The 115,343-nt window shown below is 44.6% G+C and carries 108 protein-coding genes (1 of these 108 running past the window's edge); 47 read left to right on the forward strand and 61 right to left on the reverse strand.

Annotation, left to right across the window (positions count from 1 at the left end; genetic code table 11):
- Positions 1 to 101: 101 nt before the first annotated feature.
- Complete coding sequence (locus tag AB4371_RS01750; protein ID WP_372148781.1) at positions 102 to 3,464, reverse strand: helix-turn-helix domain-containing protein; 3,363 nt, start codon at positions 3,462 to 3,464, stop codon at positions 102 to 104.
- Between the two features lie 269 nt (positions 3,465 to 3,733).
- The gene (gene znuA / locus AB4371_RS01755) at positions 3,734 to 4,624 is read right to left on the reverse strand and encodes a zinc ABC transporter substrate-binding protein ZnuA (protein WP_017067380.1); all 891 of its coding nucleotides are present in this window, start codon (positions 4,622 to 4,624) and stop codon (positions 3,734 to 3,736) included.
- 83 nt (positions 4,625 to 4,707) lie between these two features.
- On the opposite strand from znuA, the gene znuC reads away from it, so the two are divergent.
- Both znuC and znuB read left to right on the forward strand, forming a co-directional pair.
- Positions 4,708 to 5,487, forward strand: a complete 780-nt coding sequence (znuC, locus tag AB4371_RS01760) for a zinc ABC transporter ATP-binding protein ZnuC (RefSeq protein WP_372148734.1) — start codon at positions 4,708 to 4,710, stop codon at positions 5,485 to 5,487.
- Positions 5,487 to 6,272, forward strand: a complete 786-nt coding sequence (znuB, locus tag AB4371_RS01765) for a zinc ABC transporter permease subunit ZnuB (protein ID WP_372148737.1) — start codon at positions 5,487 to 5,489, stop codon at positions 6,270 to 6,272. Before znuC ends, znuB begins: the two co-directional genes overlap by 1 nt.
- A 135-nt stretch (positions 6,273 to 6,407) precedes the next feature.
- Here znuB and sucD read toward each other — a convergent pair whose 3' ends face one another.
- The 8 genes from sucD to sdhC form a co-directional block, all read right to left on the reverse strand.
- Entirely contained in the window at positions 6,408 to 7,280 is an 873-nt protein-coding gene (sucD, locus tag AB4371_RS01770) for a succinate--CoA ligase subunit alpha (protein WP_017061945.1), read from the reverse strand.
- Complete coding sequence (gene sucC / locus AB4371_RS01775; protein ID WP_010436793.1) at positions 7,280 to 8,446, reverse strand: ADP-forming succinate--CoA ligase subunit beta; 1,167 nt, start codon at positions 8,444 to 8,446, stop codon at positions 7,280 to 7,282. Before sucC ends, sucD begins: the two co-directional genes overlap by 1 nt.
- 206 nt (positions 8,447 to 8,652) lie before the next feature.
- Positions 8,653 to 9,861 carry a 2-oxoglutarate dehydrogenase complex dihydrolipoyllysine-residue succinyltransferase gene (gene odhB / locus AB4371_RS01780; RefSeq protein ID WP_017056410.1) on the reverse strand — a complete coding sequence of 403 codons (1,209 nt, stop codon included), beginning with the start codon at positions 9,859 to 9,861 and terminating at the stop codon, positions 8,653 to 8,655.
- 21 nt (positions 9,862 to 9,882) lie between these two features.
- Positions 9,883 to 12,699, reverse strand: a complete 2,817-nt coding sequence (gene sucA / locus AB4371_RS01785; protein ID WP_017061946.1) for a 2-oxoglutarate dehydrogenase E1 component — start codon at positions 12,697 to 12,699, stop codon at positions 9,883 to 9,885.
- 97 nt (positions 12,700 to 12,796) lie between these two features.
- A complete protein-coding gene (locus AB4371_RS01790) occupies positions 12,797 to 13,510 on the reverse strand; it encodes a succinate dehydrogenase iron-sulfur subunit (protein WP_010436773.1) in 714 nt (237 codons plus the stop codon).
- A gap of 12 nt (positions 13,511 to 13,522) precedes the next feature.
- On the reverse strand, positions 13,523 to 15,289 hold the full coding sequence (sdhA, locus tag AB4371_RS01795; protein WP_050647360.1) for a succinate dehydrogenase flavoprotein subunit: 1,767 nt from the start codon (positions 15,287 to 15,289) through the stop codon (positions 13,523 to 13,525).
- Positions 15,290 to 15,637, reverse strand: a complete 348-nt coding sequence (gene sdhD, locus AB4371_RS01800; RefSeq protein WP_010436768.1) for a succinate dehydrogenase, hydrophobic membrane anchor protein — start codon at positions 15,635 to 15,637, stop codon at positions 15,290 to 15,292. It abuts the gene before it with no gap.
- Positions 15,631 to 16,023 carry a succinate dehydrogenase cytochrome b556 subunit gene (gene sdhC, locus AB4371_RS01805; RefSeq protein WP_017061948.1) on the reverse strand — a complete coding sequence of 131 codons (393 nt, stop codon included), beginning with the start codon at positions 16,021 to 16,023 and terminating at the stop codon, positions 15,631 to 15,633. Before sdhC ends, sdhD begins: the two co-directional genes overlap by 7 nt.
- A 417-nt stretch (positions 16,024 to 16,440) precedes the next feature.
- On the opposite strand from sdhC, the gene AB4371_RS01810 reads away from it, so the two are divergent.
- Positions 16,441 to 17,730, forward strand: coding sequence for a citrate synthase (locus AB4371_RS01810; RefSeq protein ID WP_017061949.1), 1,290 nt, complete (start codon positions 16,441 to 16,443; stop codon positions 17,728 to 17,730).
- A 248-nt stretch (positions 17,731 to 17,978) separates the two neighbouring features.
- On the opposite strand, the gene AB4371_RS01815 is transcribed toward AB4371_RS01810, so the two are convergent.
- A complete protein-coding gene (locus tag AB4371_RS01815) occupies positions 17,979 to 18,737 on the reverse strand; it encodes a Nif3-like dinuclear metal center hexameric protein (protein ID WP_102393257.1) in 759 nt (252 codons plus the stop codon).
- 90 nt (positions 18,738 to 18,827) lie between these two features.
- Here AB4371_RS01815 and AB4371_RS01820 point away from each other — a divergent pair, with 90 nt between their 5' ends.
- Complete coding sequence (locus AB4371_RS01820) at positions 18,828 to 19,586, forward strand: DUF1853 family protein (RefSeq protein ID WP_372105237.1); 759 nt, start codon at positions 18,828 to 18,830, stop codon at positions 19,584 to 19,586.
- A gap of 118 nt (positions 19,587 to 19,704) precedes the next feature.
- Here the strand turns inward: AB4371_RS01820 and pgm are convergent, their stop codons facing one another.
- Positions 19,705 to 21,351 carry a phosphoglucomutase (alpha-D-glucose-1,6-bisphosphate-dependent) gene (gene pgm / locus AB4371_RS01825; protein ID WP_061034159.1) on the reverse strand — a complete coding sequence of 549 codons (1,647 nt, stop codon included), beginning with the start codon at positions 21,349 to 21,351 and terminating at the stop codon, positions 19,705 to 19,707.
- 92 nt (positions 21,352 to 21,443) lie between these two features.
- A complete protein-coding gene (seqA, locus tag AB4371_RS01830; protein ID WP_017061953.1) occupies positions 21,444 to 21,983 on the reverse strand; it encodes a replication initiation negative regulator SeqA in 540 nt (179 codons plus the stop codon).
- 93 nt (positions 21,984 to 22,076) lie between these two features.
- On the opposite strand from seqA, the gene AB4371_RS01835 reads away from it, so the two are divergent.
- From AB4371_RS01835 to fldA, 3 genes are all read left to right on the forward strand, one after another.
- Positions 22,077 to 22,838 carry an alpha/beta fold hydrolase gene (locus AB4371_RS01835; RefSeq protein WP_017061954.1) on the forward strand — a complete coding sequence of 254 codons (762 nt, stop codon included), beginning with the start codon at positions 22,077 to 22,079 and terminating at the stop codon, positions 22,836 to 22,838.
- Between the two features lie 108 nt (positions 22,839 to 22,946).
- Positions 22,947 to 23,165, forward strand: coding sequence for a DUF2788 domain-containing protein (locus tag AB4371_RS01840; protein WP_004737900.1), 219 nt, complete (start codon positions 22,947 to 22,949; stop codon positions 23,163 to 23,165).
- Positions 23,166 to 23,223: 58 nt separating this feature from the next.
- Positions 23,224 to 23,757 carry a flavodoxin FldA gene (fldA, locus tag AB4371_RS01845; protein ID WP_010436745.1) on the forward strand — a complete coding sequence of 178 codons (534 nt, stop codon included), beginning with the start codon at positions 23,224 to 23,226 and terminating at the stop codon, positions 23,755 to 23,757.
- 96 nt (positions 23,758 to 23,853) lie between these two features.
- Here fldA and AB4371_RS01850 read toward each other — a convergent pair whose 3' ends face one another.
- Positions 23,854 to 24,360 (reverse strand): DUF4442 domain-containing protein, encoded by a 507-nt coding sequence (locus AB4371_RS01850; RefSeq protein WP_017061955.1) that lies wholly within the window; start codon positions 24,358 to 24,360, stop codon positions 23,854 to 23,856.
- Positions 24,361 to 24,567: 207 nt separating this feature from the next.
- On the opposite strand from AB4371_RS01850, the gene fcrX reads away from it, so the two are divergent.
- Both fcrX and AB4371_RS01860 read left to right on the forward strand, forming a co-directional pair.
- Complete coding sequence (gene fcrX, locus AB4371_RS01855; protein ID WP_017061956.1) at positions 24,568 to 25,014, forward strand: ferric iron uptake transcriptional regulator FcrX; 447 nt, start codon at positions 24,568 to 24,570, stop codon at positions 25,012 to 25,014.
- 57 nt (positions 25,015 to 25,071) lie between these two features.
- Positions 25,072 to 25,689 carry a prepilin-type N-terminal cleavage/methylation domain-containing protein gene (locus tag AB4371_RS01860; RefSeq protein WP_032547229.1) on the forward strand — a complete coding sequence of 206 codons (618 nt, stop codon included), beginning with the start codon at positions 25,072 to 25,074 and terminating at the stop codon, positions 25,687 to 25,689.
- Positions 25,690 to 25,821: 132 nt separating this feature from the next.
- Here AB4371_RS01860 and glnS read toward each other — a convergent pair whose 3' ends face one another.
- Entirely contained in the window at positions 25,822 to 27,489 is a 1,668-nt protein-coding gene (gene glnS / locus AB4371_RS01865) for a glutamine--tRNA ligase (protein WP_017063407.1), read from the reverse strand.
- 299 nt (positions 27,490 to 27,788) lie between these two features.
- On the reverse strand, positions 27,789 to 29,339 hold the full coding sequence (gene nagE / locus AB4371_RS01870) for an N-acetylglucosamine-specific PTS transporter subunit IIBC (RefSeq protein WP_032546287.1): 1,551 nt from the start codon (positions 29,337 to 29,339) through the stop codon (positions 27,789 to 27,791).
- Between the two features lie 475 nt (positions 29,340 to 29,814).
- On the opposite strand from nagE, the gene nagA reads away from it, so the two are divergent.
- From nagA to asnB, 4 genes are all read left to right on the forward strand, one after another.
- A complete protein-coding gene (nagA, locus tag AB4371_RS01875) occupies positions 29,815 to 30,951 on the forward strand; it encodes an N-acetylglucosamine-6-phosphate deacetylase (protein ID WP_017062193.1) in 1,137 nt (378 codons plus the stop codon).
- 2 nt (positions 30,952 to 30,953) lie between these two features.
- Entirely contained in the window at positions 30,954 to 32,168 is a 1,215-nt protein-coding gene (locus AB4371_RS01880) for an ROK family protein (RefSeq protein ID WP_017062194.1), read from the forward strand.
- 83 nt (positions 32,169 to 32,251) lie between these two features.
- Entirely contained in the window at positions 32,252 to 33,838 is a 1,587-nt protein-coding gene (locus AB4371_RS01885; protein ID WP_102320163.1) for a cation:proton antiporter family protein, read from the forward strand.
- A gap of 235 nt (positions 33,839 to 34,073) precedes the next feature.
- Positions 34,074 to 35,744, forward strand: a complete 1,671-nt coding sequence (gene asnB / locus AB4371_RS01890) for an asparagine synthase B (RefSeq protein WP_102320162.1) — start codon at positions 34,074 to 34,076, stop codon at positions 35,742 to 35,744.
- Between the two features lie 78 nt (positions 35,745 to 35,822).
- Here asnB and rfaH read toward each other — a convergent pair whose 3' ends face one another.
- Positions 35,823 to 36,329, reverse strand: coding sequence for a transcription/translation regulatory transformer protein RfaH (gene rfaH / locus AB4371_RS01895; RefSeq protein WP_017068990.1), 507 nt, complete (start codon positions 36,327 to 36,329; stop codon positions 35,823 to 35,825).
- Positions 36,330 to 36,830: 501 nt separating this feature from the next.
- Between rfaH and AB4371_RS01900 the strand changes: the two genes are divergently transcribed.
- A complete protein-coding gene (locus AB4371_RS01900; protein ID WP_102393253.1) occupies positions 36,831 to 38,216 on the forward strand; it encodes a peptide MFS transporter in 1,386 nt (461 codons plus the stop codon).
- A 90-nt stretch (positions 38,217 to 38,306) separates the two neighbouring features.
- Here the strand turns inward: AB4371_RS01900 and hemH are convergent, their stop codons facing one another.
- The 3 genes from hemH to htpG all read right to left on the reverse strand — a co-directional run bounded on the left by hemH (position 38,307) and on the right by htpG (position 42,485).
- Complete coding sequence (gene hemH / locus AB4371_RS01905) at positions 38,307 to 39,269, reverse strand: ferrochelatase (protein WP_137001204.1); 963 nt, start codon at positions 39,267 to 39,269, stop codon at positions 38,307 to 38,309.
- Positions 39,270 to 39,546: 277 nt separating this feature from the next.
- Positions 39,547 to 40,191: an adenylate kinase gene (gene adk, locus AB4371_RS01910; protein WP_048660860.1), complete on the reverse strand. Its 645-nt coding sequence runs from the start codon at positions 40,189 to 40,191 to the stop codon at positions 39,547 to 39,549.
- Positions 40,192 to 40,580: 389 nt separating this feature from the next.
- Entirely contained in the window at positions 40,581 to 42,485 is a 1,905-nt protein-coding gene (gene htpG / locus AB4371_RS01915) for a molecular chaperone HtpG (protein ID WP_017062201.1), read from the reverse strand.
- Positions 42,486 to 42,756: 271 nt separating this feature from the next.
- On the opposite strand from htpG, the gene AB4371_RS01920 reads away from it, so the two are divergent.
- The 3 genes from AB4371_RS01920 (at position 42,757) to AB4371_RS01930 (ending at position 44,641) form a co-directional block, all read left to right on the forward strand.
- Positions 42,757 to 43,668 carry a transcriptional regulator gene (locus tag AB4371_RS01920; RefSeq protein ID WP_017063403.1) on the forward strand — a complete coding sequence of 304 codons (912 nt, stop codon included), beginning with the start codon at positions 42,757 to 42,759 and terminating at the stop codon, positions 43,666 to 43,668.
- A gap of 1 nt (position 43,669) precedes the next feature.
- Positions 43,670 to 44,185, forward strand: a complete 516-nt coding sequence (locus AB4371_RS01925; RefSeq protein ID WP_102393250.1) for a regulatory protein ToxS — start codon at positions 43,670 to 43,672, stop codon at positions 44,183 to 44,185.
- A gap of 135 nt (positions 44,186 to 44,320) precedes the next feature.
- Positions 44,321 to 44,641 (forward strand): SelT/SelW/SelH family protein, encoded by a 321-nt coding sequence (locus AB4371_RS01930; RefSeq protein WP_017062204.1) that lies wholly within the window; start codon positions 44,321 to 44,323, stop codon positions 44,639 to 44,641.
- 25 nt (positions 44,642 to 44,666) lie between these two features.
- Here the strand turns inward: AB4371_RS01930 and yfcE are convergent, their stop codons facing one another.
- From yfcE to AB4371_RS01955, 5 genes are read right to left on the reverse strand one after another with little or no spacing between them, the layout of a single operon-like run.
- Positions 44,667 to 45,212, reverse strand: a complete 546-nt coding sequence (gene yfcE, locus AB4371_RS01935) for a phosphodiesterase (RefSeq protein WP_017068995.1) — start codon at positions 45,210 to 45,212, stop codon at positions 44,667 to 44,669.
- A gap of 47 nt (positions 45,213 to 45,259) precedes the next feature.
- Positions 45,260 to 45,667: a CBS domain-containing protein gene (locus AB4371_RS01940; protein WP_017062206.1), complete on the reverse strand. Its 408-nt coding sequence runs from the start codon at positions 45,665 to 45,667 to the stop codon at positions 45,260 to 45,262.
- On the reverse strand, positions 45,664 to 46,014 hold the full coding sequence (locus AB4371_RS01945; protein WP_017062207.1) for a P-II family nitrogen regulator: 351 nt from the start codon (positions 46,012 to 46,014) through the stop codon (positions 45,664 to 45,666). The genes AB4371_RS01940 and AB4371_RS01945 overlap by 4 nt, the downstream gene beginning before the upstream one ends.
- Positions 46,004 to 46,798, reverse strand: coding sequence for a DUF1538 domain-containing protein (locus AB4371_RS01950; protein WP_017066002.1), 795 nt, complete (start codon positions 46,796 to 46,798; stop codon positions 46,004 to 46,006). Before AB4371_RS01950 ends, AB4371_RS01945 begins: the two co-directional genes overlap by 11 nt.
- Positions 46,795 to 47,529, reverse strand: a complete 735-nt coding sequence (locus AB4371_RS01955) for a DUF1538 domain-containing protein (protein WP_017072437.1) — start codon at positions 47,527 to 47,529, stop codon at positions 46,795 to 46,797. Before AB4371_RS01955 ends, AB4371_RS01950 begins: the two co-directional genes overlap by 4 nt.
- A gap of 289 nt (positions 47,530 to 47,818) precedes the next feature.
- On the opposite strand from AB4371_RS01955, the gene AB4371_RS01960 reads away from it, so the two are divergent.
- From AB4371_RS01960 to AB4371_RS01980, 5 genes are all read left to right on the forward strand, one after another.
- On the forward strand, positions 47,819 to 48,733 hold the full coding sequence (locus tag AB4371_RS01960) for a TIGR01777 family oxidoreductase (protein WP_229647135.1): 915 nt from the start codon (positions 47,819 to 47,821) through the stop codon (positions 48,731 to 48,733).
- A gap of 43 nt (positions 48,734 to 48,776) precedes the next feature.
- Positions 48,777 to 49,604 carry an SDR family oxidoreductase gene (locus AB4371_RS01965; protein ID WP_372148740.1) on the forward strand — a complete coding sequence of 276 codons (828 nt, stop codon included), beginning with the start codon at positions 48,777 to 48,779 and terminating at the stop codon, positions 49,602 to 49,604.
- 396 nt (positions 49,605 to 50,000) lie between these two features.
- Positions 50,001 to 50,855 (forward strand): co-chaperone YbbN, encoded by an 855-nt coding sequence (locus tag AB4371_RS01970; protein ID WP_017061924.1) that lies wholly within the window; start codon positions 50,001 to 50,003, stop codon positions 50,853 to 50,855.
- A gap of 197 nt (positions 50,856 to 51,052) precedes the next feature.
- Complete coding sequence (locus AB4371_RS01975; protein ID WP_017063395.1) at positions 51,053 to 51,982, forward strand: SPFH domain-containing protein; 930 nt, start codon at positions 51,053 to 51,055, stop codon at positions 51,980 to 51,982.
- A 3-nt stretch (positions 51,983 to 51,985) separates the two neighbouring features.
- Positions 51,986 to 52,435 (forward strand): NfeD family protein, encoded by a 450-nt coding sequence (locus tag AB4371_RS01980; RefSeq protein ID WP_048660872.1) that lies wholly within the window; start codon positions 51,986 to 51,988, stop codon positions 52,433 to 52,435.
- A gap of 563 nt (positions 52,436 to 52,998) precedes the next feature.
- Here AB4371_RS01980 and cueR read toward each other — a convergent pair.
- From cueR to zipA, 5 genes are all read right to left on the reverse strand, one after another.
- Positions 52,999 to 53,391, reverse strand: coding sequence for a Cu(I)-responsive transcriptional regulator (gene cueR / locus AB4371_RS01985; protein WP_136982045.1), 393 nt, complete (start codon positions 53,389 to 53,391; stop codon positions 52,999 to 53,001).
- A gap of 93 nt (positions 53,392 to 53,484) precedes the next feature.
- Positions 53,485 to 54,288, reverse strand: coding sequence for a DUF2057 domain-containing protein (locus tag AB4371_RS01990; protein WP_372148743.1), 804 nt, complete (start codon positions 54,286 to 54,288; stop codon positions 53,485 to 53,487).
- A gap of 98 nt (positions 54,289 to 54,386) precedes the next feature.
- On the reverse strand, positions 54,387 to 55,490 hold the full coding sequence (locus AB4371_RS01995; RefSeq protein WP_102393246.1) for a porin: 1,104 nt from the start codon (positions 55,488 to 55,490) through the stop codon (positions 54,387 to 54,389).
- A gap of 525 nt (positions 55,491 to 56,015) precedes the next feature.
- On the reverse strand, positions 56,016 to 58,028 hold the full coding sequence (ligA, locus tag AB4371_RS02000) for an NAD-dependent DNA ligase LigA (protein WP_102320156.1): 2,013 nt from the start codon (positions 58,026 to 58,028) through the stop codon (positions 56,016 to 56,018).
- Between the two features lie 92 nt (positions 58,029 to 58,120).
- Complete coding sequence (gene zipA, locus AB4371_RS02005) at positions 58,121 to 59,164, reverse strand: cell division protein ZipA (protein WP_017061932.1); 1,044 nt, start codon at positions 59,162 to 59,164, stop codon at positions 58,121 to 58,123.
- Positions 59,165 to 59,393: 229 nt separating this feature from the next.
- On the opposite strand from zipA, the gene cysZ reads away from it, so the two are divergent.
- From cysZ to crr, 5 genes are all read left to right on the forward strand, one after another.
- Positions 59,394 to 60,152, forward strand: a complete 759-nt coding sequence (gene cysZ, locus AB4371_RS02010; RefSeq protein ID WP_029235129.1) for a sulfate transporter CysZ — start codon at positions 59,394 to 59,396, stop codon at positions 60,150 to 60,152.
- A 237-nt stretch (positions 60,153 to 60,389) separates the two neighbouring features.
- Complete coding sequence (gene cysK, locus AB4371_RS02015; RefSeq protein ID WP_017061934.1) at positions 60,390 to 61,358, forward strand: cysteine synthase A; 969 nt, start codon at positions 60,390 to 60,392, stop codon at positions 61,356 to 61,358.
- 302 nt (positions 61,359 to 61,660) lie between these two features.
- Positions 61,661 to 61,918 carry an HPr family phosphocarrier protein gene (locus AB4371_RS02020; RefSeq protein WP_004734263.1) on the forward strand — a complete coding sequence of 86 codons (258 nt, stop codon included), beginning with the start codon at positions 61,661 to 61,663 and terminating at the stop codon, positions 61,916 to 61,918.
- A 136-nt stretch (positions 61,919 to 62,054) separates the two neighbouring features.
- Entirely contained in the window at positions 62,055 to 63,779 is a 1,725-nt protein-coding gene (gene ptsI, locus AB4371_RS02025; protein WP_048660880.1) for a phosphoenolpyruvate-protein phosphotransferase PtsI, read from the forward strand.
- Between the two features lie 106 nt (positions 63,780 to 63,885).
- Entirely contained in the window at positions 63,886 to 64,365 is a 480-nt protein-coding gene (gene crr / locus AB4371_RS02030; protein WP_372148745.1) for a PTS glucose transporter subunit IIA, read from the forward strand.
- A gap of 485 nt (positions 64,366 to 64,850) precedes the next feature.
- Here the strand turns inward: crr and AB4371_RS02035 are convergent, their stop codons facing one another.
- The 4 genes from AB4371_RS02035 to AB4371_RS02050 all read right to left on the reverse strand — a co-directional run bounded on the left by AB4371_RS02035 (position 64,851) and on the right by AB4371_RS02050 (position 68,986).
- The gene (locus AB4371_RS02035) at positions 64,851 to 65,984 is read right to left on the reverse strand and encodes a flagellin (RefSeq protein WP_102300543.1); all 1,134 of its coding nucleotides are present in this window, start codon (positions 65,982 to 65,984) and stop codon (positions 64,851 to 64,853) included.
- Between the two features lie 296 nt (positions 65,985 to 66,280).
- Positions 66,281 to 67,414, reverse strand: coding sequence for a flagellin (locus AB4371_RS02040; protein ID WP_372148748.1), 1,134 nt, complete (start codon positions 67,412 to 67,414; stop codon positions 66,281 to 66,283).
- Between the two features lie 121 nt (positions 67,415 to 67,535).
- Positions 67,536 to 68,459 carry a Dyp-type peroxidase gene (locus AB4371_RS02045; protein WP_017060695.1) on the reverse strand — a complete coding sequence of 308 codons (924 nt, stop codon included), beginning with the start codon at positions 68,457 to 68,459 and terminating at the stop codon, positions 67,536 to 67,538.
- A gap of 65 nt (positions 68,460 to 68,524) precedes the next feature.
- Positions 68,525 to 68,986, reverse strand: coding sequence for a DUF2919 domain-containing protein (locus AB4371_RS02050; RefSeq protein ID WP_017060696.1), 462 nt, complete (start codon positions 68,984 to 68,986; stop codon positions 68,525 to 68,527).
- Positions 68,987 to 69,095: 109 nt separating this feature from the next.
- Here AB4371_RS02050 and AB4371_RS02055 point away from each other — a divergent pair, with 109 nt between their 5' ends.
- Positions 69,096 to 69,440 (forward strand): DUF2956 domain-containing protein, encoded by a 345-nt coding sequence (locus AB4371_RS02055; RefSeq protein ID WP_017060697.1) that lies wholly within the window; start codon positions 69,096 to 69,098, stop codon positions 69,438 to 69,440.
- Between the two features lie 12 nt (positions 69,441 to 69,452).
- Entirely contained in the window at positions 69,453 to 69,785 is a 333-nt protein-coding gene (locus tag AB4371_RS02060; protein ID WP_017071060.1) for a DUF4156 domain-containing protein, read from the forward strand.
- A gap of 68 nt (positions 69,786 to 69,853) precedes the next feature.
- Here the strand turns inward: AB4371_RS02060 and AB4371_RS02065 are convergent, their stop codons facing one another.
- Positions 69,854 to 70,141 (reverse strand): helix-turn-helix domain-containing protein, encoded by a 288-nt coding sequence (locus AB4371_RS02065; RefSeq protein ID WP_004734273.1) that lies wholly within the window; start codon positions 70,139 to 70,141, stop codon positions 69,854 to 69,856.
- Positions 70,142 to 70,346: 205 nt separating this feature from the next.
- Here AB4371_RS02065 and AB4371_RS02070 point away from each other — a divergent pair, with 205 nt between their 5' ends.
- The 4 genes from AB4371_RS02070 to AB4371_RS02085 all read left to right on the forward strand — a co-directional run bounded on the left by AB4371_RS02070 (position 70,347) and on the right by AB4371_RS02085 (position 72,867).
- On the forward strand, positions 70,347 to 70,694 hold the full coding sequence (locus AB4371_RS02070; protein WP_017060699.1) for an ArsC family reductase: 348 nt from the start codon (positions 70,347 to 70,349) through the stop codon (positions 70,692 to 70,694).
- Positions 70,695 to 70,792: 98 nt separating this feature from the next.
- Entirely contained in the window at positions 70,793 to 71,929 is a 1,137-nt protein-coding gene (gene dapE, locus AB4371_RS02075; RefSeq protein ID WP_017060700.1) for a succinyl-diaminopimelate desuccinylase, read from the forward strand.
- Between the two features lie 45 nt (positions 71,930 to 71,974).
- A complete protein-coding gene (locus AB4371_RS02080; protein ID WP_372148751.1) occupies positions 71,975 to 72,649 on the forward strand; it encodes a M15 family metallopeptidase in 675 nt (224 codons plus the stop codon).
- Between the two features lie 8 nt (positions 72,650 to 72,657).
- Positions 72,658 to 72,867: a DUF2897 family protein gene (locus AB4371_RS02085; protein ID WP_017060702.1), complete on the forward strand. Its 210-nt coding sequence runs from the start codon at positions 72,658 to 72,660 to the stop codon at positions 72,865 to 72,867.
- 161 nt (positions 72,868 to 73,028) lie between these two features.
- Here AB4371_RS02085 and bamC read toward each other — a convergent pair whose 3' ends face one another.
- Both bamC and dapA read right to left on the reverse strand, forming a co-directional pair.
- Complete coding sequence (bamC, locus tag AB4371_RS02090; protein WP_372148755.1) at positions 73,029 to 74,075, reverse strand: outer membrane protein assembly factor BamC; 1,047 nt, start codon at positions 74,073 to 74,075, stop codon at positions 73,029 to 73,031.
- 48 nt (positions 74,076 to 74,123) lie between these two features.
- Positions 74,124 to 75,002 (reverse strand): 4-hydroxy-tetrahydrodipicolinate synthase, encoded by an 879-nt coding sequence (dapA, locus tag AB4371_RS02095; RefSeq protein ID WP_017060704.1) that lies wholly within the window; start codon positions 75,000 to 75,002, stop codon positions 74,124 to 74,126.
- A gap of 374 nt (positions 75,003 to 75,376) precedes the next feature.
- Between dapA and AB4371_RS02100 the strand changes: the two genes are divergently transcribed.
- Both AB4371_RS02100 and bcp read left to right on the forward strand, forming a co-directional pair.
- On the forward strand, positions 75,377 to 75,919 hold the full coding sequence (locus AB4371_RS02100) for a glycine cleavage system protein R (RefSeq protein WP_017060705.1): 543 nt from the start codon (positions 75,377 to 75,379) through the stop codon (positions 75,917 to 75,919).
- 12 nt (positions 75,920 to 75,931) lie between these two features.
- Positions 75,932 to 76,402: a thioredoxin-dependent thiol peroxidase gene (gene bcp, locus AB4371_RS02105; RefSeq protein ID WP_017060706.1), complete on the forward strand. Its 471-nt coding sequence runs from the start codon at positions 75,932 to 75,934 to the stop codon at positions 76,400 to 76,402.
- Positions 76,403 to 76,550: 148 nt separating this feature from the next.
- Here bcp and AB4371_RS02110 read toward each other — a convergent pair whose 3' ends face one another.
- Positions 76,551 to 77,627 (reverse strand): AI-2E family transporter, encoded by a 1,077-nt coding sequence (locus tag AB4371_RS02110; protein WP_017063383.1) that lies wholly within the window; start codon positions 77,625 to 77,627, stop codon positions 76,551 to 76,553.
- Positions 77,620 to 77,859, reverse strand: coding sequence for a sulfurtransferase TusA family protein (locus AB4371_RS02115; RefSeq protein WP_017060709.1), 240 nt, complete (start codon positions 77,857 to 77,859; stop codon positions 77,620 to 77,622). The genes AB4371_RS02110 and AB4371_RS02115 overlap by 8 nt, the downstream gene beginning before the upstream one ends.
- Positions 77,860 to 78,037: 178 nt before the next feature.
- On the opposite strand from AB4371_RS02115, the gene AB4371_RS02120 reads away from it, so the two are divergent.
- From AB4371_RS02120 to AB4371_RS02135, 4 genes are all read left to right on the forward strand, one after another.
- Positions 78,038 to 79,492: a M48 family metallopeptidase gene (locus tag AB4371_RS02120; protein WP_017060710.1), complete on the forward strand. Its 1,455-nt coding sequence runs from the start codon at positions 78,038 to 78,040 to the stop codon at positions 79,490 to 79,492.
- 123 nt (positions 79,493 to 79,615) lie between these two features.
- A complete protein-coding gene (arsC, locus tag AB4371_RS02125; protein ID WP_017060711.1) occupies positions 79,616 to 79,966 on the forward strand; it encodes an arsenate reductase (glutaredoxin) in 351 nt (116 codons plus the stop codon).
- Positions 79,967 to 79,972: 6 nt separating this feature from the next.
- A complete protein-coding gene (gene wrbA, locus AB4371_RS02130; protein ID WP_017066556.1) occupies positions 79,973 to 80,566 on the forward strand; it encodes an NAD(P)H:quinone oxidoreductase in 594 nt (197 codons plus the stop codon).
- Positions 80,563 to 81,000, forward strand: a complete 438-nt coding sequence (locus AB4371_RS02135) for a DUF2069 domain-containing protein (RefSeq protein WP_017060713.1) — start codon at positions 80,563 to 80,565, stop codon at positions 80,998 to 81,000. Before wrbA ends, AB4371_RS02135 begins: the two co-directional genes overlap by 4 nt.
- 110 nt (positions 81,001 to 81,110) lie before the next feature.
- Here AB4371_RS02135 and AB4371_RS02140 read toward each other — a convergent pair whose 3' ends face one another.
- The gene (locus AB4371_RS02140) at positions 81,111 to 82,370 is read right to left on the reverse strand and encodes a DUF2066 domain-containing protein (protein ID WP_372148758.1); all 1,260 of its coding nucleotides are present in this window, start codon (positions 82,368 to 82,370) and stop codon (positions 81,111 to 81,113) included.
- 278 nt (positions 82,371 to 82,648) lie between these two features.
- Here AB4371_RS02140 and AB4371_RS02145 point away from each other — a divergent pair, with 278 nt between their 5' ends.
- Positions 82,649 to 83,887 (forward strand): uracil-xanthine permease family protein, encoded by a 1,239-nt coding sequence (locus AB4371_RS02145; protein WP_017066555.1) that lies wholly within the window; start codon positions 82,649 to 82,651, stop codon positions 83,885 to 83,887.
- Between the two features lie 141 nt (positions 83,888 to 84,028).
- On the opposite strand, the gene upp is transcribed toward AB4371_RS02145, so the two are convergent.
- On the reverse strand, positions 84,029 to 84,655 hold the full coding sequence (gene upp / locus AB4371_RS02150) for a uracil phosphoribosyltransferase (protein WP_004738627.1): 627 nt from the start codon (positions 84,653 to 84,655) through the stop codon (positions 84,029 to 84,031).
- A 169-nt stretch (positions 84,656 to 84,824) separates the two neighbouring features.
- Here upp and purM point away from each other — a divergent pair, with 169 nt between their 5' ends.
- Together purM and purN are read left to right on the forward strand one after the other, a co-directional pair.
- Positions 84,825 to 85,865 carry a phosphoribosylformylglycinamidine cyclo-ligase gene (gene purM / locus AB4371_RS02155; protein ID WP_017071054.1) on the forward strand — a complete coding sequence of 347 codons (1,041 nt, stop codon included), beginning with the start codon at positions 84,825 to 84,827 and terminating at the stop codon, positions 85,863 to 85,865.
- Between the two features lie 132 nt (positions 85,866 to 85,997).
- A complete protein-coding gene (gene purN / locus AB4371_RS02160) occupies positions 85,998 to 86,672 on the forward strand; it encodes a phosphoribosylglycinamide formyltransferase (RefSeq protein ID WP_017060717.1) in 675 nt (224 codons plus the stop codon).
- Positions 86,673 to 86,788: 116 nt separating this feature from the next.
- Here purN and AB4371_RS02165 read toward each other — a convergent pair whose 3' ends face one another.
- Both AB4371_RS02165 and lpcA read right to left on the reverse strand, forming a co-directional pair.
- Positions 86,789 to 87,634, reverse strand: coding sequence for a class II glutamine amidotransferase (locus AB4371_RS02165; protein ID WP_017063380.1), 846 nt, complete (start codon positions 87,632 to 87,634; stop codon positions 86,789 to 86,791).
- A gap of 67 nt (positions 87,635 to 87,701) precedes the next feature.
- Positions 87,702 to 88,277, reverse strand: coding sequence for a D-sedoheptulose 7-phosphate isomerase (gene lpcA, locus AB4371_RS02170; RefSeq protein WP_017063379.1), 576 nt, complete (start codon positions 88,275 to 88,277; stop codon positions 87,702 to 87,704).
- Positions 88,278 to 88,605: 328 nt separating this feature from the next.
- Between lpcA and fadE the strand changes: the two genes are divergently transcribed.
- Positions 88,606 to 91,071 (forward strand): acyl-CoA dehydrogenase FadE, encoded by a 2,466-nt coding sequence (fadE, locus tag AB4371_RS02175; protein WP_372148761.1) that lies wholly within the window; start codon positions 88,606 to 88,608, stop codon positions 91,069 to 91,071.
- A 128-nt stretch (positions 91,072 to 91,199) separates the two neighbouring features.
- Here the strand turns inward: fadE and AB4371_RS02180 are convergent, their stop codons facing one another.
- A complete protein-coding gene (locus AB4371_RS02180) occupies positions 91,200 to 92,447 on the reverse strand; it encodes a TIGR03503 family protein (RefSeq protein WP_065583988.1) in 1,248 nt (415 codons plus the stop codon).
- 9 nt (positions 92,448 to 92,456) lie between these two features.
- A complete protein-coding gene (gene dnaQ, locus AB4371_RS02185; RefSeq protein ID WP_017060722.1) occupies positions 92,457 to 93,224 on the reverse strand; it encodes a DNA polymerase III subunit epsilon in 768 nt (255 codons plus the stop codon).
- A 56-nt stretch (positions 93,225 to 93,280) separates the two neighbouring features.
- Between dnaQ and rnhA the strand changes: the two genes are divergently transcribed.
- Positions 93,281 to 93,745 carry a ribonuclease HI gene (rnhA, locus tag AB4371_RS02190; protein WP_372106396.1) on the forward strand — a complete coding sequence of 155 codons (465 nt, stop codon included), beginning with the start codon at positions 93,281 to 93,283 and terminating at the stop codon, positions 93,743 to 93,745.
- Positions 93,746 to 93,883: 138 nt separating this feature from the next.
- Here rnhA and AB4371_RS02195 read toward each other — a convergent pair whose 3' ends face one another.
- A complete protein-coding gene (locus AB4371_RS02195) occupies positions 93,884 to 94,666 on the reverse strand; it encodes a class I SAM-dependent methyltransferase (protein ID WP_372131167.1) in 783 nt (260 codons plus the stop codon).
- A gap of 53 nt (positions 94,667 to 94,719) precedes the next feature.
- Here AB4371_RS02195 and gloB point away from each other — a divergent pair, with 53 nt between their 5' ends.
- The 3 genes from gloB to AB4371_RS02210 all read left to right on the forward strand — a co-directional run bounded on the left by gloB (position 94,720) and on the right by AB4371_RS02210 (position 97,806).
- On the forward strand, positions 94,720 to 95,478 hold the full coding sequence (gene gloB, locus AB4371_RS02200; protein ID WP_017060725.1) for a hydroxyacylglutathione hydrolase: 759 nt from the start codon (positions 94,720 to 94,722) through the stop codon (positions 95,476 to 95,478).
- A gap of 70 nt (positions 95,479 to 95,548) precedes the next feature.
- Positions 95,549 to 97,123 carry a LysM peptidoglycan-binding domain-containing protein gene (locus AB4371_RS02205; RefSeq protein ID WP_372083577.1) on the forward strand — a complete coding sequence of 525 codons (1,575 nt, stop codon included), beginning with the start codon at positions 95,549 to 95,551 and terminating at the stop codon, positions 97,121 to 97,123.
- Positions 97,120 to 97,806 (forward strand): YIP1 family protein, encoded by a 687-nt coding sequence (locus AB4371_RS02210; RefSeq protein WP_017060727.1) that lies wholly within the window; start codon positions 97,120 to 97,122, stop codon positions 97,804 to 97,806. Before AB4371_RS02205 ends, AB4371_RS02210 begins: the two co-directional genes overlap by 4 nt.
- 106 nt (positions 97,807 to 97,912) lie before the next feature.
- On the opposite strand, the gene AB4371_RS02215 is transcribed toward AB4371_RS02210, so the two are convergent.
- The 15 genes from AB4371_RS02215 to ispC form a co-directional block, all read right to left on the reverse strand.
- Positions 97,913 to 98,755, reverse strand: a complete 843-nt coding sequence (locus AB4371_RS02215) for an endonuclease/exonuclease/phosphatase family protein (RefSeq protein ID WP_372148764.1) — start codon at positions 98,753 to 98,755, stop codon at positions 97,913 to 97,915.
- A gap of 61 nt (positions 98,756 to 98,816) precedes the next feature.
- The gene (gene glnB, locus AB4371_RS02220) at positions 98,817 to 99,155 is read right to left on the reverse strand and encodes a nitrogen regulatory protein P-II (protein ID WP_017063373.1); all 339 of its coding nucleotides are present in this window, start codon (positions 99,153 to 99,155) and stop codon (positions 98,817 to 98,819) included.
- Positions 99,156 to 99,285: 130 nt separating this feature from the next.
- On the reverse strand, positions 99,286 to 99,609 hold the full coding sequence (locus AB4371_RS02225; protein WP_170791809.1) for a cytochrome c: 324 nt from the start codon (positions 99,607 to 99,609) through the stop codon (positions 99,286 to 99,288).
- A 46-nt stretch (positions 99,610 to 99,655) separates the two neighbouring features.
- Positions 99,656 to 100,996, reverse strand: a complete 1,341-nt coding sequence (gene tilS, locus AB4371_RS02230) for a tRNA lysidine(34) synthetase TilS (RefSeq protein ID WP_372148767.1) — start codon at positions 100,994 to 100,996, stop codon at positions 99,656 to 99,658.
- Positions 100,997 to 101,120: 124 nt separating this feature from the next.
- On the reverse strand, positions 101,121 to 102,080 hold the full coding sequence (gene accA, locus AB4371_RS02235) for an acetyl-CoA carboxylase carboxyl transferase subunit alpha (RefSeq protein WP_017060731.1): 960 nt from the start codon (positions 102,078 to 102,080) through the stop codon (positions 101,121 to 101,123).
- A gap of 45 nt (positions 102,081 to 102,125) precedes the next feature.
- Positions 102,126 to 105,605 (reverse strand): DNA polymerase III subunit alpha, encoded by a 3,480-nt coding sequence (gene dnaE, locus AB4371_RS02240; RefSeq protein ID WP_102394428.1) that lies wholly within the window; start codon positions 105,603 to 105,605, stop codon positions 102,126 to 102,128.
- Between the two features lie 112 nt (positions 105,606 to 105,717).
- A complete protein-coding gene (rnhB, locus tag AB4371_RS02245; protein WP_017069379.1) occupies positions 105,718 to 106,338 on the reverse strand; it encodes a ribonuclease HII in 621 nt (206 codons plus the stop codon).
- A gap of 33 nt (positions 106,339 to 106,371) precedes the next feature.
- Positions 106,372 to 107,568, reverse strand: coding sequence for a lipid-A-disaccharide synthase (lpxB, locus tag AB4371_RS02250; protein WP_102320145.1), 1,197 nt, complete (start codon positions 107,566 to 107,568; stop codon positions 106,372 to 106,374).
- A 129-nt stretch (positions 107,569 to 107,697) separates the two neighbouring features.
- Entirely contained in the window at positions 107,698 to 108,486 is a 789-nt protein-coding gene (gene lpxA, locus AB4371_RS02255; protein WP_017069381.1) for an acyl-ACP--UDP-N-acetylglucosamine O-acyltransferase, read from the reverse strand.
- A 1-nt stretch (position 108,487) separates the two neighbouring features.
- The gene (fabZ, locus tag AB4371_RS02260) at positions 108,488 to 108,940 is read right to left on the reverse strand and encodes a 3-hydroxyacyl-ACP dehydratase FabZ (protein ID WP_009847408.1); all 453 of its coding nucleotides are present in this window, start codon (positions 108,938 to 108,940) and stop codon (positions 108,488 to 108,490) included.
- Between the two features lie 93 nt (positions 108,941 to 109,033).
- On the reverse strand, positions 109,034 to 110,065 hold the full coding sequence (gene lpxD, locus AB4371_RS02265) for a UDP-3-O-(3-hydroxymyristoyl)glucosamine N-acyltransferase (protein ID WP_102394426.1): 1,032 nt from the start codon (positions 110,063 to 110,065) through the stop codon (positions 109,034 to 109,036).
- A gap of 5 nt (positions 110,066 to 110,070) precedes the next feature.
- Positions 110,071 to 110,571 carry an OmpH family outer membrane protein gene (locus tag AB4371_RS02270; RefSeq protein ID WP_102394425.1) on the reverse strand — a complete coding sequence of 167 codons (501 nt, stop codon included), beginning with the start codon at positions 110,569 to 110,571 and terminating at the stop codon, positions 110,071 to 110,073.
- A 27-nt stretch (positions 110,572 to 110,598) separates the two neighbouring features.
- On the reverse strand, positions 110,599 to 113,004 hold the full coding sequence (bamA, locus tag AB4371_RS02275; RefSeq protein WP_102394424.1) for an outer membrane protein assembly factor BamA: 2,406 nt from the start codon (positions 113,002 to 113,004) through the stop codon (positions 110,599 to 110,601).
- Positions 113,005 to 113,052: 48 nt separating this feature from the next.
- Positions 113,053 to 114,411 (reverse strand): sigma E protease regulator RseP, encoded by a 1,359-nt coding sequence (rseP, locus tag AB4371_RS02280; RefSeq protein WP_017060736.1) that lies wholly within the window; start codon positions 114,409 to 114,411, stop codon positions 113,053 to 113,055.
- Positions 114,408 to 115,343 carry the 3' portion of a 1-deoxy-D-xylulose-5-phosphate reductoisomerase gene (gene ispC, locus AB4371_RS02285; protein ID WP_102394423.1) on the reverse strand. Its footprint extends 273 nt past the window's final position, so only the last 936 of its 1,209 coding nucleotides appear in the window; its start codon lies off the right edge, out of view — the gene reads right to left on this strand; the stop codon is at positions 114,408 to 114,410. The genes rseP and ispC overlap by 4 nt, the downstream gene beginning before the upstream one ends.

Below are 115,343 nucleotides of genomic sequence, written 5' to 3' on the forward strand. Positions count from 1 at the left end.
TATCTCGTATCTCGTATCTCGTAGAAGCATAAAAAAGCCCCAACACGAATGTCGAGGCTAAAGTATCTTTATTTATGTTCTAGCTGAGTATCCGCTGCGTGCTACTCTTCGTTGTTTTCAGCAAACTTAGATGGTGACATGCCAAAGTGGTGCTTAAACCTTTGACTGAAATAGGAAGGGTCATTGAACCCCGAATCAAACGCCACATCAGAGATCTTCTCTCCAGCGAGTAAGCGCTCACACGCATGCTCTAGACGTACTTCATTCAAGTGCTCTTTGAAGGTCTTGTTGTAAGCCGATTTAAAGCGTCTCTGTAAGCTTCTCTCAGACATAAACAAATACTTAGCGGCAGTTGCAGTACTGAACTCGGCATCAGCGTAGTTTTCACTCACAAGCTGCGACACTCTGTTCTTCCACTCTTGTTCCGCTGTCAGTTTTTGTTGCTCTGGTGTTGAGGCGGCAAGCTTAATGGTTTCAATCTGTTCAATTGTGCTGGCTTCAAGATTGTCGAGTACTTGATACTCAATTGGCCACGAAAGCTGAACCTTATTTTGAGACTCCGAAACAAAGGCATTAAGCTCACCACCGCTCTGATTCATCAATAGCGGCAGCTTTTCGATGTTAAGGTCGGTCGACTTTCCGGTATTGTCACCCATGCTTGATGCCAGTTTAGGGAAAGGCATCCCATGATCTCGAATGGTCACAACAAGATGCTCCTTAACCTCTTCAACCAGAACCACCATACTCTGCGACTTAAAGTTTCTCTTGATGATGCTCGCAACCAAGCTATTGAAGATAATATCGAGATTAAAATACAGCAACGAGACATATCGTTGTTTTGTTTCGACTTTAATATCCAGTTCAATACCGGCTTTGGTTAAGTCATCCTGCCAAGCTTTGAGTACCACCTCTAAGATTAAAATTATATCGTAACAAACTTGCCCTTCTCCTTGAGGCGTATTACTCAATTGAGCTAAGCCATTTTTCAAGGTTAGAATCGGCGACTTCCCGAGCTCGTCATTCCAATTCGGGAGCATCGCAGCAATATGATTCACTTCAGAAGAGAGTTCATTGGCAGTGTGAGACACAAGCGCATTCTTCACGGATAGCTGCTTTTTAAGCTGTTGATTAGTGGCGAGTAATATCCGGCTTTGGTGCCTCAATTGGTCTGTCTTCAGTGCAACTTGCGCTTTTAAGTGCCGGTTGGCAAAAGTGACATAACGCGAACGCCAAAAGACTAAGATAGTCACAACGCCAATCAGTAATATCAGAGAGCTTGCTGCAGCCCAATTGGTCAGATACCAAGGCTCCGCAATCGAGAAGCTTTGATTGGTTGACACAAAGCGATAATGGGAGCCTTTAACCGGCTTCACTTCAAGTGTGTAATCCCCTGGAAGAAGATGATCGAGCGTTAACAAGCCCCCTTCAAACTCACTCCAAGGTTCATCGTCGCTCAGTCGGTATTCCATCGCAGGTGCGAACGTTGCTGGTAAGATACCTAGCTTAAACCCCATCGATGAACCATAAGGAATCTCATCCAGCTCTGCCGTTTTCCCGCCAAGTGATACCGTTTGTTGGTCGACACTTATCTTACTCAACAAGGCACGGCTATGAGGTGTAGTTGATACCAGTAACTCGTTAGATAACGCGCTGACTACACCATACTTTGAGCCGAAAACAAGCCTCGAAGGTTGGCTATCTTGACTGTAAAAAAGAGCACACGCTCCTGCCGCCAGTTCATTGGTGATCAAACCAAATGGCGAACCTATGTGTTTATGCAGTTGCCCATCCAATCCGTAATAACTGATGCCTTTCGAAGAGCCTAACCAAACACCATTGTCATCGCTTATCAGGCAGTTGGGGCTAATATTGTCTTCAACAAGAGTGATTTCTTGAATAATAGAGCTGTCATCCGGGATTCGATACACGCCATAACTGCTCGCAAACCACTGCGCTCCATCCTTCGCTTTTTCAATATCGACGACTTTGCCAAACCGTTCGCTGGAACGACTAAAGCTAATTCGTTTATCAATGAACGAGTAGAAGCCATGATCCGTTCCTATATAGATGCGACCTAGCAAGCCTACATTGAGAGCGGTGATCTTCGCAGGCAAGAACTTGTCGACTAACCAGTCAGTGCCATAACTCGTCAGTTTCATGGTTTCGATAGATAACGAATAGAGGTTTTGCCCAGAGGTCATCCAAAGAACGTTATCGGCTTGAAGCGCAAGGTTTTCAACACGCACTCCCTCAATTGGCCTCGGTAAATCAAGGGCTTCGGGTTGTAGTGTTTCCGTATTTAGACTGATGATACCTTGTTCGGTCGCCAACCAAATGGAAGAGCCAAAGATCTCAAAATCATTAACAGGGTTAGAGTAAACACGAATTGGGTTCTCTTCACTTTCAGAATCAACCAAGTAGAGCCCCATTGAAGACGCGACCCAAGATAACTGGTCACTGACAGGCAGTACTTTATTGATCACCACACTACTCGAATGCATGCCCATTACAGTTAGGGGTGTTCTCGAGAAGGTTTTGCTGAACAGTGAGAAGTATCGGATACCGTTGTTTGTCGCAACCCACATACCACCAGCATGATCGTTTATCAACGAATATATTTTCTCACCCGGTAACGAGAAGTCTTGACTAGCGGCTTGTTCGAATCGAGTAATTTGTCCCGTAATAAAGTTGTAGCTAATAAGGCCGTGCTCTGTACCAATCCAATACTGGTCCGAAGTTTCGGCCAACGAGAGAACATGCGACCCTTTAACGATGGTCTCTTTGTCTGGGTTCGCGAGATCAACAATCACAGCACCATTTAAAGTACCGATCACTAACTCACGTCGAGCATTCGAAAAATAAACCGTCTCAATATGGTTTTTGTCTGATGCGGTGACATGGGTAAACTCTTGATTCTCTGAAAGGTAAACGCCAGAACTGGTCGCTAGCACCCACTTTGATAGTACCCACTCAGCGTCGTTAATCGCAATGTCACTGCTGTTATTGTATCGGTACAGTTTAAGTAGAGAGTAGGTGTTGAATTCTAAAGATTGAGTGTTGTAGGTATAGAAATTACTGCCGTCAGTAACCCAAATATAATCGCCTGATGCACCGATATTCGCTATTTCAGCGCCGGGACTTAGGCTAAACGCCAATTCGTTGCCAATTCCAGGGTTATGTCGATAGACCTCATTGTCGAAAAATGTCCAAAACTCATCGTTCAGAAAGGCGACTCTTTCCGAAGAAAATTGCAGTAAGCTTCCCTTGCGAGGGAATAGAGTTCGACCATCGTAAAAGAGTACTTTTCCATGCACATCATGAACCCAGAGCCCACCTCCGGCACCTAAATACAAGTTTTTAGCCGCAAGGAAATTCCCTTGCGCTTGAACGGGCAAAGGATAGAAAACGGAGGGCGAGGTATTTACCGCTAGAACGCTAAATGAAATGCTCATTAACATGAACATTTTGAAGATAATTCGATACAACTCTTAATCCTGAACAGCAACAACACATGAAATTTTGGGTACCACAACGTCTTATCGTTGCTAAACCAAAAACTGAGTTTTTTTGTGCTTATTATTATCTTTCCATTTTAGCGGAAATTAGAAAAGGAGAAAGGAGGTTTGTTATTTGTTAGGAGGTTTTATCTTAGCGGTCACGAAAATGCCGCAAAAAGCGGCATGATTCATAAATTAACGAGAGCAAAGTAGAGTAAAGAATACTCGTTTATGACTTACTTCTCGTCTAAGCAACTTGTATAGCTATCTGTAAGTTGCTGAAGAAAATCGAAATAGCTTCCACTCTTCACTTCAACTGTTGAACCGATAGGGTCAAGCTGACCTTGTTTTGCGTTACTTCCGCGCGTCACTGATTCAATCACAGCAGGAGTGAATTGAGGCTCAGAAAACACACATTGAACGTTTTCACGTACTATCGTTTTCTTAATAGCGATCAGGCTTTTTGCACCCGGCTTACGCTCTGGGCTCACCGTAAAGTGACCTAAGTTATTTAGCTCAAACTCTTGCTCAAAGTAACCATACGCGTCATGAAAAACGTAGTAACCTTTGTCTTTCACGGGTGCAAGTTGCTCTCGAATAGACTGTTGCTTCTCTTTCAATGCAATCAGAAATGAATCGAGATTCTCTTGGTACGCCATTGCGTTGTCTGGATCAGATTCAATCAACTTAGCTGAGATGTATTTTGCAGCTACTTCAACTTGCTCGATACCTAACCAAAAATGCGGGTCATGGCTACCGTGGTGGTGCCCTTCATGTGCATCGTGGTCATGCTCTTCGTGTCCGAACTCTCGCAAGTTGATTCCGGGAATATCACTGATCTTGATAACATTTTCTTTTGAACCAATCACCTTAGTCAGAAAGGCTTCTAGGTCAGGGCCGAACCAGATGACCATATCGGCACTATGAACTTTTTTGACATCCGATGGCTTAAGCGCATAATCATGCGGCGAAGCATTGCTGTTCATCAACACATCCGGCTCACTAACGCCTTGCGTTAATTCTGTCACAATCATTTGAATTGGTTTAAAGCTTGTTAGAATAGTATTGGCACTTGCGACACTTGGCGCTAAAAGCAAAGTAGCAAGTATAAAAGATGAACGTGACATAATCCCTCGATAATAGAAAAGTAGCTTAGGCTTGAGGTAAATGTTACATTATAACATTAGCGAATTGCAAATGAGTTCTATTCATGGATAACTTAATCCAACTAGATTCTGTGAGCGTCGAATTTGACGGTCGAAAAGTTCTAGACAACATCTCTCTAAATTTAGAGCGCGGCAGAATCACCACCCTGATTGGGCCAAACGGTGCAGGAAAGTCGACATTAGTAAAAGTGGTACTGGGTTTACAGACCAAATTTTCAGGCACAATAACAAAAGCTAAAAAACTGAAAATTGGCTATGTACCACAAAAATTAAAGCTCAATGATTCCCTACCGCTCAACGTAGAGCGTTTTCTAAAACTCACTGGCAATTTCAGTCAGCAAGAGAGCCTTGAAGCATTGAAGCTTGTTGGTGCTGAACATCTGCAGAAGAGTAACATGCACCAGCTATCTGGCGGAGAAAACCAACGTGTGCTCATTGCTCGTTCATTGCTAAGAAGACCAGATCTACTGGTTCTCGATGAACCGGCTCAAGGCGTCGACGTTCAAGGGCAAATAGACCTGTATGACTTGATTGACACCATTCGCCACCGCTTTGGTTGTGCCGTATTTATGGTTTCACACGATCTGCATTTAGTGATGGCAAAAACAGACGATGTTATCTGTTTACACCACCACATCTGTTGCTCAGGCGCACCTGCAGACATCAAACACCATCCTTCGTATATTGCGCTCTTTGGCACCGCGACCCAAGAGACGCTAGCGTTTTATCATCACCAACACGAACATCACCATCATGATCTCGCAGGCCAGCCTGTCGAAGGCGACGTGCATGAATGTTCAAACCATAAACACGGACACCACTAATGCTTGAGTTTCTTCTTCCCTCTATTTTGGCGGGTTTGGGTATTGCACTAATTGCAGGCCCACTAGGTTCATTCGTGGTGTGGCGTAAGATGGCTTACTTTGGTGACACGCTTGCTCACGCTTCTTTGATGGGCTTAGCACTTGGCTTTCTGTTCAACATTAACTTGTATTTCGCGCTGCTGATTTGTTGTTTGATGCTGGCCGTGTTGCTAGTGACTTTACAAAAACAAAAGCTGGTCGCGACCGATACCCTACTCGGTATTTTGGCGCACAGTGCGCTATCACTTGGTTTGGTTGCTGTCAGTTTCTTAGATAACGTTCGTGTTGACCTGATGAGTTATTTATTTGGTGACTTGCTTGCGGTATCGCCGACTGACTTGGTGTTTATCTATGGGGGCGCTGCTGTGATTGGATTGGTGCTTGCTATCTTTTGGCGACCGCTACTATCAACGACGGTTAACGAAGATCTCGCGGCGGTTGATGGCATCAACATTGATTTAATGCGTCTGATTCTGATGCTATTGGTCGGTATCGTGATTGCTGTCGGTATGAAGTTTGTTGGTGCGTTAATCATGACATCGCTACTGATTATTCCTGCAGCAACGGCAAGGAAGTTCTCGAGCACACCTGAGCAGATGGCCTTCCTTGCATCAATTATTGGCTCTATCGCTGTATTCGGTGGATTAAGCTTGTCTTGGTTCTATGATACGCCTGCTGGCCCGTCTGTGGTTATCAGTGCGGCAGCAATGTTTATGCTATCTCAAATGGTTAGAAGTCGAGCTTAGCACTTAGCACTTAGCACTTAGCACTTAGCAGTACGATCTCGTATCTCGAAAACATAAAAAAAGGCTTGGTCAGTGACCAAGCCTTTTTAATATCGTTTCAATTAACTTCTATCTCAATCGATAAAAGCCAGCTGATTACCAACCCGTGATTTCACGTAGGCCTTTACCGATGTCAGCAAGAGACTTAACAGTCTTAACGCCTGCTGCTTCTAGTGCTGCGAATTTATCTTCAGCAGTACCTTTACCGCCAGAGATGATTGCGCCTGCGTGGCCCATACGTTTGCCCGGAGGAGCAGTAACACCAGCGATGTAAGATACAACTGGCTTAGTTACGTTTGCTTTGATGAAATCAGCCGCTTCTTCTTCCGCAGTACCACCGATTTCACCAATCATTACGATTGCTTCAGTTTCTGGGTCTTCTTGGAAAAGTTTCAAGATATCAATGAAGTTTGAACCTGGGATAGGGTCACCACCGATACCAACACATGTAGACTGACCAAAGCCTTCATCTGTTGTTTGCTTAACTGCTTCGTATGTCAGAGTACCGCTGCGAGATACGATACCTACTTTACCCTTCTTGTGGATGTGACCAGGCATGATACCAATCTTACACTCGTCTGGAGTGATAAGACCTGGACAGTTAGGACCGATCATGCGAACGCCAGTTTCTTCTAGCTTCACTTTAACGTCGATCATATCTGTTGTAGGGATACCTTCAGTGATCGTTACGATCAGTTCGATACCTGCATCAATCGCTTCTAGGATTGCATCTTTACAGAAAGGAGCTGGTACGTAGATAACTGTTGCTGTTGCGCCAGTTACTTCTACCGCTTCACGTACTGTGTTGAATACTGGAAGGCCTAGGTGAGTTTGACCACCTTTACCAGGTGAAACACCACCAACCATTTGCGTACCGTATGCGATAGCTTGGTCTGAGTGGAATGTACCTTGACCGCCAGTGAAACCCTGACAGATTACTTTAGTGTCTTTGTTAATTAATACAGACATTATTTAGCCTCCGCAGCAGCAACAACTTTCTGAGCAGCATCTGTTAGAGATTCAGCTGCAATGATATCAACATCAGAATTAGCAAGTACTTCGCGACCTAGGTCTGCGTTTGTACCTTCTAGACGAACAACTACAGGAACTGTTACGCCGACTTCTTTAACTGCACCGATAATACCTTCAGCGATCATGTCACAACGAACGATGCCACCGAAAATGTTTACGAGTACTGCTTTAACATTGTCATCAGAAAGGATGATCTTGAATGCTTCAGCTACACGTTCTTTTGTCGCGCCGCCGCCTACATCAAGGAAGTTTGCTGGCTTGCCGCCGTGTAGGTTTACGATATCCATCGTACCCATCGCAAGGCCTGCACCGTTAACCATACAGCCAACGTTACCATCTAGTGCTACGTAGTTCAGTTCCCACTGTGCTGCGTGTGCTTCGCGCTCATCTTCTTGAGATGGATCGTGCATTTCACGTAGTTTAGGCTGACGGTACATCGCGTTTGAGTCGATGTTGATCTTGCCGTCTAGACAAAGCAGGTTGCCTTCGCCAGTAATTACAAGCGGGTTGATTTCTAGTAGAGCTAGGTCGTACTGAGAGAACATTTGACCAAGACCCATGAAGATCTTAACGAACTGTTTGATTTGATCGCCAACTAGACCAAGTTTGAACGCCAGTTCACGGCCTTGGTAAGCTTGAGGGCCTACTAGAGGATCGATCGCTGATTGGTGAATCAACTCTGGAGTTTCTTCAGCGATTTTCTCAATGTCCACACCGCCTTCAGTTGACGCCATGAATACAATTTTACGCGTTGCGCGGTCAACAACAGCACCTAGGTAAAGTTCGTTAGCAATGTTTGATGCTTCTTCAACTAGGATCTTAGTTACAGGCTGACCATTAGCGTCTGTTTGGTAAGTCACTAGGTTTTTACCTAGCCACTTTTGTGCAAACTCTTTAACGCCTTCTTTGGTGTCATGTAGCTCTACGCCGCCCGCTTTACCGCGGCCACCAGCGTGTACTTGACACTTAACGACTTTCTTGGCTGTACTGATACGACCTGCAGCTTCGAAAGCTTCTTGTGCAGTATCACATGCGAAACCTTCTGGTACAGGCAAACCGAATTCTGCAAACAGCTGTTTGGCTTGGTATTCATGCAAATTCATTTTGATATTCCGTTTATTTTCCCTTAAGGGATTATTATTTCCATAACGACACAGTTTCCTGTGTTACGTCTGTAGGGTCTTCTCAAAACAACTGCTGTCCATTTTCTAATGGCTTTACAGTTCAATTGAAGGCCAGACGTTGAGCAGCCTAGCCTTTGAAACTTTTTACGTCTAGCTAACGGGGTTAACTAGACGTTTTAGCGATACTAAACGTCTAATAGCAGACGTGCAGGATCTTCTAGAAGCTCTTTGATGGTCACTAGGAAGCCAACTGATTCACGGCCATCGATTAGACGGTGGTCGTAAGAAAGCGCTAGGTACATCATTGGTAGAATCTCTACCTTGCCATCAACAGCCATTGGACGGTCTTGGATTTTGTGCATACCCAAAATTGCCGCTTGAGGCGGGTTGATGATTGGCGTAGACATTAGAGAACCAAATACACCACCGTTTGTGATAGTGAAGTTGCCGCCCATCAGTTCATCAACCGTTAGCTTGCCGTCACGACCTTTGATTGCTAGCTCTTTGATGCCTTTTTCGATATCAGCGAAACCTAGTGTGTCACAGTCTTTGAGTACTGGAGTCACTAGACCACGTGGCGTAGATACCGCCATGCTGATGTCGAAGTAGTTGTGGTAAACGATATCTGTACCATCAATAGAAGCGTTCACTTCTGGGAAACGCTTCAGTGCTTCTGTTACTGCTTTCACGTAGAAAGACATGAAGCCAAGACGCGTATCGTGACGTTTCTCGAATTGGTCTTTGTACTGCTTACGAAGGTCCATGATTGGCTTCATGTTCACTTCGTTGAAAGTAGTCAGCATTGCTGTGCTGTTTTTCGCTTCTAGAAGACGGTTTGCAACTGTCTTACGCAGGCGAGTCATAGGCACGCGTTTTTGGCTGCGAGCCGCTGCTGGCGCTTCAACTGCTGGTGCAGATGCTGCTGCCGGAGCCGCTTTCGCTGCTGCTAGGTGTGCGTCGATGTCTTCACGAGTAATACGACCACCAACACCAGTGCCTTTAACGTCAGCTGGTTGTAGGTTGTGCTCAGCAAGCAGGCGACGAACAGCTGGGCTTAGTGCGTCGTTGTTCTCTTCTGTTAGCGCAGCTTTATGGCGCTTATCAGGAGATGCTTCTGTATCTTCAGTGGTGTCTTTCGTTGGTTCACCAGCGACAGCACCCGGCTTGATTTTAGCCAAAAGCTGCTTAGAAAGTACCGTAGCACCCTCTTCTTCGATGATAGCTTCCAGAACACCCGCTTCAGGAGCCGGTACTTCTAGAACTACTTTATCTGTTTCGATATCTACAATGACTTCATCACGTGCAACCGCTTCGCCCGGTTTTTTGTGCCAAGTAGCAACTGTTGCATCAGCCACAGATTCAGGTAAATCTGGAACCAGAATTTCAATTGTCATGTGCGTATTTTCCTTTTACTTCTAGTTCTTAAGTAGGGTCAAAGCGTCGTCAACTAACGCTTTTTGTTGTTTCAAGTGTACTGACATATAGCCAACAGCTGGTGATGCTGATGCAGGACGACCTGCGTATTGAATATCAGCACCTACTGGGATAGCAGCTCGGAAATTATGTTGGCTACTGTACCAAGCACCTTGGTTTTGTGGCTCTTCTTGACACCAAACGTAATCGACTACATTTGTGTACTGTGCGATGGCAGCTCTCACGTCCTCATAAGGGAACGGGTAAAGTTGCTCAATACGTACAATAGCGACATCGTCTTGCTCGTTCTTACGTCTTTGGTCAAGCAGGTCAAAGTAAACCTTACCTGAACAGAACACGACGCGTTTTACGTTCTCAGGCGCCAGATCATCAATTTCTGCGATAGCTGGTTGGAACGTGCCTTCTGCCAAATCTTCAAGAGAAGAAGTACACAGAGGGTGACGAAGCAATGACTTAGGTGACATTACAATCAGTGGACGACGCATTGGTCGAACAACCTGACGGCGAATCATGTGGTAAACCTGAGCTGGTGTTGAAGGAACAACAACCTGCATGTTTTGTTCAGCACATAACTGAAGGTAACGCTCAAGACGTGCAGAAGAGTGCTCCGGGCCTTGGCCTTCATAACCGTGAGGAAGCAGCATAGTTAGACCACATAGACGTGCCCACTTTTGCTCACCTGATGAAATGAATTGGTCGATAACAACTTGTGCACCGTTTGCGAAGTCACCAAATTGAGCTTCCCAAAGGGTTAGACCGCTTGGCTCTGCTGTCGCGTAACCATACTCAAATGCGAGTACCGCTTCTTCAGATAACACAGAGTCAAACACTTGGAATGGCCCTTGTTTATCATGAATGTTCGCAAGAGGAACATACGTGCTTGCATCTGATTGATTGTGCAGTACTGAGTGACGGTGGAAGAACGTACCACGACCTGAATCTTGGCCTGAGATACGAATACGCTTACCGTCGTCAACAAGTGTTGCGTATGCCAGAGTTTCAGCCATACCCCAATCGACTTGTTTCTCACCATTCACCATGGCAGTACGATCGTTGTACAGTTTATTTACTCGGCTTTGCAGCTTGTGGCTGTCCGGGTATTGACAAAGTTTGGTACCAAGCTCTTTCAGACGCTCGATATCAATTTTGTTGTCCCATTCAATGTTCCAGTCGTGACCAAGGTATGGAGACCAGTCAACAGAATGAAGTGCCATTGGGCGCCACTCTTTAACCACAACTTCACCGTGATCAAGTGCATCACGATACTCGTTAACGAGTTGGGTTGCCGTATCAATACCAAACTCACCGCGCTCCATCAGTACGTCAGCATACAGCTTACGTGGTGTTGGGTGCTTCTTGATTTTTTGGTACATCAAAGGCTGTGTTGCATTCGGCTCATCGGCTTCATTGTGACCGTGGCGACGGTAACAAACCAAATCAATAACAACATCACGCTTAAACGTATTACGGTAATCCAATGCAAGACGCGCAACAAACGCAACCGCTTCTGGATCATCAGAGTTAACGTGGAAAATCGGAGCCTGAACCATCTTCGCGATATCGGTACAGTACATCGTAGAGCGTGTATCGCGAGGGTTAGACGTTGTAAAACCAACTTGGTTGTTTACAACGATACGAACCGTACCACCTACACAGAAACCACGAGCTTGAGACATGTTAAACGTCTCTTGTACTACACCCTGACCAGCGATAGCTGAGTCACCGTGGATAGTAATTGGAAGTACACGGCTACCATCATTATCACCAAGGCGATCTTGACGTGCACGTACTGAACCGATAACTACCGGGTTTACGATTTCTAAGTGAGATGGGTTAAATGCTAGTGCTAAGTGAACGTTGCCGCCTGGCGTTGCGAAGTCCGCAGAGAAGCCTTGGTGGTATTTCACATCACCAGTACCCCACGTGTCATCGTGCTTGCCCGCAAACTCGTCAAACAGGTCTTGTGGCTTTTTACCAAGCACGTTGACCAACATGTTTAGACGACCACGGTGAGCCATACCAACAACAACTTCACGCATGCCTTGTCCGCCAGCATGACGAATAATTTCTTTCGTCATTGGGATAAGAGCATCACCACCTTCCAACGAGAAGCGTTTTGCGCCTGGGAATTTCGCACCAAGATAGCGCTCAAGACCTTCAGCAGCAGTTAGCTCTTCTAGGAAAGCTTGCTTTTCTTCTTTGTTGAAAGAGGGCTGACCAGATACAGACTCTAAACGTTGTTGGATCCAACGCTTTTGCTCTGTATTTGTCATGTGCATGTATTCAGCACCAATAGAGCCACAATACGTTTGCTTTAGAGATTTGTAGAGATCTTTAAGCACCATCGTCTCTTGGCCAATGGCGTAAGAGCCGACGTTGAACGTCTCATTGAGGTCATCTTCGGTAAGAGTGTGGAAAGAAGGGTCCAGTTCATCAACTGTCGCTCTTTTCCATAAACCTAGGGGGTCTAGATTTGCTGCTTGATGCCCTCGGAATCGATAGGCATTAATAAGTTGCAGAACCTTTACTTGTTTCGCATCGACATCTGGATCACTAACTTGGACACTGTAATGCTTTGTTTCTTGAGCGAGTCGACGGAAGTATTCACGAACACGAGAGTGTGGTTGTTCCACTGTCTCTGAAGCTTGCACAGGCAGTTCTTCAAAAACACTTCTCCATTCGTCACTTACCGAATCTGGGTCACTTAGATACAGTTCATAGAGTTCTTCTACGTACGTTGCATTGGCGCCAGCCAAGTGTGAAGACTCGAGCCATGCCTTCATCACGCCGTTGTGCATATTTTCCCTTAACCAGTAGTTTTCACGTTTGCTGCGGTCTATGCCGAGCTATTAAAAGGCCGCCCCAAAACTTCTAGGGCGGCAATTTTTATATAACTTAAACCGAACGATTCACTAGCATGGTCTTGATGTGACCAATAGCTTTCGTCGGATTTAATCCCTTAGGACAAACACTTACACAATTCATGATGCCATGGCAACGAAAAACGCTAAATGCATCATCAAGATCGGACAAACGTTCGTCTGTCGCTGTATCTCGGCTATCAATTAGCCAACGGTACGCTGCAAGCAGGCCTGCTGGTCCGATGAATTTGTCAGGGTTCCACCAGAATGATGGGCATGACGTTGTACAACATGCACACATGATACATTCGTACAATCCATCTAAATGAGCACGCTCATCAGGGCTTTGTAAGTTTTCACGAGCCGGTGGCACATTGCCATCAGACACTAAGAATGGCTTCACTTTTTCGTAGTTATCGTAGAACTGAGTCATGTCTACAATCAGGTCACGAACAACGGGTAAGCCAGGCAGTGGGCGAATCACAATCTTGTCTTGGCCCGAAAGCGCAGACAATGGCGTGATACACGCTAGGCCATTTTTACCGTTCATGTTCAAACCATCCGAGCCACATACACCTTCACGGCATGAGCGACGGAATGAGATTGTTGGATCTTGCTCTTTCAACAGAATAAGCGCATCCAAAAGCATCATGTCTGAACCTTCATCCACTTCTAGAGTGTATTCCTTCATATAAGGTTTCTGGTCGACATCTGGATTGTAACGATATAAAGAGAAATTCAGTTTCATGGTCATATCTCCTTAGTACGTACGTGCTTTTGGTGGGAACGCTTCACGATGGATAGGTTCCATGTTTACACCACGCTTAGTCATGCTCTCTGACTCTGGGTTGTAAAGTGAGTGGCATAGCCATTGCTCATCATCACGGTCAGGGAAATCGAATCGAGCGTGTGCGCCACGGCTCTCTGTACGGAAATTTGCAGCAACAGCCGTTGCGAATGCCGTTTCCATCAAGTTTTCAAGCTCTAGACACTCGATACGTTGAGTGTTGAACTCTGTAGACTTATCAGATAGGTGTGCATTTTTCAGACGCTCGCGAATCGCTTTTAGCTCTTCTAGGCCTTCAGCCATTGCTTTGCCTTCACGGAATACTGAGAAGTTGTTCTGCATACATTGCTGAAGATCTTTACGGATTTGCGCTGGATCTTCGCCGTCTGTGCTGTTTTCCCAACGGTTGTAACGCTCTAGTGAACGCTCAATGTCAGCTTCAGTTGCAGGTTTCGCTTCGCCTTGCTTCTTCAGTGTCTCACCTAGGTGTAGACCTGTCGCACGACCAAATACCACCAAATCAAGCAGTGAGTTACCACCTAGACGGTTGGCACCATGTACTGATACTGATGCGATTTCACCACAAGCAAAGAGACCTTGGATTTCAACATCGCTGCCGTCTTCGGTTTGCTTAATAGCTTGACCAGAAACTTGTGTTGGAACACCACCCATCATGTAGTGACATGTCGGGATTACTGGGATTGGCTCTTTCACTGGATCAACGTGAGCAAAGGTACGAGAAAGTTCACATACACCAGGAAGACGAGATTCAAGCGTCTCTTTACCTAAGTGATCAAGCTTAAGCTTAATATGTGGACCCCAAGGGCCATCGCAACCACGACCTTCACGAATTTCAACCATCATTGAACGAGCAACAACATCACGACCCGCTAAGTCTTTAGCGTTTGGTGCGTAACGTTCCATGAAGCGTTCGCCGTCTTTATTGAGAAGGTAACCACCTTCACCACGACAACCTTCCGTTACCAATACACCTGCACCAGCGATACCCGTTGGGTGGAACTGCCACATTTCGATGTCTTGCATAGGAACGCCAGCACGAATCGCCATACCAACACCGTCACCAGTATTAATATGTGCATTGGTTGTTGATGCGTAGATACGACCAGCACCTCCGGTAGCAAGGATTGTTGCCTTCGCTTTGAAGTAGCAAACCTCGCCCGTTTCCATACAAAGCGCGGTAGTACCTAAGATTGCACCATCTTCGTTCTTAACAAGATCCAGTGCATACCACTCAGAGAAAACAGTCGTTTTGTGTTTAATGTTTTGTTGGTAAAGCGTGTGAAGCAGAGCGTGACCAGTACGGTCGGCTGCAGCTGCGGTACGAGCCGCTTGCTCACCACCAAAGTTTTTAGATTGACCACCGAAAGGACGCTGGTAAATAGTACCGTTCTCAAAACGAGAGAAAGGTAGGCCCATTTTTTCGAGTTCGATTACCGACTCAGGACCGTTTTTACACATGTATTCGATAGCGTCTTGGTCACCGATGTAATCAGAACCTTTTACTGTGTCATACATATGTTGTTCCCAATGGTCTTCATGCGCGTTACCAAGAGCAACAGTGATGCCGCCTTGCGCTGAAACCGTATGAGAACGAGTAGGGAAAACTTTAGAAAGCAATGCACAAGAAAGGCCTTGCTCAGAAATTTGCAGTGCGGCACGCATACCTGCACCACCAGCGCCGATCACTACGGCATCAAACTCACGAACAGGAATAGTCACTTACGCACCCCACAAAATAAACAGACCAGAGAAGAAATATCCAAGAAGAACTGCAACAACACCGACTTGAAGACCAACACGCAGTTTTGCGCATTTGATGTAGTCAGTTAGTACTTGCCATAGGCCGATCCACGCGTGAACCAAAACAGAAGTAAGCGCTAACATGGTGAAGACTTTAGTGAAGGTTCCACCAAAGAATTGCGTCCAAGATGCGTAAGAGATATCACCAGAGAAAGCACAAAAGCTAACTAGGTAGATAGTGTAAAGCGTCATAATGATGGCAGTAGCACGAATCAATAGATAATCGTGGACACCATTACGACCAAAAGTAGAAACGTTGTTTACCATACTAAGATCCCCGCTAGTAGAGACAATACCGCTGTTGCTGCGAATGCAACCTTAGCGCTCTTCGCGCCAGATTCCAGCTCTTCAAAGTGACCAAGGTCCATAAGAAGGTGACGAATACCACCAGCAATGTGGTAAGCCAAAGCGGTTAAAATGCCCCACAGAATAAACTTCACGAAGAAACCATCGACAATGTCGCTAGCTTCGGCAAAGCCTACTGGGGATGAGAGGGAAATGGATAGTAACCAAAGCAAAATTCCAATCGCGACAAAAGTTATCACCCCAGACACACGGTGTAGGATGGAAGCTATTGCTGTGATTGGAAAGTGGATGGTCTGTAAATCTAAATTAACAGGTCTTGTCTTTCTTTCTTTCACGGGCTTGCTCACTCAGCTCCATTGAGCATTATGGTCATTAAATAACCTTATGATATTGTTATGGACAAAATTTGATTGTAAACCTTCAAAATTTAACATTAACTTAACAAATAACTGAAGTTGAGCCTTAGATAATTGTAAAATAATTGTTAACTGCTCGATTAAGAAAGACACCTCACATTTCTTCTTAGCCTTGCATTTATAAGGTTTTAACCAAACTTTTCAGCGTCACTATACGACTGGCAACATTCTAATACAATTGATGTAACAAATAATGCTACACAGACCAGATTTTTAACGAATTTAATGTAAAAAACACTAACAAGTGCACACAAAGCTTCAGAAAAATTGACTTTCCCACGTAAGACCAGTAAAAAAATGGCACATAAACATCCTGGACGGATTAAATAATAAACAAAGGAGATTGTTATGGCGGATAAGAAAGCTACCCTTCACATTGAAGGTCAAGCGCCAATCGAGCTGCCGATTACAGAAGGTGTACTTGGTACTCCAGTGATCGATGTTCGTACACTAGGTTCTAATGGTTTTTTCACTTTTGACCCTGGTTTTCTTGCCACTGCATCCTGTGAGTCTCAAATCACTTTTATTGACGGTGGAAAAGGCATTCTTTTACATCGTGGTTATCCAATCGACCAACTTGCCAATAACGCTGATTACTTAGAAGTATGTTACATACTTCTTTACGGTGAAGCCCCATCTCGAGCTGAGTACGAAAAGTTCAAGACTACCGTGACACGTCACACTATGGTGCACGAGCAAATCGCTAGTTTCTTCCACGGCTTCCGTCGTGACGCTCACCCTATGGCTGTAATGTGTGGTGTTGTAGGCGCTCTAGCGGCGTTCTACCACGACTCACTTGATGTCAACAACGATACACACCGTGAAATTGCGGCATACCGCCTGATTTCAAAAATGCCAACACTGGCTGCAATGTGTTACAAATATTCAATCGGTCAGCCGTTTATCTACCCACGTAACGACCTAGGCTACGCAGAAAACTTCTTACACATGATGTTTGCAAACCCATGTGAAGAGTATGAAGTGAACCCTATCGTTGCTCGTGCAATGGATAAGATTTTCACTCTACATGCTGACCACGAACAGAACGCTTCTACGTCTACAGTGCGTCTTGCTGGTTCATCTGGTGCTAACCCGTTTGCGTGTATCGCAGCAGGTATCGCATCACTTTGGGGCCCAGCTCACGGCGGTGCAAACGAAGCTTGTCTGCGCATGCTTGAAGAGATCGGTAGCGTAGATAACATTGAAGAATACGTTGCGAAAGCAAAAGACAAAGATGACCCATTCCGTTTGATGGGCTTCGGTCACCGTGTTTACAAGAACTACGACCCACGTGCAACAGTAATGCGCGAAGCGTGTCACGAAGTGCTTAAAGAGCTAAACATCCAAGATCCATTACTAGACGTGGCGATGGAACTTGAGCGTATCGCTCTTTCTGATGAGTACTTTGTTTCTAAGAAGCTATACCCGAACGTAGATTTCTACTCAGGTATCATTCTGAAAGCAATCGGTATTCCAGTATCTATGTTTACAGTAATCTTCGCGATGTCTCGTACCATCGGTTGGATTGCTCACTGGAACGAAATGCACAGCGATCCGACGAACCGTATCGGTCGTCCTCGTCAGCTATATACTGGTGAAGAACAACGTGACTTTAAAGCACTTCACGAACGTGAATAGTTGCTATAAATCATAATGTTAAAAGGGGTTGATGTGAGAACATCAACCCCTTTTCTTTTGTACGCTCTCAACCCCGTCATCCTCAAGAATGCGAAGTGAACGAATAAAATAATATCGTCATCCCCAAGAACGAGGGACGAATGAGTTGGGGATCTCCTTAAGCGAGCAGATAAACTATACAGGTTACCTGCTCAATTCTAGAGAACGACGCATACACTCGACTCGTACCCCTTATCTCGTATCTGCTCTTAAACTGGGTTATCGATATCAATAAACTCAACATCCAAGCCATGTTCTTCCGCTAACCATTCACCTAACGCTTTTACACCGTATCGCTCAGTCGCGTGGTGGCCAGCAGCAAAATAATGAATGTCTTGCTCGCGTGCTGAGTAAGTAGTGCGCTCAGAAATTTCACCAGAAATAAAAGCATCAATGCCTTGAGAAGCCGCTAGCTCAATGTAGTCTTGACCACCACCAGTACACCAACCGACGGTCGTTATCATTTTGTCTTGATTTTCTGGAGCGATATGCAGTGGTTTGCGATTTAGCACTTGATCGATTTTTGCTGCAAATTCAGCACCGGTCATCGGTGTCTTTAATCTACCAAACATAGCAACCGATTGTGGGTGCCCTTCCAAGCCACCTTCTACTTCAATATCAAGCAGTTCAGCGAGTTTGGCGTTGTTACCAAGTTCAGGATGGATATCGAGAGGTAAGTGATAACCCAAAAGGTTAATGTCATTCTTTATCAGAGTGCGAATGCGTTTGCCCTTCATGCCACGAATTGCCTCTGACTCACCTTTCCAAAAGAAACCGTGATGAACCAACAAAGCGTCTGCGTTCAGTTCTACCGCTTTATCAATCAAGGCTTGAGAAGCTGTTACACCAGTAACGATTCGCTTCACTTCTGTCGCGCCTTCAACTTGAAGACCATTAGGACAGTAATCTTTAATCTGCTGTGGCTGCAGTTTTTCGTTAAGTAGCTTTTCTAATTGTAAGTTAATCATTTTTCTTTCCAGCTTACCTTTATAATAACGTCGTTATATCAATTTACGGGTAGAATGTCGAAAGCCCCACGATGAGTTTATGAGGAAGAGATGACAGCACTGCAACGTTTTTACCAATGGGTCATCGACTCACCGCCATTACTAGAAATCAAGCCACCGGTTTCGGATCTCAGTGCATTCTCTAGCAACCATGCCATCGACTCATCACATACTTATGAGGGTAATCCTAGATTAGGTTTCCTCTACCAATATCTATGCGAGCAAGTGATCGCTGCCTCACCGAATTACTCGATAAAGCACGACGAGATTCAGATCAATGTGGAAGGCAGAACTCTCGGTGCAATCGACTTTATTCTTAAAGAGGAGAGCAGCCAAAAGCTGGAACATTGGGAAGTGGCGATTAAGTTTTATCTGCTCCACGAACAAACATGGTTTGGACCCAACTCTCACGACCAATTGGATAAGAAACTCGACAGGATGCTCAGCCACCAACTCGAAATGTCCTCTTCTGCCGCCTTTGTTGAGCAATATCCAGAAATCGATGTCGACTCAAAACACTTACTGATGCAAGGTCGTCTATATACCAACCCTTTCTTAGAGCAAAACATACCGACAAAATGCTTGGGCTATGACATTAATTCAAGCCAAGTAAACGGCTTTTGGTGCTATCAAGATCAGGCTCATTTAATCAGTGAACCACTGTATCCACTCACCAAAGAGCAATGGGCAGCAGGGACGGATGATTTCAGCGGTGAACCCATCGCCGAATTTGGTGATCGCTTCGTTCATGGGCAAACCAAGTCTGGTCAATTCTGGTTTGTGATGCCGCAAAGCTGGCCACACGGCTAATCCATTCGTCATGAACTGACTTAGTCTAGCCACTTACTCACAGACAAATAAAAAAGGGCTGATGCTTTCACATCAACCCTTCCATTATTTGCTTTATAACTCTATGAATCGTACTCGATTATAGACCTGCAGCGGCAAATACTTGGTTAACAATCTCTTGAGCTTCTGCTTCGATTGCTTTTAGGTGCTCTTCACCTTTAAAGCTTTCACAGTAGATCTTGTAGATGTCTTCAGTGCCTGATGGACGAGCAGCGAACCAACCGTTCTCAGTTGTCACTTTAAGGCCACCAATCGCAGCGCCATTACCAGGAGCATGCGTTAAACGAGCAGTAATCGCATCGCCAGCAAGCGTTTCAGCAGAAACCATCTCTGGAGAGAGCTTTTTCAGCACGTCTTTTTGTGCGCCATTTGCTACCGCTTGAATACGGTTGTACTTAGATTCACCGTGTTTAGCAGCCAGCTCTTCGTAGTACTCTTGTGGGTTCTTACCTGTAACGGCTGTGATCTCAGCCGCAAGTAGGCAAAGAATTAGACCATCTTTATCTGTTGACCAAGGCGTACCGTCTTTACGTAAGAAAGATGCACCTGCACTCTCTTCACCACCAAAACCAAACTGACCGTTGTAAAGGCCATCAACGAACCATTTGAAACCAACTGGCACTTCACAAAGTTCACGACCTAAGTCTGCTACTACACGGTCGATCAATGCGCTTGATACCAAAGTTTTACCAACAGCAACCTCTTTACCCCAACCTTCACGGTTACGGTATAGGTAATCGATACAAACCGCTAGGAAGTGGTTTGGGTTCATTAGGCCTTTAGGCGTAACAATGCCGTGGCGATCGTAATCAGGGTCGTTACCAAACGCTAGTGCGTATTCATCTTTAAGTGCAAGCAAACCTGCCATTGCGTATGGAGAAGAACAGTCCATACGAACTACGCCATCTTTATCTAGAGACATGAATTGGAATGAAGGGTCAACCGCTTCACTTACCAGAGTAAGATCTAGATTGTACGCTTTACCAATTTGACGCCAGTAATCAATACCGCTGCCACCCAGTGGATCAACACCAATCTTGATGTTTGCTTTCTGGATCGCTTCCATATCCACGACGTTAACCAAATCAGCGACGTATGGCGCGACTAGGTCAACTTCTTTTACTAGCTCAGACTGTTTAGCCTGTGCGATAGGCGTACGCTTAACACCTTGCATTTGCTCAGCAATGATCACGTTCGCACGGTCTTCAATCGCTTGAGTCAGTTCAGCTTCAGCTGGGCCACCGTGTGTCGGGTTGTATTTAATACCGCCGTCTTGAGGTGGGTTATGTGAAGGCGTGATAACAATGCCGTCGGCTTTTTTGTCATTCACTAGGTTGTGCGTAAGAATCGCGTGCGAGATACCAGGTGTTGGAGTAAAGCCGTTGTTTTCTTGAATAATAACTTCAACACCGTTCGCTACAAGCACTTCGATAACCGTAGAGAACGCAGGCTCAGATAGAGCGTGAGTATCTTTACCTAAGAAAAGAGGGCCAGTTGTACCTTGCTCGGCACGAACTTCAGCAACCGCTTGTGCAATTGCTAGAATGTGGTTTTCGTTAAATGTTGATTTGTCTGCTGTACCGCGGTGACCTGAAGTACCGAAAAGTACTTTATGATCTGGGTTCGTAGCATCCGGTTGCTGTAAGAAATAGTTAGCAACTAAAGCCGGGATATTATGAAGATCTTCCTGCTGAGCTTTCTGCCCAGCACGAGGGTGCATAGCCATTTTTCGACATCCTTATATATAAAATTTTAAAACAAAAAAACCTCATAATATCTTCTTATCCATGGATATTATGAGGTTTAAATCAGATTTCGTTAAATTGAACCTGTTACTTTTTCTATCAATTCTGCTTGGAAATTCATGCGGCTCATAAGCTGCTCAACCATCTGTCTTTTTCGGCTTGTATTGTTATTAGTAATAACCCAAAAAGGACTTTGTGGAATAGCTTTAGGCTTAGTCGTGTTGCCGTTTGCTAGCAACGTCGCTTCGTTATCTGCAAAGTAAACGCGCTTACGGCCTTTTACTTGAGTTGCTTCTGAAAAGCTTAAAGGGTCGATTTTATGCAGTGTTGATAACACAAGCATGAAACGATCAATGGCTTTCTTTAGTGATGCAAACTCATCTGATATTAGTAGTGAGCGCATTTCTTTAACGCCATCGAACTTCTCTGGAGTAAAGCCTACCTCTTTGCTAACAACGATACCTTTTGGCTCAACGATCTCTTCGATCGGAGCCATGCCTTGGCTATCAACCTGTAACAAGCGGCGCAGAATATCTGAAGCGCTTTCGCCAATACGTTCTGTCTGACCCGCAATAAAACGGTATAGGTCCTCATCAACCTCAATTGTTTTCATTCGCTTTTCACAATCTCAATGTTTAAACTCTGGGGGATTATAGCGAGATCCGCGCGGATACTCTACGTCAAACCCACCATGAATAAGATAAAAATGTCAGTACAGCTCAACTATAAAATTGAAGGTGAGGGTCACACCATTGTTTTGATCCATGGATTATTCGGTAATCTGGACAACCTTGGCTTGCTCGCTAGGGATCTAAAAGCCGATCATCAGGTACTTAGTATCGATCTCCGCAACCACGGTCAATCCTTCCATAGTGACACTCATAACTATCAAGCGATGGCACAAGACGTGGCTCAACTGCTGCATGATCTTAAGTCAGAAGACGTCACTGTGATTGGTCACTCGATGGGTGGCAAAGTAGCGATGGCACTGACACAACATCTTGCGCTGCATAAATTGATTGTCTTGGATATGGCTCCGGTCGCGTACACTCAGAGTCGCCACGACAACGTATTCGCAGGCCTGCAAGCCGTGATAGAAGAAGAGCCGACTTCACGCTCAGATGCACTCAAGGTTCTCGCAAAACATATCGAGATCGATGGCGTTCGCCAGTTTTTAACCAAATCTTTGTTCAAAACAGAGCAAGGCATCATGGAATGGCGCTTCAATGTTGCTTCGTTATTGAGCAACTACCCACATATTATTGGTTGGGAACCGATCGAGAAAACCTCGGTCAAAACCTTGCTCATTAAAGGTGGGGATTCAGATTACCTCACCGCAGAACATCAAGCAGCCGTTCAGCAGCAATTTTCTAACGCAAAAGCGCATGTCATTGCCAACACAGGTCACTGGCTGCATGCTGAAAAACCAGCAGAAGTACTTAGAGCAATTAGAAAATTCATCGCTTAACTGCGCTTTTTCGTGCAGATAAATGAGAGCTGTGTAATTACTGCAGATTAACTTTATCTCACAACAGTGATATAGTGCGCCCAAGCAAAATTGGTATATAAGGTTCCCATGCTTTACGACTACATGAACATCATCGAATCTGTTGGTTTAGATCTCCTGTTTGCCGCGATTTTCTTTTTAATCGGTATGGCAATTAAGGACGTTCTCAAGCAGGGAAATGTTCCTCCATTTGGTCGTCGCATCGTATGGTTAGTACTTTTCCTTGGCTGTGCGGGTTTTATCGCCAAAGGGATAATCCAACTAAGCTGGGAAGGAACTGGGATCTAACGATTCTCTTCCGAACTTTATTACACCGACAACAGACAAAATGAAAGGTAATGATTCTATGGCAAGTGTAGGTCTCTTCTTTGGTAGCGATACAGGTAACACTGAAGCTGTTGCTAAGATGATTCAAAAGCAATTGAGCAAACAGCTCGTTCACGTTCAAGACATTGCAAAAAGCAGCAAAGAAGATATCGATAACTTCGATCTACTGCTGCTTGGTATCCCTACGTGGTACTACGGCGAAGCACAATGTGATTGGGATGACTTTTTCCCAGAGCTAGAAGCTATTGATTTCTCAACTAAGCTTGTTGCTATCTTTGGTTGTGGCGACCAAGAAGATTACGCAGAATACTTCTGTGATGCTATGGGTACTATCCGTGACATCGTTGAAGCGAAAGGCGGTACTATCCTAGGTCACACATCAACTGAAGGCTACGAATTCGAAGCATCGAAAGGTTTAGTTGAAGGCGATGACAGCCAATTCGTTGGTCTATGTATCGATGAAGACCGTCAACCTGAGCTAACTGATGAGCGCGTATCTAACTGGGTTAAACAAATCCACGAAGAGATGTGCCTAGCAGAGCTAGAAGACTAATTCTCTAGTGGTTGTTAATTGTTACAGTTAATAACCATTATGTAGATATGAAAAAACCTCCTTATAGGAGGTTTTTTGCTATTTAAAATCTATTAATTAGCACTCAGCCTCTAATGCTTCATCATCATCTCTAAATTGCGGCTTCTTTCTTACATAGAGGGTGCGTTGAATTTCTGAAACCACATTACCCTGCTTATCTTTCACGTGAATAATAAATTCGGGGAAGCACTTTTCACCGAGTTGCGTCTGACGATAGATATCGTCAAGCTGCCCTTGCCTTATCTCAAAATCTGCATACAAGTCCGATTGCCCCGGCTTGATGAAGTTAATGCTCGCTTCTTTATCCCAAACATAATATCGTTCACCTAAAATTCCCATTAACATCAATGAGTAAACGGGATCGGTAAGAGAAAAGATACTGCCGCCATATTGAGTACGATTGGCGTTCTTATTCCACCAGCGTAGCTTAAGTACTGTCTTAACAACCCTAAAGTCAGTGCTAATGTGGGCTATTCGAATACCCGCTCCCCAAAAGGGAGGCCAAATATTAAGAGCAAATTTTACAATGTTGGGTTTATATATTTTTGCGAGTTGCTTATTCATAACAACATTCCATGTTCATATCAGAAACACCGTCACCTTGACTGGTCGTACCTCCACTATAAGTGAGATACTTCCAATTTACAAAACAGATTGTGATGTCAGTAAGTAACCCTTTGAAGTTCGTGGTTTATTGTTATGCCTGACTAAACTATAATGGTATTAATATTGAATTCTGTTAATTGCTGCAGATCATCAACAGGAAAGTATATGTCAGACAATAATCAAGCGCTAAAAGATGCAGGTCTTAAAGTGACCCTTCCACGGCTCAAAATTTTAGAAGTATTACAACAGCCAGACTGCCAACATATTAGTGCTGAAGATTTATATAAGAAGCTGATCGACCTAGGTGAAGAAATCGGTCTTGCAACCGTTTATCGAGTACTTAACCAATTCGATGACGCTGGCATTGTAACTCGTCACCACTTCGAAGGCGGCAAGTCTGTATTTGAACTTTCTACACAGCACCACCACGACCACCTTGTATGTTTAGATTGTGGCGAAGTGATCGAATTCTCTGATGACATCATCGAAGAAAGACAGAAAGAGATTGCTCAGCGTTACAACGTGCAACTAACAAACCACAGTTTGTACTTGTACGGCAAAAGCATTAACGGAGATTGCAAAGGCAATCCAGACGCGCATAAAGCGAAGTAGTAATACAGAACGCTGGCTTAGGCCGGCGTTTTTTATATAGGGCATCATAAAGTATCCATGAAAAGAATCCCGCTAGTTAAGGCTTTTACTTTAATTGAGATGTTGGTTGTTGTAGTGATTATTGCAGTGCTTGCTATTGTTGCCCTTCCCCGTTTTCTTAACATTCAAACCGATGGCCGTATCGCTCTGTTTGACGCTGCTCAATCTCAATTTCAAACTGCGATCACGTTTGCTCACAGTAAATGGCTGGTCAGCGGCGGCGGCAACGCTGAAATGAATGACATGCCAGGTTTTGGGGAAGACGGAGACGGCAATGCTCAATTGGACATAAATGACGTCGGCTATCCACTCGGCGTCGATAAAGGCAACCCTATGGGGCAGCCTTACAACATAGGTCAAGGTGACCAAGGGTGTGTGTCAATATGGAATGCCATTATGACAACCGACCTGACCGCTACTACAGACCCGAACCAGTCCAACAATTTTGATTTTATTACCCGCCGTCAAAACCATAGTTTTGTTGCCAAAGACGGTACTCCTCAAAACAAACTCGCGCTTTGCTACTTCATCTACACTGGAGTCGATTTCGACAGCGATCCTGGTAATGCAGGTTATGTTTTCTGGTACAACTCACGCACGGGTGAAGTAACCCAACAAGACCCTAATAATCCCTAAAACTCTGGCTCTAGTGCTTAAAACGCTAGTTGGTCACTAGAAACACCTTGGTAATCAAATTTAAGACACAAAAAAACCGGCTCTAAGCCGGTTTTTTATTGGGTCGTTTTTAACAAACTAAATACTCAAGCATTAAGCTTCAGTTTTACCCCATGTGTCACGTAGACCAACCGTGCGGTTGAAGACTAGTGCATCTGCTTTAGAGTCTTTCGAATCCACACAGAAGTAACCTGTACGTTCAAACTGGTACGCTTGCTCTGCCACACCTTCTGCTAAGCTAGGTTCAACAAAACCATTTAGCGTAACAAGAGATTCAGGGTTTAGCGTTGCAGCGAAGTCATCAGCAGCGGCTGGGTTTGGCACTGTGAATAGACGATCGTACAAACGAATCTCAGCAGGCAGTGCTTTATCAGCAGATACCCAGTGGATAACGCCTTTCACTTTGCGGCCATCTGCAGGGTTCTTACCCAATGTTTCATTGTCGTAAGAACAGAAGATAGTCGTAATGTTGCCTTCTGCATCTTTTTCGATACGTTCAGCTTTGATCACGTAAGCACCACGCAGGCGAACTTCTTTACCTAGAACCAAACGCTTGTACTTTTTGTTTGCTTCTTCACGGAAGTCGTCACGTTCGATCCAAACTTCGCGTGTAAATGGTACTTCACGAGTGCCCATTTCTGGCTTGTTTGGGTGATTTGCAACCGTTAACGTTTCTACTGTATCTGCTTCGTAGTTTTCGATAACGATCTTAACTGGATCCAGAACAGCCATTGCACGAGGTGCATTTTCGTTCAGATCATCACGGATGCAAGATTCAAGTGAACCGAACTCAATCATGTTCTCTTGCTTAGTTACACCAATACGCTTACAGAATTCACGAATCGAGCTTGAAGTAAAACCACGACGACGTAGGCCAGAAATAGTAGGCATGCGTGGGTCATCCCAACCTTGAACTAGGTTTTCAACCACAAGTTGGTTCAGCTTACGCTTAGACATCACTGTATATTCAAGATTCAGGCGGCTAAACTCGTACTGACGAGGTTGGCAGTCAATCGTGATGTTATCTAGAACCCAATCGTACAAACGACGGTTATCTTGGAATTCAAGCGTACAGATAGAGTGCGTAATACCTTCCAACGCATCAGAGATACAGTGAGTAAAGTCGTACATTGGGTAAATGCACCACTTGTCAGCCGTTTGATGGTGGTGAGCAAAACGAACACGGTAGATAACAGGATCGCGCATAACCATGAACGAAGAGCTCATGTCGATCTTAGCACGTAGACACGCTTTACCTTCTTCGAAGCCACCGTCACGCATTTTTTCAAACAACGCTAGGTTCTCTTCTGGGCTGCGGTCACGGTATGGGCTCGCTTTACCTGGCTCTTTTAGCGTGCCACGGTACTCACGGATTTGATCAGGACTTAGCTCGTCAACATACGCTAAGCCTTTATTAATTAATTCCACAGCATAAGCGTAAAGCGTATCGAAGTAGTTTGATGAGTAGCAAATATCACCAGACCATTCGAAGCCTAACCAGCTTACATCATTCTTAATTGACTCAACGTATTCAACGTCTTCTTTTTCAGGGTTTGTATCATCGAAACGAAGATTACATTGTCCCTGGTAGTCCTGAGCAATACCAAAGTTCAAGCAAATAGATTTAGCGTGACCAATGTGCAGGTAGCCATTTGGCTCCGGCGGGAAACGAGTATGCACGCTACTGTGTGTACCATCCGCTAAATCTTTATCAATAATTTGGCGAATGAAATTCGATGGACGAGCCTCAGCTTCACTCATCTATAGCACCTCTATGTATTTAGTATTGTCAGAGAAAGTTATCTTTCGTCCCCAAGAAAACGGTCGCTTATGGCGCCAGTCAAAGATAGAAAGATCATTGTTGCTAATCATCCACAATTCTTAGCCTTTGCACAATAAGAACCGTCCGTTAATTGCGATTATTTCTGCTATTCGATGAAGAATAGAACGAACCGTGTTCGCTGGTCTTAAACTGCAGGCACAAAAAAGCCTCCCGTGTGGGAGGCTTTCAATTTGACACTTACTTAAGAGTAACTTTACGTCTTAACTAAGTACTTCCCTTACTGTGGAAGTTTTACATCAGATAGGTCTTCGCCTGCACCAATAGCTTTCATTTCGCCAGCTACGATTTCAGCTAGTGGGCCTAGGATAACCTGTAGGTTGTTTTCACCTAGTTTAACCACACCTTTAGCACCAAGTTTCTTAAGAACAACTTCATCTGCAACAGAGCGGTCTTTAAGAGTTAGACGTAGACGAGTGATACAAGCGTCGATTGAAGTTAGGTTGTCGTGACCACCTAGAGCTTTCAGGTATTGACGTGCAAGGTCGCCCTTTGGTGCGTCGCCAGCAGGAGCTGCAACAGCTTCGTCATCATCTTCACGACCTGGCGATTTCAAGTTGAAAGCGCGGATTGCGAAAGAGAAAGTGAAGAAGTATAGAGCACCGAAGCCAAGACCGATTAGTAGTAGTACGAATGGTTTAGTTGCTAGACCCCAGTTCAATACGAAGTCGATAAGACCAGCAGAGAAACCGAAACCGTGCAGAGTACCAAACATGTTAGCAACTACTAGAGACAAACCTGTAAATACAGCGTGCATTGCGTATAGAGCAGGAGCTAGGAATACGAACATGAATTCTAGCGGCTCTGTGATACCTGTTAGGAATGAACAGAATGCAACTGAGAATAGTGCGCCACCAACTTGGCTACGTTTTTCAGCAGGAGCAGCTAGGTACATTGCAAGTGCAGCACCTGGTAGACCGAACATCATTACTGGGAAGAAACCGTTCATGAATACGCCAGCGCCTTTATCGCCGCCGAAGAAACGGTGTAGGTCGCCAGATTTAACTGTTTCAGTTACTTCTTTAACAGTTGCAACAATTTCTGGGTTAACTGAGTTAGCAAATTCAAATGTGTACTCTTGACCAACAACTAAAGTTTTAGCTAGTGCAGGGTCAACACAAAGTTGAGAGAAGCCTTCTGCAGCAACTACGATCTCTTGACAAGAGCCCATACCGAACCAGAAGTACGAGTTCAGTACATGGTGTAGACCTACTGGGATAAGTGCACGGTTAAGAGTACCGTAAACAAATTGACCGATAGCGCCAGACGTTGAAACTGCGTGAGCAAGTGCATCTAGACCAGATTGAACAGCAGGCCATACAACACCAAAGATTGCGCCAGCAACTAGAGCAAATAGACCAGCCATAATAGGAACTAGACGTTTGCCAGAGAAGAATGCTAGCCACTCTGGAAGACGAGTCGCGTGGAATGCATTGTAAGAGTGACCTGCGATGATACCTGCAAAGATACCGCCGAAGAATGACATATTTACACTAGCATCGATGTTTGTTGCGGTTGCTGTCAGAACAAAGTAAGCAACTGCACCAGCAAGACCTGCTGCGCCGTTACCGTCTTTAGAAAGACCAATAGCTATACCCAAACCAAACAATAATGGTAGTTGACTGAAGATTGCGTTACCAGCAGATGCCATGAATGCGATATCGAGTAAGTCTGGTTGACCCAGACGTAGCAGCAATGCCGCAATCGGAAGCGTTGCGATTGGTAGCATTAACGCCTTACCAAGCTTCTGCGCATATCCTAGAATATTCACCAGTTGTTTCCCCCTATAGGATTTTTTAGAATTCGTTTGAGAAACTTATTTTAGTCGCTCAATTTAGTCCTATTCAGTGTATTCAATTAATTTTGCTCCGCAAATTAAAACCTTACCATTTGTGATCCTAATCACCAGTTTTTACCAAATCCAGAGGTTTTTGCTAGCGAGATCATAAAACTTATTTTATCATTAAAAAAAACGAACATTTATGGATAAAATCCAAATCTAATCATTAGGCAAAAAGATGGTAACTCCGGGCTTATAGAGCACCGTGAATAATCATTATTGATGGACCTAAATGTATAATAAAAATCAATTATTCATATTTTTTTCAACAACTTAAATCGCTTCTCATTTTGAAGCCGTTTGCCCATAAAAGATAAATCGTTACGTAAATGATGCTCGCAAACTAAGTCCGCATTTAGGTAACGAACGAATTTAAAAGATCTCACGAAATAAGGATTAGCTGACTATGTACGCGCTAAGTAACTGTAAAATTTACACTGGTAGTGATGTTCTAACCGATCATGCTGTTGTAATCGAAAACGAACTGATCAAAAAAGTCTGTCCTATCTCTGAATTGCCAGAAGGAATCGAGCTTCGCGACCTAGACGGAGCAAACCTAAGCCCAGGTTTCATTGACCTACAACTGAATGGTTGTGGCGGTGTAATGCTTAACGATGAGATCACTGCAGAAACCATGCAGATCATGCACAAAGCAAACCTGAAATCTGGCTGTACTAGCTTCCTACCAACGCTTATCACCTCTTCAGACGAAGATATGCGTGCGGTTATTACGGCAGCTCGTGAATACCATAACCAGTACCAAAACCAATCTTTAGGTCTGCACCTTGAAGGCCCTTACCTAAACGTTGCGAAAAAAGGCATCCATAGCGTCGATCACATTCGTAAATCTGACAACGAAATGATTGAGCTTATCTGTGAGAACCGTGACCTTGTTGCAAAAGTAACATTGGCTCCAGAGCTTAACGACCCTGAACACATCGAACGCCTGCACAAAGCTGGCGTTGTCGTTTCTATCGGCCACACCAACGCAACTTACGCAGAAGCGCGTCAAGGTTTCGAATCTGGTATCACGTTCGCCACTCACCTGTTCAATGCAATGACGCCGATGGTTGGTCGTGAGCCTGGCGTTGTTGGCGCGATTTACGATACTCCTGAGGTTTACGCTGGCATTATTGCCGACGGCTTCCACGTTGATTACGCAAACATCAGAATTGCGCATAAAATCAAGGGAGAAAAGTTGGTATTAGTGACGGATGCCACAGCTCCTGCAGGTGCTGACATGGAATACTTTATTTTTGTCGGTAAGAAAGTATATTACCGTGATGGTAAGTGTGTTGATGAAAACGGCACACTGGGCGGCTCAGCTCTGACTATGATTGAAGCAGTTCAGAATACAGTTGAGCACGCTGGTATCGCTTTAGACGAAGCTCTTCGCATGGCTACGCTATACCCAGCTACGGCTATCGGTGTAGAAAGCAAGCTAGGTCGAATCAAAAAAGGCATGGTTGCAAACCTAGCTGTATTTGACCGAGACTTTAACGTTAAAGCGACTGTTGTTAACGGACAATACGAGCACAATTAAGTATGAATGGCGGACAAATAGGTAACGTAGACTTAGTTAAACAACTAAACAGTGCGGCGGTATACCGACTTATAGACCAACAGGGGCCTATCAGTCGTATACAAGTGGCTGATGTAAGCCAACTCGCACCGGCAAGTGTTACAAAAATTACCCGCCAACTTTTAGAGCGCGGCCTAATTAAAGAGGTTGCGCAGCAAGCGTCTACTGGCGGTAGACGCGCTATCTCCCTAACCACAGAAGTAGAGCCTTTTCATTCTGTTGCTGTGCGTTTGGGTCGAGACTACATTCAAATAAGCCTGCATGACCTTGGTGGTCGTGAATTGGCTTTCCAACAGCAAGACCTGAATTATTCAGACCAATCAGACCTTACCCAAGGCTTGGTCAATAACCTCAAAGCTTTCATTGCTGAGCATCAACCAAAGATCGATCAACTGATTGCTATTGGTGTCACGCTTCCAGGCTTGGTTAACCCAACGACCGGTGTTGTTGAGTACATGCCGAATACCGACATCGATAACCTCGCATTAAGCGACATTATTCGCGATACATTCCATGTTGCTTGTTTTGTTGGTAACGATGTTCGTGGAATGGCGCTTGCTGAGCACTACTTCGGTGCAAGTAAAGATAGCCAAGATTCTATTTTGGTCAGTGTTCACCGTGGTACAGGTGCAGGTATTATCGTTAATGGTCAGGTTTTCCTAGGTCATAACCGTAATGTGGGTGAAATTGGTCATATCCAAATTGATCCGCTAGGCGAGCAATGCCAATGTGGTAACTTCGGCTGTCTTGAAACAGTAGCGGCAAACCCAGCTATCGTTGAACGCGTGCAGAAGCTGATTAAACAAGGCTATGAGTCTTCTTTAACAGAGCTTGAGCATATTACGATTCAAGACGTTTGTGACCACGCGATTAATGGTGATGAGCTAGCCAAGCAAAGCTTAGTTCGAGTAGGAAACCAGTTAGGTAAGGCTATCGCGATGACGATTAACTTATTTAACCCTCAAAAAGTTATCATTGCTGGTGATATTACCAAGGCACAAGAGATTGTTTTTCCTGCAATTAAGCGCAATGTAGAGAATCAGTCGTTAACGACTTTCCATAGCGGCCTGCCTATTGTAGCATCACAGATCGATAAACATCCTACGATGGGAGCTTTTGCTATGATTAAGCGCGCCATGCTTAACGGCGTGTTACTGCAGAAGCTTCTCGAAGACTAGAGAAAACAATTCTGATTTTCCGCGGGCCGTGTTTGTATAAACACGGCCCGTTTTTTTAAGCTAGGGAACTACAACAACAAGTTATGGAACTTATATTAATATCCACTGCGTTTATCGCAGGATTTATTGCTTTAAAGTGTCACCTTCCCCCATTAGTTGGTTTTTTGGTTGCAGGCTTTGGGCTTTTTGCCTTTGGCTTTGAAACCAATGACACCATCATTACTTTAGCTGACCTTGGTGTCACGCTGCTTCTATTTACTATCGGCTTAAAGCTCGATATCAAAACCCTATTCTCTAAAGAGATCTGGGCTGGCGCGACAATCCACAACCTTTTGTCCACTCTGTTTTTCGCCGTCGCCCTGTTTGGCTTTAAGTTCTTAGGTATTTCATCGCTAGCTGCCATGTCGGTAGAACAGATCGTTCTGCTCGGTTTTGCTCTTTCATTCTCTAGTACTGTATTTGCGGTTAAGACTCTGCAAGAGAAAGGCGAAATGAATGCGACCTACGGAACGTTAGCGATTGGTATCTTGGTCATGCAGGATATCTTCGCCGTAGTATTCTTAACGGCTTCTACGGGCAAAATACCTGAGTGGTATGCAATTGCTCTGTTTGCCCTACCCTTATTACGCCCACTGTTCTACAAAGTGCTCGATTGGGTTGGTCACGGTGAGATGCTGGTTCTTTCCGGCATCTTCTTCGCATTAGTCGTCGGTGCTGGTTTATTCCATTTGGTTGGTGTGAAACCAGATTTGGGGGCTCTTGTTCTAGGTATGTTACTTGCTGGTCACCCAAAAGCCTCAGAATTATCAAAGTCGCTGTTTAACCTTAAAGAACTTTTCCTTGTCTGTTTCTTCTTGAATATTGGTCTGTCAGAGCAACCAACCATTCAAGGCTTTATGCTCGCAATCTTGTTCTTGCTGATGCTGCCAGTGAAAGGTGTTCTCTACTTCTTGGTACTCAACCGCTTCAAGTTCCGTGTTCGAACGTCTCTACTTGCCTCGCTATCACTGTTTAACTATAGCGAGTTTGGCCTCATCGTTGGTGGTCTCGCCTTCAAGATGGGTTGGATGTCGGGTGATATCTTAGTTGCCGTTGCCATTGCAGTTTCACTGTCTTTTCTAATCGCTGCTCCTTTAAACCGAGCTGGTCATAAGCTTTATCAGCAGTCAGGTAAATGGCTAAAAGAGCATGCGTCAGAAAAGCTTCACCGACGTGATAAGCGAATTGACCCTGGTCGTGCCCAAGTGCTTATTCTAGGTATGGGCCGAATTGGTACCGGTGCTTATGACGAATTACGTACTCGCTATGGCAAGGTCAGCCTAGGTGTAGAAGTGCGTGAAGAAGCCGCGCACAACCACAGAAGCCAAGGCAGAAACGTGATTTCTGGCGACGCGACTGACCCAGATTTCTGGGAGCGAATTCTAGATACAGCAAACGTAAAGCTGGTGATTTTGGCAATGCCTCACCACCAAGGTAATCAAACCGCTTTAGAACAATTAAAGTCACGTAACTTTAAAGGCCAAATTGCGGCTATTGCTGAATATCCCGATCAACTCGAAACACTGAAAGAGAATGGCGTTGATGCGGCATTTAACATTTACAGCGAGGCTGGTAGTGGTTTTGCTCGCCACGTTTGCGAACAGTTAAATCCAAATATCAATAAAATCTAGTATTAGACAGTGTTCAACTAAACCTCTCAAAACTGCCAATTTTTCGCACTTTTGAGAGGTTTTTGTTTAAAAAACCAACCGCAATTAAACATCACACACCAAAAGCACATAAAAATTAGATAATTTCTAACAGAACACCCTTTATATTATTTTTTTGCTCACATCCGGTTGCTTTTTTTAGCCAGAATGGCAAATTGAATGCAGTTGATTTGGAAATTATTTAAGAGGAAGTTCTATGTGTTCAGTATTTGGCATTCTCGACATTAAAAGTGATGCCGCAACACTTCGCCCTATTGCTTTAGAAATGTCTAAGAAGCTTCGTCACCGTGGTCCAGACTGGTCTGGTATCTATGCTGGTGAAAAAGCAATCCTTGCTCATGAACGTCTTGCTATTGTTGGCTTGAACAGTGGTGCTCAACCACTATACAGTCAAGACAAAAAGCACATTCTTGCAGTAAACGGTGAAATTTATAACCACAAAGAACTTCGTGCACGCTATGAAGATAAGTACCAGTTCCAGACTGATTCTGACTGTGAAGTTATCCTAGCGCTATACCAAGAGATGGGTGCAGACCTTCTAGAAGAGCTTAACGGTATTTTCGCATTCGTTTTATACGACGAAGAGAAAGACGAGTACCTAGTGGGCCGCGACCATATTGGTATCATCCCGCTTTACCAAGGTTACGATGAGCACGGCAACTACTACGTGGCTTCAGAGATGAAAGCATTGGTTGAAGTATGTAAGACGATCAGTGAATTCCCTCCAGGTAGCTTCTACTCTTCGAAAGATGCTGAACCTCAACGCTACTACATCCGCGATTGGAACGAGTACGCTGCGGTACAAGGCAACAGCACAAGCAAAGAAGAACTGACTGAAGCGCTAGAAGCAGCCGTTAAACGTCAACTAATGACTGACGTTCCTTACGGTGTACTTCTATCTGGTGGCCTGGATTCATCAATTACTTCAGCAGTTGCAAAACGCTTTGCGGCAATGCGTATCGAAGATGATGAGCAATCTGAAGCTTGGTGGCCACAACTGCACTCGTTCGCTGTTGGTCTTGAAGGCGCACCAGACCTTATCGCTGCTCGTGAAGTTGCGGACAAGATCGGAACTGTGCACCATGAGATGACTTACACTATTCAGGAAGGCCTAGACGCAATCCGTGACGTTATCTACCATATCGAAACTTACGATGTAACGACGATTCGTGCATCAACGCCAATGTACTTGCTGGCTCGTAAGATCAAAGCGATGGGCATCAAGATGGTACTTTCAGGTGAAGGTGCTGATGAAATCTTTGGTGGTTACCTGTACTTCCATAAAGCGCCAAACGCGAAAGAGTTCCACGAAGAGACAGTACGTAAACTGCTTGCTCTAAGCATGTTCGACTGTGCTCGTGCAAACAAATCGCTAGCGGCATGGGGTGTTGAAGGCCGTGTACCATTCTTGGATAAAGAGTTCATCGATGTCGCAATGCGTCTGAACCCTGAAGATAAGATGTGCGGTAACGGTAAGATGGAGAAACACATCCTGCGTGAGTGTTTTGAAGACTACCTACCAGATTCAATCGCATGGCGTCAAAAAGAGCAGTTCTCTGATGGTGTTGGCTACGATTGGATTGATACATTGAAAGCAACGGCTGAAGCAAAAGTAACGGATCAACAAATGGAAGCTGCTAAGTTCCGTTTCCCTTACAACACGCCAACAACCAAAGAAGGTTATGCTTACCGTGAAATCTTTGAGGAGCTATTCCCTCTAGAATCTGCGGCAGAGTGTGTACCTGGTGGTCCTTCAGTTGCTTGTTCATCAGCGAAAGCGATTGAGTGGGATGAGTCATTCAAAAACTGTGTCGACCCATCAGGCCGTGCAGTACAAGCCGTTCACAACGATGCTTACAACGCTTAGAGCGTTTTGAACAAACCCTAAAGACTAAAAAAGGCGCATTATGCGCCTTTTGTTTTAAGCCTATTTTTATTACTGCAGTTATGCGCGAGCTTGTAGTGCTTCGTTCTCAATACTGATTGGAACGACTTGGCTGATCATTTTCACCAGCATAATCGATCGAGCCTCACCGTCTTTCTGATCGAAAATAGCTTCAACCCCAGCAAATTGGCCACTCTGAATCTTAACTACCTGTCCAGATTCAAACTCAACACAACAATCTTCCACTTCGTTACTGCAGCACTTCTCAAACTCTTTAAGTTCAAACACCAAGTCTCCTTGGACCTCGTGCGGCAGTGAACCGAACTTAATAAAGTCCACAACGCCACGTGTTGAACGAACGGTCGTGAAGCTAGGACCTTGCTCATAGTCGAAGCGAACAAAGATGTAAGACGGAAACAGCGGTTCTTTGACCTGCTTTTCTTTCCCTCTCACCACCTTTTCGACTTCTATTTGAGGGTAAAAGCACTCTACCCCCTGATTCTCTAAGTGCTGCTGAGCGCGTTTTTGATCACCACGCTTACAGTAAAGCAAATACCAACGTTTCATTTGACTAGCCATTTTATATTTTTAGATATTTTACCACATGCCTAAAACGGTTAAATCACCATTAATAAAATGAATCGTTGCTAACGAAAAATAATGCGTAGCAGACCAATTTATCAACAAAAAGTTATAGGTGTCGGAGTGGTTAAGCATTGTACAGAGATCATTTAGAGATCAAAAGACTCATTGTTGTAAGCATATGTATGCCCCACCTAATGCGCATGCCACTCCCTTAAAACTCAAAATGATACACCAGAGCAATATATCTAAAGATTTTAATTCAACACAACTTTAATGAAGGTTATTAACCAACCAACTCAAATCTGGAAAATTAGTTTGCAGCACATCTAAAATGGGCAACATTAAAAATAAAGATATTTAATATCAACATCTTAGTTAAACCAAGTTGTCGTGACCATAAAATAAGTCTATTGCAGACTTTTATCCCACTGTGTATACATGAATGACTATAAAATCTTTTAATACCTAAAATTAGTAAAACTTATGCCAAGCAACCACAACATCTTTGGCCACCCTAGAGGCCTATTTCTACTTTTTAGCACAGAGCTATGGGAACGTTTCTCTTACTATGCGATGCGTGCCATCCTTGTCTTATTTTTGACTGACACTACCCTCAACGGTGGACTGGGTTGGTCAACGAAAGACGCACTCGATCTCTACGGTATTTACACCGGCTTAGTCTACATCACACCATTAATTGGTGGCTGGATTGCCGATAACTACCTAGGTCAGCGTAAATCAATTATGATTGGCGGTGTATTGATGGCACTTGGCCAATTTACAATGGCTCTACCTAACGGCTTCATCGGTTTAGACCAAGTGAACGCGCTGTACCTTGGTTTAGCTCTGCTAATCAGTGGTAACGGTATGTTTAAGCCGAACATCTCAACCATGGTTGGCGATCTGTACCAAGAAGGCGATAACCGCCGTGACGGTGCTTTCACCATTTTCTACATGGGCATCAACTTAGGTGCGCTGCTTGGTGGCTTAATTTCAGGTGCTGCTGTCGATTCATTCGGTTGGAAAGCAGGTTTCCTAGCCGCTGGTATTGGTATGGTTATTAGCTTGATCATGCAAGTGACAATGGCTCAGTCTTGGTTGGGCAACATCGGTTCTGTACCTGCTGCTGCAAGAGCGAAAGCACTAAACAAATCTAAAGAAAAAGCGCCACTGACCAAAGAAGAGTTCGACAGACTAAAAGTGATTCTTATCATGGGTCTGTTCGTGATTGTTTTCTGGGCGGGCTTTGAACAAGCTGGCGGCCTAATGAACATCTACACTCAACAATATACTGACCGTATGATTGGTGGCTTTGAAGTTCCTGCTGCGTGGTTCCAATCTTTGAACCCATTCTTCATCATTACACTTGCTCCAATCATTGCTGCGTTCTGGGTGAAACTGGGTAAGCGTGAACCCAACTCTCCTGTTAAGTTTGCAATGGCATTGTTCTTCTTAGCACTGGGCTTTGTGTGCATGATGGGCGCGGTAATGGAGCAAGGCGGTGACCTAACCGTGAAAACATCAATGCTATGGCTAGTCGGTGCTTTCTTCTTCCATACCCTTGGTGAGCTTTGTCTATCGCCTATTGGCCTGTCGTTGGTCACTAAGTTAGCTCCGCTTCGCCTAGCATCATTGATGATGGGTGCATGGTTTGGCTTCAATGCGGTGGCAAACTACGTGGCAGGCCTGGTCGGTTCTCACGTTGGTGAGCTTGGTGCTATGTCAATCTTCAGTGGTATTGCTATCACAGCAACGGTGAGTGCCATATTACTGCTGCTTTGTGCTGGTAAGCTTGTATCATGGATGCACGGTGTAGAAACCAACATGACGCTTGAAGCAGAACCAAAAGCAGAAACTTCGGTCGCTTAATAGCTAGATCGATTTCAAGAAGAAACATCAAGATCAAAAAGGGCTGCTCAATGAGCAGCCCTTTTGTTATCTATTCAATCGCCATATCAGTTAGCGATGAAGCGCCACTAGTTCAGCCATCATGTCGATGTGTGAGTCTCTGTCGTTCAGACACATAATGTAGCTAAAGTCTGAGCCACCAGCTTCGATGAAAGTCTCTTTACACTGGTCTGAAATCTCTTCCAATGTTTCCAAGCAATCCACCGAGAATGCAGGCGCCATGATATCGATCTTCTTGATGCCTTTGTTTGGCAGTGATTCAAGCGTCTCATCAGTGTATGGCTTCAACCACTCCTCTCGACCAAATCGAGATTGGTAGGTCATGGTGATGTCTTCTTCAGATAAACCTAGCTCTGCTGCAAGCAGTTTTGTCGTTGCTTCACAGTGCTGTGGATAGATATCGCCTTCATCAGCTAAGCGCTTCGGAATGCCGTGGAACGAACAAACCAAGTGATCAGCTCTGCCATTTTGATCCCAATGACTGCGAACGCTTTCAGCCAGTGCTTTGGCATAGCTCGGGTGTGAATAGTAATCGCGAATAAAGCGATAGCTTGGGATTACAGGCATCTGCTTAAAAGCTTTGGTTAAGCCATCAGAAACAGCCGCTGTCGTTGTACCTGAGTACTGAGGGTACAAAGGCAATACAATAACGTCTTCAACGCCCTGCTCCATCAGTTGTTCGATACCCGTCTTAAGGCTTGGGTTACCATAGGTCATTCCCAATGCAACCGGCATCTCTAATTTTTTCTCTAGCTTTTCCGCTTGTCTCTGCGAGTAAACGAGCAAAGGTGATCCATCATCCATCCAAACCGACTGATATAGCTTCGCAACCTTAGGTGAACGAATAGGAAGAATCACCCCATGCAGAATAGGACACCAAAGCCAACGAGTTAGGTTTACTACTCGCTTGTCGTGCAAGAACTCACTCAAAAATCGACGAACGCCAGCGGGGGTCGCAGAATCTGGCGTTCCTAAGTTCACCAGTAAAACGCCCTGCTTTTTATTATTTTCCATAGATACCTGAGACCAATATGTGATTTTCTGGAAAGTAATATACTAATCTGCATAAGTTTAAGATCATTGCGCCTCAATGAAAGTCTGAATAATCATTCTTCATATGAGATACACAACATCCACTCTCAATTGCTAGCCACTGCCGTCGGGTCTGAACCGTTCTGAATCATGTGCAATCAAGTTATATAGATTGGTATCGTACTAAAAATTGAAACAAAAAAAGCGACCCTTAAGGTCGCTTCCAATATATCAAATTCTAAAACTGGCTGTTAGCCAATTATGCTAGTGCTTTCTCAAGTTCTGCACTAACTTCAGCAACTTGCTTAGTACCGTCAAACTTAAGGTACTGAGTGTTGCCTGCTTCAGCTTCTTTACCGTAGTAAGAGATTAGCGGAGCTGTTTGATCGTGGTATACACCTAGACGTGCACGAACTGTTTCTTCTTTGTCGTCATCACGTACAACTAGCTCTTCGCCAGTTACGTCATCTTTACCTTCTTCTTTAGGCGGGTTGTACACAGTGTGGTATGTACGGCCTGAAGGAAGGTGAGCACGACGACCAGCCATACGCTCAACAATCACATCGTCAGCTACGTCGAATTCAACAACGTAATCAACAGCGATGCCCATTTCTTTTAGGCCATCAGCTTGTGGGATTGTGCGTGGGAAACCGTCTAGTAGGAAACCTTTCTCACAGTCATCTTGAGCGATACGCTCTTTGATAAGACCAAGGATAATTTCATCAGAAACTAGCTGACCAGCGTCGATTACTGATTTTGCTTGCTTACCAAGCTCAGTACCCGCTTTGATAGCAGCACGTAGCATGTCACCAGTTGAAATTTGAGGGATACCAAATTTGTTCATGATGAAGTTAGCTTGAGTACCTTTACCCGCGCCAGGAGCACCTAGAAGAATGATGCGCATGTTTAATCCTCTTATAAAATTATGATTTATACCGAAGCTCACTATCCCTCCATTCTTGCTCATTTTTAGGATGAACAGAAAGCGTTAAGTAACCATTGAGGCTAAGCAAAACTGTGAACAGAAGCAAAACGGTAAGTTTCGGTATAACGTTTAAAAATCATACAACTGGAGATAGTAGCTTCCTAGCCCCAGCTGATTAGGTCGAGCATTCTATCACATTAATATTCAATTTGGCTGAATTTACGACTAAAGAATGCATCGACAACATTTGTTGTGACGATAACGGTGACGTCGACCACGTTAGGTCAATTTTCAACGACGTTCATAAAAAAAAGCCCGCATTTGCGAGCTTTTTATTGTAATTGTTGGCTTAACCTAAAGTCGAAAGACTAACGCTTTGTTAGTAGCTCGTTGATTGCACCCAAGAATTGTGACGGATCTTCCATTGAGCCCTTTTCAGCCAGCATCGCTTGACCAAGTAGCAACTCAACCCAACGACCAAACGCTTGCTCGTCTGCTTCGTCAGCCATCTGTTTAACCAGTGCGTGCTCAGGGTTAATCTCGAAGATGTACTTCACTTCCGGTGCCGCTTGACCCGCAGCTTCAAGAAGCTTCGCCATTTGCGTGCCCATTTCGAAGTCGTCAGTCACAACAACCGCAGGTGTCGTTGCTAGCTTGAAGGTCGTACGAACTTCTTTAACACGACCACCTAGGTAAGATTGAGTACGCTCAACAACAGATTTGAACTCTTCTTCTGTCTCTTTTTGCTTCTCTTTCTCTTCTTCACCTTCAAACTTACTTAGGTCTAAGCCTGCTTTAGTGATCGATTGGAACTGTTTACCGTCGAAGTCAGTCAGGTAGTTCATTACGTACTCATCAATACGATCGTACATTAGAACCACTTCAATACCTTTAGCTTTGAACTGCTCCAAGTGCGGGCTGTTTTTAGCGGCAGCGTAGCTATCTGCTGTCAGGTAGTAAATCTTATCTTGGCCTTCTTTCATGCGCTCAACGTAAGATTCTAGGCTGATGGTTTGTTCAGCAGAATCCACTTCCGTTGACGAGAAACGAAGTAGACCAGCGATCTTCTCTTTGTTCGCCATATCTTCAGCCGGGCCTTCTTTCAATACTAGGCCGAACTCTTTCCAAAACTCTAGGTACTTATCATTGTCATTCTTCGCCATGCGCTCAAGCATAGTCAGTACACGCTTGGTACATGCGCCACGAAGAGACTGAGTTACCTTGTTGTCTTGCAGGATTTCACGAGACACGTTCAATGGCAGATCGTTTGAGTCAATCAAGCCACGAACGAAACGCATGTAAGATGGCATGAACTGCTCTGCGTCATCCATGATGAATACACGCTGCACGTAAAGTTTCAAGCCACTCTTGTGGTCACGGTTCATCATGTCCCAAGGTGCTTTCGCTGGGATGTAAAGCAGGCTTGTGTAATCGTTCTTACCTTCAACCTTGTTGTGGCTCCAGGTTAGTGGATCAGCAAAGTCGTGAGATACGTGTTTGTAAAACTCTTGGTACTCTTCTTTCTCGATATCAGACTTGTTACGAGTCCAAAGTGCTTGCGCCTTGTTGATCTGTTCCCAATGTTTCTCTTCGGTGTCTTTACCTTCGTCATCTTTCACTGCTGTGAAGATAGAAACAGGAATGCCGATGTGGTCAGAATATTTACCAATCACTTCACGCAGACGCCACTCATTTAAAAACTCTTTACCGTCTTCACGCATGTGCAGAACGATGTCAGTACCACGAGACTCTTTAGTGATGTCTTCGATTGTGTAATCGCCTTCACCTGCAGAGTGCCACTGAACAGCTTCATTGTTCGGCAGGCCAGCTGCACGTGTGCGAACCGTTACCGCGTCTGCGACGATGAATGCAGAATAGAAACCCACACCAAATTGACCAATCAGTTGAGAGTCTTTGCTTTGGTCTTCAGACAGCTTTGAGAAAAAATCTGCAGTGCCTGACTTAGCAATCGTACCTAAATGCTCAATAACGTTGTCGCGGCTCATACCGATACCGTTATCAGAAATGGTTAACGTGTTTGCTTCCGCGTTGAAAGAAAGTTTTACACCTAGATCTGCATCACCTTGGTAAAGGTCACCGTTCGATAGAGCTTGAAAACGAAGCTTATCAGCCGCGTCAGATGCGTTAGAGATCAGCTCACGTAGAAAGATTTCTTTATTTGAATACAGTGAGTGAATCATTAGATGAAGTAGTTGTTTTACTTCAGATTGAAAGCCACGAGTCTCTTTATTTTGCGTTGCCGTTTCGCTCATTTTTACTCCAAAACATCTATACTTTATGTTGAATAATCATAGGGGCGTAACACTTGATGCCACTCTTCTGTTCATTAACATGAGGATGACAAATGTAAATTCAAGGTCAAAAATCATAAAAACACTGTTTTTTTTATCTGTTTTTATTATCCTTGAGCCTGATAAATATAAAAGAACATAAAATAAGCCATGATTTGGTGAAGAATTAACGGAACTTCACCTGAGATTTGTCTATTTCGCCCCCCAAAACAATCCAAAATAGAAGAATTCAATGAGTAATATCGGCACAAAGTTTATTCTCGCACAACGGTTCGTATTCGACCCAAACAGCAATTCACTTGTCGATCAAATGAGCGACGGTGAAGTCGTACGTCTTGGTAGCAATGAAAGCCGCATTCTCTTGATGCTGTCAGAAAGGCCTAATGAAGTTATCACTCGTAATGAATTGCATGAGTATGTTTGGCGAGACCAAGGCTTTGAGGTGGATGACTCAAGCTTAACGCAAGCCGTATCGACTCTGAGAAAGATGCTCAAAGACTCGACTAAATCTCCTGAATTCGTAAAGACAGTACCGAAGCGCGGTTACCAATTTATTGCGACCGTTGAGCGCTCTGCGCCACTGTCATCAAATGATCAGCCAGTAGCCGCTGAAATTGCAGAAAATGACGTTGAACCTATCCTAACGTTTGCAACGCCTGCAGCGACTGAACAAGCAATCACTGACACATTTGAACCTGAGCCAATTACAAAAGTTCAACAAACTAAAGTGGCAGTAGAACCAGCAACCGCTCCTGTTGTAGCTCCGGCTAAAAGCACCAATAAATGGTTAACATTTTGGTTACTGCTTGCCGCTTTCATCATGCCGATTCTCGTTTTAACGTTTACTACCCCGGTGGAGTCCGAGTTCACGGTTTTGACTGAAGTGGATGGTGTAAAGGTTCAATCACCGGTTAACCACCCAGACCTCAGCAGTTGGCTGCCAGCAATAGAAAAGTGTGTATTAAGTTACAACACGAGTCACACTGGTGTGTTAAAGCCGGCTGAAGTGATCGCTACAGGAGGACAAACCAATAACCTTGCCCTCAATTACATTCACCCGCAAGATTACTCGAGCGAAAATGTAACCCTAAGAATTTACGCAAACCAGTCGGATGTAAACGACATTTGTAACGGTGGTAAGTAACATGAAATTAAAAGTATCGATTATCTTACTGGTTCTATCGGCATTTTTGAGTGGTTGGCTATATTGGAGCAGCAATGCAAAAGTAGAGCGCTTGCTCACTCAGCATGAATGGCAGTCGAGAATGGTGACGCTGATTAGCGATAACAAGCAAGCTGACTCAATAGGCCCACTTCGTAGAGTTGAACTATCATCGAATGCGAAATACCTACCAAATGGTACATATTTAAGAATGTCAGTGGTTAGACTTTACGGTAATCAAACTGAGCCTGCGAATGTCATCAACATCTCTGAAACGGGTCAGTGGGATATTAACGATAACTACTTACTGATTTCGCCAACGGAGTTTAAAGATGTGACCTCGGCTCAGCGCCAAGACTTTTCAGAAGAACAGCTAGAGCTGATCACTCAAGTCATTAAGATGGACGCAGAGCAAAGCCGCCGCATAGATATTGTTAACCCGAAGGCACTGCTACTGACTAGCTTAAATCATGGTTCTACCGTATTGTTTTCAAACTAAGATTGGATCGCTATTTACTGTTTATGAATAGCTGAATACCATGAAACGGTAAACCAATAGAAAAAAGGGGCATGAAGCCCCTTTTTTGTTAGCCGCTGGTATCAAATTACGGATGTAGCATTTTAAGGATTAACCATGAAAACGGAACAACCTAATCTGGCGCCAGCGAAAGAGACAGCAACAAAAGCCACAATCGCGATACACTATTGCCGTCAATGCAATTGGATGCTTCGCTCTAGTTGGTTATGCCAAGAGCTACTGCATACCTTCAGCGAAGAAATTGAACAAGTGAGCTTACACCCAGACACAGGAGGCAGGTTCGAAATCTTTTGTAATGGTGTGCAGATTTGGGAAAGAAAAGCAGATGACGGTTTTCCAGAGGCGAAAGTTCTGAAGCAAAGAGTACGAAACATCATTGCTCCAGACAGAGATCTCGGCCACGTGGACTCAAAATAAGCCCTTTTACGGCCGATCCAATGATTTAAAGCTGACCACTCACGAGAACATCACCTTCAAGGCTAATGACTTTGAAGGTATTGTTTTCATAGATGCCATAGCTTGCCGCGTGTCCCTCTCGTGGGAATGTCACCGAGCTAGGGTTAAAGATAAAGATGTCATCTTGGTATTCGGCGACAGGAATATGGGTATGACCGTGTGCAATGATATCGCCCGCCTTCAACGCAGGGCGTTTATTGGTGTTGTACAAATGGCCATGCGTTAGGAAGATACGCTGGCCTGATTCTAATAGCACCCACGAGTAATCCATCATCATTGGAAAAGACAACAACATCTGATCCACTTCGCTATCGCAGTTACCACGAACGGCAATGATCTCTTGAGAAAACGCATTCAACTTATCTGCAACCGCCGGCGGGTTGTATCCTTCTGGAATCGGATTTCTTGGTCCATGATTCAGAATGTCACCCAATAGAACTAAATATTGCGCACCAGATGCTTGGTAGAGTTCTAATACCTTTTCTGTTGCTGGCAGCGAACCGTGTAGGTCTGAAGCAAAAAATAATTTCACACGTACTTCTCCATAAAATTTATGAGCCTATTGTACGTATCTAAATGCTACACGTCATCTCTCGCCATACCATTGATCACGATATTATTGTAACTAACCATACCGACTATCTTGTTATCACGAACTACTGGCGCACGACTGATACCAAAGCGTTCAAACAGGCGAGCGCAATACTTTACGTTCATCTCAGCAGACACGCTTAGCGCTGGCTTGGTCATGATCTCATAAACATTGGTTCGCTTTGGAGATCGGTTCTTAGCCAGTACTTTCTTGGCAATGTCATTCATCAATACGATGCCGTATTCGTCATCTTCGTGGCGTTTATCGACAATGATTGCCTTCACTTTGTGCTTTTTAGCCATCTCTATCGCTTCTAACACCGTGGTTAGCCCATCGATAATCACATACGTATTGGCCATGACATCGCCTACTCGGATCTTTTCACTGGTACTCATAGCTCATCCTCCACAACCTTTGTTAACGTCTCGACTTGATGCGCAACCCCGACTGCGTCTTCGATATCGATCTGCACCGCTATACCTTGTCCTGACTCCTGGTCAAACTCACCGACTTCGCCAATAGTTTCAAGAATATGCCTCGCTAAGTGTTCCTCAACCACAAACAGCAACACATCTTTTTGTACCTCTAGCGTTAGGCCAAAGAAGGTGGTTTTTTGGTTTAAGCCTTGCCCTCTGGCGTTGTTAATCACCGTTGCTCCAGTCGCGCCCGCATCACGCGCGGCATCGAGCACAGTGTCAGTCTTGCTCTCTTCTACAAACGCTAAGATAAGTTTAAAGCGCATCTTTGCTCTCCTTAGAGGTGTGTAAACGGTTTAACCATTGTGTTATTTGGGCATAGCCCATCACTGAAATGATGGGAAATAAGCTGGCAAAGGCGATCAACCCAAAGCCATCAATAACAGGGTTTCTTCCTGGTACGGTTGAAGCGAGTCCAAGCCCGAGCGCCGTCACTAAAGGGACTGTCACCGTTGATGTAGTGACGCCACCCGAATCGTAGGCCAATGGAATAATGAGTTTTGGGGCGTAAAAGGTTTGAATGACCACGACGACATAACCAAAAATGATGTAGTAGTGGATCGGGTCACCCGCAACGATACGGTAGCTGCCCAGTGAGATACCGATAGCAACGCCCAATGCCACGGCGATCCTCAGCCCATTGACGCTGATACTGCCACCGGAAACTTGGTTCGCCTTAATCGCTACAGCTATCAAAGAAGGCTCGGCTATCGTGGTGCTGAAACCAATACAAAACGCAAACAGGTAAACCCAATAATAATCAAACCAAACCAAAGCAAGACCAGAACTGATCTTAAACTCAGTCAAAAAGCTTGGCTCGGTGAGTTGCATTGCCATCGTCTCCCCTAGAGGGAATAACGCGAGCTCCAATCCCATCAAAAAGAGTGATAAGCCAAGAATGACGTAGAAGAAACCGATCAGCACTTTGGCTAGGTTATTGACTGGCTTTCGTAATACCGCCAACTGAAAACCGAAGATGATGATCGCAATCGGGATCACATCCATCACAGTGCCGAGAAAGGTGTCGATAAATTGTTGAACACTGATCATGTCACCACCATCCCGTACACCATGACAAACATCATCGGCAGCAACGAAGCAAACGCGATCAACCCAAAACCATCTATCATCGGATTACGCCCTTTAATTGCCGAGGCTAAACCCACCCCTAACGCAGTTACTAATGGGACGGTGATCGTCGATGTCGTTACTCCACCAGAGTCATACGCAATTCCAATGATGTTTTCCGGAGCAAATGCAGTGAGCACGACCACTCCAATATATCCACCGATGATCATGTACTGGATTGGCCAACCTTTTAAGATTCTCAGCACACCGAGTAAAATAGCGATACCGACTGACAGTGCCACAGTAAAGCGCAGGCCATTGGCATACTGCTCCATTTCATCTAACGTATTGGGGATTACACCTCCCTCAGCTGCCACTTCTGCGGCTTCGGCAGCGACTGCGGTTAACGCTGGCTCGGCTATGGTGGTACCAAAACCCAAACAAAAAGCGAAGATCAATAACCAGAACACACTCCCCTTTCTGGCAAATGCTTGAGCCATCGATTCGCCAATTGGAAACAACCCCATTTCAAGGCCAAAGATAAAGAAAGTGAGTCCAAAAACGACGAGCACTAAGCCAGTCAGAATAGATAAAAGATGAGGAAGTGGCTCTTGTAAGACAGCAAGCTGGAAGAAAGCGATTACCGCCACGATTGGCAATAGATCCCTCAGGCTACCTAACATGGATCGAAACAAAGCAAGCACCGCCGTCATCGCAATTCCTTGTCGCTGATTATGAATTAATAATAATCATGGCAAATCCTTATCATTGCTTATGTGACAAATATTACGCAGTTGGTAACATATCCGAGTAAAGTGCATAAGTGTGATGACGGTACACATCCTGACTTGATGAATTTAATTTCACTCCTTTGTAAATTGAAAAAGGCGTAATTTGGGCATCACACGATTGAAACCTTATGATCGTTATAGTGATTTTTTCGTATTGATTGGCGACTAAAAACAAGCCATGTCTATAATTATGTTTAATAGGGAGATTGGTATGAAGATATTGTTAACGGGTGGTACTGGATTTATTGGCTCTGAATTGGTCAAGAGTTGGAACACTGACGACGTGACATTGCTGACGCGGAGTCCTGAAAATGCGAAGCAAAACCTAAATCACCTCAACCAGAACAACCTTCATTACATTCAATCCCTTGATGAGCTCAGTGATCTCAATGACTTTGATGTGGTGGTCAACCTCGCGGGTGAGCCGATTGCCGATAAGCGTTGGAGTACAGAACAAAAAGAGAGGATCTGTAACAGCCGCTGGCACATCACTGAAAAGCTGGTCGAATTAATTCATGCCAGTAGCAACCCGCCACACGCTTTTATTAGCGGTTCAGCCGTGGGTTACTATGGCGATCAACAGCAGCACCCGTTTGACGAGTCACTGCAAGTAGAAGATGAAAGCTTTCCTCATAAAGTCTGTGCCCACTGGGAAAAGATAGCCAAGAGAGCACAATCAGAAAGCACACGCGTGATACTACTGCGAACAGGGGTTGTACTTGGCGAGAATGGCGGCGCACTCAAGAAGATGCTATTGCCTTATAAACTCGGCGTCGGTGGTCCAATAGGTTCAGGTGAGCAGTACATGCCATGGATTCACATTCTCGATATGGTGAGAGCCATCAATCACTTGTTGTCACTCCCCCACGCTCAAGGGGAATTCAATATGTGTGCCCCTCACCCTGTGACCAACAAACTGTTCAGCAGCACGTTAGCGAAACAATTAGGCCGACCGCATTTCTTATTCACGCCGAAATGGGCAATGTCGATTCTCATGGGGGAATCATCTTGTTTGCTATTTGACAGCATTCGCTCCAAGCCGAAGAAACTCACTGAGATGGGATTCATCTTTAGTTACTCAAGAATCGAGCCAGCACTAAAAAACTTGTTACAACATCAAGACTAATTCTTTACCCTAGAGCGATAGAGACTCTAATAAAGGATTAAGTGTGAACAAGTCGATTCTGATTACCGGTTGCTCAACAGGTATTGGCTATACATGTGCTCATGCACTTCAAAAGCGTGGTTTTCATGTCATTGCATCTTGTCGTGATCCACAAGATGTTCAACGCCTTCAAGATGAAGGCCTCACCTGTATTCAATTAGATCTTTCCAACCAAGAAAGTATTGAGCATGGCGCCAAGCTTGCTATTGATCTCGCACCTAATGGATTGTATGGATTATTCAATAACGGTGCTTACGGTCAAGCAGGTGCGCTAGAAGACTTACCGACCCAAGGACTCAGAGAACAATTCGAAACCAACTTCTTTGGTTGGCATCATCTCGTCTGTCAGATCCTTCCGCACATGCGCGAGCGTGGCGAAGGTCGAATCGTACAAAACAGTTCCGTATTAGGTTTTGCAGCCATGAAGTATCGTGGTGCTTATAATGCTTCTAAATTCGCGATTGAGGGTTGGACAGATACCTTACGATTAGAACTGCATGGCAGCGGTATACAGATCTCATTACTGCAACCAGGGCCAATTGAGACTCAATTTAGAACCAATGCCTTGAAAGCGTTCAATAAATGGATCAACATTTCTGGCAGCGCCCACCAAGACGCTTACCAACAACAAAAAGATCGACTCCAAAAAGAATCATCGAATAACGCTTTTGTCCTGCCTCCAGAAAGTTGTATTGAGCCGGTATTCCATGCTCTCACCGCCGACAAACCCAAGCTAAGATACCGAGTTACGACCCCGACTAAAGTGTTCGCGGTATTGAAAAGGATTCTACCAAGTCGCTTGCTAGACCCTATTTTGAGAAAAGCTGCATAAATTACTAACTTTGAATGCAGAGTCGCAAACTTTAATGTAACGATGTAATTTTTCCGTAACAATAAGATGTCATGATTATCCTATCCCATCAGTTATTCCCAATTGATGGTTCTACTCTGGAAATCTCATGACTTTAAACCGCCTTAATTGGGTAGGTGTGGGTCTGGCGATTACGTTGTTTATTCTGTTTTGAGTATCTCACGCAACGCCTCACTGACTACCTCGATGATAACGCTATGCCTTCGATGTTGAGATAACAATTATATCAACATCGAAGCATAGCGTTTTTCTATTTTTGGTTCTTTTTATCCGAGATAACCGAGTTAGATCTTGAAGTTACCGACTAATCCCCCCATATTTGCAACGTATCCACAAAACAAACCTCAAGGAACGTAAATGCAATCTCCGCATATTGTTGAACTTAATGAGCAGAACTTTCGTCAAGTATTAGAAGGTTCGATGCAGACCCCTGTACTCATCCATTTTTGGGCACCAATGAGCCAAGAGAGCGCCCAAGTCATTCCTGAACTGCAAACTTTAACTCAGCAATACAACGGTGCCTTCACCTTAGCCCTGCTCAATTGCGAACAAGAGCAAGCTATTGCTAGCCAGTTTGGTGTTCAAGCACTGCCCACTATTGCACTGTTTGTTAATGGTCAGCCAGTCGATGGGCTCGGTGGCCCTCAAAGCATAGAAGCTATTGTCGATATGCTCAGCAAACACCTTCCTAGCCAAGATGAACTTGCTTTGCGTCAGGCTCTTGAGCAAATGCAAGCTGGCGAGCACACACAGGCACTAGCAGCAATGCAGCAACTTCCAGCAGAGCTGACGAATAAAGGTGAAGTAAAACTGGCGATCGCAGAGTGTTTGTTAGAAACACAACAATTTGACCTTGCTGAAACTCAGCTAGCAACTATCCCTCTTGAGTACCAAGACAACTACTACAAAGGCTTAGTTGCAAAGCTTGAACTTCATAAACAAGCAGCAGACAGCCCTGAAATACAAGCATTAGAAGCCGCTCTTCAGCAAAATCCGAGCGACGCTAAAACAGCATCTGAATTAGCATTGCAATATCACCAAGTGAACCGCAGTGAAGAAGCTATGGATCTATTATGGTCTTTCCTAGCCAAAGATCTTAATGCTCTCGATGGTGACATGAAGAAAGAGTTCATGGACATCTTGAGTGCGCTTGGACAAGGTAACCCAGTTGCCAGTAAGTACCGTCGACAACTGTACTCTCTGCTTTACTAGTTAAACCTAAAAAGCCGTAGATTAAACATCGAAAATTGACAATTCAATCAATTAGTTTATCGCATAATAGAATGTAAAATGGGCCATAAAATCAATGATTTATGGCCCATTTCTCGTTTATAAATTTGCTCAGAATTTAAATATGAGCCAGTATCAATACTGAACTATCAAAAACTCAAACTTGCAAAGGATTTTGTATGCCTATTGATACCTTGATTACTATCGGCGTCTTTACTGCCGTCGCACTGTTATTTATCTTCGCTGGCGTAAAAACCGTTCCACAAGGCAACAACTGGACCGTTGAACGCTTCGGGCGATACACACACACCCTTAAACCGGGTCTTAACTTAATCATTCCATTTATTGATAAAGTTGGACAGCGCATCAGCATGATGGAGCGTGTTCTCGACATCCCAGCACAAGAAGTCATCTCCAAAGATAATGCAAATGTGGTTATCGATGCGGTTTGTTTTGTTCAAGTTATCGACGCGCCTAAGGCAGCTTATGAAGTGAATGACCTTGAACATGCGATCCGTAACTTAACCCTCACTAATATCCGTACTGTGCTTGGCTCGATGGAACTGGATGAGATGCTGAGTCAGCGTGACATGATCAATACCAAGCTACTGAACATCGTTGATGAAGCGACAAACCCCTGGGGCGTAAAAGTCACCCGTATCGAAATTAAAGACGTACAGCCACCAGCAGACCTTACTGCTGCGATGAATGCCCAGATGAAAGCCGAGCGTAATAAACGTGCTGATATCTTAGAAGCAGAAGGTGTACGACAAGCTGAGATCTTGAAAGCAGAAGGCCACAAGCAATCAGAGATCCTGAAAGCAGAAGGTGAGAAGCAAGCGGCAATATTGCAAGCAGAAGCCCGTGAGCGTGCCGCAGAAGCAGAAGCGAAAGCGACAGAAATGGTATCAACGGCAATTGCTCAAGGTGACATGCAAGCGGTCAATTACTTCATTGCACAAGGTTACACCGACGCATTGAAATCTATAGGCCAAGCTGAAAACGGCAAGATCATCATGCTACCACTCGAAGCAACTGGCCTTATGGGTTCTGTAGCGGGTATCGCGGAGATGTTTGCACATAAGAATGACAAAGGTAGTAAGGACTAACTTATGGTCGAATTACTAGAACAAGTAAACCACTGGCACTGGTTAGCGTTTGGTCTAGCACTGCTTGCACTTGAACTGGTTGGAACCGCTGGTTACTTTTTATGGATAGGCATATCTGCCATGCTGGTCGGTGCCCTATTAGGAGCATTACCAATTGGTTGGCAGATGCAATGGCTGTCCTTTGCTAGCTTCTCTCTTATTACCACTTGGTTGTGGTGGAGAAGACAACTGTCTAATGACAAGCAGTCAGATGCAGGGCGAGAGTTAAACCAAAGAGAAAAACAATTGGTAGGTCAAACCGTTATTTTAAGTGAAGACGTAAAGAAAGGTAGCTGTCGAATTAAGTTCGGTGACTCTTCTTGGTCAGCAAAGGCCAGTCAAGATATTCCATCTGGAACCGAAATTAAGATTGTCGCTTTAGACGGAATCGTTCTAATAATAGAACCTTTATAAACAAGAGCTATATGAAGCCTGCATTTTCAATAAATGCAGGCTTTCTCTATTTTTGAACCTTAATAATATTCGAATTATCATTGCGATAGATTGAATTGAAAAAAAAATAAGTTCTTATTTCGTAAAGCTAAAAAGTTTGATTAAGCTAAAAAGGTATAAGAAAGCCAGATTTCTTACCCAAGATATATATGAATAATTAGCCTGACTCTCTCTTAATTATAATTATTAAAAATGTTAAGTCCGTCCAATTTTTGAAATTTTCTTTTCCTTGTCCATACTTTCATTTATCTCAATCAGAGATAAACCTAATGGAGTTTGTATGAGACATTTTTTAATAATTCTAACGGCTATTTTCAGCTTATCATTCGGAAGCGCTCTCGCGAGTAGTCAGTCTCCTGGTAATGGAAACATGGGGCCTATTGTAAAATGTTCAGATGGTAATGCAGTCACTCACGTACCATTGCTGATATGTAAACATTACGGCGGAAAAGTGCTGTGATAGGAGACTAAAGTCAGGCTAGTAATATAATTGCGGCCTGACAATTATTTATAACTGACACAACCTAACTGCGGCCAGATAGATTGTTTAAGATAGGGCATTCTGTTGAAGCATCACCAGGGCAGTCATGAACCCAAGATTGCAGTTGAGCTTTCATTTTATTTAATTCAGCAAGCTTCAACTCTATTTCGTCTAACTTCTGCGTTGCCTTCTTTTTTACCTCGTAGCTTTCTCTATTGGGATTCATTGCCAATTCAACCAGTGCTTTACACTCATCAAGGGTAAACCCAACCATTTTAGCTCTTAGTACAAACTCTAACTGTTCGATGTGAATCTCGCCGTATTGCCTATAGCCGTTTTCTGAACGATGTGGGGGGCTCATCATGCCTTTACTTTCGTAAAAGCGAATGGATTTCGCTGTTGTACCAACACGCTTCGCTACTTCACCAATATTCACAATCTTACCTGTAAGCCTAAAATGAAAAACCGCAGTACTGCTGTTATACAATACTGCGGTTGAAAAACATAGTTAGGGCGTAACGTTAAAGGCTTACTCTTGCTCTAACAACCAAATCATAGTTTGAGATTTTTCTTCACTGTCTAGCTTGTTGAACCAGTATGAAACCATTTCGATCTCTTTTGAGCCTTCTAGCGATGCTGGGTTGGCGTTCTTACGGTTCTTGAATGCCCAATCAGTCACTGCAGCTTGCTCTTCTTTTGTTGCTTCACCATACCAATAATTAACCATCTCTTGAGCTTGAGACGCTTTTGGTTCTTCAGCAACCACAGCCGCGACAGGCACCGCTACTGGAGCAACAGCCATAGCTGTATGATTATTTGCGCCATTATAGATTGTGTCGATATACGCTTTCGGCACAATGAAAGTTGTACTCATTACTGAGTTTTGTCCATCAAGTGTAAATTCTAAGTTCTTTTCTCTTGCTTGCTGGATGTCAGCTTCGCTCAATGGAAATTTAATATATTGAGTCTTTGTGCAGTGTTCGCTGCAGCTTTCTCTTGGTACTTGTCTATCTTCTAATTCTATCGTTTTACCAAAAAAACTAACCGTTTCGTACTCTTTGTAACTTTGGAAGTAACTCACGTCCATAGTAATTGAAGATTCTGGGGCAGTATTTGGTGTTACTTCTTTATTGTATGTAAAGTAAAGCGACGACTTGAGAATGTCTGCGCCTACATTTGCTCTATTTTCTGCTACGTAAGATTGACCGGTTACTTTAATGTAACCACCTTTGGGCTGCACATCAGCAACTGAGTCTGCAAAATTACTTTGTGAATCGAGTGAACTACAAGCTCCCAAAAATAATGATAATACAACTACACTAACTTTATTCATTATGACTAATTCCTTATGTTCACTATGGAAAAACGCTGGCAAACAAAATTTACCAGCGTTTTGATTTTTATCTAACTGTTTAAGCTAAAGATTCTAGCTTAGAAACCGTATTCAAGACCAACGCGAGTTACGATATCTGTATCAGCGTCACCAACAGTACGACCCGCTACACGTAGGTAAGGTACGAAACCGTTATGAACAGCCATTAACTGACCAGAAATAGTGTTGCTGTCTGAGTTAGCTTCTTTCTTACCGTTAAGTTCAGATTCTAAGTTCGCTGCGTAACCCAGTTTAAAGCCGATTGGACCGTTCCAGTATTGACCAATAATTGAGTAAGAATCTTGTGTTTGCTTACGGATGCCGTTATCTAGCTCTTCGCCTTTAAACGCAGCTGCAATACCAAAACCTGCAGGTAGGCTAGCTTCAAAACCAACGATGTACGCAAATGTATCGTCTTTAATTTCCGCAGCAGCAGCTACAGGGTCTGCAATACCCGTCTCTGGGTTAAACTCAAAACCAGCATCAACAGCTGGAGTTACACGTGTACCAGATTCAACCGCACCCATTAATGTTACTTTCTCGAAGCTGTACTTAGCACTTGCGCCAACAAAGTTTGCGTCACGAGTTGCTGCACCACCACCGTTGTCGTTATCGTCACGACCAACAGAAGCTGCAAAAGAGAAACCGCCAAATTTAGCTGAATCGTAACGAACTTGGTTAGATTGACGATCGTAGTGACCGTTGATGCCACCCCAATCGAATACAGAACCTAGACCAGGGTTAGAGAATGGCCAGTCGACGATTTCGTATAGTGGAGTAAGAACACGACCCACACGCAGGTTACCCCAAGAGCCAGAAGCACCAACGAACGTATCACGGAAACCAAGCACACCGCCTGAAACGCCGCCATGACCCCAGTCTGTGCTATCTACGTAGCCAGATTCAATCTGCATTGTGATTAATACGTCATCAAACATCTCTTTATGAGCACGGAAGCCGATACGAGATTCATTCTCTACAGCGTAACCAGTACTAGAGTCGTTGTTGTCAGTTGTGTTGTAGTTAACTAGAGAGATAGCTGCAACACCGTATACGTCAACGTTGAAATCAGAGTTGATACCAACTTCTTTCGCCATTACGCCTGTCGATAAAAGTGCAACGGATGCACCTAGTAGAGTACGTTTGAAAATTTTGTTTTCCATGGAATAAAACTCCTAAAAATGGATATAGCTGTTTGAATATTCCCCGCCTAAAGTTGGCCGCCGTAGAGAGAAATACCTTTTCTTGTTTGAGAACCCTAAACTCTGAATTCTCTATTTCCTTTCTGGTTATACACATCATGTGCATCCATGGCATTAAGACTAACTTCGCCCTCAAAAAGATCAATGAGAACTTAATTTTCATCTAAAAAAATATGAGTTGGTGCAAATTTAATAGGTACTTAGTGATCCAGATCGATAAATAGAAAAATCCTCACCAAAACAAAATCAATACCAATAAATTCAACAACTTGAGGTAATTATCACTTTGTAAAAATAGATATGACTCGCATTTTTGATACAACTAGAATGGTATTTCATTAATGTTGAGCAGCGTCACTGTCCTGATTTTAGAGTTCGTATAGGAACAAAATTCTCAACAATTAAAAAGCCCTCATTTTTATATCAGAAACAAAAAAGGCACTCCCTTGAAATGAGTGCCTTTGAGCTTTTTTTATCTGTATTTACTTACGAAATAAGGGCTATTAGATCTTCTTCTGTTCTTATTTCGATACCTAAATCTTGTGCTTTAGTTAATTTAGAACCCGCAGCTTCACCGGCAAACAAGATGTCCGTTTTCTTCGATACGCTACCCGTCACTTTCGCACCTAATGCTTGTAACGCAGCTTTAGCTTCACTTCGACCTAATTGCGACAATGAGCCTGTTAACACAACGACTTTACCTTCTAATGGTAGCTCTTGGTCATCGGCAGCTTCTTTGATGATTGGCCAATTCACACCTAGCTCTATCAGCTGATCGACGACCGCTCTGTTTTTCTCTTGTGAGAAGAAGCTGGTGATATGGCTAGCAACGATGTCACCAATATCTGACACTTCAACTAATTGTTCATGAGTAGCTGCTTGAACCAGTTCCAACGTCTTAAAGTGTTGAGCTAAGTTCATAGCCGTCGCTTCACCGACTTCACGAATACCGAGTGAATAGAGGAAACGTGCTAACGTTGTGTCTTTAGCTTTATTCAACGCACTCACGACGTTCTGTGCCGATTTAGGCCCCATTCGGTCAAGAACAGTAATCACGCCAGCACTTAGCTTAAATAAATCAGCAGGTGTTTCGACCATTTCACGGTCCACAAGCTGCTCAATAACTTTCACGCCCAGTCCATCAACGTCTAGCGCCTTTCTAGAAACAAAGTGTTTAAGTGCTTCTTTACGCTGCGCCTGACAGACTAAACCGCCAGTACAACGCGCTACAGCTTCACCTTCTACACGCTCAACCGCAGAACTACATACTGGGCAAGCATCAGGGAAAACAATGTCTCTAGCCGTTTCAGGGCGACGATCTAGTACAACAGCCACTATTTGTGGAATAACGTCACCTGCACGGCGAATAATAACGCTGTCGCCTACCTTCACGCCTAAACGCGCAATCTCATCGGCATTGTGTAAAGTGGCATTGCTGACCGTCACGCCACCAACGAAGATAGGTTCAAGTTTAGCAACCGGCGTAATAGCGCCAGTACGGCCCACCTGAAATTCAACGTCATTGAGCAGTGTAATCTCTTCTTGAGCTGGAAACTTATAAGCAATTGCCCAACGTGGCGCTCTAGCAACAAAACCAAGCACTTCTTGAGCCGCGATATCGTCGACTTTGATAACAACGCCATCAATCTCGTAAGCCAGAGCATCACGACGAGTCATAATATCTTGGTAATAGGCTTTCACGTCTTCGAGAGAGCTCAGTTGCTTAGTCTCGGGGCACATAGGTAAGCCCCAACCTTTAAGCTGTAAAAAGCGTTCGTAGTGACTATTTGATAGCTCAGCGCCTTGTACAACACCGACACTGTATGCGTAGAAAGCTAGCGGACGTTTCGCAGTAATACGGGAATCAAGCTGACGCAGGCTACCTGCGGCGGCATTACGTGGGTTAACAAATACTTTCTCGCCTTTCTTCAACGCCATCTCATTCAACTTATCGAAACCCGCTTTTGGCATAAACACTTCGCCACGAACTTCAATACGCTGCGGCCAGCCTTCACCTTGTAACTTAAGTGGGATAGAGCTGATCGTACGCACGTTTTCAGTGATGTTTTCACCCGTCGCACCGTCACCACGTGTCGCAGCCTGAACTAAAATACCATTCACATAGAGTAGGCTAACTGCAAGGCCATCAAGCTTAGGTTCACAACAGAAAGTCTTGAGGTTAGCGGTTGGCGCTCTATCAGACATTCGCTTATTGAACGCATCCAAATCTTCATCAGAGAAAGCATTGTCCAGAGAAAGCATTGGGATCTCATGAGTCACTTGAGTGAAACCATCGAGAGGCTGACCACCAACACGTTGGCTCGGAGAATCTACTGTCACTAGTTCCGGGTTCTCTTCTTCGATCTTTAGCAATTGCTGCATTAATCGATCGTACTCGACATCAGGGATCTCAGGGCTATCTTCTACGTAATAACGAACGGCGTGATAATGCAGAGTTTCTCTTAACTGCTCTAAGGTAACTTGAATCGATTCTTTCATATCATTCTCTATCGTGATTGAAATATCAAAAAGGGCTCCCTTAGGAGCCCTTTTCTATAAATATAGATTATTTACAAGGCTAAACAATACGGCTAGGCATTCGATGCCGTCATAAAGTCTCTGATTTGCTTGCGGTAGTCAGATAAACGGTTTGGTGTCATTAAGTTGCGTGACTCATCCAACACGTTTCCGCCCATATCGTCAGCAATTTTCTGCGCCGCACTCAGCATCACATTGAAGTTTTGATCAGCTTGACCATAACAAGGCAACGTCATAAAGAACGAAATACCTTTAGTCGTGAAGTCAGCAGGATCATCATGTTCTAGCGTTCCTGGCTGCATCATGTTTGCAACGCTGAAAATAACCTTTGGTGCATCTGTAGATTGTGCAAAGCAGTGGTAAATAGACATCTCACCATAAGTTAAACCGTTGTTCTCCATGCTGCGGAAAAGTTCAGTCCCAACGAATGGGATCTCTCCAGCACAGTGAACATTAAGAACGATCACTTCTAAACCAAGTTCTTCATCTGGTTTTGCTTCTTCAACAGTCGCACTTTGCGGAGTCACGACTTCTTTCGCAACAACGGGCTCTCTTTGAGTAAGCGTTTCGTTTGGAACGACTGGCTCATCAACTGTTTCAGAAGGCTCTTCAAACGAACCGTACTGCACTTTAAAGCCGGCATGGTTTTCTTTTTGCTCGTCAGTCAACTCAAAGCTTGGAACTTCAGGCTCAACGTCCTTCTCTTCCTCAATCACTTCAGGTTCACTTTCAACCTTAATTGGGTCTTCTACGCTGAAAGAAGGAAGATCATTTAATTCGATATCATCTTCGTAAGCTTCTTTCGCTTGTGGCGCTGTTAGCGGATCTGAGTCGATCAGCGGATCAGTATCAGAGGGTGAAACAGCAAAATCCGGCTCTTTACGTTCTTTTCGGATTATCTCAAAATCATCTTCTGGGGCGAATGAACGGTTTGGAATAGTTTCTGCTTCATCTAAGCTGTCGTTATCAAGCTTACCGAGCGGCTTATCTCCAAACTTTGCTTTCCCTTCTTTTTTACTCGTCCATAGACCATGGAACAATAATGCGGCGATAGCTAATGCGCCAACAATAATGAGTACAAATCGCAATTCCTGCATTTTTCGCTCTCAGCTTTCTTAGTCAACTAGCTATAAACACGCTGTCACTAAGTTGGGTTAATTTGGCTAATCTCACTACTCTATCAAAAGTAGCCACTGTTTTAGAACAACTTAATACAATTAGTTCCTTACATGGTGTGATTTTCACCACGCTTTTTTTCTTAATTTCGGTCGAGTACACTAGACATGTTTGCTATTTAACCAAATTCACATGTGACCTAATTTAAATATGACTATTGAATCTGTTCCCCGCTCCGGCTTTGGCTATTTTATTTTCGGAATAAAAATCGCTTTATCACCGAGCATTCGTAAGTTTGTACTAATGCCACTTATCGCGAACGTGTTACTCGTTGGTGGTGCCTTGTTTTATATCTTCTCCAACCTAAACACTTGGATTGAAGGTTGGATTGGTGCATTGCCAAGTTTCTTGTCGTGGTTGTCATACATTTTATGGCCATTACTTGTGTTAACCGTCTTGGCAACATTCTCGTATTTCTTTAGCACGCTCGCTAACTTCATTGCCGCACCGTTCAACGGTTTACTCGCGGAAAAAGTTGAAGAGTTGTTGAGCGGTAAAAAAGTTAATGACGATGGTTTACTTGATGTCCTCAAAGATACCCCACGTATATTAGCGAGAGAATGGCGCAAGCTTGTCTACATTCTGCCAAAAGCGATCGGTTTATTCCTACTTTTGTTAATTCCAGCACTAGGGCAAACCGTTGCTCCGTTTTTATGGTTCATTTTCACAGCATGGATGTTAGCGATTCAATACGCCGACTACCCGTTCGATAACCATAAAATCAAATTTGATGACATGAGAAACAATTTGAAACAAAAACAAGGCAAGAGCTACAGCTTTGGCGCGCTTGTTTCTGTGTTCACCACAATTCCAATTCTAAACCTGATCGTAATGCCCGTTGCCGTTTGCGGCGCGACGGCAATGTGGGTTGCTGAGTTTAAAGACCAAGCTCTGCGTTCTCGTCTATAATTCTCGTCTATTACCCCGCCTATACTTCCTAGTTTCGCCTATCTTTTTGAAGTTCTGATTTCAATAAAGATAGGCGTGAATTCTGCTACATATCTATATGATATAACTTTTTAATCCTTTTACCTTTTTTTCAACTTGTTTAATCTAAATTCAAGCTGAATAAACATCGTAAGACACTAGACGGTAAAGTGATTGATATACTACGTTTAGTTCTGTCATTAAATGAAGGAATATCGCATGAGCAAGATCTACGAAGACAACACCCTAACGATTGGTAACACACCTCTAGTCCGCCTTAACAAAGTAAGCAAAGGTAACGTCCTAGCTAAGATCGAAGCTCGTAACCCAAGCTTCAGTGTTAAATGTCGTATCGGTTCAAACATGATCTGGGAAGCAGAAAAAGCGGGTACGCTTAAGCCAGGTATCGAGCTTGTTGAACCTACCAGTGGTAACACAGGTGTTGCACTTGCATTCGTAGCAGCAGCACGCGGTTACAAACTAACGCTAACTATGCCTGAATCAATGAGCCTAGAACGTCGTAAGCTGCTTAAAGCGCTTGGCGCAAACCTAGTGCTGACTGAAGCACCAAAAGGTATGAACGGTGCGATTGCTAAAGCAGAAGAGATTGTTGCTTCAGACCCAGACAAGTACCTACTACTTCAACAGTTCAACAACCCAGCCAACCCACAAATTCACGAGCAAACGACTGGTCCTGAAATTTGGGAAGCAACAGACGGCGAAATCGACGTGTTTGTAGCGGGTGTTGGTACGGGCGGTACTATCACAGGTACAAGTCGTTATATTAAAGGTGAAAAAGGCAAAGCGATCACTTCAGTAGCGGTTGAACCCGCAGAGTCTCCAGTGATTGCACAGGCACTTGCAGGCGAAGAAATCAAACCAGCTCCACACAAAATTCAAGGTATCGGTGCAGGTTTCATCCCTGGAAACCTAGATTTAGAGATTATTGACCGTGTTGAATCGGTAACTTCTGAAGAAGCGATTGAGATGGCTCAACGCCTAATGAAAGAAGAAGGTATTCTTGCAGGCATCTCATCTGGCGCGGCAGTTGTAGCAGCAAACAGAATCGCCGAACTACCTGAATTTGCAGGAAAAACTATCGTTACTGTACTACCAAGCTCTGGTGAGCGTTACCTAAGCACAGCCCTATTTGCTGGCATCTTTACGGAAAAAGAGAACCAACAATAATATGTGGTCAAATCAATTTTTCGTCCAAAAAAGCCCCGTTTAGGGGCTTTTTTGTTGATCCCTGCCCCACCTTTGGTAATATCAGGTCTGTTTTATTTTTCGCTTCAAAATAAAAGAAGCAATAAACAAATTCTGAAAGTCATGAGTACTCAGCAAAAGACGACCATGGCTGGATAAAAATTTATAACCAGTCTAAGTTCTAACACGAACATGGCGTACTAGCCTCTAGCGCATTTGGGCTAAAGCAGTTAAGCTAATCTGGTTACAAACTTACAAAAAATAAATTAATTGGGGTATATAAAATGTACGAGAAGCAAGTAGAAATCACAGCAGAAAACGGTCTTCACACTCGTCCAGCTGCACAGTTCGTTAAAGAAGCAAAATCTTTCGACGCTGACATCACAGTGACTTCTAACGGCAAAAGCGCTAGCGCGAAAAGCCTGTTCAAACTACAAACTTTAGGCCTAGTAAAAGGTACTAACGTTACTATTTCAGCTGAAGGTCCTCAAGCTCAGCAAGCAGTAGACCACCTAGTTGCTCTTATGGATCAACTACACTAATACGGTCTCCTTCTTTCAAAGCCATTTTGCATAGCAAAGTGGCTTTGTTCGAAATAGATAGGAATAAGCGCGACATTAGTCGACGACTTAAAGTCACACACTCTCCCGTTTACAGTTGAACAACTAAGGTAAGGCTATGATTTCAGGCATCCTAGCATCTCCTGGTATTGCTTTCGGTAAAGCACTACTACTTCAAGAAGATGAAATTGTCCTAAACACTCAATCTATCTCTGACGACCAAGTTGAAGCAGAAGTACAGCGTTTCTTTGACGCTCGTAACAAATCTTCTCAACAACTTGAAGTTGTTAAGCAAAAAGCACTTGAAACTTTTGGCGAAGAAAAAGAAGCAATCTTTGAAGGCCACATCATGCTGCTTGAAGATGAAGAGCTAGAAGAAGAGATTTTAGCACTCATCAAGAAAGACAAGATGCACGCAGACAACGCGATCCACACTGTGATCGAAGAGCAAGCTGTTGCACTAGAGTCTCTTGATGATGAGTACCTAAAAGAACGTGCAACTGATATCCGTGATATCGGTACTCGTTTCGTTAAAAATGCTCTAGGCATCAACATTGTATCTCTAGCAGATATCAATGAAGAAGTTATCCTAGTAGCTTACGACCTAACGCCATCTGAAACTGCACAAATCAACCTAGACTACGTTCTTGGTTTCGCTTGTGACATCGGCGGTCGTACATCTCATACTTCAATCATGGCACGTTCTCTTGAGCTTCCAGCTATCGTTGGTACTAACGATATCACTAAGCAAGTTAAGAACGGCGACATGCTTGTGCTAGACGCGATGAACAACAAGATCATCATCAACCCTTCTGAAGCTGAACTAGCAGAAGCTAAGAAAATCAAAGCAGATTTCGAAGCAGAAGCGGCTGAACTAGCAAAACTAAAAGATTTACACGCTGAAACTCTAGACGGTCACCGTGTAGAAGTTTGTGGCAACATCGGTACAGTAAAAGACTGTGACGGTATCCTGCGTAACGGCGGTGAAGGCGTTGGTCTGTACCGTACTGAATTCCTATTTATGGACCGTGACGCGCTTCCTACTGAAGAAGAGCAATACGTTGCTTACAAAGAAGTAGCAGAAGCAATGGAAGGCGAGTCAGTGATTATCCGTACTATGGATATCGGTGGCGACAAAGACCTACCATACATGGACCTTCCACAAGAGATGAACCCGTTCCTAGGCTGGCGTGCAGTACGTATCAGCTTGGATCGTCGTGAAATCCTACGTGACCAACTACGTGGCATCTTACGTGCGTCTGCACACGGTAAACTACGTATCATGTTCCCAATGATCATTTCTGTTGAAGAGATCCGTGAACTGAAAAAAGCAATCGAAGAGTACAAAGTTGAACTTCGCGCTGAAGGCCTAGCTTTCGATGAAGAAATCGAAATCGGCGTAATGGTTGAGACTCCAGCAGCTGCTGCAATCGCACACCACCTAGCGAAAGAAGTATCTTTCTTCTCTATCGGTACTAACGACCTAACGCAATACACTCTTGCGGTAGACCGTGGTAACGAAATGATTTCTCACCTATACAACCCACTATCTCCTGCTGTTCTTACAGTAATCAAGCAAGTGATCGACGCATCACACGCTGAAGGTAAGTGGACTGGTATGTGTGGTGAGCTTGCTGGTGATGAGCGTGCAACGCTACTTCTTCTTGGTATGGGTCTAGATGAGTTCTCTATGAGCGGTATCTCTATCCCTAAAGTTAAGAAAGTAATCCGTAACTCTAACTTCGCTGAAGTTAAAGCTATGGCTGACGAAGCACTATCTCTACCAACAGCTGCTGAAATTGAAGCTTGCGTAGAAAAGTTCATCGCTGAGAAAACTCAGTAATCGCCAATCGCTTAATAACGTTAGACGGCTAAAAATAGTCGTCTAATTTGTTAGATTGGTATAGTATATTCTACAGAATAAAACTAAACGTTAGGAGCATGACACAATGGGTCTGTTTGACAAACTGAAAAAGCTTGTATCTGATGACAGCGCTGATGCTGGTGAAATCGTAAACATCGAAGATGTGCCAGATGTAGTTTTCGCTGAAAAAATCGTTGGTGACGGCATCGCGATCAAACCAGCTGGCGACAAAATGGTAGCTCCAGTTAACGGTACTATCGGTAAGATCTTCGAAACTAACCACGCATTCTCTATCGAGTCTGACGACGGTGTTGAGCTTTTCGTTCACTTCGGTATCGATACTGTTGAACTTAAAGGCGAAGGCTTCACTCGTGTAGCTGAAGAAGGTCAATCTGTTAAAGCTGGTGACACTATCATCACTTTCGACCTAGCGCTTCTAGAAGAGAAAGCAAAATCTACGCTTACTCCAGTTGTTATCTCTAACATGGACGAAATCAAAGAGCTGAACAAGCTTTCTGGTTCTGTAACTGTTGGCGAAACTCCAGTTCTTAAAGTAACTAAGTAATCTCGATTACTTATCTGCTTTAATTAAAACGCTACCTAAGGGTGGCGTTTTTTGTGCCTGCTATATAGTTCTAATGCCAGATTACCAGCCGCTTTGGCCTTATACCTAACAACTACAAATCCCCTTCTTCTTTGGGCCTCTCACGAACAGAGATCCCTGACATCTCGCTCGGTTCGATTCTGGGATGACGATTAAACACTATGGTTTAAGCCTGAGTGATTGTTACTCAAACCGACCTCTTCTATACAGTTAGCTATAGAGTCACCAATACCCAACTCCCGTCATTCCCTACAGTGAGGCACGAACGTGATAGGGAATCTCGCTTTCCAATCAACTACCAACACCACAACTCCCCTCTCTTCTCCAAATTTCAGGCAATAAAAAACCCAGCCGAAGCTGGGTCTGTTTAGCGCTCATCTCTCACCACGAGCTAATTTGTGGAAGCCTAACGTCAACACTATTGGTCAACGTGGCTTTTCAATCGATTAACCTAGTAGGCTAAGTGCCGAGTTCGGTGCTTGCTTCGCTTGAGCAAGAATCGAGCTTGAAGCTTGAGAAAGGATCTGAGACTTAGTCATCTGAGTCGTTTCTTTCGCGAAGTCGGTATCTTTAATACGGCTCTTAGATGCGTTAACGTTCTCGTTAATGTTGTCTAAGTTGCTGATAGCGTGATCGAAACGGTTTTGGAAAGCACCTAGCTCAGCACGGTGACTGTCTACATACTTAAGGGCCGCATCGATTACTGCTACAGACTCTTGTGCGCCGCCAACAGATGTTACGTCGATAGTATCAACCGTTACGTCTTTAGCTGCTTGAATACCTAGCTCGCCCGCAAGACCGCCAGAGAAAGACACATCGCCGCTCACTTTGTTGTTGCCTGTGAACATTTGTAGCTTGCCGTCTTCAGTAACAGACGCTTTAACAGAATCTTGTTGACCGTTGATGTAAGTCGCTAGCTCTTCGATGTCATCACCCGCTTTTGCGCTGATGTCGATTTCTTGTGCTTGGCCGAAGTTGTCAGTGAACGACAGTTTTAGGTCGTTAGAGCCCGCTTGAACGTTCCAGTCTTTGTCTTTCGCGTTCTCAGTTTGGTAGCTCTTACCACCCATCTGAGCGTTATCAGAGCGCATGTCTTTCAGTTGAAGCATTACAGCTTCACCGTTATCCGCACCGATTTGGAATGATTTAGTACCGTGAGTACCGTTAAGCAGCTTGTTACCACCAAAAGACGTCGTTTCCGCGATACGGTTCAGTTCGTCGTTCAGTGCTGTTACTTCTTCTTGAATCGCTACACGCTCAGATTTTGAGTTTGAGCCGTTTGAAGATTGTAGAGACAAATCACGCATACGTTGCAGGATGTTAGTCGTCTCGTTCATTGCACCTTCAGCAGTTTGTGCAATTGAGATACCGTCGTTCGCGTTACGTACAGCAACATCAAGGCCACGACTTTGAACGTTCAAACGGTTCGAGATTTGTAGGCCCGCAGCGTCATCTTTTGCGCTGTTGATTTTAGAGCCAGAAGCTAGACGCTCCATTGATGTTTGTTGTGCGCTGTTTGCGTTGTTTAGGTAACGTTGCGCAGTCATCGCTGAAACGTTTGTATTTACATTCACTGCCATGGTGATTTCTCCAATTGATTTTCCGGTATTGCGGTTTCCGACGTCTCGGAAAACCAAGTAGTTCTCTCAAAGTTACTTTTAATAACGGCGTAATTGACGAAACCTTTAGGAAAAAAACAATAAAATTAAAGAAATAGCGATAAAGGAGAAGAAAGCGTGACTGGTAATAAATTTATCAAAAAAAGATAAGAAAAACGCTAAAGTTGTCGAGAAATCCGTCGAGCGAGGTTTTGTGTTTTTATTAACCAAAGAAGCCAAATAAACTGAAATGGTGTTATGAGATTTAAAGTAATTGATTAACCTAACAAGGTTAAGGCAAGGTTAGGTGCTTGCTTCGCTTGAGCCAGAATAGTGGTGCTAACTTGCTGCAGAATTTGCTGCTTTAGCATCTGAGTCGTTTCCTTGGCGTAATCGGTATCTTTGATTCGACTGTTTGAGGTCGCCAAGTTTTCATGAACATTTTCAAGGTTGTTAATGGCGTGGTCGAAGCGGTTTTGCATTGCGCCTAATTCAGAGCGATGGCTATCGACATACTTCATCGCCGTATCCAAAATAGAGACGGCGCGCTGCGCACCACCCACATCCGTCACATTGATGTCATTCACCGACTCATAGTAACCCGCTGACATCGACAGTTCACTCGCGAGTGAACCAGAGAAAGAGATAGTGCCAGAGGTATCTTCACCAGACATGTAGATTTGAAGCTGCCCATCATCATTAACCGAAGCTGAGACCAGATCCGTTTGACCATTGATGTAGGTCGCCAACTCTTCAATGTCATCGCCGACTTTCGCATTAATGATGATCTCTTGAGGCTGGCCAAAACGATCGGTAAACGACATCGTCATATCATTCTGGTTTGATTTCACTGCCCATGAATCACTGGCCATGCCATTAGCAACGTAGCTAAAGCCGCCCATGTTGATGTCATCAGTACGCATGCTTTTCAAACCAATCTGCACAGCTTCGCCCGAACTGCCGCCGATTTGAAACGAGGTGTGCCCAAAACTGCCGTTAAGGAGTTTTTTACCACCGAATGAAGTGGTTTCGGCAATTCGATTCAGCTCGTCATTTAACGCGGTGACTTCTTCTTGAATAGCGATTCGTTCCGATGAACTATTCGAGCCGTTACTCGCTTGTAGAGATAAGTCTCGCATGCGCTGCATGATATTAGTGGTTTCATTCATAGCTCCTTCTGCAGTCTGCATAATGGAGATACCGTCGTTAGCATTTCGAACAGCAACATCAATGCCACTCATCTGTGCTTCTAATCGATTTGAGATCTGTAAGCCAGCCGCATCGTCTTTTGCACTATTAATGCGGCTCCCTGAAGCTAAGCGCTCCAAAGATTGGTTCAGCATGTTGTTAGCATTAGAGAGGTTTCTCTGGGCCACCAGCGCTGAGACATTTGTATTAACAGTTATAGCCATAGACCTTCGCTTACAAAAAGATGAATAAAACTCACGATTGCTCTTATATCGACCAGTTCATATAAAGCTTTAATAAAAAAGGAGCCCTGAGGCTCCCTTTCTTTGCTGCAGATGAGGTGATTTACTTAATCGTTAATACACTCAACATGTCAGTTGAAGGTGCAAAGTAGTAAGCGCCAGTCACTGCTTTGGTAAAGCGAAGCAGTTGGTCTGTTTTGCCATCTGTTGTGCCGTACATGCTCTCTAACATCGCATCGAAGTTATGACGAACGTTACAGTAAGCAATGAACAATAAGCCGTGGTCGCCCGTAGCAGTACCGTAAGGTAGACTGTGGCGAACAATCTTAAGCCCCTTGCCTTCTTCTTTGATATCCACACGGCCAACGTGAGACGCCGCAGGAACATCATCTAACTCAATTGAATCAGGTTTAGTTCGGCCAATCACTTTCTCTTGTGCCGACACATTCAAGCGATTCCAAGCTGGCAGATTGTGCACAAAACGCTGCACCATTACATAACTACCACCAGCGAATTCACCCTCAGGCACAATAGCAACTTCAGCACGTTGTGCGTCTTTCGGGTTTTCAGTGCCATCAACAAAGTCTGTCATGTCACGAGAGTCTAGGAAGCGATAACCATAAGTTTCATCAACCACTTCAACATCAGCTGCTACTTCAGATAGCAATTTACGCAAGATAAAGAAGTGCAGATCATGTCGGTTTGAATGACAGTGAATCAGAACGTCAGACAGTGTGCTCGGTGCTGTGATATCACCTTCACCCAGCACAGGGAAGTCGATCAAATCAGCGGGCGCTGCTTGCTCGAACCTATCCCAAAAAGCTTTTGAGAACGCAACCGATGCCGTTAAGTTCGCATCAGGCTGAGTTTGGTTTAGTTCGTCGATTAGAGTCGGAAGCTTTTGAATTTCTGCTAGTACATTAGCAGTATTAGCGTTCACTTTAAGTTGAACGTAAAGCGCGAAAGGCCCAGCTTCAGGCAAAATAGCACTTTGAACGTTAGGCTGCTCATTTGAAACATTAAGCATAGATTATTCCTTCCAGTTTTAGCTTCTAAGTATAATTGTGAATGGGACAAATGTTTTGATGAGAATCAGTCTTCGAGCTCAACCACTTTAAAGCAATCCCTTGCAGCATGGCTATTGGTTAGATAAAGCGCTAACCACAGCAGCAACAATAGGGTGATGCCATTTGACCAACGGAACCATCCGTTATCCAAATAGATTAAATAAATCGTATGGGAGCCCTGTGCCAAGATAGCCATCATGGTAACCCAACGTCCCCATGACACGACTTTGTTAAGGCGCTTTCTATCTGGCGATCTTAGCCCAAATAACCACATCAGCAGCAAACTAGGCACACTCAACGCGATCCCGACATAAAACATCTGATGGTCTGGGTAGATTATCTCAAGAATATCGGTTCCCGATTCTCGGCTTGCGCCTGCAACAATGAAAACGACCAAGGCTTTCGCAAGAAACAACCAACCTAGCCAGAGCAAGATTGGAGCTTTCAAAAAGCCGTGCTTGTCGTATTGTTCTATGGAGTACCGCACAAATCTCACTTTCACTTATTTTCAAACCAACACTTTAACGCAAATCATTCATACTTAACTAGCTTTGCGTTATCTTAGTAGCCAATCCGTTTTAATTGTCGAACTCAGTATGAAAAACAAAACTAATACGCCCTCTGTTGAATCTCAACAGGAAGCACTGAAGATAGCCAAAGCGACTCAAAAGCCAGCTCAAACCAAAGAACAAACTAAACTGATTGCTCAGGGTATCGAGAAAGGCATCGCACTGTACAAGAAACAGCAAAAAGAACGCAGCCGCCAAGCCGATAAAGCGAAGAAGCGCGTACAGAAAGAAAAACAGACTCAACAAGCTAATCAACACCAAGAAGACACGATCGAAACAAGTGTTGAAACACCATCAAATCACGCCACTAAACTGCCGTGGTTACTACTGTTCGCAAGCTGGGTAGGCTTCGCGATTTATTTGATGCAATAGCAGGGTAAACGTATGAAAAAGGAATTAGTCGCTTTGGCTATGAGTGGCATGTTACTCGGGTGTACCAAACCCACATCAACGCCTCATAGTAAAGCGGACAAGGTACAAATGGATTACCACGGCCTGATTAACATCGAGCAGTGTGAGTATAAAGGGGAAATCACTGGCAGCGAAGGTCATTGGTACAGCTACTTGTTCTTTCCCAATGACACCCTGATTCAAGGTGCGATGAATGAGCTTAAATCGAATGCCATTGAGCTAGGCGCAGACACCGTCATCTTTACCCTACCCCAAGATTTCAGCACTTCCGTGACTATGCTTGGTACCGCCTACCTGTGCGAGTAAGCAACTAAAGCGGCATATCGATATGCTTTGATTTTATGACACCCAAAAGAAAGCCAGCTTTCGCTGGCTTATGCACTAAATCCAAGGCTTGTTGCTATATCGCCTTTACGCTGGATAACCCATTGACTGTCAAATGGCCCCCAGTCGGATAACTGGTAATAGCCATCATTATGACGTCGCCCATCTTGAACAAACATAAGTTCGATACCGATCCCCGGTAACGCCTTGAGTACATCTTGAATAGTACGACGAGGCCACCCCGTTTTTTCGATGAGTTTAGGCACATTTGGCCTATCAAGGCTTTCCACTAACAATGCTAAATATAGCCGCCTTGCAAAAACAGGACTCAACTCCATTGACACCTCCTATATATGTGCAGCTCAATTATTTCTTTTTTCGCTGACAACATGTTGAGGCTGATCAATAAGTCTCCAATAGTGACATTTTCTTACGCTTTTTTTTCACTCTATGAAATATTCATCACTCTATTTTGTCTGAGTTGCTGCTTCCTGATAGGATTCAACTCATAACAATGAAATAAAATCACTCAAAGGAAGAATAATGACTATCACCATGTTTGGTATCCCAAATTGCGACACCATTAAAAAAGCAAAGAAATGGCTCGAAGCTGAAGGTATCGAGTTCGAATTTCACGATTATCGCAAACAAGGCATCACAGAAGAGCTAGTAACAAGCTTCTGCTCTGAGCTAGGTTGGGAGCTTGTGCTAAACAAACGTGGTACGACTTATCGCCAACTTTCTCAAGAACAGAAAGACACCCTAACAGAAGAAAAAGCGGTGACTTTGCTAGTTGAACAACCTGCCATGATCAAGCGCCCAATCTTAAAAGTTGAAGGTAAGCTTCACATCGGATTTAAAGCCGACCAATACGCGGCTATTTTTGCTTAGATCGTTGTATTTACATAGACAGACAACTGGACGTTGATCATTGAATCAGCTTCTAAAAATTAATGACTAGACGTTTTATTTAAACAAGGAATTCAAGGATGACAGATAGCCCAACTTTGGCTCTGGCAAAAGACCTAATCAGCCGTCAATCGGTAACACCAGAAGATGCAGGCTGCCAAGACCTGATGATTGAACGCTTAAAAGCACTCGGTTTTGAAATCGAAGTGATGGTATTTGAAGATACGACCAACTTCTGGGCTCGTCGTGGTACTGAAGCACCTCTGTTTGCTTTTGCTGGTCACACTGATGTGGTACCTGCAGGCCCAATCGAACAGTGGAACACTAAGCCATTCGAACCGACTATCGTAGACGGTTTCCTACATGGCCGTGGCGCTGCTGATATGAAAGGCTCTCTGGCTTCAATGATTGTTGCCGTCGAGCAGTTCATTGCCAAACACCCAGACCACACAGGCTCAATTGGTTTCCTGATCACTTCAGATGAGGAAGGTCCTTTCATCAACGGTACTGTACGTGTTGTTGAAGCATTAATGGCGCGCGGTGAAAACATCGATATGTGTATCGTTGGTGAACCATCGAGCACTGAGTTCGTGGGTGATGTCGTGAAGAACGGCCGTCGTGGCTCTATCACTGGCGACCTAACGATTAAAGGCACACAAGGTCATGTTGCCTACCCTCACCTAGCAAACAACCCAGTACACAGCTCTCTGCTTGCTATTAATGAGCTAGCAACAACTGAGTGGGATAAAGGTAATGATTACTTCCCGCCAACCAGTTTCCAAATTCCAAATGTGAGTGCGGGTACTGGTGCTTCAAACGTGATCCCTGGTGAGTTTAATGTTCAGTTTAACCTACGCTTTAGTACAGAGTTAAGCAACGACATCATCGTTGAGCGCATCACAACGACACTCGACAAGTATGATTTCGAATACGACCTAAGATGGACATTCAATGGCGACCCGTTCTTAACAGACGCAGGTTCACTGCTTGATGCTATTGTTGATGCAGTGGGTCACGTCAATGATGTGAAACCAGCACTGCTAACGACTGGCGGTACATCTGATGGTCGCTTTATTGCACGTATGGGCGGACAAGTGGTTGAACTAGGCCCTGTGAATGCAACGATTCACAAGGTTAACGAATGCGTGAAGGTAGCCGATTTAGAAAAGCTAACTGACATGTACGAAAGAACATTAGTGAACCTATTCGCTAAATAGTCTTTCATCAGCGATTCATAGCATCCAATTATTGAGAGACTCGTTATGACACCAGAGCAGCTTACCGGACAATCAGATTCTCATCTAGAGCCTAGCCTGATCGGCACCAAGAACTTCTTGGTCCACAGTGAGGTTAAGAATGACCTGAATAATTTGATTGAAGCTGCTCAGCTCGCTGGTTTTAAAATGGAGATTGCCAGTGGCTTTCGCGACTATGAAAGGCAATCTCTGATTTGGAACAGTAAGTTTTCTGGCGAAGCTCCGATATTAGATTCAGAAAGCCAACCTCTTGATGCTTCAAAACTGACCGAACAACAAAAGCTATCGGCTATCCTGAGATGGTCTGCGCTTCCCGGCGCGAGTCGTCATCATTGGGGTTGTGACTTCGATGTCTTTGCTCGTAACCACTTACCTGAAGGCATACATCTGCAATTAGAACCATGGGAATACCTTACTGGCCACCAGCAATCGTTTTACCAATGGCTATCAGTTCATGCTGCACAATTTGGTTTCTTCTTTCCTTACAGCCAAGATTTGGGTGGTGTGGCGATCGAACCATGGCATATCAGCCATCGCAAAGTATCGGAGTCGTGTTTATCACAGTTATCTCCGACTTTACTTGGCAAGCAACTCCAATCTAAGCCAGTATTAGGGTATGAGATTATTATGGAGCAGCTAGACGAGATCTATGCACGCTTCGTAGCGAATATCAGTCATTAGGAGCGCTTATGTTGGAGTGGCTTACAAACCCTTGGGTTATCATCATCATCGTAGTTAGCGTTGTTGTGGGTAACATCGCAGCGCTCAAACAGACAGCCAATATGGATCTGACGGGGCGTGGTAAAACTGAGCGAGATTTAGATAAGCTCAATCGCTCGGATAAACTTAACCAAGAGAAAGCTGAAAAAGAAGAATCCAAAGACAATAAAGACGCATAGCCTTTTGCTTTGGCTAATCAGCTTGATTGACCAATTTTGATTGACCAATGTAGCCTGATGACAACGAATACAATAAAAAAGAGGACACAGTGTGTCCTCTTTTTTATTTGCTTTTGCTAATCACAAGGCTGATTTAACTCAGCTTGTGACGGCTTGAATGACTACTCAGCTTTCGCTTCTTTGTCATCTTTGGTTTGGTCAGCAATATGCGCTAATACCGGAACCATAGACTTAAGCAGCTCTTCTTCTACTGGCTTACCTGATGCATCCGTTACGTTGATTGACGTACGGTTGCCAAGGTCACCAAATAGGAAGTTGTAAGTGCCTGGCGCTAAATCGATAGGCTGTAGGCCAATTTCTTCCCAGAACTCATCATCTGGTGCTGCGTACTTCGCCTTCACCGTACCCTGAGATTGATTGCGTTCTTCAAGCTCAAAGCCCATAGCAGGCAACAAGTTAGGCAGGCGCTGCCAGAATACATTGTATGGTGTACGAGCAATAATCACAGGGAAACCACTGCGGTCCGCACCCATTGAGATTGGGATTCGCTTCACCAACTCTTGCGCTTTCAGCGCTGCTTCAGCACGAAGGTTTTCATCGTACTTAGCCATAACTAGGTTAGTCAGAAACGCGTTGTAACGCTCTTTATTGGTTGCCGTTACCGGTTTCTCTTCAGTACCTTCACGCCAATCAATCAGGTTAATCTTGAAGCCGTGACGGTTGTTCGCTTGGAAACGAGACATAGAGTAACGACTACCAATCTCTACGTCTTCATCTTCAGAAACCCAAGTTACCCAATCGGTCTCAATCTCATTCTCTGATTGCTCACGAATACCAATGCCACGCTGAGCCAGCATATCTACAGCCGTTTGCCACACGCGGTCTGCCTCTTCTGCGCGAAGAAGCCATAGTGTCACTTCACCGTTTTGACGCTCAGCACGAGCACCCGGGATCAGTTCAAGAACCTGTTGCGGTGGACGAATATCCACTTCACGACCAGTACCACCACTGAATTCACCGCTTGGGATGTCAAAATTTGGGTAGAACTGAGGCTGAGCATCTACAGGCAATTGCCATTGTGAAAACTCAGGTGTTTCTAAGTATTCGAAATCATCTTTGGCTTGGCGACGTTGAGTCGGGTTGCCAGAACATGCTGTAAGAACGAAAACAGCCAGTGACCCAATCACTAGCTGGTGAGAATACTTCATTTATACTCCTAAATGCCGAAGGTTCGCTTCGGCATCACTTCATACGTTTTAGTAAATGCACGCTTCAGTCATTGCTTGAGCAACAACAGGTTGAGCTGGCTCTGACAGTTCAGTCAGCGGTAGACGTAAGCCACCTTCAGCAATCAGACCCATTTTATGAACCGCCCATTTTACGGGAATAGGGTTAGACTCAACGAACAAATTCTTATGTAGAGGCATCAAACGCTCATTGATCGCTTCCGCTTCTTCAAACTTACCTTCTTTTGCTAGCTTGAACATGGTTGCCATATCAGCGGCTGCAACATTGTTCGTTACAGAGATCACGCCATCGCCACCACGCTTAACAAATTCTAGGCCTGTTAAGTCATCACCACTTAGTAAGATAAAGTCTTCGCCACAAAGTTCACGGTGAATTGCAATTCTGTCGAGATCACCCGTCGCATCTTTCAGTGCAACGATGTTTTCGATCTCAGCAAGACGAGCAACCGTTTCTGGCAACAAGTCTACCGCAGTACGACCTGGAACATTGTATAGAATTTGTGGAACGTCACTGACTTCAGCAATCGCTTTGTAGTGTTGGTACAAACCTTCTTGAGTCGGTTTGTTGTAGTAAGGCGTTACGCTCAGGCAACCAGCAATACCAGAACCATTCAACAAACGGCTGAATAGAACAGATTCATGAGTTGCATTTGCACCTGTACCAGCGATAACGGGAATACGACCATCAGCAAATTCAACGATCTTGTTGACGACTTTGACATGCTCTTCAATAGTGAGTGTTGAAGACTCACCTGTTGTGCCAACCGCAACCAGACCATCACTACCTGCAGCAATATGGTGCTCAACTAACTTTTTAAGGCTGTCGAAATCCACTTCACCATCTGTATTAAATGGCGTAACTAGCGCAACGATACTTCCTGAAAACATGTCTATCTCCCTTAATTTATTCTTTTTGCATGTTACTGTAAGCCAATCAATAAACACAAGACATTAAAGTGGCTTACCGGCAACATCTGCATTAAATATTGTCGTATGTTTGAGGTAAAACGACTTCTAACGGCGTTCTACCTAGAATTTGGGTAACCTGCACTCAATCTAGCGGATAGCACATCACTGGATGTCAGTAACAAGTAAGCTGTGCTCTCATCGCTCTATCTCATTTTTTAACGCGCTCGATATTCTTATCATTGGTTGCATGTTCGAAGCAAGGTCGCACATAAAAAGCCCCGCACGCACGCTTATTCCACGAGCTAACTGTGCTAACATGCATGAATCAATGGAATATAAAGAGACGTGATTTTATGACTCAACATCTAGTAATCACAGCTGTGGGCACTGATCGCCCAGGTGTATGCAACCAAGTGGTTCATTTAGTCACCCAATCAGGCTGTAACATTATTGATAGCCGTATCGCCCTGTTTGGCGAAGAATTTACGCTTATCATGCTGCTGTCTGGAAAGGCAAACAACATTACCCGCGTTGAAACCACCTTGCCCTTGCTTGGACAAGAGCACGACTTGATTACGATTATGAAGCGAACCTCAACTCATGATGTTATTGAGAACTCTTACACAGTAGAGGTGTTCGTTGAGTCAGACGATAAAATCGGACTTACTGAGCAGTTTACCCAGTTCTTCGCAGACCGAAACATCGGCCTCGATTCGTTAAGTGCACGAACCATCAATAAATCTAAGGTTCAACTCGACAACGACCAATTCCATATCTCTATTACCGCTTCTGTGCAATCAGAATGTAATTTGATGCAGCTACAAGAAGAATTCGATTCGCTGTGTCAGAGCCTATCAGTCCAAGGCTCGCTCAACTTTATCAAAAACAGTCTTTAAAAAGGAAATGTCATGAATACGCTAACGGCTGGTGTTCCAGCACCTGCTTTTTCTCTTCCAGATCAAGATGGCAATATCGTATCTCTTGGTGACTTCAAAGGTAAAAAAGTACTTTTCTATTTTTACCCTAAAGCAATGACTCCAGGTTGTATTGTGCAAGCGGAAGGCCTGCGTGATATCAAAACACAGCTTGATGACCTAAACGTGGTTGTTCTAGGTGTGAGTGTTGACCCAGTAAAACGTCTACCAAACTTCGTTGAGAAGAAATCTCTAAACTTCACCCTGCTATCTGATGAAGACCACAGCGTTGCTGAACAGTTTGGCGTTTGGGGCGAGAAAAAATTCATGGGTAAAATCTACGACGGTCTGCACCGTATTAGCTTCCTAATTGATGAAGAAGGTCAGATTGAACATGTCTTCAACAAGTTCAAGACTAAGACTCACCACGAAGTGGTTCTAGATTACTTCAATCAAGAAGCGTAAGGGCGATTTGAGTGAGTTAATGACTTAGATTCATCACTTTCTAAGGCAATAGCAACACTCATTAAGCTAATGATTAAGCTAATGATTAAGCTAAGAGCAAAAAGGCCGAACATCATGAATGTTCGGCCTTTTTCTATAACAAGATCAATTACTTTTGATGTTCGGGGTCATCGTCTAATGCGTGACTCGGTAAGGCATTCCAAACCGCCTTAACTAACGTTGCCAACGGGATAGCAAAGAACACGCCCCAGAATCCCCACAGTCCACCAAACACTAACACGGCAACAATAATGGCCACTGGGTGCAGGTTCACCGCTTCAGAGAAAAGAACAGGAACGAGCACGTTACCATCTAGCGCTTGGATAATACCGTAAGCGAGAAGCAACCAGTAAAACTGAGGCTCTAATCCCCACTGGAACAGGCCTACAATCGCCACAGGAACAGTCACAGCTGCCGCGCCGATATAAGGGATCAGTACCGAGAAGCCAACCGCGACAGCCAACAAGACTGAATAACGCAGATCCAGAATCGCAAAGGTTACGTAGCTGACACCACCAACGATTAAAATCTCTAAGACTTTACCGCGAATGTAGTTCGAGATTTGCTGGTTCATCTCTTCCCATACTTTGGTCGCTAAACGACGATTTCGAGGAAGTACACCGCTCGCCATTCTGATCATCTCTTCTTTGTCTTTTAACAAGAAGAAAATAAGCAGTGGTACAAGAATCAAGTAAACCGCTAAGGTCGCTAAGCTCACAAGAGAAGCAAGAGAACCTTTGACAACACTTTCACCAAAACCTAACGCTTTGTTCTTGGCGTTAGACATAATGGACTCAACGATCTGCAGGTTAGCTAATTCTGGATAGCGTTCAGGAATCGTCGCAATGAAGTTTTGCAAGCTGCCATACATGCTTGGGATATCATTAATTAGATTGCCCACTTGTTGCCAAATGGTTGGTACCAAGCCAAAGATCGCAAGTAGCATCACGCTAAAGAACATCATGATCACCAACATCACCGAAGGCGTTCTTGGAACACCGAGTCTTTGAAGTTGGGTAACAGGCCACTCAAGCAAATAAGCCAACACAATCGCAACCAAGAGTGGTGCAATTAGGTGACCAAAGAAGTAGATCGTAATAAAGCCGAAGAGAATGATGGCAACCAAACTGACAGCATGGGGATCAGAGAAACGTCGTTTATACCAACGATTGACCATTTCAAGCATCTGACTGCAATTCCTTTTTAGTGACGAGGAGATGATGGTAATTAGAGCAAACCTCAGTGATGACGTCATAGGCTTGCTTAGACAAATAAGTAACAATATCTTTCATCGAACTGTTATCAGACACATAAATTGACAATGACTGCCCTACTTCTAACTTTACACTGTGACGCTTGGCTAATAATAGCGCCATTGGACAGCGCTCTTGGCGTAAATCTAGAATATTAGGTGTCATTCTTGAGCTCGATGCTTATTATAAGGGTCGTATTGTAATCTGTTTTTGAAAACGCGCCATCATTCATTCATCCTCCTTCATGATAGCGCACGCACTTGGCAAAGGTTAAATCAGATAAAGAACCAATTTCCATTGCACTTGTCTTACTGTCAGAAGAAACGGAGTATTACTGACTAATATGTTTAAACGCGCTCGCTCAATTGCTTGCTTATGCATCGCAGCTACATTAAGCACCCCAACTATGGCGAATACCAATAGTTTGGAGCTACCAGATATCGGTACCGCTGCTGGCGGCACACTCACTATCGACCAAGAGCTTATCTATGGTGATGCCTACATGCGCATCATCAGAAGTAGCCAGCCTATCGTAAACGACCCAGTTCTAAATCTATATATTGATACTCTTGGCCATCGTCTGGTCGCGAACGCAAATGATGTAAAGACACCTTTCCAGTTCTTTATGATCCGTGACCGCAACATCAACGCCTTTGCTTTCTTTGGTGGTTATGTTGCTTTGCACTCAGGTCTATTCCTGCATGCACAATCTGAAAGTGAATTAGCTTCTGTATTAGCGCACGAAATCGCGCACGTAACCCAACGTCACTTAGCGCGTAGTATGGAAGACCAAGCGCGCCGCTCTCCAGCAACCATTGCAGCGCTAGCAGCCTCTGTATTACTGGCAATTGCAGCTCCTGAAGCCGGCATTGCAGCCCTAACGGCAACGACTGCGGGTAATATGCAAAGCCAAATCAACTACACCCGTAGTAATGAAAAAGAAGCCGACCGCTTTGGTATCAACACGCTAGCAAAAGCTGGGTTTGATGTGAATGCGATGCCACGTTTCTTTGGCCGTTTAGCTGATGAATATCGCTATGCGAGCACACCACCGCCAATGCTACTGACTCACCCATTACCAGAAGACCGAATTACCGATTCACGTGCTCGTGCTCGTAGTTACCCGCCACTGAAACTGGCTCCCTCTCTTGACTACCACCTAGCAAGAGCCCGCATTGTTGCGCGCTATGCTGGCATTAATAATGATGCTGCTCTTGATTGGTTTGAGCGTCAGCTAAAGAAAGCCCCTAAAGCTTTGGTTCCGTCATTAGAATATGGCCAAGCACTGGTTTACCTAGACTCTAAAAAATTAGACAAAGCAGAGCCCATCCTGAACAAGCTGATTAACAGCGATCCAACCAACCTGTTTTATCTAGATGCTATTTCGGATCTGCACATCGAGAAGAAGCAGCCTGAGATTGCGATTAAAGAACTTAAATCGGCACTGGTTCGTCAACCAAACAACCCGGTTCTGACCATTAACTACGCCAACGCACTGATTGAAAATGAAGATCTTCAAGAAGCGGTTCGCGTATTGCAACGTTACACGCACGATAACCCGAATGACACCAATGGCTGGCACTTACTTTCAAAAGTAAATACGAGCCTTGGTAATAGCGACGAAGAACTGGCTGCTCGTGCAGAAATTTTGGCACTGCAAGCCAACTGGAACAAAGCGATTCAGTACTACACGCAAGCAAGCCAAATCGCAGAATTAGGAAGCCTAAAACAAGCACGCTACGACGCTCGAATTGATCAGCTAATGATTCAACGAGAGCGCTTCTTGTCGCTACAATAGAGTGTTTACTGGTAACGCTCGTTGCCAGTATAAAAAGAAAGCTCAACGTTACACAAAAAAAAGAAGTCACCTATGGTGGCTTCAGCTAAACAATTAAATCAAAAATAATAATGAGGAAGAACCATGTCTGTCGTGATTTATCATAACCCACGCTGCTCAAAGAGCCGTCAAACTCTAGAAGTGCTTCAGGAAAACGGCGTACAGCCAGAGGTCATCAAATACCTGGAGACTCCGTTAACAGTTGAACAGCTGAAAGTACTGTTCACTCAGCTTGGTTTTGACAGTGTTCGCGACATGATGCGCACCAAAGAAGCGGACTACAAAGAAGCAAACCTTGGCGATGCTTCAGTTACTGATGAAGATCTTTTCGCCGCGATGGCAACCAATCCAAAACTGTTTGAGCGCCCAGTCGTTGTCGCGAACAACAAAGCAAAAATTGGTCGTCCACCAGAGCAAGTGCTAGAGATTCTGTAATCCAATATGAGCATTAACATTCTTGTTCTTTATTACAGTCGCCACGGCAACACACAAGCTCTAGCAAGGCAGATTGCACGAGGGGTTGAATCCATCCCGAACTGCGAAGCTATGCTAAGGACGGTGAACGACGTGTACACAGTAGAAGAGCAGCCTGATTCGCGTTATCAACCAACCGATCCTATTGCCTCGTTACAAGAACTTCGATCTTGTGATGGTTTGGCGCTAGGCAGTCCGGTTTGGTTTGGTAACATGGCCGGGCCAATGAAGCACTTTTGGGATAGCACGACATCAATGTGGATCAATGGTGATCTCATCGATAAGCCAGCTTGCGTATTTACCTCTTCTTCGTCATTGCATGGTGGTCAAGAGACAACACAACAAAGCATGATGTTGCCCCTGCTTCATCACGGCATGTTAGTCGTGGGCATCCCCTACTCAGAACCGGCGCTGCACACCACTCAAACTGGTGGTACGCCTTATGGTGCAAGCAGTACTGGAGAGAGCGCTTCACTTAGCAAAGAAGAGATTGAGTTGGCGCAAAACCTAGGTAAACGCCTAGCGCGCATCGCAATAAATCAGAAGGGAATTTCTCAATGATGTATATGCCAGAGAAGGCTATGTCTCCCAAAACCAAGCTATTTCGCTACCTTGCTTTAGCGGGCAACTTGTCGCTTTTATTCTGGGTGGTGGCTTGGCAGATGACGCTTTCACCGCACCCTCATCTCAGTAATGTCACACTGGCGATTGCTTGGGCTATCCCGCTGTTATTGCCATTACCGGGCATTTTAGCAGGAAAACCTTATACGCACGCATGGGCAAATTTCGTCTTGATGCTCTATTTCCTACACGCATTAACTATCTTGTATGTAGACGATGGTGAACGTTTATTAGCGGCTGTAGAACTGCTTCTGACGACTCTAGGTTTCGCGGGCAATATCTTATTTACTCGCTTTAGAGCCAAAGAGTTAGGCATCAAGTTGAAGCGTCTTTCTGAAGTAGAAAAGAGAGAAAAAGCTAAGTTCGAGCAATAATATTGAGCCCATGCTTTTAAACTGACCGCTTACAAACAAAAAGCCCTGCGAGATTGCTCTTGCAGGGCTTTTTTCAAGTTTTCATTTCAATCAGTCATGTCAGCTGACAATTATGAGCGAACCCACTCGTATACCAAGCTTGGCTTAGCATGTACTGGCGCAGTGATGGTTAGATCTTCTGTACTAGAATCCTCTAACGTTGCGTCAGGCGTATTCGTTAGCTCAGCATCCTCAGATACCTCGTTGCCCTTAATCACTTGTACGCCTGAGTCAGTTTCGTCACCAACGACTTCAGCAGCGTCTGTTGAATCATCACCTACAGACATTGTGTTGTCTTGAGTTTCAAATTCAGGGCTCACTTCAGGCTCAATGTAAGATTCTTCAACCTTCGCGACTTGTCGAATACTTGCTACTTCTTGATCAAACTCTTGTTGAGTCGACAATAAGTGAATTCGGAAAGTGACTTCGTTGTTCTGAATCTTCAGAATATCTAGGCTTGCCACCGAGTTTAGACGCTTAAGTGCGTTCTCTAACTGGAAGAAGTCTTGAGCATTATTCAGGCTAATAAACTGCGTTAAAATCGATTCTGATGACTCACTCGCTACCGTCACAGCACTTTTGCCTGCGTAGTAGTTACTGATCTGGTCAACTAACTTCTTAGAAGTCGTGTCGCTGTTACCCGATAGTGAACCACTTACAGGCGATGTTGGTGCACTCGTCAATTGACTTGGCTTTTGATCATATAGAGCCCAACGTAGGCCTGAAGATTGAGCCTTTATCACCAACACAGCATCAACAGGATAACGCTGACTCGCTTTACTGATTGGCGTAACAAAGCTACCCCACAAATCAGAAGTCGCAATACCCGTAATATCGTCAAAGTCACCCACAGGCAGCGTTAGAGGCAAGCCACGCTCTTTTGCGTTCGCTTGTAAGCTAGCTGCTAACTGTGAGTTAGAGTGTTCCCATACGATGTTCTTGTCGTAGTTGTCCTCTTCCACCAGCCAAACAAGGATGTTTGAACGCGTGTCAGGCCAGTAAGGTAACTGTGCTTGAGTCAACAGAGAACGGATTTGAGCACCGTTAAAACGCATACGCAATGTTGATTGGTCATTGCTTTCGCCAAAACTCATTTGAGACATGTACTGCGAACTCTTGCGCATCGCCTTTTGAATCGTCTCATTCGAAGCGACATCAGTTTGGCCAGTCGCACGTATCAATACCTGCTCCATACCTGTATTTCTTGCCACTTGTTCTGGCTGTTTGTCTTCAGCGTTAATCGCAACTTCAGCACTAAAGATATCTACTTGAGTTAAGGCATAACTCGGAGAGGCTAATAGTCCCATCAACAACAATGCTATGTAGCGCATACTGATCCTAATATTCAAATCTTGTGCCTAGATGATAAGCAACTATGGATTGAGGGGCAAGGTCGATAGCGCCCACTGTGTTTAATAACCACAAAATATCACCTGGCCATGATAAATCGCTCACTTATAAACTGAATTTCTAGGGCTTAGATGGATATAAAACATCACTAAGATAAATAAATTTGATCTATTTGGTGTAGCAATCGATTGCCAAGTGATAGAATCCCGCGAATTTTATTTTTCGCTTTTCATATAACGACCATTTTTAAGGACATAACATGAAAAATGCTCTGCAAGGTGCGCAAATGCTGTTTGTAGCATTTGGTGCGCTTGTATTAGTGCCGCTACTGACTGGACTCGATCCCAACGTTGCACTGTTTGGCGCAGGTATCGGTACCCTTTTATTCCAACTTATTACACGCCGTTCAGTGCCAATCTTCTTAGCATCTTCTTTTGCTTTCATCGCGCCTATCATGTTTGGTATTCAAACTTGGGGTGTTGGTGCAACCATGGGCGGCTTGATGGCGGCGGGTGTTGTGTATGTACTAATGGGCGCGTTAATTAAAGTTCGTGGCGTTGGCTTCATCCATAAACTGCTTCCACCTGTAGTGGTTGGCCCTGTGATCATGGTTATCGGTTTAGGCCTTGCGCCTGTTGCGGTTAACATGGCGCTAGGTAAGACAGGCGATGGTGCGGTTCAGCTTGTTGATGCAGACGCTGCCCTGTGGATCTCTTCAATTTCACTGTTAGTGACGATTGTCATCAGTGTGTTTTCAAAAGGCTTCCTTAAGCTACTGCCAATCTTCGGTGGTATTGTTGCGGGTTACATCACCAGCTTGGTATACGGCGCGGTAGACTTCACTCCAGTAGCGCAAGCATCGTGGTTAGCACTACCAAACTTCACCATGCCGGAGTTCAACATCAACGCTATCTTCTTCATGGTGTTTGTCGCGATTGCCCCAGCCGTTGAGCATGTAGGTGACATGCTGGCGATTTCTAACGTGACCGGTAAAGACTACCTTAAGAAACCTGGCCTGCACCGCACAATCACAGGTGACGGCGTGGCAACAATAGCTGCTTCTATGCTGGGCGCTCCACCAAACACAACTTACAGTGAAGTAACAGGCGCAGTAATGCTTACCAAAGCATTTAACCCTGTAATCATGACTTGGGCTGCAGTAACCGCTATCGTTCTTGCATTGGTTGGTAAGCTAGGCGCATTACTGCAAACCATTCCGGTTCCAGTGATGGGCGGTATCATGATTCTTCTGTTTGGCTCTATCGCAACCGTAGGTCTTAACACGCTAATCAAGAACAACGTTGACCTTCACAAATCACGTAACCTTGTGATTGTGGGCATTACTTTAGTCTTTGGTATTGGCGGCATGGCCTTTGGTATCGGTGACTTCAGCCTACAGGGCGTAAGCTTGTGCGGTATCGTAGCGATTCTACTTAACCTAGTACTTCCAGAAGAGCTAGGTGACAACACTGTGGTAGACAAAGCTCAAATCGATTAATCCATCGGTAAGGCTAGATTCAAAAGAATCACAAACCAACAAGATCAAAAAAGGGAGAGCATTGAATGCTCTCCCTTTTTATTAATACGGCTAATTCAGCGAGTTAAGAAACGATTTAGAGTCACTTAAGCTGAAACCGAATTACTTAGTACCGAAGATCTTATCACCAGCATCGCCAAGACCAGGAACAATGTAACCCTTGTCGTTTAGCTTCTCATCGATTGCAGCTGTGTAAAGTTCAACATCTGGGTGCGCTTTTTCTAGAGCCGCAATACCTTCAGGAGCCGCTACAAGAACAAGAATCTTGAAGTGCTTACAACCTTTCTCTTTCATTAAGTCGATAGTCGCGATCATAGAACCACCCGTTGCAAGCATTGGGTCTACCACTAGAGCGATACGCTCATCGATGTTAGATGCAAGCTTGTTGAAATATGGAACTGGCTCAAGCGTTTCTTCGTCACGGTAGATACCAACAACGCTGATACGTGCGCTTGGGATGTGCTCAAGAACACCGTCCATCATGCCTAGACCAGCACGTAGGATTGGCACTACTGTTACTTTTTTACCTTTAATTTGGTCAACTTCAACTGGGCCGTCCCAACCATTAATAGTTACACGTTCAGTTTCAAAGTCTGATGTCGCTTCGTATGTTAGAAGGCTACCCACTTCTGTCGCTAGCTCACGAAAACGCTTAGTGCTAATCTCACCTTCACGCATCAGGCCAATTTTATGTTTTACTAGCGGGTGTTTCACTTCAACAACTTTCATTTCCAACTCCGGCAATATTTAAACAAACCTGTAGATTATACACGAACTCTAAGGTTATTTCAGAATCTTTATTCTAATAAAAAAAACCGCGCAAACGTTTGCTCTTCATATTCAAGCCCTGTTAGAATAGCGCCGTTTTCACATCCAACTTAAGTTCGAGGACTATCCCGTGAGTGGTAATACTTCTTCTCTAAGCTACAAAGACGCTGGTGTTGATATCGACGCAGGTAATGCACTAGTAGACCGTATTAAAGGTGCTGTTAAACGCACTCGTCGCCCTGAAGTAATGGGCGGTATTGGTGGCTTTGGCGCCCTATGTGAACTTCCAACGAAATACAAAGAGCCAGTACTTGTTTCAGGTACTGATGGTGTTGGTACTAAACTTCGCCTTGCTTTGGATCTGAAAAAACACGACACCATTGGTATCGACCTAGTGGCAATGTGTGTGAACGACCTAATCGTTCAAGGTGGTGAGCCTCTATTCTTCCTAGACTACTACGCAACAGGTAAGCTAGATGTAGACACAGCAGCAGACGTTGTTTCTGGCATCGCTGAAGGTTGTGTTCAAGCTGGTTGTGCACTTATCGGTGGTGAAACTGCTGAAATGCCAGGCATGTACGAAGGCGACGACTACGATGTAGCTGGCTTCTGTGTTGGTGTTGTAGAAAAAGCGGACATCATTGACGGCACTAAAGTAGCAGCAGGCGACGCACTTATCGCTGTTGGCTCAAGTGGTCCACACTCAAACGGTTACTCTTTAATTCGTAAAGTCCTAGAAGTTTCTGGTGCTGATAAGAATGAAGAACTAGAAGGTCGCACTATCGGTGAGCACCTACTAGAACCAACTAAGATTTACATCAAATCAGCGCTTAAGATGATTGCAGAGCATGACATTCATGCTATCTCACACATCACAGGTGGTGGTTTCTGGGAAAACATCCCACGCGTACTTCCTGAAGGTACTAAAGCAGTCATTGATGGCAAGAGCTGGGAATGGCCTGCTATCTTCAACTGGCTACAAGAGAAAGGTAACGTGGAGACATTCGAAATGTACCGCACTTTCAACTGTGGTGTAGGCCTAGTTGTTGCTCTACCTAAAGATCAAGCAGACGCTGCTGTTGAACTACTGAAAGCTGAAGGCGAAAACGCTTGGGTTATCGGTGAGATCGCAAACGCTGAAGCTGGCGAAGAGCAAGTTGAAATTAAATAAGTGATACGCTCACTTACTTAGTTAATCAATGAGGACCTAATGGTCCTCATTTTGCTATTTAGCCCGCAGAAAACCTTAGTTTATGTAGGTACATTGTAAACAATTCAGTTAATCAATCGTATGACCCACTCTATGAAAAACAATCACTCAAATAAAACCAGTCACTCTCAGAAAAACATCGTTGTGTTAGTTTCAGGAAGCGGAAGTAACTTACAGGCTATTTTAGATGCCTGCGATAGCGATATGATTGATGCATCGGTTAAAGCTGTCTTCTCAAACAAAGCAGAGGCTTTTGGATTAGAACGAGCGAAAACCGCAGGTGTTGACGCTCATTCAGTGAATCCAAAAGACTTTGGTTCACGTGAAGAGTTTGACCATGAATTGATGGTTCAGATCGATGCTTACCAGCCAGATTTAATCGTACTCGCTGGCTACATGCGAATCCTGAGTTCAGAGTTTGTTCGTCACTATGCAGGGAAAATGGTCAACATCCACCCTTCTCTGTTGCCGAAATACCCAGGCCTACACACCCACCAGCGTGCCATTGATGCGCAAGACAAAGAACACGGTACTAGCGTCCACTTTGTTACCGAGGAGCTCGATGGCGGCCCTGTGATCTTGCAAGCTAAGGTGCCGGTATTTGAAGATGATGATGCTGATATGTTGGCAAGCCGAGTGCTGACTCAAGAACACTGCATTTACCCTATGGTTTGCAAGTGGTTCGCGGAAGACCGTTTATCAATGGTCAATGGACAGGCTGTGTTAGACGGTAAAGCATTAGGTAAACACGGTTACGCAGAAGAGTAATTCGTCAAACGACTCTCAGACAACAAATTGCTGAAAAACAAAAAGGCCGCTTACTGACTGGTTAGTGCAGTAAGCGGCCTTCGTTTGTTCGGGTTCAAGCAATACGATCTACAGCATTAGCTTAATGGCTCTGTCGGTGCTTGGCTCGCTACCTTTTTCGGCGCATAAGCAACATCTTCTAACGCTTGATGGTTGTTGCCAATCAGCTCACCAAAATGAAACAGTGCGTATTCGCCCGGCTTCATTCTAAACCACTGTTCATTGTCCGTAAGAGGTTGAGTTGCTACCACCGTCACCACATCATTTGGCGTAGTCTCTTCTTGGAAGTTTATCTCAACATCTTCATCAATCAGGCTCGCATTACCAAAAGGTGCGCGTCTGGTTATCCAGTACAAATGGTTAGTACAGTAAGTCATCACATACTCACCATCACTCAATAACATGTTAAATACGCCTTTCTCGCGTAGCTTGTCACAACACTCAGCCACGAAACGAAACATGCCTTCCATGTCTTGAGGTGGTTCAGGAAAACGTTCTTCTAGTTGTTTCAGTAGCCAACAAAAAGAGAGCTCACTGTCCGTTTCGCCGACAGGTCTAAAACGCCCACTCACCAGATCATCGTAATCTGATAATTGACCATTGTGAGCAAAGGTCCAATATCGCCCCCAAAGCTCACGGGTAAAAGGGTGTGTATTTTCTAGATTAACGCCACCACGGTTGGCTTGACGGATATGACTGACAACAGCTTGGCTTTTAATTGGGTAGTTTTGAACCAACTCAGCGATCTTAGATTCACAGCTCGGATTCGGATCTTTGAAGGTACGAAAACCCTTTCCCTCATAAAAGGTAATACCCCAGCCATCACGATGCGGGCCAGTGTTGCCTCCACGCTGCATAAGACCAGTAAAGCTAAAACAAATATCAGTTGGCACATTCGCGCTCATACCGAGCAATTCACACATGGTTTAATCTACTCCCTATTAAAACCAATGGAGCCAAAAAGCTGGGCTCCAAATGTCTGTAAAACTATTATTCCATCTCTTTTTCGACAAGCTGAATCACAATGTGGATGATCTTAATGTGAATCTCTTGGATGCGATCTGCGTAGCCAAAGTGTGGTACTCGGATTTCGATATCCGCACAACCCGCCATTTTACCGCCATCTTTACCCGTCAATGCAATCGTCTTCATGCCTTTCGCTTGAGCCGCTTCAATCGCTTTTAGAATATTGGCAGAGTTACCTGAAGTCGACAGACCGAACAACACATCACCTTTACGACCCACCGCTTCTACATAGCGAGAAAACACGTGGTCGTAGCCAAAATCATTACTCACACAAGATAAGTGGCTTGGATCTGAAATCGCAATGCCAGCGTAACCTGGACGGTTTTCACGGTATCGGCCTGTAAGCTCTTCCGCGAAGTGCATTGCATCACAGTGTGAACCACCGTTGCCACAAGAAAGCACTTTGCCTTCTTGTTTGAATGAGTCAGCAATCAGTTTTGCCGCCGCTTCAATTTGAGCGATGTTATGGTCATCACTCAGGAACTTATTCAGAACGTCAGCAGCTTCGTTTAATTCACTTTTGATTAGGTCTTGGTACATAAGACTTATCTCTTATTTTTTTTGACGCAGCTTAAAGTGCGTGAAATGAGAACTGAGGGCTTTTCCCTCTTTTACCTGAGTTTACCCACAAACATGAAATAGTGTCGACACTTAAGCCCAAAGATTGCCACCTTAATTAACTTGTCGTTGTAAATCCGTCCAAATATTCGCCACCAACCTCTCACAATTAGAACTTTAACTCTATTGAGATCACTTTTTACTCACCTTGAAGTTTTACAAATATTTAATATTTTGTTTACACTTGACTGGTTAGACCTCTTACCTAAAACTTAATAACAATAAGTGATCTCTGAAAAGGAAATCGATCATGAACATATTGCTCTCCCTACTCGGCATGACCGCCATCTTAGGCGTCTGTCTTTACCATAGAGTTAGTCTGGTACGTGCATTAGTTGTATTAACCGGCGCAATGGTAGCATTAACACTGCTTGGCGGCGTGGCTGTTACCGGCTGGCTTTGCTATCTATTAGCCGTTGCGATCTTTGCTGTACCGACCATTCGTCAGACACTGATCAGCCAAAAAGCACTCTCTTTATTTAAGAAAGTTCTACCGGCGATGTCTCAGACAGAAAAAGAAGCACTAGAAGCCGGCACAGTATGGTGGGAAGCAGAGCTGTTCAAAGGCAAACCTGAATGGAAGAAACTTCAGAACATTGCTGACCCGAAACTCTCTGAAGCTGAGCAAGCGTTTTTAGATGGTCCAGTAAATATCGTGTGTGAAATGGTCAATGATTACCAAGTCACTCATGAGCTTGCTGATTTGCCACCAGAAGTATGGCAATACCTGAAAGACCATAAATTCTTCGCCATGATCATCAAGAAAAAATACGGCGGCTTAGAGTTCTCAGCTTACGCTCAATCTTTGGTTCTACAGAAGCTAACAGGCGTTTCTAGTGTATTGTCATCGACGGTTGGCGTACCTAACTCATTAGGCCCTGGTGAGCTTTTACAACACTACGGTACAGAAGAACAAAGAAACCACTACCTGCCTCGCCTAGCGGAAGGTAAAGAGATCCCTTGTTTCGCACTAACTAGCCCAGAGGCAGGCTCTGATGCTGGCTCTATTCCAGATTACGGTGTGGTTTGTAAAGGCGACTGGCAAGGCGAAGAAGTACTCGGCATGCGCCTAACTTGGAACAAGCGTTACATCACTCTCGCGCCTGTCGCGACGGTATTAGGCTTAGCTTTTAAACTTCGTGACCCGGATGGCCTGCTTGGTGATCAAAAAGATCTTGGTATCACTTGTGCGCTTATCCCAACGGATTTAAAAGGCGTAAAGATTGGCAACCGCCACTTCCCACTAAACGTACCTTTCCAAAATGGCCCGACGCAAGGCGACGATCTCTTCGTGCCTATCGATTTCATCATTGGCGGTCAGAAAATGGCCGGTCAAGGCTGGCGTATGCTGGTTGAGTGCCTGTCGGTTGGTCGTGGTATCACACTGCCTTCAAATTCAACTGGTGGCATCAAGTCTGCCGCGCTTGCAACTGGCGCTTACGCTCGTATCCGCCGTCAGTTCAAACAGCCTATTGGCCGCATGGAAGGGGTTGAAGAGCCACTTGCACGCCTTGCAGGTAACGCTTATGTAATGGACGCTGCAAGTAACCTAACCGTTGCGGGCATCGACCTTGGTGAAAAGCCTTCGGTTATCTCTGCAATCGTTAAGTACCACTGTACTCACCGTGGCCAGCGCAGCATCATTGATGCGATGGATATCGTCGGTGGTAAAGGCATTTGTTTAGGCCCATCGAACTTCCTAGCTCGTGGCTACCAAGGCTCGCCTATCGCGATTACGGTTGAAGGCGCAAACATCCTGACTCGTTCAATGATCATCTATGGTCAAGGTGCGATTCGCTGTCACCCTTACGTACTGAACGAAATGGAAGCGGCTTATTCTGAAAGCAGCGATGCGCTTGATAAGTTTGATTCAGCGTTAGCAGGGCACGTTAGCTTTACGATGAGCAACCTAGTCCGCAGCTTGTGGTTTGGTTTAACCGATGGTCGTGGTTCTGATGCGCCAACACCTTCAAATAAAACAGATAAACAGACACAGCGTTACTACCAACAGCTAAACCGCTACAGTGCAAACCTAGCGCTACTGTCTGATATTTCAATGGCAGTTCTAGGCGGATCACTGAAGCGTAGAGAACGTTTATCAGCAAGACTGGGTGATATCTTAAGTCAACTTTACCTCGGTTCAGCAACGTTGAAGCGCTTTGAAAGTGAAGGCAGCCACGCTGAAGATCTACCGTTAGTACATTGGGGGATGCAAGATAGCTTACGTCAGACTGAAGTGGCGATTGATGAGTTCTTAGCGAACTTCCCTAACCCTGTGATTGGTCGTCTGCTTCGTGTTGTGCTAATGCCATTTGGTCGTATCCGTCGTGCTCCAAACGACAAGCTCGATAGCAAAGTTGCGCACATTCTACAAACACCAAGCGAAACACGCTCTCGTATAGGTCGCGGCCAATACCTAGAAGCGACGGAATACAACCCAGTAGGTAAGATTGAAAAAGCGCTAGAAGTGATTCTTCAAGCTGAACCTCTGTTCGACAAAGTCTGCAAAGAGACACATCAAAAACGTGCCTTCTTACGACTTGATCTTGTTGCTCAGTTGGGACTTGAGAAAGGTATCTTAACGCAAGACGAAGCAAATCTTCTGATTAGCGCTGAGGAACATAGACTGTACACGATTAACGTGGATGACTTCTCACCAGAGGAGCTTGCAGCAAAATCTCAGTACCCAGACCAATCGATTGATAACGTCGCTTAAGGCCAGAAAAAGAAACAAAAACGGGACTACTATGAGTCCCGTTTTTTTGTTCATGATTTCGTTGCCACAAATTCCAATGCTTTATCTAGCAGCTTATTCTCTCTAGACAATCTAATCATCTAAGCGAGTTACTTGGGCGCCTTGAGCTGCATCTCAGGTAACGCTTTTTTCTTCGCCTTGACCTTACGAACCACAAACCAAATCAATAAGCCCAATAGAATAGCGACCACATTACCCACCGCAATAATGATCATACTGCGCTGTCTGTCATCTTCACGTTTTTGAAGGATCATCAACTCTGTTGCGATACGCTTCTGTTCAGCAAGAGCTTCTTCTTGAAGACGTCGTGACTCTGCTAAGTCGATATCTTCAACAACGCTGTACGACTGCTCGGTAATTGGAAAAATCAGCGGGCGCTGACTTGAAGCATCAGTGGCATAAACCATCCCTGACCAATTATAAATTCCTAAATCGCCATTATAAGGCACCTCTAAAGCGACTTTCATTGCGTCGACTTCAGCTTGCCCCTGCTTGTACATCACATATTCATCAGAAGCCTTGTGCTCAACATGAACCGCTAACGAGCTCGGTGCGATCATCCCCTGTTCACCAGACACCACAATAGTATGAGGTAAACCCTCTTTTCGTGATTGAATGAAGGTGCTAGTGATCGGTGTTGGGTAAACCAAGACTTCTTGCTCTTGCGCTCGCAGGAACACGCCATTACCAGAGGTAATACGCGCTCGGTATTTACCGGGCTCGATATCAATTGGCAAAGAGACAGTGAACACACCATCTCCGGCCTTTTCATCAAGATCAGCGCCATCATCGGCAAACTCGCCCATCACAACCGGCACCGGGCGCGCTTCTCTCACCAAAGACTCTTCGTTTTCAACAAACTTAGTAAAGGTAACCTTAAGCTTCACGCGATCGAGAAAATCGCGCAGCACCAGCGGCTTGCCATCAGAAGTCAGTCGAGCGGTAAATTTGATGCGCTCTGTTTGATACAACTTATCTGGGAACTCATTAGCATCCAACACAAGATGAGACAGCAGCTTGATATTGTTCTTAGGGGAAACTTTACCTATCGCTTGCCAAGGGCCGGGCATCGGATTGTCGATAGAGATAATGTCCATGGACGATTCTTCGTACCAACGGACATTATCAGCATTGCGCCAAGAGTAGTATTTCTTGCCATCAGGGCGAACCAAAACGACAGGTTTAGAGTTATCGGCTCGATAAATCACAAAGGTGACTTGTTCAATACTGGGATCAACTCTAAAACGGTTGTCCAATAAACTCATAACGGATTCTGTTGCTGCATGTAAGCCAAAACTTAACAGCAATAAGCAACCGGTAGCCAATACCCTTAACATACTTTCTCCCTACTGACGCCAGAGGCAGCTTCCGCTTTTCTCGACGAGATCTAAACGACTTTGATGCGCTTCTACTTCATCGGCCGTAGCTCGTAAAACCTTTAGGGATTTTCGACCACTTTCTACTCTTCGTATGCTTTCGGCTTCGCCTTCCTGTTGACCAGCGTTAAATTGCAGCGAAGTTTGACCACCCGTCATCAATAAGTAGACGTCGGCTAGGATCTCCGCATCGAGCAATGCGCCGTGGAGAGTACGGTGCGAGTTATCGATACCGTAACGGTCACATAAGATATCTAGGTTGTTTCTTTTACCTGGGAATATCTTCTTCGCCATTGCCAAGGTATCGGTAACTTTACAGTAGTCATCCGTTTTACCTATCGCTGGGTTGAGCTTCTCAAACTCATAGTCCATGAAGCCCGTATCGAAGGGCGCGTTATGAGCCACCAGCTCCGCACCTTTGATAAAGTCGAGAAACTCTTTATGAATGTCTTGGTATTCAGGCTTATCAATCAAGAATTCATCGGTAATACCGTGAACGCCAATCGCCTCTTCTTGAATCGCACGATCGGGCTTGATGTAGACGTGGAAATGACGCCCGGTCAGCCTACGGTTGATGATCTCTACTGCACCAATTTCAACGATGCGGTGACCCATATAGTGAGGGCCACCTTCTGTATTCATACCGGTGGTTTCGGTATCGAGTACAACAATGCGCTTATTTTCGTTCGAACTGTTTTTTTCGTTCGTGCTTTGTTCTGGAGTGCTACTGGTATTCATAAGGATAACTGTGTCAGACTATGCCGATAATGTGCTTGAGGTAATAGTATCAAATCATGACGAAACAAGTTGAAATTTTCACTGATGGTTCTTGTTTAGGCAACCCTGGTCCCGGCGGCTATGGCATCGTACTTCGCTACAAAAAAGTCGAGAAGACGCTAGCAGAAGGTTTCACGCTAACAACCAATAACCGTATGGAAATGCTCGCCGCTGTCGTGGCTCTTCAAACCCTCAAAGAACCTTGCTCTGTGATTCTGACCACAGATAGCCAATACGTGCGTCAAGGCATCACACAGTGGATTCATAACTGGAAAAAGCGTGACTGGAAAACAGCCGACAAGAAACCGGTTAAAAATGCCGATCTGTGGCAAAGGCTCGATAAAGAAACCGCTCGCCATAGCGTTGATTGGCGCTGGGTAAAAGGACACGCGGGACACAGAGAAAACGAAATGTGTGATGATTTAGCGCGAAATGCAGCGGAGAATCCGACTCTAGAAGATACGGGCTATCAACCAAGCTAATCATCTTTTAAATGAGATGCAGATTTCAGAAACAGATTCATACTTTCCAAACCTGATTGATAGTTTCCTAACCTGATTGATAGCTTCTTAAACTAGTTGATAATTGATTAACCTAATTAATAGATGAAAAGCCGACTACTAGTCGGCTTTTTCTGTTTTCAACGGATATGAAGCTTTAGCTGAATCCATGGTAGGACGCGTATTGGTCCTAAAGCTTGCTCCAACCGGAGAGAAACGTCGCTTAAGGTGCCAATGTGGCTTGATAGGCTTAAGTGGGTAAGTTCGTTTACGAGCAACAATAAAGTATTGGCTGCCAGCAAAGGAAGCACAGCCGCCTAAACTATTCTCCAACCACGTCCACATCGCCTGATACTTACTCATCGGAAATAGTGCATAGGTATCGCAGTGAATCACTTCGTAGTTCAATACACCTAACCAGTCTTTAATTCGGTTTGGCGTGTACATACGTCCACTCCAGGGTAAGCTGTTCTTTCGCCAAGGCATCAAACTGGCAAGCCCAGTCACACTGAAAGGGTTAAAACCGGTAATGATGATATAGCCATCGTCCATCATCACTCGGTCGACTTCTCTCAATAATCGATGCGGGTCATTGCTATAATCTAATTGATGACTGAGCACCACAACATCAAAGCTTTTCTCCAAAAAGGGTAAATTATAGCCATCCGCTATCACATTATGTAATGGGTTCTGGATATCTAGGTTTACTTGATGTTGAATGTTGCATGTGCAGCTAGAAATCTCACTACTGAGGCCACCGAGCTTGAGCATATGGTAACCAAATAGCTTTGGGCACCACTCATCGAGTCGAGTTTGAATAGATTCTCTCAACCAGTCTCCATTGTGCAATTGCGCCCAAGTGTAAGGACGTTCAAACTTCTTTCTGCTACGTGCTGGCTTCATCAATAATCTGTCTCACTTATTCTGTCGCACTAATAGTGACTGGAGAACCAATAATGTTACATATCAAAAGCATACCTGCATTTAACGACAATTACATCTGGCTGATTCAAAATAGCGATCGCCGTTGTGCTGTCGTCGATCCCGGCGATGCAGCTCCAGTATTAGAGTACTTGGCACACCATGAGCTAACTTTAGATGCAATCTTGATTACACACCACCACCACGATCACATTGGTGGTGTTCCAGAACTCGTTAGACAATTTCCCGGCGTGGATGTTGTCGGTCCAAGGAATGAACCTATCCCTACCTTAACTCATCCGGTCGATGATGGTGATCAATTAGAACTGTTTGGCGAAGTATTCCTCGTCCTAGGGCTCAGTGGCCATACTGCGGGTCATATTGGTTATGTGGGCGATGCCAAACTGTTTTGTGGTGATGTGTTGTTCTCTGCGGGCTGTGGCCGAATCATGGAAGGCACACCACAACAGATGTTCGATGCACTGAATAAGATCACGGCTCTGCCTCAAGAAACCGAAGTTTATTGTGCACATGAGTACACTGCAGCCAATATCGCTTTCGCATTAGCCGTAGAGCCTGATAACCAACATTTGCAGCAATATCGCGACCAAGTGAACCGACTTCGCGCTCAAAATAAGTCGACCATCCCCACAAATTTGAGACAAGAGAAGTTTGTGAACCCCTTCCTGCGCTATACCGAGCCAAGTGTAGTGAAATCAGTGTCTAATCGCACCGAGCAGACCGATCCTTTATCGGTATTCACCGCTTTACGTGCGTGGAAGAACGAATTTTAACAAATACAGACTTGTCACTCATAGGGGGTGGCAAGTATTATCATCGGCCGTTAATTAAAAAGGCTGTAACATGCGAGTTAAGTACAGCTGGGCTTTGGTATTACTACTTTCTGGTTGCCAATTAACTCAGTCAGAGAATCCAGACCAAGCTTCCGAGCAAACCAACACATCTCCTACTAAAGAAGTTTCTCAAGCGAACGTTTCATCAGAAGCAACAGCCAAAGAAGATCAAAAAGTTGAAGCACCTGTCGTTACTCCACAAACACAAGAAGATGTTTGGAAACGCATTGCGATGCAACTTGAAATGGAAGTGCCAGACCAAAAGAAGGTCGACTACTACCGAACTTGGTACCTCAAGCACCCGAGTCATCTAAAAACCGTATCAAAGCGTGCTGAACCTTTCCTATATTTGATCACCACTAAGATTGAAGAAAAAGGCTTACCACTAGAACTGGCACTATTGCCCGTTGTAGAAAGCTCTTTCGATGCGTTTGCCTATTCTCATGGCAGTGCTGCAGGTCTATGGCAGTTCATTTCAGGCACAGGCAAAGACTACGGTCTTGAACAGAACTTTTGGTATGACGGCCGCCGCGATGTTGCCGCCTCTACCGACGCCGCATTGGACTTCCTCTCAGATCTTAACCGACGTTTCGATGGCGACTGGAACCATGCGATTGCTGCCTATAACAGTGGTGGTGGTCGAGTAAACAGTGCAATCCGTAAGAACAAGAAGCTTGGCAAACCAATCGACTTCTTCTCTCTGGACTTACCAAAAGAGACCAGCAGCTATGTACCTAAACTGCTTGCTCTAGCTGATGTCATTGCCAACCAAGAAAAGTATGGCATCGATATTCCGGCGATCCCGAACAAGCCAGTGCTGACTCTGGTTAACCCTGAAGAACAGCTTGATTTAGCCATTGCTGCGAACTACGCAGGCATTCCTGTCAAAGAACTGCAAGGTTACAACCCGGCTTACAACCAATGGGCGACAGCACCAGAGAAACACCAACAACTATTACTTCCTTTAGACTCAGTTGAAAGATTCAACAAAGAAGTCGCTGCCAATAAAGGCAAAGGCATGAAGTTGGTGCGTTACAAGGTTCAATCTGGTGACAGCATTAGCGTACTGGCAGGCAAATATAACACCACCAGCAAAGTGATCCGCTCTGCGAACGGTTTGAGCAACAACAATATTCGTATTGGCCAGCACTTACTTATCCCAACATCCACCAAAGACGACAAGACATACGCCCTAAGCGCTTCAAATCGCCTAGCAAGCACACAGTCAAAGAGTCGTGGTCAATATAAGCTTAGCCATACTGTAAGAAGTGGGGACAGCCTATGGACGATTGCACGCGCAAATAAGGTCTCTCATCAATCACTGGCTAAGTGGAATGGCATGGGACCACGCGACACGCTTAGAGTTGGTCAAGAACTGGTCATTTGGAAAAATGGCTCAGACGGCGCCATCATCCGTACGATCTTTTATAACGTAAGATCAGGTGACACAGTCAGCGGTATTGCATCAAAGTTCAAAGTAAAAAGTACAGATGTTGTAAAATGGAACACTTTGCAGAACAAAAAATACCTACAGCCAGGACAAAAACTGAAGCTGTATGTTGATGTAACTAAGGTAAGTGTATGAACCCGTCAAGTAACCCACTCGTCATGCTGTTGGATATATTCCGTTCACCAACAGCTTGTTTCTTAGCGCTTTATCAACGAAGTGCTTGGGGATGGCAACCCTACGTCGTATTAATGCTCAGCCCATTTTTGTTTTGGGGTGCTTATTTTTCGAATGTAGATTTTGCCTGGTTAAGTGCAGAGCTATCGCAGCAACTGGCTCAAACGAACCCTGACCAATTGGCGTTACTTGACAGCAATACCTTACTCGCAAGTGAAATCATCAGCGACGTATTTGGCCGAACATTAACCATCGTTCTATTGGCATTCTGGTTTAACCTAGCAACCAAGCCAAGCCAACATCAGCACAGCTTTTGGCGATGGTTTGCAGCGGCATCTGTTGTTATATTCCCAGCTGTTTTAGGTGATGTAGCAAGCTACGCAAGCCTGATACTCAAGCATGGACATGTGATGAACTACGCTGCCGACTTGAACAGCTTAAATGGCTTGATCAAGTTACCGTTAACCAATGATTGGTCGCAGTTTGCTAGCTCATTACCACTGCTTCTGCCATGGTACATCGTGCTAGGTTATGCTGCGGTATTAACGTGGACTGAGTTTGAACGCGGGCAAGCGCTTGTGATTTCAGGCTTACCATGGGTTGGCTACTACCTAATCTGGGCGCTCTACATTTTAATCTTTTAAGTTGAAGAGATAAGGCTAGCGAAAACTCTCTAGCCTAATGTTCCGTTAGATTTCCCAAGGTAACCACCGTGCGAATGGTTAAGTTCCAATGACTAATAGCTAATCACTATTTAGCCTTAAAGGTCACTTGCATAGGGTTATGATCAGAAGCGTCCGTAATGGGCGCTTTTGCTTTTTCTACCAATAGCCCTCGATAAAACACGTGGTCGAGCACCAGTCCTGTAATGAACTGAGTTCTGTTATCTGTCTCAAAGGCAACTTCCGTCAAACCAACCTTCTCCAACGCATCTTTCAATACAGCAAAGCGAGCTTCACTCCAGCTATTAAAGTCCCCAGCAAAAATAACCGGCCCACGATACTTTTGCAGATTGTCAGTTAAGCTCTTGAGCTGAGCCTCGTAATCTTCCGTACCAAAGGTAAAGTTCACAGCGTGGATATTAATCACAGCCAGCTCTTCGCCATTGCTTAGTTGGTAACGCGACCAAAGCGCAGATTTAGGTAGTTGAAGCCAAGGTTCTTCATGAGTATAAGCACACGCTTCAATCGGCAAATGAGTTGCTAGGTTGAGTACCCCAGCACTTTGCTCAAAGGCCTCAAACGCATTAACACGTGTGCTTCCCCACTGGCCGCTCGTTACCCATTGGCGAAGTCCTTCTGTCATACTCGCTTCTTGCAGCAAGACTAAATCGCTACCTGCCGACAGCTTATTTAACTCACTCTGCCAATTATTTCGGTTTTGCTTGTAGATATTCCACACCGTAATGTCTAAGCCATCAGACACATCAATCGCTTTCGGTGCAGAGTTTTGGTAGCAACTGTAGATGTCGTTACTGGTACTTTGAGAGGAAGTGATTAGATTGGGTTTATTCGGGATCACGAAGATAAAATGAAAACTAACGACAGCAAGCGTTATCAATAACGTGATAACAATGATGGTTTTCTTAAACATACAACACCCTACCAGAAATGAAAAAGGAGCGATAAACGCTCCTTTTAGGGTAATAGTTTTTTTATACGGCGTCTTCGTCTTCTTCGCCAGTACGAATACGTACCACACGTTCAACTTCAGTAATGAAGATCTTACCGTCACCAATTTTACCTGTTTGAGCCGTCTCGATGATGGTATCAACACATTGGTCAGCCACTTCGTCGGTCACAACGATTTCTAGTTTCACTTTAGGTAAAAAGTCGACCATGTACTCTGCGCCGCGGTATAGCTCAGTATGACCTTTTTGACGTCCAAAGCCTTTAACTTCAGATACTGTCATACCCGTAATACCCACTTCTGCAAGTGCTTCACGTACATCATCAAGTTTGAATGGCTTGATAATGGCTTCAATCTTTTTCATGTTCATCCCTTAAACTGTGCGAATGGCTCATTATCGGTTAGCTATAGTAAACATTCAATGAAAAAAGCCAGAGCTTTAAAGCTCTGGCTCGAAATTTATCATCTTGTTTAATCAGCGCTTTGAGAAGGTTTTACTTAAGGCTTGCGTAGTAAGCGGCTAGATTCGCGATGTCTTCATCACTGAGCATTGAAGCTTGAGCCTGCATTACAGCGGCTAAACCACCAGTGCGCTGGCCGTTCTTGTAAGCCTTAATCGATGAAGCGATGTATTGCTCGTTTTGACCTTTAAGGTTTGGATAGCCAGGGATCACTGCGATGCCGTCTGCACCATGACATGCCGCACAGATTGCTGCTTTAGCTTGACCCGCAGCAACATCAGCCGCAAGAGCGTTACCACTCAATAGTCCAAATCCAAGAACTAATCCTAGTGTAATTTTCTTCATTGCATATTCCATTAATTATTTTTATTAAAGTGACGTCGAATTGTGACACAAACTTTTTCTACTTGCTCCAAAGCGCTTCACAATCTTGACCTTCGTAGTTTTTATCTACGAATAAACCTAAAACAGCGATCACTCGATCGCCATCCATTAATATCGGCGTTCTGCGTCTTAACCAACTGGGTACTTGGTACTCTTGAAACAACTTCTTCAGCTTCCTGCTATGACCGCGCCCAACAGGGTGTGCTGACAATCCCTCAGGGTTAAAGATCACTCGCAATGTTCTGCTCGCTGTGTTGAGACTAAAACGTAAACGTTGCACATCACGGTGGTTAGACACACCATCACTCGCCGCTGAAGTTAAGTTTAGCTCCCCTAAACCATCAGGCAGAACTAAGCTCTCTTCCATCGAGATATCGCTTTGCCAGTTCGACAAGTCTTTGGTCTCTTTGACGACATAGAGCTGATGATTAAAACGTCTAACCTCAACCTCATTCAACACTAACTTAGGATTGGCGTCCGCCTGAGCACATGCCACCTCATCCCATATAAGTTTGAGCTGCTTTTGGCTCGGCATCGGTTGATTACAGTGGCTCAGCCACATTCTTAATAGGCGTGCACGCAGTAAATCAGAGTGCTGAGATAATACCTCAATACTTAAGCTGTGCTTCTCAGTTAAAGCTTGTTGTAAGTGAGACTCAAGCAACTCATCCAACAGTAACTCTTGCTCTGCACATAGCTGAGCGCTGCGACTGACCGACTCTCGGAAACTAGGCCAACGCTCGGTCAGTGTCGGAGTGACTTGATGACGAATAAAATTGCGGTCAAAGCGAACGTCTTGATTACTCTCGTCTTCTACCCAAGTTAAAGCCATATCGCGCGCCGCCCCTTCAATATCCGTTCTCGTCACCGACAGCAGTGGGCGAACGATATGAGCATTAGCAAACGGCATCATTTTCGCCATTGAAGAGAGCCCTTTCGGACCACTGCCACGCTTCAACGCCAACAAGAAAGTCTCTACTTGGTCATCGATGTGCTGGCCTGTGACTAATACATCGCCTTGTCTAATATGCTTTTTAAAGGCTTGGTATCGCGCGTCTCGAGCCAGCTTTTCAACGCTTTCTCCACGGCTAATATCTAGCGAGACTCGTTCAATGAACAAGGATACCGACAAAGCATCACACCATGTTTTGCACTGCTCTGCCCAATAATCAGCATTGTTGCTTAAGCCGTGGTGAACATGTACCGCACAGCAATCGATGTGATGGGACTTAGCGAATTGGGCAGCCAACTCCAACAACACTCGTGAATCGACACCACCACTGAAAGCGACGATCAACCGACAAGGCTTAAGCGCGCTTTGATCAAGTACAGATGTGAAGGTATCAATTAAGTGTGTCATGAGGCTAATAAACCAAGAGATCGTGTTTTAAGGGATAATGTTTTAATAATAAAAAAGGGTTGGCACTGAGTCCAACCCTTTCATCATTTGTTCGTATAGCTAGCCTTATCGCTAAGGCAAGTTATCAGCAGTAGCCGTAGCTCATTAGACGCTGGTAACGACGCTCAAGCAGCGTTTCGTTATCAAACTGCTCTAGCTCTTCTAGCTGTTTAACTAACATGTCTTTCATGTTTTGAGCGGTTTGTGCAGGGTCGCGGTGCGCGCCACCTAGAGGCTCAGGAATGATTTCGTCGATAAGCTCAAGCTCTTTAAGACGAGGAGCAATCAGGCCCATCGCTTCAGCTGCTTGTGGTGCTTTATCTGAATCGCGCCATAAGATTGAAGCACAACCTTCTGGAGAGATTACTGAGTACGTAGAGTACTGAAGCATGTTCACGTAGTCACCAACACCAATCGCTAGTGCGCCACCAGAACCGCCTTCACCCACAACGTTACAGATAACAGGAACTGAAAGGCCAGCCATCACTTTTAGGTTTTTAGCGATAGCTTCAGATTGACCACGCTCTTCAGCACCAACACCTGGGTATGCGCCCGCTGTGTCGATGAAAGTAATAATAGGCATGTTGAAACGCTCAGCAGTTTCCATTAGACGTAGCGCCTTACGGTAACCTTCTGGCTTTGGCATACCAAAGTTACGGATCACTTTCTCTTTAGTCTCACGACCTTTCTGGTGACCAATAACCATAACAGGACGGCCATTTAGACGAGCCATACCACCCACAATAGCTTTGTCGTCAGCGTAAGCGCGATCGCCCGCCATCTCTTCAAACTCTGTGAATGCATGCTCCAGGTAATCTTTGGTGTAAGGACGTTGAGGGTGACGAGCAAGTTGAGCTACCTGCCATGCACCTAAGTCACTAAAGATTTTCTGTTTAAGCTCTAAGCTTTTTTTCTCTAGTTGTTCGATTTCTTTGTCTAGATCTACCGCTGTGTCACCACCGTGACGCGAAACGTCACGTAGCGCTTCGATTTTTGCTTCAAGTTCAGCGATAGGCTTTTCAAATTCTAGAAAGTTCAGGCTCATCTATGAATCCTTGTTGATTCAGCTCCGCATTCGCGAAGCTAAATTTTAGTTAAATTCGAGTTCTACTTGGCTATTTCCAAGCAGCTGTTTTAATTCGTCTAGTAATGTATCACTTGGCGTCACGCGCCATTCTGTGCCCAATGTTAACCGCGCTCTAGCGTCGGCACGCTGGTAGTATACATTGACTGGGACCGTTCCGGCTCTATAAGGTTCTAAGATTTGACTAAAGCGTTCAAAAAATTGACCGTTAATTTGGGATTGGTCGATAGATATCGACACCCCACGAGCATATTTCTCACGGGCGCTTCCTAAGTCCATGACCTCGCGCGCGGACATTTTAAGCCCGCCATTGAAATCATCAAAGCTGACCTGTCCGGAAACGACCACAATTTTGTCTTTTTCGAGCAATTCTGCGTAGCGATCGAGCGCATCCGAGAACAACATCACTTCCATTCGGCCCGAACGGTCATCAAGTGTCATCAAACCAATTCGCGTGCCGCGCTTCGTCGTCATCACTCTCGCAGCAATCACCAAGCCTGCAATTGTTAGTGATTGGTCACGACGCGTTGGCGTGGCATCTTTCAAACGACAGCTGGTGTATTTCGCTAACTCTTTGATGTAAGCGTTAACCGGGTGACCCGTTAAATACAAACCAAGCGTTTCACGTTCACCTTCAAGCCAAACCTTCTCAGGCCATTTAGGCACTTGGGTATACTTGTGTTCAACCTCTTCCGGAGCGTCGGTCAACACGCCAAACATATCAGATTGACCAAAAGACTCGGCATGGTGATGTTGACTCGCTGCCTTCACCGCATCTTTCAAAGATGCCATCATCGCCGCTCGGTGAGGACCTAATCTATCTAAGGCTCCGGATAGAATCAACTTTTCGATAACACGTTTATTAACCTTCTTCAGATCAAGACGTGCACAGAAGTCGAATAAGTCTTTAAAGTAACCACCTTTATTTCGCGCTTCAATAATCGCTTCAATAGGGCCTTCACCGACCCCTTTGATCGCACCGATGCCATAAACAATCGCGCCATCTTCATCCACGTTAAAGCGGTACAGACCCGAGTTGATATCTGGTGGTAAAAGCTTGAGCTTCATACGGAAACATTCATCAACAAGGCCAATAACCTTCTCGGTGTTATCCATATCTGCCGTCATTACCGCAGCCATAAATTCCGCTGGGTAGTGCGTTTTCAGCCATAGCGTTTGATAAGAAACCAGTGCATATGCTGCGGAGTGAGATTTGTTAAAGCCGTAGCCCGCAAATTTCTCTACCAAGTCAAAGATCTTCATGGCCAGCTCGCCATCAACACCATTGGCTTCAGCACCCTCTTTAAAGGTACCACGCTGCTTTGCCATCTCTTCTGGCTTTTTCTTACCCATCGCACGACGCAACATATCCGCTCCACCAAGCGTATAGCCAGCAAGGATCTGTGCGATTTGCATTACCTGCTCTTGATACAGGATGATGCCGTACGTAGGTTCTAGCGTCTCTTTCAGCGATTCGTGTTGCCACGTTTCATCAGGGTAAGAAACCGCTTCACGGCCGTGTTTACGGTCGATAAAGTTATCTACCATGCCTGATTGCAGAGGACCCGGACGGAACAGGGCTACCAATGCGATAATATCTTCAAAACAGTCGGGCTGTAGACGTTTGATAAGGTCTTTCATACCACGCGATTCCAGCTGGAATACCGCGGTGGTTTCAGAATTTTGTAATAGGTTAAATGACGCTTGGTCATCAAGAGGAATCGACTCGATACGAACCGGCTCTTTGCCTTCTTTCTTCAGGCGAGGGTTTACAAGGCCTAACGCCCAATCGATGATGGTCAGAGTACGTAGACCCAAGAAGTCGAACTTAACCAAACCGGCGGTTTCAACGTCATTCTTATCGAATTGCGTTACTGGGAAGTTACCTTCTGCATCGGCATAGATTGGCGCAAAATCGGTGATCGTGGTGGGTGAGATAACAACACCGCCCGCGTGCTTACCGGCATTTCGCGTACAACCTTCAAGGATGCGACACTTATCGATCAGCTCACGAACTTCTTCATCGCCATCGTAAAGCTCTGGCAATGCAGGTTCAGCAAGGAATGCTTTCTCTAGCGTCATACCCGGATCTGGCGGTACAAGCTTTGAAATTCGATCGACGAAACCAAACGGGTGACCCAGTACACGGCCTACATCGCGGATTACCGCTTTTGCCGCCATGGTACCAAAGGTGATGATCTGAGAAACGGCATCACGACCGTACATTTCAGCCACGTGATCAATAACTTGGTCACGCTTATCCATACAGAAGTCGATATCGAAATCGGGCATGGATACACGTTCTGGGTTCAAGAAACGTTCGAAAAGTAGATCGTATTCAAGTGGATCGAGATCGGTGATATCCAAGGCGTAAGCGACTAGAGAGCCGGCACCAGAACCACGGCCAGGACCTACTGGCACATCGTTGTCTTTTGACCACTGGATGAACTCCATTACGATCAAGAAGTAACCTGGGAAACCCATGTTGTTAACAACTTCGAGCTCAATCTTGAGTCGCTCATCGTATTCCGGTCTGCGCTCAGCACGCACTTTTTCATCTGGGAATAGGAACGCTAGACGTCGCTCAAGGCCTTCTTCAGATTTCTTGATCAAGAAGTCTTCAATCGCCAAACCTTCCGTTGGGAAGTTAGGCAGGAAGTACTCGCCCAGACGAACCGTTACATTACAACGCTTAGCAATCTCAACACTGTTCTCAAGTGCTTCAGGGATATCGGAGAACAACTCGCACATCTCTTCTTCGCTACGAAGATACTGTTGCGCGCTGTAATTTTTAGGACGACGAGGATCGACCATAGTGAAACCATCATGAATTGCCACGCGGATTTCATGGGCATCAAACAGGTCTTCAGTTAGGAATACTACTTCGTTGGTTGCAACAACAGGCAAGTCTTCCTGCTCAGCAAGTTCTAGTGCAAAGTGCAGATAAGACTCTTCATCGGCACGCCCTGTACGAATCAACTCTAAATAAAAGCGATCGGGGAAGTGAGTCTTGTAAAACTCGACACTGCTCGCGACGAGATCACGGTTACCTTTCAGCAATGCCTTACCGATCTCACCTTCCTTCGCACCGGATAAGATGATCAATCCTTCAGCGTTTTCGATTAACCACTCTTTGTCGATCACCGGCTGATGTTGCACGTGACCACGCAAGTAAGCTTTTGAAATCAGCAAGGTAAGGTTGTTATAACCTTTGTTATCAGACGCCAACACCGTCAGTTTCGTCAGTTCATCTCCAAATTCTGGAGATTGCATGAGGAAATCAGCACCAATAATTGGCTTAACCCCACACCCATGGGCAGTACCGTAAAACTTCACCAAACCACACAGGTTAGTGAAATCGGTCAATGCTAGGGCGGGCATACCCATTTCAGCGACTTTCTTAACTAACGGTGGCACCTTAGACAGGCCATCCACCATAGAAAAGTCACTGTGTACGCGTAGGTGAACAAATTTTGGATCTGACATTATTTTTCCTGAGTTCTAGGCTAGGGCCTAGGATTACAACTGAGTGTATTCTATTTTTTTCTGCAGCAAGTAAGCAAATTTATTCGAAGCTTAGCTCTGAGCCATGTAGCGTTTAATCTATACCAAGAATACGCTTTACTGGCTTAAAGCTCTTGCGGTAATGCTCGGTAACACCGTGCTTTTCAATGGCTTCAAAATGCGCCTTAGTCGGGTAACCTTTGTGTTTAGCAAAGCCAAATTCCGGATGAAGCTTATCGAGTTCTTCCATCTCTTGGTCGCGAACCACTTTAGCGATAATAGACGCCGCACTGATCTCTGCTACTCGTAAATCGCCCTTTACAATAGCCAGACCGTCCATTGGAAGTTGAGGAACACGGTTACCATCGATCAGTGCCATGTCAGGCTGAACGCTCAACCCAGCGATAGCGCGCTGCATGGCGACCATGGTTGCCTGCAGGATGTTCAACTCATCAATTTCTTGTGGTGAACAACGACCAACCGACCACGCCAATGCTTTCTCTTTAATTTCAGGAAGCAGAGCAAGGCGCTTTTTCTCAGACAGTTTTTTTGAATCGTTTAAGCCTTCGATTGGGTTGTTTGGATCGAGGATAACCGCAGCAGTCACCACGTCGCCAACCAAAGGGCCACGTCCTACTTCATCCACGCCAGCAAACAGCTGGTAGCCTTGCGGGTATTCAAATGGAGGAAGCTCTTTTTTCTCTTTTACTGCCATAACTAATCTCTTAATATTCTGTAAGTAAGCGCTTTATGCTTCAACAAAAGGTCGGTCAATCAATTTCAATACTGCGTTAGCGGCTTGTTTGTCTGCGTCTTTACGGATCCAGTGATGCATCTCGGTAAAGCGTTCGATCAAGGCACTGTTATCGGCTGATAGCATTTTATCGACAGACGGGAACAAAAAGTCTGGGTGGCACTCTTCAAGAATATGCTCTTTCACGATCTCTTCACCAGCCAAAATATTCGGCAGTGACACAAACTCAGTGATCGCCAATTTCTTAACAATGTAACCCGTCAGCTTATTTACTTTGTAACCAACCACCATAGGGCGTTTAAGCAACATACATTCGAGAGCCACGGTACCTGAAGCCAAAAGCACAGAATCAGCGGCGGTAATCACGTTGGTTGCCGTATCTTCGACTAACGTGAATTCAAGCTCAGGTGCGGTCGATTGCCAGATTTCAGTAAACTGCTTTTTACGTTGCTCGTTAACGAGCGCAACAACAAAGTTGATATCCGGATACTTCTGCTTAATACGCTGGCAAGTTTCGATAAATGGCTGAGCAATCAAACCCATCTCACCGCCACGACTGCCCGGCAGTACGGCTAACCACTGCTTGTCTTGATCAAGACCTAACAGCTCTCGAGCATCTTGTTTACTTGGCTCTAAAGGAATCGCGTCTGCCAACGTGTGACCAACAAACTCACAGGCAACGTTATATTTATCGTAGAACGCTTTTTCGAACGGCAAGAAAGCCAATACCAAGTCAGTTGCTTTGTCGATTTTAAAGATACGTTTGGGACGCCAAGCCCACACTGAAGGGCTCACGTAATGCACCGTTTTGATGCCAGCGTTCTTAAGGTCTAACTCAAGCCTTAGGTTGAAATCGGGCGCATCGATACCCACAAACACATCTGGCGGGTTTTGAGTGAAATACTTTACCAGCTCTGCTTTCACTTTTAATAAGCGAGGTAAACGGCCAAGTACTTCAACTAAGCCCATGACAGCCAGCTCTTCCATCTCGAAAAGAGACTCACAACCAAGCGCCTTCATTTTTGGTCCGCCAATACCCACGAATTCAGCGTTCGGGTACTGCGATTTGATTGCTTTGATAAAACCTTCGCCAAGCGTGTCACCAGAGAGTTCTCCGACAACGATACCTACGCGCAGTGGTTCAATCGAAACAAAGTCCGTGCTGTTGGTTGCTGTTTCTTGCTGTGCCATAGTTTTCCAATTCCCTTCTTGCCTAAAACAAAAAAGATCGCCTAATGATTAGCGATCTTTTTGTTATACCAATCTGATTAAGTAATTATTGTCATACTTACGCGGATTGGTACATAACCACATCGAGTATTAACGAATAATACCGCGCTCAGAGTTCTCTAGCATTTCAAGCATAGGAACTACCGAAGTAAACTCTTTTGCCATTTCCACTAAAGCCGCTTTCGCTTCTTCAAGTGTTTTACCTGAACGGTATAGCTCTTTGTACGCTTTCTGTAGTGCACGAATTTCAGGTTTCTCAAATCCGTTACGCTTCAAGCCTACTAGGTTAAGGCCGAATGGAGCCGCGTGGTTACCCTGTGCAAGCACGTACGGCAGTACATCTTGAACAACTGCAGAACAGCCACCGATGTATGCGTAAGCACCAATTGAGCAGAATGGGTGAATCGCAGAAAGTGCCATAACACCAGCGTAGTCGCCAACCGTTACATGACCGCCAAGAATAGCGTTGTTACCAATGTGAGTGTGGTTACCAACAATAACATCGTGCGCTACGTGAGCATTAACACAAAGTAAGTTGTCATCACCAATCACTGTGGTTGCTTTGTCTTGAACCGTACCACGATGGATTTGAACCGCTTCACGAATTACGTTGCGATCACCGATCACAACTGTTGTGTCTTCGCCGCCGTATTTCTTATCTTGGTTTTCTTCACCGATAACAGCGTGTGGGAAGATACGGTTTTCTTTACCAATGGTTGTGTGACCTTTGATCACAACGTGCGACATCACTTCAGTGTCGTCACCAATTGTCACGTTACCAGCAATGTAAGTGAAAGGCCCAACCGTCACGTTAGCACCGATAGTTACATCACCTTCGATTACTGCTGCCGGGTGAATTTTCGCTGTTTCATGAATCATATTAAAACTCTCTACGAGCACATTTAAGTTCAGCTGAACATACAACTACGCCGTCAACCTTAGCAACACCATTAAACGATGCGATGCCACGACGTTCTTTTAAGAATTCAACTTCGATAACCAGTTGGTCACCAGGTACTACTGGCTTACGGAATTTTGCTTTATCAACACTTGCAAAGTAGTAAAGCTCGTTGCCAGAAGGCGCACCAAAAGATTTAAATGCTAGAAGGCCTGTTGCTTGTGCCATTGCTTCTAAGATCAACACGCCTGGGAATACAGGAAGTTGTGGGAAGTGGCCTGTGAACTGAGGTTCGTTAACAGAGACATTCTTAATCGCAGTCAGTGTTTTTTCTTTTTCAAAGCTAGTCACACGATCAACCATTAAGAATGGGTAGCGATGAGGTAATAGTTCCTGAATTTCAGTAATGTTCATCGTTGTCTGTTCAGTAGTCAAAGTCGTATTCCTATATATATTCTTTATTTAATTAGAAGGATTATAAACGAAAAAGACTCGCTGTACGCGAGCCTTTTATTAGAAATGCTGGAATTATGATTCCGCGCTCTTCTCGATAAGTTTTTCAACAGTTTTCAAACGCTTGTTCATTTCATCAATTCGATGAACACGCGTTGCTGTTTTACGCCAATCTTTATTTGGCTGTAAAGGAATACCTGAAGAGTACATGCCTTTCTCAGTGATGCTGCGCATTACCATCCCCATACCGGTGATTGTAACGCCATCAACGATTTCAATGTGACCATTAATCACACTGCCGCCACCAATAATACAGTACTTACCTATCGTCGTGCTGCCTGCGATTATAGTACCACCCGCAAGAGCAGAACCATATCCGATGTGAACATTGTGAGCAATTTGAAGTTGGTTATCTAAGATAACGTTATCTTCAATGATTGTGTCATCTAATGCACCACGGTCAATGGTAGTACACGCGCCGATTTCTACGCGGTTACCAATGCGAACAGAACCCACTTGCGGGATCTTAACCCACTCACCTTTCTCGTTTGCATAGCCAAAGCCATCAGAGCCAATAACAGTACTTGATTGGATCAGACATGCTTCACCTATCACAACTTCATGGTAAACACTTACGTTAGCCCACAGCTTAGTGCCTGCGCCAATTTTTGCATTTTTACCAATAAAGCAACCAGCACCGATGATCACATCATCACTAAGTACTACACCAGACTCAATCACAGCGTTCGCGCCAATAGACACATTTTGTCCAATGGTTGCTTCGCTAGAGATTGAAGCAGAATCAGCAATAGCCGCTGCGGGAGCAGGAGTAGTATCAAGCGCTTGAGCAACTTTAGCAAAAGCAACATAAGGGTCATTAACCACAATCACGTTAGTCTTGCACAGTTGACGCTCACTCTCTTTAACCATAATAGCGGACGCTTTACAGTCACCTAGGTGCTTGCTGTACTTCACGTTAGAAAGGAACGTAATGTTACCTTCTTGCGCTTTATCCATCGGAGCGACTGCTGAAACGGTAATTGTACCATCTCCGTGTAGCTCTCCCCCGGTAATCGTTGCCAATTCGGCTAAAGTCAGATTCTTCATAAAACTTATTTCAGTACTTTAATTACTTTCTCAGAGATGTTGTATTCTGGCTTGCCGTATTGCAGAGCTTGAATATCAACGATCATGTCGTAGCCTTCTTTCTCTGCAACTTTCGTTACAGCATCTTGAATCACTTTGAATAGCTTCTGCTTCTCTTGTGCTTCACGACGTTGGCTTGCTTTTTCTAGTGCTTGAGCTTTGATTTTGTACTTGCTGTCTAGTTGGCCTACTTCGATACGTAGCTTCTCAACTTCGTCAGGACCTAGTAGCTCGCCATCACGCTTAAGCTTTTCAATCTTCGTTTTAGCTTCAGCTTGAATGCTCTGTAGCTCAGCTGCTTTGTCTTTGAACTCTTCCTGCATTTTTTGAAGAACAACTTCACGCTGAGGTAGAGCCTGGAATACTTGTGCAGTGTTTACATAACCCACTTTTTGCGCAGCTTCAGCAGCTGTTGCAAAGAAAGAAGAGCTAAGAACTACAAGGCCTAAACCTGCTGCTTTAATCATATTTTTCAAAATATTGTCCTTTAAATATTAGAAAGTTCTACCAATGGTGAATGTGAAGAATTCCTCATCATCACCTTCGTAAACTTTAATTGGTTTCGCTAGAGAGAAAACCAGTGGGCCCATCGGTGACATCCATTGAAGGGCTGCACCATAAGATGAACGGTAATTTGTTGGATCAGAGTAATCGTAGTAGTACTGGCCGCCACTGTTAGGTGCGCCACGGTCTACGAACTCGGTATCCCATACACTTGCCATATCGAAGAAGACACTGGTACGAATTTGGCTGCGCGCTTCATCAGAAGCAAACGGCGTTGGTACAATTAACTCTAAGCTTGCTAAGGCAACCGCGTTACCACCCACTGAATCATCAGTAGCGGTATCATAGGTTGGGTTATTACCTGTGCTGCTGCCGTAAACGGCTTTCGGGCCAGCTGAGTTAGAGCCAAAACCACGTAGGGTTGTAAAACCACCTGCGTAGTAGTTCTCGTAGAATGGGAACAAGTTATCGTTACCATCTGTTTGACCATAACCATTACCATAGCCTAATCGGCCGCGCATCAATAGTGTGAACTCATGCTTTTTGGTCAGCGGGATGTAATGTTTTACATCGTACTGCATTTTGAAGTACTGAGCATCAGAGCCTGGTACCGTCATTTTAGCGAAAGCACGTTGGTGGTTACCCTCTGTTGGGAAGAAACCACGGTTCAAGTTGTTACGCGTCCAAGAGATATTGATATCGAAGTCATCAGTTAAGATGTGCTCATCACCGTATTGGTCGATACTTCTCGCAAACTGTTCAACCTGGATATAAGTCGGTACGTTACCGATCTTGTTGTGCGTATAGCCAACACCGAACTCAATGCGGTTCAGCTCATCCATAGGGAAACCCCAGGTTAAGCTCGTACCATAACTTTGGTTGGTATAGTCGACGATGCCCGCTTCAGAGGCTTCAAATTCGTTGTAGAAGATCTTACCGCCTAAGCTCACACCATCCAGGTTCCAGTATGGGTCACGGTAGTCTAAGCTCACGTTTTTTTGGTAATCGTTCATCATGGCACTTACGCCAACACGGTTACCAGAGCCCGCAAAGTTGTCTTGTTGCAGGCCAACTTGGAAACTCACACCAGATTCAGTACCGTAGCCGACACCAAAGTTGATACTGCCTGAGTTCGCTTCCTTAACGTTGTAAACCAAATCAACTTGGTCTTCACTGCCAGGAACACGCACTGTTTGTACATCAACCGTTTCAAAGAAACCTAAACGGTTAAGACGGCTCTTACCGGTATCAATGGACTTAGAGTTAAGCCAGCTGCCTTCCATTTGACGCATTTCACGACGCAGTACTTCGTCTTTCGTTGAGTTGTTACCCGTGAATCGAATATCACGAACATAGATACGGCTGCCCGCTTCTACATTGATAACCAACGACACTTCTTTGGTCTCATCGTCAAATTCAGGAATCGTGCGAACTTGTGGGTACGCGTAGCCAGATTCACCAAGAATTCGTTTTACGTTCTCTTCCAAAGACGTTACCGAAGAACCGTTGTACGTATCGCCGTCTTCGAATGGCACTAACGCTTCGAAGTCAGCCTCACGACCGATTAATTCACCACGGAAAGAGACATCTTTAACGGTGTAGGCTTCGCCTTCATCGAGGCCAAGCGTGATGTAAACACCTTTTTTGTCTGGAGAGATCGCCACCTGCGTAGAGTCAACCTTAAACTTAAGGTAACCACGGTCAAGGTAGTAAGATTTCAGCGCTTCGATATCACCGGCTAATACTTGCTTTTGGTATTTTTCATCCGCAAGGAAATTCCACCATGCAACATCAACATTCAGATTGAAACGACTAAGCAGTTCAGAGTCAGAGAAGACTTCATTACCGATAAAGTTGATTTGCTGAATCTTAGCGGATACGCCCTCAGTAAACACAAACTTAAGGTCAGAACGGTTACGTGGCAGAGGTGTCACAACCGCTTTTACTGTCGCGTTGTACTTACCAACACTGTAGTAAAAATCTTCAAGGCCTTTTTCAATGTTACTCAGCGTAGTACGGTCAAGAGCCTCACCTTCACGAACACCAGACGCATCTAGGTTCTGCTGAAGTTGCTCTTCTTTGATCGCTTTGTTACCCGAGAATGAAATGCTCGCGATGGTCGGTCGTTCTTTTACTTGAACAACTAAAACACCTTCATCGCGAAGAACTTTAACGTCCTCGAAGTTACCTGAAGCATACAATGCACGAATGATCTCAGATACATCGCTTTCATCCACTTCATCGCCAATACGCACTGGCATTTTCAGTAGAGCTGCACCAAGTGCAACACGCTGTAAACCTTCGATCTTGATATCTTGAACCACAAAATTTTGTGCTCCGTTCGCAGCCACACTAGTGGCCAATAGACTTGCGAACAGAATTTGCTTAATCGCCATACTTATTCTAATTATTCCTTGCTACTACCAATGCCTGTGAGAAACCATTCACAGACGAGTAAAATCATTAAATATTGCCAGAGCCATCAAAGAGAAGAGGATTGCACCTCCCACTCTGTATCCCATTTCCTGAACTTTTTCAGGCACCGGTTTACGAGTAACGGCCTCAATAGCGAAAAAGAGCAAATGTCCGCCATCAAGCATAGGCAGCGGAACCAAATTAATAATCCCCAAGTTAACACTAATCAGAGCCAAAAAGCCTAAGAAGTAAACCAAACCGTAATCGGCGGTTGTACCTGCACCTTTAGCGATTGAAATAGGGCCACTCAAGTTGTTTAAGCCAACATCACCAACGATGAGCTTCTTAAGCATTGTCAGTGTCAATCCAATGATTTGACCTGTTTTATCAAATGCTTTTCCTACAGACTCAATTACACCAAATTGTAACTCAAAGCGATAATCTTCTGGCCATTCTGCGACTTCCGGAGCAATACCTGCATAGCCGATTGTCGAACCATCAGAAAGCTCTCGACTTTTTGGTGTCATAACCAATGACTGCTCGGCACCATTTCGCAATACGACCAAGTCCAATGATGTCATTGGATTAGCACGAATTAACTCAACAACCGACTGCCACTGTTCAATAGGTTGCCCGTTAATCTCAACAATTTTATCGCCAGCTTCAAGACCTGCATCGTATGCAGCGCCATCATCAATGATTTGAGCCAGTACGGTCGATATCTCTGGAGAATACGGTCTAAAGCCCAGCGTTGTCATTGCAGATTCAGTTTCTGGGTTGAACGACCAGTCTGAAATATCCAATGTCATTTGTTGCTCAAAGCCGATGTCGTCTTGAGAAGCAACCGTCACTGTCATGGATTGATCACCAATGTGCGATATCAACCCCATATTGACTGATTCCCAATCTGCGGTTTTGATTCCTGAAATAGATTTAAGTTCCATTCCAGTTTCAATTCCGGCTTGTGCAGCAATAGATTGTGGAGTGACTTCACCAATCACGGGCTTAACCGCGGGTACGCCAATCAAAAATACTAACCAATACGCGAACACCGCAAAGATAAAGTTGAATGCAGGGCCTGCACCCACAATCGCCGTTCGTTTCCAAAGCGGCTTCTTGTCGAAAGCGTATTGCTGTTGATCTTCAGAAAGATCGTCAACACGACCATCGAGCATCTTAACGTAGCCGCCCAGTGGAATCACTGACAAGCTGTATTCAGTACCATCACGGCCAACTTTACTCCAGATTGATTTACCAAAACCAATCGAGAATTTTTCAACTTTCACACCACAACGACGAGCGACCCAGAAGTGTCCAAACTCATGAACAGCAACCAGAATGCCAAGCGCTACGATAAAAGATGCGAAGTTCCACAGAATTCCACTCATGCTAGCTGCTCTTTAATAAATTGAATGGCTATTTGACGAGACATATTATCGAGCTCGAGAAGGCTTTCCAAGCTATCTAAACCCTCAGAGTTATGTTGTTCACATACTTTGCTCATAACGTGTTCGTTAATGACAGCAATATCGGTAAACTTCACCTGATTGTTCAAGAAAGCATCGACCGCGATCTCGTTTGCTGCATTAATGGCTGTTGTCGCATGCTGACCTAAGTAGCACGCTTCAATCGCTAACCTCAAACACGGGTAACGACTGAAATCTGGTTCTAAGAAGGTAAGCTCACCCACTTTAGTAAAGTCTAAAGGCTTAACACCCGCCTCGGTACGATTAGGGTAAGACATCGTCAAAGCGATTGGCGTTGCCATATCTGGTTCGCCCATTTGAGCAAGCACAGAGCCATCCTTGTACTGAACCATCGAGTGAATTACAGACTGCGGGTGAATGATGACCTTTAACTGCTCCTGAGAAGCATTAAATAGCCATTTCGCTTCAATGTACTCTAGCCCTTTATTCATCATAGTCGCAGAATCGACAGAGATCTTAGGCCCCATAGACCAGTTAGGGTGTGCAATTGCGCGTTCAGGATTCACTGATTCGAGTTCAGCCACATCGGTATAACGGAAAGGACCACCAGAACCAGTCAGAAGAATATGGTTAATGCCGTTTTCTTCAAGGTTACAGCGGCCTAGGTTAGTTTGTACGTTCTGCGGAAGGCATTGGAAAATAGCATTATGCTCGCTATCGACAGGAAGCAGCTCTGCACCGTATTTTTCCACGGCGTCGATAAACAACTGCCCAGACATCACCAAAGCTTCTTTGTTTGCAAGCAAGATACGCTTGCCCGCTTTAACCGCAGACATAGTAGGAAGTAAACCAGCGGCACCAACAATCGCGGCCATTACCGTGTCCACTTCCTC

It is taken from the genome of Vibrio sp. 10N.261.51.A3, from assembly GCF_041471965.1.
Classification (GTDB): Bacteria; Pseudomonadota; Gammaproteobacteria; order Enterobacterales; family Vibrionaceae; genus Vibrio; species Vibrio crassostreae_C.

Bases quoted from the DNA above. Each gene is read 5' to 3' on its own strand.
- AB4371_RS01750 (WP_372148781.1), bottom strand. From the start codon at position 3,464: ATGTTCATGTTAATGAGCATTTCATTTAGCGTTCTAGCGGTAAATACC.
- znuA (WP_017067380.1), bottom strand. From the start codon at position 4,624: ATGTCACGTTCATCTTTTATACTTGCTACTTTGCTTTTAGCGCCAAGT.
- znuC (WP_372148734.1), top strand. From the start codon at position 4,708: ATGGATAACTTAATCCAACTAGATTCTGTGAGCGTCGAATTTGACGGT.
- znuB (WP_372148737.1), top strand. From the start codon at position 5,487: ATGCTTGAGTTTCTTCTTCCCTCTATTTTGGCGGGTTTGGGTATTGCA.
- sucD (WP_017061945.1), bottom strand. From the start codon at position 7,280: ATGTCTGTATTAATTAACAAAGACACTAAAGTAATCTGTCAGGGTTTC.
- sucC (WP_010436793.1), bottom strand. From the start codon at position 8,446: ATGAATTTGCATGAATACCAAGCCAAACAGCTGTTTGCAGAATTCGGT.
- odhB (WP_017056410.1), bottom strand. From the start codon at position 9,861: ATGACAATTGAAATTCTGGTTCCAGATTTACCTGAATCTGTGGCTGAT.
- sucA (WP_017061946.1), bottom strand. From the start codon at position 12,699: ATGCACAACGGCGTGATGAAGGCATGGCTCGAGTCTTCACACTTGGCT.
- AB4371_RS01790 (WP_010436773.1), bottom strand. From the start codon at position 13,510: ATGAAACTGAATTTCTCTTTATATCGTTACAATCCAGATGTCGACCAG.
- sdhD (WP_010436768.1), bottom strand. From the start codon at position 15,637: ATGGTAAACAACGTTTCTACTTTTGGTCGTAATGGTGTCCACGATTAT.
- AB4371_RS01810 (WP_017061949.1), top strand. From the start codon at position 16,441: ATGGCGGATAAGAAAGCTACCCTTCACATTGAAGGTCAAGCGCCAATC.
- AB4371_RS01815 (WP_102393257.1), bottom strand. From the start codon at position 18,737: ATGATTAACTTACAATTAGAAAAGCTACTTAACGAAAAACTGCAGCCA.
- AB4371_RS01820 (WP_372105237.1), top strand. From the start codon at position 18,828: ATGACAGCACTGCAACGTTTTTACCAATGGGTCATCGACTCACCGCCA.
- pgm (WP_061034159.1), bottom strand. From the start codon at position 21,351: ATGGCTATGCACCCTCGTGCTGGGCAGAAAGCTCAGCAGGAAGATCTT.
- seqA (WP_017061953.1), bottom strand. From the start codon at position 21,983: ATGAAAACAATTGAGGTTGATGAGGACCTATACCGTTTTATTGCGGGT.
- AB4371_RS01835 (WP_017061954.1), top strand. From the start codon at position 22,077: ATGTCAGTACAGCTCAACTATAAAATTGAAGGTGAGGGTCACACCATT.
- AB4371_RS01840 (WP_004737900.1), top strand. From the start codon at position 22,947: ATGCTTTACGACTACATGAACATCATCGAATCTGTTGGTTTAGATCTC.
- fldA (WP_010436745.1), top strand. From the start codon at position 23,224: ATGGCAAGTGTAGGTCTCTTCTTTGGTAGCGATACAGGTAACACTGAA.
- AB4371_RS01850 (WP_017061955.1), bottom strand. From the start codon at position 24,360: ATGAATAAGCAACTCGCAAAAATATATAAACCCAACATTGTAAAATTT.
- fcrX (WP_017061956.1), top strand. From the start codon at position 24,568: ATGTCAGACAATAATCAAGCGCTAAAAGATGCAGGTCTTAAAGTGACC.
- AB4371_RS01860 (WP_032547229.1), top strand. From the start codon at position 25,072: ATGAAAAGAATCCCGCTAGTTAAGGCTTTTACTTTAATTGAGATGTTG.
- glnS (WP_017063407.1), bottom strand. From the start codon at position 27,489: ATGAGTGAAGCTGAGGCTCGTCCATCGAATTTCATTCGCCAAATTATT.
- nagA (WP_017062193.1), top strand. From the start codon at position 29,815: ATGTACGCGCTAAGTAACTGTAAAATTTACACTGGTAGTGATGTTCTA.
- AB4371_RS01880 (WP_017062194.1), top strand. From the start codon at position 30,954: ATGAATGGCGGACAAATAGGTAACGTAGACTTAGTTAAACAACTAAAC.
- AB4371_RS01885 (WP_102320163.1), top strand. From the start codon at position 32,252: ATGGAACTTATATTAATATCCACTGCGTTTATCGCAGGATTTATTGCT.
- asnB (WP_102320162.1), top strand. From the start codon at position 34,074: ATGTGTTCAGTATTTGGCATTCTCGACATTAAAAGTGATGCCGCAACA.
- rfaH (WP_017068990.1), bottom strand. From the start codon at position 36,329: ATGAAACGTTGGTATTTGCTTTACTGTAAGCGTGGTGATCAAAAACGC.
- AB4371_RS01900 (WP_102393253.1), top strand. From the start codon at position 36,831: ATGCCAAGCAACCACAACATCTTTGGCCACCCTAGAGGCCTATTTCTA.
- hemH (WP_137001204.1), bottom strand. From the start codon at position 39,269: ATGGAAAATAATAAAAAGCAGGGCGTTTTACTGGTGAACTTAGGAACG.
- adk (WP_048660860.1), bottom strand. From the start codon at position 40,191: ATGCGCATCATTCTTCTAGGTGCTCCTGGCGCGGGTAAAGGTACTCAA.
- htpG (WP_017062201.1), bottom strand. From the start codon at position 42,485: ATGAGCGAAACGGCAACGCAAAATAAAGAGACTCGTGGCTTTCAATCT.
- AB4371_RS01920 (WP_017063403.1), top strand. From the start codon at position 42,757: ATGAGTAATATCGGCACAAAGTTTATTCTCGCACAACGGTTCGTATTC.
- AB4371_RS01925 (WP_102393250.1), top strand. From the start codon at position 43,670: ATGAAATTAAAAGTATCGATTATCTTACTGGTTCTATCGGCATTTTTG.
- AB4371_RS01930 (WP_017062204.1), top strand. From the start codon at position 44,321: ATGAAAACGGAACAACCTAATCTGGCGCCAGCGAAAGAGACAGCAACA.
- AB4371_RS01940 (WP_017062206.1), bottom strand. From the start codon at position 45,667: ATGAGTACCAGTGAAAAGATCCGAGTAGGCGATGTCATGGCCAATACG.
- AB4371_RS01945 (WP_017062207.1), bottom strand. From the start codon at position 46,014: ATGCGCTTTAAACTTATCTTAGCGTTTGTAGAAGAGAGCAAGACTGAC.
- AB4371_RS01950 (WP_017066002.1), bottom strand. From the start codon at position 46,798: ATGATCAGTGTTCAACAATTTATCGACACCTTTCTCGGCACTGTGATG.
- AB4371_RS01955 (WP_017072437.1), bottom strand. From the start codon at position 47,529: ATGACGGCGGTGCTTGCTTTGTTTCGATCCATGTTAGGTAGCCTGAGG.
- AB4371_RS01960 (WP_229647135.1), top strand. From the start codon at position 47,819: ATGAAGATATTGTTAACGGGTGGTACTGGATTTATTGGCTCTGAATTG.
- AB4371_RS01970 (WP_017061924.1), top strand. From the start codon at position 50,001: ATGCAATCTCCGCATATTGTTGAACTTAATGAGCAGAACTTTCGTCAA.
- AB4371_RS01975 (WP_017063395.1), top strand. From the start codon at position 51,053: ATGCCTATTGATACCTTGATTACTATCGGCGTCTTTACTGCCGTCGCA.
- AB4371_RS01980 (WP_048660872.1), top strand. From the start codon at position 51,986: ATGGTCGAATTACTAGAACAAGTAAACCACTGGCACTGGTTAGCGTTT.
- AB4371_RS01990 (WP_372148743.1), bottom strand. From the start codon at position 54,288: ATGAATAAAGTTAGTGTAGTTGTATTATCATTATTTTTGGGAGCTTGT.
- AB4371_RS01995 (WP_102393246.1), bottom strand. From the start codon at position 55,490: ATGGAAAACAAAATTTTCAAACGTACTCTACTAGGTGCATCCGTTGCA.
- ligA (WP_102320156.1), bottom strand. From the start codon at position 58,028: ATGAAAGAATCGATTCAAGTTACCTTAGAGCAGTTAAGAGAAACTCTG.
- zipA (WP_017061932.1), bottom strand. From the start codon at position 59,164: ATGCAGGAATTGCGATTTGTACTCATTATTGTTGGCGCATTAGCTATC.
- cysZ (WP_029235129.1), top strand. From the start codon at position 59,394: ATGACTATTGAATCTGTTCCCCGCTCCGGCTTTGGCTATTTTATTTTC.
- cysK (WP_017061934.1), top strand. From the start codon at position 60,390: ATGAGCAAGATCTACGAAGACAACACCCTAACGATTGGTAACACACCT.
- AB4371_RS02020 (WP_004734263.1), top strand. From the start codon at position 61,661: ATGTACGAGAAGCAAGTAGAAATCACAGCAGAAAACGGTCTTCACACT.
- ptsI (WP_048660880.1), top strand. From the start codon at position 62,055: ATGATTTCAGGCATCCTAGCATCTCCTGGTATTGCTTTCGGTAAAGCA.
- crr (WP_372148745.1), top strand. From the start codon at position 63,886: ATGGGTCTGTTTGACAAACTGAAAAAGCTTGTATCTGATGACAGCGCT.
- AB4371_RS02035 (WP_102300543.1), bottom strand. From the start codon at position 65,984: ATGGCAGTGAATGTAAATACAAACGTTTCAGCGATGACTGCGCAACGT.
- AB4371_RS02040 (WP_372148748.1), bottom strand. From the start codon at position 67,414: ATGGCTATAACTGTTAATACAAATGTCTCAGCGCTGGTGGCCCAGAGA.
- AB4371_RS02045 (WP_017060695.1), bottom strand. From the start codon at position 68,459: ATGCTTAATGTTTCAAATGAGCAGCCTAACGTTCAAAGTGCTATTTTG.
- AB4371_RS02055 (WP_017060697.1), top strand. From the start codon at position 69,096: ATGAAAAACAAAACTAATACGCCCTCTGTTGAATCTCAACAGGAAGCA.
- AB4371_RS02060 (WP_017071060.1), top strand. From the start codon at position 69,453: ATGAAAAAGGAATTAGTCGCTTTGGCTATGAGTGGCATGTTACTCGGG.
- AB4371_RS02065 (WP_004734273.1), bottom strand. From the start codon at position 70,141: ATGGAGTTGAGTCCTGTTTTTGCAAGGCGGCTATATTTAGCATTGTTA.
- AB4371_RS02070 (WP_017060699.1), top strand. From the start codon at position 70,347: ATGACTATCACCATGTTTGGTATCCCAAATTGCGACACCATTAAAAAA.
- dapE (WP_017060700.1), top strand. From the start codon at position 70,793: ATGACAGATAGCCCAACTTTGGCTCTGGCAAAAGACCTAATCAGCCGT.
- AB4371_RS02080 (WP_372148751.1), top strand. From the start codon at position 71,975: ATGACACCAGAGCAGCTTACCGGACAATCAGATTCTCATCTAGAGCCT.
- AB4371_RS02085 (WP_017060702.1), top strand. From the start codon at position 72,658: ATGTTGGAGTGGCTTACAAACCCTTGGGTTATCATCATCATCGTAGTT.
- bamC (WP_372148755.1), bottom strand. From the start codon at position 74,075: ATGAAGTATTCTCACCAGCTAGTGATTGGGTCACTGGCTGTTTTCGTT.
- dapA (WP_017060704.1), bottom strand. From the start codon at position 75,002: ATGTTTTCAGGAAGTATCGTTGCGCTAGTTACGCCATTTAATACAGAT.
- AB4371_RS02100 (WP_017060705.1), top strand. From the start codon at position 75,377: ATGACTCAACATCTAGTAATCACAGCTGTGGGCACTGATCGCCCAGGT.
- bcp (WP_017060706.1), top strand. From the start codon at position 75,932: ATGAATACGCTAACGGCTGGTGTTCCAGCACCTGCTTTTTCTCTTCCA.
- AB4371_RS02110 (WP_017063383.1), bottom strand. From the start codon at position 77,627: ATGCTTGAAATGGTCAATCGTTGGTATAAACGACGTTTCTCTGATCCC.
- AB4371_RS02115 (WP_017060709.1), bottom strand. From the start codon at position 77,859: ATGACACCTAATATTCTAGATTTACGCCAAGAGCGCTGTCCAATGGCG.
- AB4371_RS02120 (WP_017060710.1), top strand. From the start codon at position 78,038: ATGTTTAAACGCGCTCGCTCAATTGCTTGCTTATGCATCGCAGCTACA.
- arsC (WP_017060711.1), top strand. From the start codon at position 79,616: ATGTCTGTCGTGATTTATCATAACCCACGCTGCTCAAAGAGCCGTCAA.
- wrbA (WP_017066556.1), top strand. From the start codon at position 79,973: ATGAGCATTAACATTCTTGTTCTTTATTACAGTCGCCACGGCAACACA.
- AB4371_RS02135 (WP_017060713.1), top strand. From the start codon at position 80,563: ATGATGTATATGCCAGAGAAGGCTATGTCTCCCAAAACCAAGCTATTT.
- AB4371_RS02140 (WP_372148758.1), bottom strand. From the start codon at position 82,370: ATGCGCTACATAGCATTGTTGTTGATGGGACTATTAGCCTCTCCGAGT.
- AB4371_RS02145 (WP_017066555.1), top strand. From the start codon at position 82,649: ATGAAAAATGCTCTGCAAGGTGCGCAAATGCTGTTTGTAGCATTTGGT.
- upp (WP_004738627.1), bottom strand. From the start codon at position 84,655: ATGAAAGTTGTTGAAGTGAAACACCCGCTAGTAAAACATAAAATTGGC.
- purN (WP_017060717.1), top strand. From the start codon at position 85,998: ATGAAAAACAATCACTCAAATAAAACCAGTCACTCTCAGAAAAACATC.
- AB4371_RS02165 (WP_017063380.1), bottom strand. From the start codon at position 87,634: ATGTGTGAATTGCTCGGTATGAGCGCGAATGTGCCAACTGATATTTGT.
- lpcA (WP_017063379.1), bottom strand. From the start codon at position 88,277: ATGTACCAAGACCTAATCAAAAGTGAATTAAACGAAGCTGCTGACGTT.
- fadE (WP_372148761.1), top strand. From the start codon at position 88,606: ATGAACATATTGCTCTCCCTACTCGGCATGACCGCCATCTTAGGCGTC.
- AB4371_RS02180 (WP_065583988.1), bottom strand. From the start codon at position 92,447: ATGTTAAGGGTATTGGCTACCGGTTGCTTATTGCTGTTAAGTTTTGGC.
- dnaQ (WP_017060722.1), bottom strand. From the start codon at position 93,224: ATGAATACCAGTAGCACTCCAGAACAAAGCACGAACGAAAAAAACAGT.
- rnhA (WP_372106396.1), top strand. From the start codon at position 93,281: ATGACGAAACAAGTTGAAATTTTCACTGATGGTTCTTGTTTAGGCAAC.
- AB4371_RS02195 (WP_372131167.1), bottom strand. From the start codon at position 94,666: ATGAAGCCAGCACGTAGCAGAAAGAAGTTTGAACGTCCTTACACTTGG.
- gloB (WP_017060725.1), top strand. From the start codon at position 94,720: ATGTTACATATCAAAAGCATACCTGCATTTAACGACAATTACATCTGG.
- AB4371_RS02205 (WP_372083577.1), top strand. From the start codon at position 95,549: ATGCGAGTTAAGTACAGCTGGGCTTTGGTATTACTACTTTCTGGTTGC.
- AB4371_RS02210 (WP_017060727.1), top strand. From the start codon at position 97,120: ATGAACCCGTCAAGTAACCCACTCGTCATGCTGTTGGATATATTCCGT.
- AB4371_RS02215 (WP_372148764.1), bottom strand. From the start codon at position 98,755: ATGTTTAAGAAAACCATCATTGTTATCACGTTATTGATAACGCTTGCT.
- glnB (WP_017063373.1), bottom strand. From the start codon at position 99,155: ATGAAAAAGATTGAAGCCATTATCAAGCCATTCAAACTTGATGATGTA.
- AB4371_RS02225 (WP_170791809.1), bottom strand. From the start codon at position 99,609: ATGGAATATGCAATGAAGAAAATTACACTAGGATTAGTTCTTGGATTT.
- tilS (WP_372148767.1), bottom strand. From the start codon at position 100,996: ATGACACACTTAATTGATACCTTCACATCTGTACTTGATCAAAGCGCG.
- accA (WP_017060731.1), bottom strand. From the start codon at position 102,080: ATGAGCCTGAACTTTCTAGAATTTGAAAAGCCTATCGCTGAACTTGAA.
- dnaE (WP_102394428.1), bottom strand. From the start codon at position 105,605: ATGTCAGATCCAAAATTTGTTCACCTACGCGTACACAGTGACTTTTCT.
- rnhB (WP_017069379.1), bottom strand. From the start codon at position 106,338: ATGGCAGTAAAAGAGAAAAAAGAGCTTCCTCCATTTGAATACCCGCAA.
- lpxB (WP_102320145.1), bottom strand. From the start codon at position 107,568: ATGGCACAGCAAGAAACAGCAACCAACAGCACGGACTTTGTTTCGATT.
- lpxA (WP_017069381.1), bottom strand. From the start codon at position 108,486: ATGATTCATGAAACAGCGAAAATTCACCCGGCAGCAGTAATCGAAGGT.
- lpxD (WP_102394426.1), bottom strand. From the start codon at position 110,065: ATGAAGAATCTGACTTTAGCCGAATTGGCAACGATTACCGGGGGAGAG.
- AB4371_RS02270 (WP_102394425.1), bottom strand. From the start codon at position 110,571: ATGATTAAAGCAGCAGGTTTAGGCCTTGTAGTTCTTAGCTCTTCTTTC.
- bamA (WP_102394424.1), bottom strand. From the start codon at position 113,004: ATGGCGATTAAGCAAATTCTGTTCGCAAGTCTATTGGCCACTAGTGTG.
- rseP (WP_017060736.1), bottom strand. From the start codon at position 114,411: ATGAGTGGAATTCTGTGGAACTTCGCATCTTTTATCGTAGCGCTTGGC.